The sequence below is a fragment of the Sphingobium sp. AP50 genome, assembly GCF_900109095.1.
Taxonomy (GTDB): Bacteria; Pseudomonadota; Alphaproteobacteria; order Sphingomonadales; family Sphingomonadaceae; genus Sphingobium.
The window spans coordinates 1-115,343 of the sequence record NZ_FNYZ01000004.1 but is presented as its reverse complement, the minus strand read 5'-3'; the positions used below and the strand labels follow the sequence as shown (position 1 = coordinate 115,343).

Annotated in this window: 91 protein-coding genes and 1 pseudogene (1 of these 92 running past the window's edge); 52 read left to right on the top strand and 40 right to left on the bottom strand. The window is 63.3% G+C overall.

Features of this window, described 5'->3' with window-relative positions; translation table 11 throughout:
- The 3 genes in view from BMY84_RS10055 to BMY84_RS10045 are tightly spaced (at most 37 nt apart) and all read right to left on the bottom strand, a layout consistent with a single transcriptional unit that may run on beyond the window.
- Positions 1–495 carry the start of an NAD-dependent succinate-semialdehyde dehydrogenase gene (locus BMY84_RS10055; protein WP_093083556.1) on the bottom strand. It extends 933 nt beyond the left edge of the window, so only the first 495 of its 1,428 coding nucleotides appear in the window; the start codon lies at positions 493–495; its stop codon lies off the left edge, out of view.
- Between the two features lie 5 nt (positions 496–500).
- Positions 501–1,259, bottom strand: coding sequence for a nuclear transport factor 2 family protein (locus BMY84_RS10050; RefSeq protein WP_093083555.1), 759 nt, complete (start codon positions 1,257–1,259; stop codon positions 501–503).
- A gap of 37 nt (positions 1,260–1,296) precedes the next feature.
- A complete protein-coding gene (locus BMY84_RS10045; RefSeq protein ID WP_093083553.1) occupies positions 1,297–2,718 on the bottom strand; it encodes an MFS transporter in 1,422 nt (473 codons plus the stop codon).
- 132 nt (positions 2,719–2,850) lie between these two features.
- Here BMY84_RS10045 and BMY84_RS10040 point away from each other — a divergent pair, with 132 nt between their 5' ends.
- The 4 genes from BMY84_RS10040 to BMY84_RS10025 all read left to right on the top strand — a co-directional run bounded on the left by BMY84_RS10040 (position 2,851) and on the right by BMY84_RS10025 (position 10,646).
- Positions 2,851–3,753 carry an SDR family NAD(P)-dependent oxidoreductase gene (locus BMY84_RS10040; RefSeq protein WP_093083552.1) on the top strand — a complete coding sequence of 301 codons (903 nt, stop codon included), beginning with the start codon at positions 2,851–2,853 and terminating at the stop codon, positions 3,751–3,753.
- A gap of 149 nt (positions 3,754–3,902) precedes the next feature.
- Positions 3,903–6,413 carry a PepSY domain-containing protein gene (locus BMY84_RS10035; protein WP_093083550.1) on the top strand — a complete coding sequence of 837 codons (2,511 nt, stop codon included), beginning with the start codon at positions 3,903–3,905 and terminating at the stop codon, positions 6,411–6,413.
- A 424-nt stretch (positions 6,414–6,837) separates the two neighbouring features.
- Positions 6,838–9,252, top strand: a complete 2,415-nt coding sequence (locus tag BMY84_RS10030) for a glucose/quinate/shikimate family membrane-bound PQQ-dependent dehydrogenase (RefSeq protein WP_093083549.1) — start codon at positions 6,838–6,840, stop codon at positions 9,250–9,252.
- Between the two features lie 89 nt (positions 9,253–9,341).
- Positions 9,342–10,646, top strand: a complete 1,305-nt coding sequence (locus BMY84_RS10025) for a carbohydrate porin (protein ID WP_093083547.1) — start codon at positions 9,342–9,344, stop codon at positions 10,644–10,646.
- 26 nt (positions 10,647–10,672) lie between these two features.
- Here BMY84_RS10025 and BMY84_RS10020 read toward each other — a convergent pair whose 3' ends face one another.
- On the bottom strand, positions 10,673–11,293 hold the full coding sequence (locus BMY84_RS10020; RefSeq protein WP_093020738.1) for a TetR/AcrR family transcriptional regulator: 621 nt from the start codon (positions 11,291–11,293) through the stop codon (positions 10,673–10,675).
- A gap of 86 nt (positions 11,294–11,379) precedes the next feature.
- Between BMY84_RS10020 and BMY84_RS10015 the strand changes: the two genes are divergently transcribed.
- The 6 genes from BMY84_RS10015 to BMY84_RS09990 all read left to right on the top strand — a co-directional run bounded on the left by BMY84_RS10015 (position 11,380) and on the right by BMY84_RS09990 (position 20,110).
- Complete coding sequence (locus BMY84_RS10015; protein ID WP_093083546.1) at positions 11,380–12,705, top strand: NAD(P)/FAD-dependent oxidoreductase; 1,326 nt, start codon at positions 11,380–11,382, stop codon at positions 12,703–12,705.
- A 94-nt stretch (positions 12,706–12,799) separates the two neighbouring features.
- Positions 12,800–13,336 carry an RNA polymerase sigma factor gene (locus tag BMY84_RS10010; protein WP_177203975.1) on the top strand — a complete coding sequence of 179 codons (537 nt, stop codon included), beginning with the start codon at positions 12,800–12,802 and terminating at the stop codon, positions 13,334–13,336.
- The gene (locus tag BMY84_RS10005) at positions 13,336–14,313 is read left to right on the top strand and encodes a FecR family protein (protein WP_093083542.1); all 978 of its coding nucleotides are present in this window, start codon (positions 13,336–13,338) and stop codon (positions 14,311–14,313) included. Before BMY84_RS10010 ends, BMY84_RS10005 begins: the two co-directional genes overlap by 1 nt.
- 114 nt (positions 14,314–14,427) lie before the next feature.
- Entirely contained in the window at positions 14,428–17,622 is a 3,195-nt protein-coding gene (locus BMY84_RS10000) for a TonB-dependent receptor (protein ID WP_093083541.1), read from the top strand.
- 12 nt (positions 17,623–17,634) lie between these two features.
- Positions 17,635–18,906 (top strand): purple acid phosphatase family protein, encoded by a 1,272-nt coding sequence (locus tag BMY84_RS09995; RefSeq protein WP_093083539.1) that lies wholly within the window; start codon positions 17,635–17,637, stop codon positions 18,904–18,906.
- Between the two features lie 316 nt (positions 18,907–19,222).
- Positions 19,223–20,110 carry an alpha/beta hydrolase gene (locus BMY84_RS09990; RefSeq protein ID WP_093083538.1) on the top strand — a complete coding sequence of 296 codons (888 nt, stop codon included), beginning with the start codon at positions 19,223–19,225 and terminating at the stop codon, positions 20,108–20,110.
- Positions 20,111–20,158: 48 nt separating this feature from the next.
- On the opposite strand, the gene BMY84_RS09985 is transcribed toward BMY84_RS09990, so the two are convergent.
- The 9 genes from BMY84_RS09985 to BMY84_RS09945 all read right to left on the bottom strand — a co-directional run bounded on the left by BMY84_RS09985 (position 20,159) and on the right by BMY84_RS09945 (position 34,798).
- Positions 20,159–24,394: an SIR2 family protein gene (locus BMY84_RS09985; RefSeq protein WP_093083536.1), complete on the bottom strand. Its 4,236-nt coding sequence runs from the start codon at positions 24,392–24,394 to the stop codon at positions 20,159–20,161.
- A 36-nt stretch (positions 24,395–24,430) separates the two neighbouring features.
- A complete protein-coding gene (locus BMY84_RS09980; protein ID WP_093083535.1) occupies positions 24,431–26,185 on the bottom strand; it encodes a thiamine pyrophosphate-binding protein in 1,755 nt (584 codons plus the stop codon).
- On the bottom strand, positions 26,175–27,095 hold the full coding sequence (locus BMY84_RS09975) for a type 1 glutamine amidotransferase domain-containing protein (RefSeq protein WP_093083533.1): 921 nt from the start codon (positions 27,093–27,095) through the stop codon (positions 26,175–26,177). Before BMY84_RS09975 ends, BMY84_RS09980 begins: the two co-directional genes overlap by 11 nt.
- Complete coding sequence (locus tag BMY84_RS09970; protein ID WP_093083531.1) at positions 27,092–27,784, bottom strand: hypothetical protein; 693 nt, start codon at positions 27,782–27,784, stop codon at positions 27,092–27,094. The genes BMY84_RS09975 and BMY84_RS09970 overlap by 4 nt, the downstream gene beginning before the upstream one ends.
- Positions 27,781–29,793: an AGE family epimerase/isomerase gene (locus tag BMY84_RS09965; RefSeq protein ID WP_177203974.1), complete on the bottom strand. Its 2,013-nt coding sequence runs from the start codon at positions 29,791–29,793 to the stop codon at positions 27,781–27,783. Before BMY84_RS09965 ends, BMY84_RS09970 begins: the two co-directional genes overlap by 4 nt.
- Positions 29,794–29,941: 148 nt before the next feature.
- Positions 29,942–31,009, bottom strand: a complete 1,068-nt coding sequence (locus BMY84_RS09960; protein WP_093083528.1) for an ankyrin repeat domain-containing protein — start codon at positions 31,007–31,009, stop codon at positions 29,942–29,944.
- Between the two features lie 7 nt (positions 31,010–31,016).
- Entirely contained in the window at positions 31,017–31,757 is a 741-nt protein-coding gene (locus BMY84_RS29695) for a nuclear transport factor 2 family protein (protein WP_177203973.1), read from the bottom strand.
- Positions 31,758–31,781: 24 nt separating this feature from the next.
- Complete coding sequence (locus tag BMY84_RS09950) at positions 31,782–32,465, bottom strand: EthD domain-containing protein (RefSeq protein WP_093083526.1); 684 nt, start codon at positions 32,463–32,465, stop codon at positions 31,782–31,784.
- Positions 32,462–34,798, bottom strand: coding sequence for an alpha-amylase family glycosyl hydrolase (locus tag BMY84_RS09945; protein WP_218146936.1), 2,337 nt, complete (start codon positions 34,796–34,798; stop codon positions 32,462–32,464). The genes BMY84_RS09950 and BMY84_RS09945 overlap by 4 nt, the downstream gene beginning before the upstream one ends.
- A 417-nt stretch (positions 34,799–35,215) precedes the next feature.
- Here BMY84_RS09945 and BMY84_RS09940 point away from each other — a divergent pair.
- Positions 35,216–35,626, top strand: a pseudogene (locus BMY84_RS09940) (transposase); the annotation flags it as partial.
- 35 nt (positions 35,627–35,661) lie between these two features.
- Here the strand turns inward: BMY84_RS09940 and BMY84_RS09935 are convergent.
- Positions 35,662–36,033 (bottom strand): L-rhamnose mutarotase, encoded by a 372-nt coding sequence (locus BMY84_RS09935; RefSeq protein WP_093083522.1) that lies wholly within the window; start codon positions 36,031–36,033, stop codon positions 35,662–35,664.
- A gap of 75 nt (positions 36,034–36,108) precedes the next feature.
- On the opposite strand from BMY84_RS09935, the gene BMY84_RS09930 reads away from it, so the two are divergent.
- The 9 genes from BMY84_RS09930 to lldD are packed head-to-tail and all read left to right on the top strand — an operon-like array spanning position 36,109 to position 45,141.
- On the top strand, positions 36,109–37,287 hold the full coding sequence (locus BMY84_RS09930) for an aldose 1-epimerase family protein (RefSeq protein ID WP_093083521.1): 1,179 nt from the start codon (positions 36,109–36,111) through the stop codon (positions 37,285–37,287).
- Positions 37,284–38,030: an SDR family NAD(P)-dependent oxidoreductase gene (locus tag BMY84_RS09925; RefSeq protein WP_093083519.1), complete on the top strand. Its 747-nt coding sequence runs from the start codon at positions 37,284–37,286 to the stop codon at positions 38,028–38,030. Before BMY84_RS09930 ends, BMY84_RS09925 begins: the two co-directional genes overlap by 4 nt.
- A gap of 10 nt (positions 38,031–38,040) precedes the next feature.
- Positions 38,041–39,231 (top strand): CaiB/BaiF CoA transferase family protein, encoded by a 1,191-nt coding sequence (locus BMY84_RS09920; RefSeq protein ID WP_093083517.1) that lies wholly within the window; start codon positions 38,041–38,043, stop codon positions 39,229–39,231.
- Entirely contained in the window at positions 39,228–40,349 is a 1,122-nt protein-coding gene (locus tag BMY84_RS09915) for an extracellular solute-binding protein (protein WP_093083516.1), read from the top strand. Before BMY84_RS09920 ends, BMY84_RS09915 begins: the two co-directional genes overlap by 4 nt.
- Positions 40,346–41,116 (top strand): enoyl-CoA hydratase/isomerase family protein, encoded by a 771-nt coding sequence (locus BMY84_RS09910; protein ID WP_093083514.1) that lies wholly within the window; start codon positions 40,346–40,348, stop codon positions 41,114–41,116. The genes BMY84_RS09915 and BMY84_RS09910 overlap by 4 nt, the downstream gene beginning before the upstream one ends.
- 3 nt (positions 41,117–41,119) lie before the next feature.
- Positions 41,120–42,286 carry a fumarylacetoacetate hydrolase family protein gene (locus BMY84_RS09905; RefSeq protein WP_093083513.1) on the top strand — a complete coding sequence of 389 codons (1,167 nt, stop codon included), beginning with the start codon at positions 41,120–41,122 and terminating at the stop codon, positions 42,284–42,286.
- On the top strand, positions 42,283–43,242 hold the full coding sequence (locus BMY84_RS09900; RefSeq protein WP_093083511.1) for a 2-hydroxyacid dehydrogenase: 960 nt from the start codon (positions 42,283–42,285) through the stop codon (positions 43,240–43,242). The genes BMY84_RS09905 and BMY84_RS09900 overlap by 4 nt, the downstream gene beginning before the upstream one ends.
- Positions 43,226–44,014 (top strand): kinase, encoded by a 789-nt coding sequence (locus BMY84_RS09895; protein WP_093083726.1) that lies wholly within the window; start codon positions 43,226–43,228, stop codon positions 44,012–44,014. Before BMY84_RS09900 ends, BMY84_RS09895 begins: the two co-directional genes overlap by 17 nt.
- Positions 44,011–45,141, top strand: coding sequence for an FMN-dependent L-lactate dehydrogenase LldD (gene lldD, locus BMY84_RS09890; RefSeq protein WP_093083509.1), 1,131 nt, complete (start codon positions 44,011–44,013; stop codon positions 45,139–45,141). Before BMY84_RS09895 ends, lldD begins: the two co-directional genes overlap by 4 nt.
- Before the next feature lie 69 nt (positions 45,142–45,210).
- Here the strand turns inward: lldD and BMY84_RS09885 are convergent, their stop codons facing one another.
- Positions 45,211–46,311, bottom strand: a complete 1,101-nt coding sequence (locus BMY84_RS09885) for an NAD(P)-dependent alcohol dehydrogenase (RefSeq protein WP_093083507.1) — start codon at positions 46,309–46,311, stop codon at positions 45,211–45,213.
- 268 nt (positions 46,312–46,579) lie between these two features.
- On the opposite strand from BMY84_RS09885, the gene BMY84_RS09880 reads away from it, so the two are divergent.
- Both BMY84_RS09880 and BMY84_RS09875 read left to right on the top strand, forming a co-directional pair.
- A complete protein-coding gene (locus BMY84_RS09880; RefSeq protein WP_177203972.1) occupies positions 46,580–49,429 on the top strand; it encodes a TonB-dependent receptor in 2,850 nt (949 codons plus the stop codon).
- Positions 49,430–49,524: 95 nt separating this feature from the next.
- Positions 49,525–50,469: an isocitrate lyase/PEP mutase family protein gene (locus BMY84_RS09875; RefSeq protein WP_093083505.1), complete on the top strand. Its 945-nt coding sequence runs from the start codon at positions 49,525–49,527 to the stop codon at positions 50,467–50,469.
- 240 nt (positions 50,470–50,709) lie between these two features.
- On the opposite strand, the gene BMY84_RS09870 is transcribed toward BMY84_RS09875, so the two are convergent.
- Together BMY84_RS09870 and BMY84_RS09865 are read right to left on the bottom strand one after the other, a co-directional pair.
- Entirely contained in the window at positions 50,710–51,471 is a 762-nt protein-coding gene (locus BMY84_RS09870; protein WP_093083503.1) for a LytR/AlgR family response regulator transcription factor, read from the bottom strand.
- Positions 51,472–51,477: 6 nt separating this feature from the next.
- Positions 51,478–52,590, bottom strand: coding sequence for a sensor histidine kinase (locus tag BMY84_RS09865; RefSeq protein WP_093083502.1), 1,113 nt, complete (start codon positions 52,588–52,590; stop codon positions 51,478–51,480).
- Between the two features lie 149 nt (positions 52,591–52,739).
- Between BMY84_RS09865 and BMY84_RS09860 the strand changes: the two genes are divergently transcribed.
- The 5 genes from BMY84_RS09860 to BMY84_RS09840 all read left to right on the top strand — a co-directional run bounded on the left by BMY84_RS09860 (position 52,740) and on the right by BMY84_RS09840 (position 54,831).
- Positions 52,740–52,952, top strand: coding sequence for a hypothetical protein (locus BMY84_RS09860; RefSeq protein ID WP_093083500.1), 213 nt, complete (start codon positions 52,740–52,742; stop codon positions 52,950–52,952).
- A gap of 74 nt (positions 52,953–53,026) precedes the next feature.
- On the top strand, positions 53,027–53,281 hold the full coding sequence (locus BMY84_RS09855) for a hypothetical protein (protein WP_093083499.1): 255 nt from the start codon (positions 53,027–53,029) through the stop codon (positions 53,279–53,281).
- 63 nt (positions 53,282–53,344) lie between these two features.
- Positions 53,345–53,701 carry a winged helix-turn-helix domain-containing protein gene (locus BMY84_RS09850; RefSeq protein WP_256215195.1) on the top strand — a complete coding sequence of 119 codons (357 nt, stop codon included), beginning with the start codon at positions 53,345–53,347 and terminating at the stop codon, positions 53,699–53,701.
- A gap of 23 nt (positions 53,702–53,724) precedes the next feature.
- Positions 53,725–54,111, top strand: coding sequence for an STAS/SEC14 domain-containing protein (locus tag BMY84_RS09845; protein ID WP_371262409.1), 387 nt, complete (start codon positions 53,725–53,727; stop codon positions 54,109–54,111).
- Positions 54,112–54,282: 171 nt separating this feature from the next.
- Positions 54,283–54,831: a hypothetical protein gene (locus BMY84_RS09840; RefSeq protein ID WP_093018683.1), complete on the top strand. Its 549-nt coding sequence runs from the start codon at positions 54,283–54,285 to the stop codon at positions 54,829–54,831.
- A gap of 64 nt (positions 54,832–54,895) precedes the next feature.
- On the opposite strand, the gene BMY84_RS09835 is transcribed toward BMY84_RS09840, so the two are convergent.
- The 5 genes from BMY84_RS09835 to BMY84_RS09815 form a co-directional block, all read right to left on the bottom strand.
- Complete coding sequence (locus BMY84_RS09835) at positions 54,896–55,225, bottom strand: YnfA family protein (protein WP_177203971.1); 330 nt, start codon at positions 55,223–55,225, stop codon at positions 54,896–54,898.
- Positions 55,222–56,538 carry a chloride channel protein gene (locus tag BMY84_RS09830; protein WP_093083494.1) on the bottom strand — a complete coding sequence of 439 codons (1,317 nt, stop codon included), beginning with the start codon at positions 56,536–56,538 and terminating at the stop codon, positions 55,222–55,224. Before BMY84_RS09830 ends, BMY84_RS09835 begins: the two co-directional genes overlap by 4 nt.
- Positions 56,539–56,703: 165 nt before the next feature.
- On the bottom strand, positions 56,704–58,212 hold the full coding sequence (locus BMY84_RS09825; RefSeq protein ID WP_093083492.1) for a glycoside hydrolase family 27 protein: 1,509 nt from the start codon (positions 58,210–58,212) through the stop codon (positions 56,704–56,706).
- Between the two features lie 53 nt (positions 58,213–58,265).
- Positions 58,266–59,681, bottom strand: a complete 1,416-nt coding sequence (locus tag BMY84_RS09820) for an amino acid permease (protein ID WP_093083491.1) — start codon at positions 59,679–59,681, stop codon at positions 58,266–58,268.
- Between the two features lie 18 nt (positions 59,682–59,699).
- The gene (locus BMY84_RS09815) at positions 59,700–60,356 is read right to left on the bottom strand and encodes a GntR family transcriptional regulator (RefSeq protein ID WP_093083489.1); all 657 of its coding nucleotides are present in this window, start codon (positions 60,354–60,356) and stop codon (positions 59,700–59,702) included.
- 268 nt (positions 60,357–60,624) lie between these two features.
- Here BMY84_RS09815 and BMY84_RS09810 point away from each other — a divergent pair, with 268 nt between their 5' ends.
- Positions 60,625–61,854, top strand: a complete 1,230-nt coding sequence (locus BMY84_RS09810; RefSeq protein ID WP_093083488.1) for an NAD(P)/FAD-dependent oxidoreductase — start codon at positions 60,625–60,627, stop codon at positions 61,852–61,854.
- A 4-nt stretch (positions 61,855–61,858) separates the two neighbouring features.
- On the opposite strand, the gene BMY84_RS09805 is transcribed toward BMY84_RS09810, so the two are convergent.
- Genes BMY84_RS09805 through BMY84_RS09785 form a run of 5 tightly spaced genes read right to left on the bottom strand, consistent with a single transcriptional unit; the run spans position 61,859 to position 67,825 of the window.
- Positions 61,859–62,710: an HpcH/HpaI aldolase/citrate lyase family protein gene (locus BMY84_RS09805; protein WP_093083486.1), complete on the bottom strand. Its 852-nt coding sequence runs from the start codon at positions 62,708–62,710 to the stop codon at positions 61,859–61,861.
- Positions 62,707–63,159 carry a MaoC family dehydratase gene (locus BMY84_RS09800; RefSeq protein WP_093083484.1) on the bottom strand — a complete coding sequence of 151 codons (453 nt, stop codon included), beginning with the start codon at positions 63,157–63,159 and terminating at the stop codon, positions 62,707–62,709. Before BMY84_RS09800 ends, BMY84_RS09805 begins: the two co-directional genes overlap by 4 nt.
- The gene (locus tag BMY84_RS09795; protein WP_093083483.1) at positions 63,159–65,012 is read right to left on the bottom strand and encodes an acetyl/propionyl/methylcrotonyl-CoA carboxylase subunit alpha; all 1,854 of its coding nucleotides are present in this window, start codon (positions 65,010–65,012) and stop codon (positions 63,159–63,161) included. Before BMY84_RS09795 ends, BMY84_RS09800 begins: the two co-directional genes overlap by 1 nt.
- Before the next feature lie 21 nt (positions 65,013–65,033).
- Positions 65,034–66,647 carry a carboxyl transferase domain-containing protein gene (locus BMY84_RS09790; protein WP_093083481.1) on the bottom strand — a complete coding sequence of 538 codons (1,614 nt, stop codon included), beginning with the start codon at positions 66,645–66,647 and terminating at the stop codon, positions 65,034–65,036.
- Positions 66,644–67,825: an acyl-CoA dehydrogenase family protein gene (locus BMY84_RS09785; protein ID WP_093083723.1), complete on the bottom strand. Its 1,182-nt coding sequence runs from the start codon at positions 67,823–67,825 to the stop codon at positions 66,644–66,646. The genes BMY84_RS09790 and BMY84_RS09785 overlap by 4 nt, the downstream gene beginning before the upstream one ends.
- Before the next feature lie 206 nt (positions 67,826–68,031).
- On the opposite strand from BMY84_RS09785, the gene BMY84_RS09780 reads away from it, so the two are divergent.
- Positions 68,032–69,222, top strand: a complete 1,191-nt coding sequence (locus tag BMY84_RS09780; protein WP_093083721.1) for a M24 family metallopeptidase — start codon at positions 68,032–68,034, stop codon at positions 69,220–69,222.
- On the opposite strand, the gene BMY84_RS09775 is transcribed toward BMY84_RS09780, so the two are convergent.
- The 4 genes from BMY84_RS09775 to BMY84_RS09760 form a co-directional block, all read right to left on the bottom strand.
- Positions 69,223–70,716, bottom strand: coding sequence for a peptide MFS transporter (locus tag BMY84_RS09775; RefSeq protein WP_093083479.1), 1,494 nt, complete (start codon positions 70,714–70,716; stop codon positions 69,223–69,225).
- A gap of 4 nt (positions 70,717–70,720) precedes the next feature.
- Complete coding sequence (locus tag BMY84_RS09770; protein WP_218146935.1) at positions 70,721–72,532, bottom strand: Svx/AvrXca family virulence/avirulence protein; 1,812 nt, start codon at positions 72,530–72,532, stop codon at positions 70,721–70,723.
- 140 nt (positions 72,533–72,672) lie between these two features.
- On the bottom strand, positions 72,673–75,417 hold the full coding sequence (locus tag BMY84_RS09765; RefSeq protein ID WP_093083478.1) for a DUF5695 domain-containing protein: 2,745 nt from the start codon (positions 75,415–75,417) through the stop codon (positions 72,673–72,675).
- Between the two features lie 8 nt (positions 75,418–75,425).
- On the bottom strand, positions 75,426–77,774 hold the full coding sequence (locus tag BMY84_RS09760) for a S9 family peptidase (RefSeq protein WP_143075018.1): 2,349 nt from the start codon (positions 77,772–77,774) through the stop codon (positions 75,426–75,428).
- Between the two features lie 146 nt (positions 77,775–77,920).
- Here BMY84_RS09760 and BMY84_RS09755 point away from each other — a divergent pair, with 146 nt between their 5' ends.
- The 12 genes from BMY84_RS09755 (at position 77,921) to BMY84_RS09700 (ending at position 92,910) form a co-directional block, all read left to right on the top strand.
- On the top strand, positions 77,921–78,670 hold the full coding sequence (locus BMY84_RS09755; RefSeq protein WP_256215194.1) for a FadR/GntR family transcriptional regulator: 750 nt from the start codon (positions 77,921–77,923) through the stop codon (positions 78,668–78,670).
- Positions 78,671–78,775: 105 nt separating this feature from the next.
- Positions 78,776–81,145 carry a glycoside hydrolase family 127 protein gene (locus tag BMY84_RS09750; protein WP_093083475.1) on the top strand — a complete coding sequence of 790 codons (2,370 nt, stop codon included), beginning with the start codon at positions 78,776–78,778 and terminating at the stop codon, positions 81,143–81,145.
- Positions 81,142–82,167, top strand: coding sequence for an Ldh family oxidoreductase (locus BMY84_RS09745; protein ID WP_093083473.1), 1,026 nt, complete (start codon positions 81,142–81,144; stop codon positions 82,165–82,167). The genes BMY84_RS09750 and BMY84_RS09745 overlap by 4 nt, the downstream gene beginning before the upstream one ends.
- Complete coding sequence (locus tag BMY84_RS09740; RefSeq protein WP_256215193.1) at positions 82,164–83,936, top strand: DUF885 domain-containing protein; 1,773 nt, start codon at positions 82,164–82,166, stop codon at positions 83,934–83,936. Before BMY84_RS09745 ends, BMY84_RS09740 begins: the two co-directional genes overlap by 4 nt.
- The gene (locus tag BMY84_RS09735) at positions 83,926–85,485 is read left to right on the top strand and encodes a family 43 glycosylhydrolase (protein ID WP_093083470.1); all 1,560 of its coding nucleotides are present in this window, start codon (positions 83,926–83,928) and stop codon (positions 85,483–85,485) included. Before BMY84_RS09740 ends, BMY84_RS09735 begins: the two co-directional genes overlap by 11 nt.
- Before the next feature lie 212 nt (positions 85,486–85,697).
- Positions 85,698–88,433: a TonB-dependent receptor gene (locus BMY84_RS09730; protein WP_093083468.1), complete on the top strand. Its 2,736-nt coding sequence runs from the start codon at positions 85,698–85,700 to the stop codon at positions 88,431–88,433.
- Between the two features lie 81 nt (positions 88,434–88,514).
- On the top strand, positions 88,515–89,084 hold the full coding sequence (locus BMY84_RS09725) for a hypothetical protein (protein ID WP_143075017.1): 570 nt from the start codon (positions 88,515–88,517) through the stop codon (positions 89,082–89,084).
- Positions 89,081–89,620 (top strand): hypothetical protein, encoded by a 540-nt coding sequence (locus BMY84_RS09720; RefSeq protein ID WP_143075016.1) that lies wholly within the window; start codon positions 89,081–89,083, stop codon positions 89,618–89,620. Before BMY84_RS09725 ends, BMY84_RS09720 begins: the two co-directional genes overlap by 4 nt.
- 28 nt (positions 89,621–89,648) lie before the next feature.
- Positions 89,649–90,047: a hypothetical protein gene (locus tag BMY84_RS09715; RefSeq protein WP_093083464.1), complete on the top strand. Its 399-nt coding sequence runs from the start codon at positions 89,649–89,651 to the stop codon at positions 90,045–90,047.
- A gap of 87 nt (positions 90,048–90,134) precedes the next feature.
- The gene (locus BMY84_RS09710) at positions 90,135–91,049 is read left to right on the top strand and encodes a dihydrodipicolinate synthase family protein (protein ID WP_093083462.1); all 915 of its coding nucleotides are present in this window, start codon (positions 90,135–90,137) and stop codon (positions 91,047–91,049) included.
- Between the two features lie 12 nt (positions 91,050–91,061).
- Positions 91,062–92,060 (top strand): 4-hydroxyproline epimerase, encoded by a 999-nt coding sequence (locus BMY84_RS09705; RefSeq protein WP_093083461.1) that lies wholly within the window; start codon positions 91,062–91,064, stop codon positions 92,058–92,060.
- 70 nt (positions 92,061–92,130) lie between these two features.
- A complete protein-coding gene (locus BMY84_RS09700; protein WP_256215192.1) occupies positions 92,131–92,910 on the top strand; it encodes a UTRA domain-containing protein in 780 nt (259 codons plus the stop codon).
- A gap of 3 nt (positions 92,911–92,913) precedes the next feature.
- On the opposite strand, the gene BMY84_RS09695 is transcribed toward BMY84_RS09700, so the two are convergent.
- Complete coding sequence (locus BMY84_RS09695; RefSeq protein ID WP_093083458.1) at positions 92,914–94,260, bottom strand: formimidoylglutamate deiminase; 1,347 nt, start codon at positions 94,258–94,260, stop codon at positions 92,914–92,916.
- A gap of 68 nt (positions 94,261–94,328) precedes the next feature.
- Between BMY84_RS09695 and hutI the strand changes: the two genes are divergently transcribed.
- From hutI to BMY84_RS09670, 5 genes are read left to right on the top strand one after another with little or no spacing between them, the layout of a single operon-like run.
- On the top strand, positions 94,329–95,525 hold the full coding sequence (gene hutI / locus BMY84_RS09690; protein ID WP_093083457.1) for an imidazolonepropionase: 1,197 nt from the start codon (positions 94,329–94,331) through the stop codon (positions 95,523–95,525).
- Entirely contained in the window at positions 95,522–97,042 is a 1,521-nt protein-coding gene (gene hutH, locus BMY84_RS09685; RefSeq protein WP_093083455.1) for a histidine ammonia-lyase, read from the top strand. Before hutI ends, hutH begins: the two co-directional genes overlap by 4 nt.
- Positions 97,039–97,860 (top strand): N-formylglutamate deformylase, encoded by an 822-nt coding sequence (gene hutG, locus BMY84_RS09680; RefSeq protein WP_093083454.1) that lies wholly within the window; start codon positions 97,039–97,041, stop codon positions 97,858–97,860. Before hutH ends, hutG begins: the two co-directional genes overlap by 4 nt.
- A complete protein-coding gene (hutU, locus tag BMY84_RS09675; protein WP_093083452.1) occupies positions 97,857–99,512 on the top strand; it encodes a urocanate hydratase in 1,656 nt (551 codons plus the stop codon). Before hutG ends, hutU begins: the two co-directional genes overlap by 4 nt.
- Positions 99,512–100,060 carry a HutD/Ves family protein gene (locus BMY84_RS09670; protein ID WP_093083451.1) on the top strand — a complete coding sequence of 183 codons (549 nt, stop codon included), beginning with the start codon at positions 99,512–99,514 and terminating at the stop codon, positions 100,058–100,060. The genes hutU and BMY84_RS09670 overlap by 1 nt, the downstream gene beginning before the upstream one ends.
- Here BMY84_RS09670 and BMY84_RS09665 read toward each other — a convergent pair.
- Complete coding sequence (locus BMY84_RS09665; RefSeq protein ID WP_093083449.1) at positions 100,038–101,585, bottom strand: right-handed parallel beta-helix repeat-containing protein; 1,548 nt, start codon at positions 101,583–101,585, stop codon at positions 100,038–100,040. The genes BMY84_RS09670 and BMY84_RS09665 overlap by 23 nt on opposite strands.
- Positions 101,586–101,740: 155 nt before the next feature.
- Here BMY84_RS09665 and BMY84_RS09660 point away from each other — a divergent pair, with 155 nt between their 5' ends.
- Positions 101,741–103,372 (top strand): Na+/H+ antiporter, encoded by a 1,632-nt coding sequence (locus BMY84_RS09660; RefSeq protein WP_093083448.1) that lies wholly within the window; start codon positions 101,741–101,743, stop codon positions 103,370–103,372.
- Between the two features lie 20 nt (positions 103,373–103,392).
- On the opposite strand, the gene BMY84_RS09655 is transcribed toward BMY84_RS09660, so the two are convergent.
- From BMY84_RS09655 to BMY84_RS09625, 7 genes are all read right to left on the bottom strand, one after another.
- Complete coding sequence (locus tag BMY84_RS09655) at positions 103,393–104,442, bottom strand: NADP(H)-dependent aldo-keto reductase (RefSeq protein ID WP_093083718.1); 1,050 nt, start codon at positions 104,440–104,442, stop codon at positions 103,393–103,395.
- 116 nt (positions 104,443–104,558) lie between these two features.
- Entirely contained in the window at positions 104,559–105,689 is a 1,131-nt protein-coding gene (locus BMY84_RS09650) for an alpha-hydroxy acid oxidase (RefSeq protein WP_093083446.1), read from the bottom strand.
- 31 nt (positions 105,690–105,720) lie between these two features.
- A complete protein-coding gene (locus BMY84_RS09645) occupies positions 105,721–106,074 on the bottom strand; it encodes a YbaN family protein (protein WP_093083445.1) in 354 nt (117 codons plus the stop codon).
- Between the two features lie 342 nt (positions 106,075–106,416).
- On the bottom strand, positions 106,417–107,724 hold the full coding sequence (locus BMY84_RS09640; protein ID WP_093083443.1) for a sensor histidine kinase: 1,308 nt from the start codon (positions 107,722–107,724) through the stop codon (positions 106,417–106,419).
- Positions 107,725–107,906: 182 nt separating this feature from the next.
- The gene (locus BMY84_RS09635; protein ID WP_093083441.1) at positions 107,907–108,572 is read right to left on the bottom strand and encodes a response regulator transcription factor; all 666 of its coding nucleotides are present in this window, start codon (positions 108,570–108,572) and stop codon (positions 107,907–107,909) included.
- A gap of 46 nt (positions 108,573–108,618) precedes the next feature.
- Entirely contained in the window at positions 108,619–108,969 is a 351-nt protein-coding gene (locus BMY84_RS09630) for a hypothetical protein (RefSeq protein ID WP_093083440.1), read from the bottom strand.
- Positions 108,970–109,108: 139 nt separating this feature from the next.
- Positions 109,109–109,840, bottom strand: coding sequence for an SIMPL domain-containing protein (locus BMY84_RS09625; protein WP_093083438.1), 732 nt, complete (start codon positions 109,838–109,840; stop codon positions 109,109–109,111).
- A gap of 138 nt (positions 109,841–109,978) precedes the next feature.
- On the opposite strand from BMY84_RS09625, the gene BMY84_RS09620 reads away from it, so the two are divergent.
- The 5 genes from BMY84_RS09620 to BMY84_RS09600 are packed head-to-tail and all read left to right on the top strand — an operon-like array spanning position 109,979 to position 115,123.
- Entirely contained in the window at positions 109,979–111,760 is a 1,782-nt protein-coding gene (locus BMY84_RS09620) for an ABC-F family ATP-binding cassette domain-containing protein (RefSeq protein WP_093083436.1), read from the top strand.
- 4 nt (positions 111,761–111,764) lie between these two features.
- Entirely contained in the window at positions 111,765–112,523 is a 759-nt protein-coding gene (locus BMY84_RS09615) for a class I SAM-dependent methyltransferase (RefSeq protein WP_177203970.1), read from the top strand.
- Positions 112,520–113,227, top strand: coding sequence for a VIT1/CCC1 transporter family protein (locus tag BMY84_RS09610; RefSeq protein ID WP_093083433.1), 708 nt, complete (start codon positions 112,520–112,522; stop codon positions 113,225–113,227). Before BMY84_RS09615 ends, BMY84_RS09610 begins: the two co-directional genes overlap by 4 nt.
- Positions 113,228–113,267: 40 nt before the next feature.
- The gene (locus BMY84_RS09605) at positions 113,268–113,813 is read left to right on the top strand and encodes a glutathione peroxidase (protein ID WP_093083431.1); all 546 of its coding nucleotides are present in this window, start codon (positions 113,268–113,270) and stop codon (positions 113,811–113,813) included.
- Entirely contained in the window at positions 113,813–115,123 is a 1,311-nt protein-coding gene (locus BMY84_RS09600) for a M20/M25/M40 family metallo-hydrolase (protein ID WP_093083716.1), read from the top strand. The genes BMY84_RS09605 and BMY84_RS09600 overlap by 1 nt, the downstream gene beginning before the upstream one ends.
- Positions 115,124–115,343: the final 220 nt, after the last annotated feature.

Sequence of the window (115,343 nt, the reverse complement as noted above, 5' to 3'; positions counted from 1 at the left end):
GATCGGCGCGCCCAGCTTGCGACCGGGATTGCCCAGCGGGAAGTTCCAGGGTGCGAATGCGGCGACCGGGCCGACCGGTTCCTTCGTCACCGTCGATCGCTGGCCGACCGGACGGACCAGCACGCGGCCGTAAAGTCGAACCACCTCCCCGGCGTAGAAGTTGAACAGGCCGACATTCATCATCACTTCGATGCGGGCTTCGGCCAGCGTCTTGCCCTGTTCCAGCGTAGCGATCCGGGCCAGTTCTTCCTGTCGCTCGACCATCAGCCGCGCTGCCCCTTGCAGCACGGCGGACCGTTCCTGCGGTGTCGAGTCCCGCCAGCGACGGAAACCCCGCTGCGCCGCTGTCAGCGCCGCATCCAGATCCGCCGCATCGGCCAGCGGCAACTCGGCCAGCACGGCGCCGGTGGCGGGATTGACGACCTTGTGAGTCCGCCGCCCGCCGCCCGACAGCCGCTGGCCATCGATCATCAGGTAGAGATCGGGATAGGTCATGATGTTCAGGCGCTCACCGCTTCACGGGCTGCAGTCTCGCGGTCGATATCGCCCTGCCAGCGTTCGGCGACGATCTCCTTGCCCGTCACCGGATGGGGCATATGGAACGGCACCAGCTTGTGCGTCGGCCACAGCCAGTGATCCTCGATCAGCGCATCCGGCCCGGTCGGGTCTTCAGGATAGGTGATCTTGGGGAAGGGCACATATTCGGCCGGCGTGTTGGCCCAGCCCTTGTCGAAATCGGCATGCCATTGCGGCATATAGTTCAGGATCTGGATGCGCCAGATGCCGTCCACCTTCTTATAGGTGTTCTCGTAAATGCCGCCTTCCCACCATTGGCGCGCGCCCAAAGCCGGATTGGCCGGATCGGTATAATCCTTGTGCCGGCCGGCCTGCATCATCGACCGGGCGCGGGCGTGGGCGGTAACGCCATCGGCATCGATATCGACAATATCCTGCAACTGTGGGTGATCCAGCAGGAAGCCGTCGATCGGGCCATTGGTGCCATGCGTAAAACGCGCCTGGAAGCGATCGACATAGAGGCGGCGGATGCCCGCCTGACCGCGCCACACCCCACCGAAGAAGCGCACTTCGCCATCGTCAGTGAACAGGTCGGCCGTCTCGTTATACAGGCATTTGTCGATCAGATAGCCATAGAGGTGCTGGAGCTTACGCACATCCAGTTCATCCTCGCGGCGCTGGAGGCGGGTGGAAAGGTCGGCGACAGACAGTTCCAGTTGCGCAATACGATCAGCGTCGGACATGATTTTCTCTCCTATCATTGTATGTAATACTTACTAATTATGCTGCCTCGGCGGCCAGCCGCTCCACTTCCTCCCGATAGGGTCGGATGGCGCGGATCATGCAAAGGGTGGCGAGCGGCAGCAGCAGGCTGGCGGTCAGCACCAGCGTCTTCCAGAGCTGGGTCGGATCGCCGATCACATAATCCTGCACCAGTCCGACCAGAAAGCTGCCCATCGCGCCGAAGAAGGTGAACATGAACAGATAGATGGCCGTCACCTGGCCCCGCATCGCATTGGGGGCGACGCGCTGGATCGCGGCATTTTGCGGCACGGCGCCGGCAATGCCGAACATCGCCCCGATACTGGCGACGCCCAGCGAGGCATAGCCATTGGGCATCATCGGCGCGAGAATGGCGCAGATGGTGACGCAACTGAAGAAAATCGCGGCAGCGCGGACATTGGCGTCGGCATAGCGCTTGGCCAGCCATTCGACGAAAATGCCGCCCAGCAACAGGCCGGTCAGCGACGCCGCCAGAGTGAGCGATCCCATCACTGCGCCGATCTGCGCCTCGTTCCAGCCATAGGTGCGGATCATAAAGGGCACGCGCCAGAATTGCAGACCAAACGTCTCGATCGCGCTGAGCGCAAGGCCGGCGAATAGCGGGTAATAGACGCGCCGCTTGGCATGGATCGCCTTTGCCGCGTCCAGACCGGTAAAGGTCAGGATGCGACGGCCAAGGGACGCGCCCTGCGGCAACGTGATAGTCCCTGTGGCCATGCGGCGCGGCGGTTCCTTGATCGTCAGGAACAGCAGGGACACGAGCAAAGCGGGCAGGCCCAGCCAGATCATCAGCCACTGCCAGCCCAATATGGTGATGCCGCCATGCTGGGTCGGCGCCCATCCCACCGCCGTCGCGATCAGCATCCCGCCGATCGCCGGCCCCAGCGTCGTGCCGCCGATAAAGCCGAATTGCAGCAGCGCAAAGGCGCGGGTCAGGATGCGCGGTGGAAAGGCGTCGGCCAGCAGCGAGTAGGAGGAGGGCGCATGGGCCGATCCGCCCGCTGCCAGAAAGACCCGTGTCCCCACAAACTGGCCGAAATTCTGCGCAAGACCGCCGAGCGAGGTGATGACACCCAGCGCCGCAACTCCACCCGCCAGCACGAATTTGCGCGGGAAGATGTCCGCCAGCCGCGCCAGCGGAATGCCCACGAACAGATAACAGATGATGCTGGCTGGCCCGGCCAGAAAACCAAGCTGCGAATCGGACAGGCCGAAATCCGCCTTGATCCGCTCCGCCAGCATGGCGAACACCACCTGTTCGAAGAAGGTGATGAAGGTGGCCAGGATGATGACGAACAGCGCCCAATAGGCGGCGGCCATCGAATAGGGCGGTGGCGCCGCGCGGGTCGGATCGGACGGAACAGCCGCCTCCTCGTCCCACAGGCTGTCGGTCGCAATAGGCGCGGGCGCCAGGGCCATGACCTTCTCCTCTCTATTTCTCCCTTTTTCACAGGGATGAAATTTCGGCTTGGCGAATTTGTAAGTGATCTATACGAATATGGCGAGAGCAAAAATTCACGACCGTTAAAAAATCAGCGAAGGGAGATAGGGATGCTTCAGTTAAGTGGGCGAACCGCCTTTGTGACCGGCGGCGCCAACGGGATCGGCCTGGGCGTAGCCCGCACCTTGCTGGCGGAAGGCTGCAAGGTGGCGATCGCGGACATACGGGAAGACGCGATCGACGCCGCGCTCAAGACGCTGGACAATCAGGACGTCATTGGTGTCCCGCTCGATGTCGCATCGCGATCGGGCTTTGCGGACGCGGCCGACCGGGCGGAGGCGGAACTGGGACCGGTCAGCCTGTTGTTCAACAATGCCGGGATCAACCTGTTTCAGACCATCGACGACTCCAGCTATGATGACTGGGACTGGGTGATGGGGGTCAATCTGCATGGCGTCATCAACGGGGTCATGACCTTCGCGCCGCGCATGAAGGCGGCGGGGCAGGGCGGTCACATCGTCAATACTGCGTCCATGGCCAGCTTCCTGTGCGGTCCTGCGCCGGGCATCTATAACACCACCAAATTCGCCGTGCGCGGCATGAGCGAATCGCTGCGTTATAGTCTGGCGCCCCATGGCATCGGCGTTTCGGTGCTGTGCCCCGGTCTGGTAAAAAGCCATATCTATGCCAGCGACGAAATCCGTCCGGCAGCACTGAGCGGTAACGCAAAGCCAGTCGATGGCGCGGCGGTCGATCGTCTGGCGCAAATCCATCAGTTCGGCATGGAACCGGATGTGATCGCCGCGCGGACGATCGATGGCATCCGGGAAAATCGCTTTCACATCTTCTCCCATCCCGAATTTCGCGATGAGCTGGACACGCTGTTCGGAGAGATATTGGCCGATTTCCGCGACTATCCGGAGGATGCGGGATTCTCCCAGCGGACCGGCTTCGAAAAGATCCGGCGCGACAGCTATGAAAGCGCCAGACGCACCGCCCGCGCACGCGCATAGGGCAGGAGGATAGGACCCAATAAAATAATTGCAAATCGATTGCAGTATCACTAGCCGACGCCCGTGGAGATAGCTGGAAGACCCGATGCTGATCGGTGCGGGTCTTCTTCGGGGGCGTTATCTGCCCTTTATTATGGGGCAGGGCCGTAGTGACACGTCGTATCTTCTTCCAGATTCACTGGTTCCTCGGAATCACCGCTGGCCTGGTGCTGGCGGTGATGGGCGTGACCGGCGCAATGCTGAGCTTCGAAGACGAGATCATGGCGGCGATCAGCCCGGGTATCGTCACGCTGACGCCCGGCAACGCGCCGCACCTCGATCCCGATACGGTGATCGCCCGCGCATCGGCCCAGCGTAATGGCCTGCGTGTCGCGTCGCTGACGGTGGAAGAAACCCCGGATAAGGCATGGCGCATCCAGTTCGATCCGCCCAAAGGGGAAAAAGGCCGCGGCGAGCGCAGCTTTGTTGATCCGCGTGACGGCCGCCTTTTGGGTAATGCCAATGGCAGTGGCTTTTTCCGGACCATCACCAGCCTGCATCGCTGGCTGGCACTGCCGGGCGGCGGCAATGGCATCGGTCGTCAGATCACTGCCTTTTCGGCCATTTCACTGATCTTTTTTGCCCTGTCCGGCCTGTACCTGCGCTGGCCCAAGCGCGCGCTCGACTGGCGGGCCTGGCTGGTGCTGGATCTGCGCAAGAGCGGTCGCAACCTCTATCGCGCGCTCCATGCCGTCATTGGTGGGTGGATTGTCCTCTTCTATCTGCTCAGCGCCACAACCGGCCTGTGGTGGTCCTATGACTGGTACCGGCAGGGCGTCCTCTATGCCCTCACCGGCAAGACAAGCCGGGGCGAACAGCAGCGTGACGAGGGGAAGAAAGACGCCGCTCCCGTTGCGTCTCCAGCGCTGAAGCAGGCTTGGCCAGCCTTCACGCGACTGACCGGCAATCAGTTTGAATCGGTCACCATCACTTTACCGAAAGGCAAGAAGCCGGTCGATTTCCGCATGCTGCTTCCTGACGCACGGCATGAGCGGATGACGGATACGATCCGCATCGACCCCGCCAATGGGCGGGTGGTCAAGGTCGAGCGCTATGCCAATCGCACCGTGGGTGAAGTCATTACGACCAGCATGCTGGAAGTGCATCGCGGCGCGATCTTTGGTTTGCCCGGACGATTGTTCCTTTTCGTCACCAGCCTGACGATGCCGCTCTTCACCATAACGGGTCTCCTCCTCTACATCGCCCGGCGACGCAAGAAGCGGCCGGCCGACGAAGAGACTGTCGAGATTGTGGGCACGCCAGAAGCGGCCAACATGCTGGTCGCCTTCGCCAGCCAGACCGGCGGGGCAGAGAGACTGGCGCGGCAGACGGCCGCCGCTCTGGGCGCAACGCGCGTGTTGCCCTTGACGTCGGTCGATGCAGCGCAACTGGCGCAGGTCGATCGCGCCCTGTTCGTCATCAGCACCTATGGCGAAGGCGAACCGCCCGATCGGGCGCGCCGTTTCGCCCGGCAGGACATGGCCCAGCCGCCAGCCGCCTCCCATCTTCATTATGCGGTCCTGGCGCTGGGCGACCGCGAATATGCCGATTTCTGCGCTTTCGGCCATCAGGTCGACCATTGGCTCCATGCCGGCGGCGGGCAGCGGATATTCGATATGATCGAGGTGGATGGCGAGGATGCCGACGCCCATCGGCAATGGCAGCAGCAATTGGCCGCGCTCGGTGCACGTCCCGATGCGCCGGACTGGGCGCCCGCCAGCTATGGCAAATGGCGTCTGATCGACAGGCGGCTGCTCAATCCGGGCAGCGCTGGCGGCCCCGCCTATCTGGTCTCGCTGGAACCGTGCGACGGCGTCTTCCCGGACTGGGAAGCCGGCGACATCGCCGAAATCCTGCCGCGCAACGATCCCCAGCGGGTCGCGGACTTCCTGTCGCAGCGCGATCTGGATGGCGCGAACATAGTCGATGACGAAGGCACAATCTTGCAGGCCCATCTGGCCAGCGCGATCCTGCCAGAGGCGATGGACGATACGACTTCGCCGACCGATCTTCGCCCCTTGCCGCATCGCGAATATTCGGTCGCGTCGATCGCCTCGGATGGCCGTATCGAATTGCTGATACGTCAGGTGCGGCGCGACGATGGCAGGCTGGGTCTTGGCTCCGGCTGGCTGACTCGGCATGCGCCACTGGGCGCTGAAGTCGACCTGCGCGTTCACGCCAATCTGGGTTTCCGCGCGCCACCGGGCGATCGGCGCCTGATCCTGATCGGCAATGGCACTGGCCTCGCCGGCCTGCGCGGTCATCTGCGCCAGTCAGCGGCGCGAGGCGTTGGTGGGCACTGGCTGTTCCTGGGTGAACGCAATGCAGCCCATGATGCCTTCCTGTCCGACGAACTGGAGCGGATGCTTGCAGACGGAACTCTGGAGCGCCTCGATCGCGCTTACTCGCGTGATGTGGGCTGCGGACGCTATGTCCAGCATCTGGTGGAGGCGCAGGCCGCCGCCCTGCGCGCATGGGTGGAGGACGGCGCCGCCATTCTCGTCTGCGGCAGTCTGGAGGGGATGGCGCCTGCGGTGGATGCGGCCCTGCGCACGGCATTGGGCGATGAACGGCTGGAGGCCATGGCTGAAGCAGGATTGTACCGCCGCGATATCTACTGATTGCGGGTGTAATCGCGTCTGGGCCGGTAATTGCTTGGCCCAAATTTCGCAGGGATTCTCTCTGCGAGATGGGGTGGTTTTCACGTCCCGGTGCGCCGCCTGCAACCATGTGGCTCGCTGCTATAGTCCTCGATAAGGGCGACTTTCCTCGGCTCATGGCATGTCCGGCGCGAGCTAATTCATCACCGACAGACGACTGATATTTAAAGTGTAACGCCTCCGCACGGTCCGTGAAACGGGAATCTGCGGGGCGGGCCTGCTGCGAAAAACGCTGACCGAACTTGCGACTCAGGCAGTTGTGTACTAAATAGTACATTGCGTCGTTATAGCGGCGATCCGGTGATTGGGCGTTCTTGTCGACTCCAGAGCGGCACTCTCCGACGATTATAAGAGATGAAGGAGGTGCCGCGTGACGGGCACGAAAATGCACGGCCAGCCGCTGATCCGCGGTTGGCTGCTTCTGTTGGGGGCCGTGATTCTGGCCGCCGGACTTTTCTTTGCTATTGGCGGGGTCAAACTCGTCAGCCTTGGCGGCAGTTTCTATTTTCTGATCGCCGGTGTCGCGCTGATCGGCGCGGGCGGGCTGATCGCGCTGCGCAGGGCGAGCGGTGGCTTGCTGTTCGGCGCCGTCTTCCTGCTCACCATTTTCTGGGCCTTGTGGGAAGTGGGCTTCAGCTTCTGGCCGCTGATCTCCCGGCTGCTGGCCATCGGCGTCGGCGCTACGGTGGTGGCGCTGTCCTATCCGCTGCTGCGTCGTCGGGATGGTTCGGCGCCTGCAACGCGGCCGGCTTTGCTGGTGGCGGCGTTCGTTGGTCTGGGATCGGCTGTCGGGGCAGCCGGTATGTTCGTGCCGCATCCCACCGTGCCCTTTGCGGGGCAGGCCGCGCCGCTGGTGCCGGTCGATCCGGCACAGGCGCAGAAGGACTGGACCGCCTATGGCAATAGTCCGGGCGGCAGCCGTTTCGTCGCGCTCGACCAGATCACCCGCGACAATGTCGACAAGCTGAAGGTTGCCTGGACCTATCGCACCGGTGACATCGCCTTGAGCGATGGCAATGGCGCGGAAGACCAGAATACGCCGTTGCAGGTCGGCGATACGCTGTTCATCTGCACGCCGCACAATAATGTCATCGCGCTCGACGCCGATACCGGTCGCGAGAAATGGAAGACGCTGATCAATGCCAAGGCATCGGTCTGGATGCGCTGCCGGGGCCTCGCCTATTTCGACGCCCATGCGCCGATCCAGCAGCCCAGCTTGCCCGGCGCAACGCCGGTAACGGCAGTGACAGTGCCAACCGGCGCCGCCTGTCAGCGCCGCATCCTGATGAACACGATCAATGCAGAGCTGATCGCGCTGGATGCCGACACCGGTAAATTCTGCCCTGATTTCGGCACCAATGGCCGGGTCGACCTGAAGGCTGGCCTCGGCAATGCGCCCGATCCCCAATATCAGCTGACCTCCGCGCCGACGCTGGCGGGCACGACCGTCGTGGTCGGCGGCCGTGTTGCCGACAATGTGCAGGTCGATATGCCGGGCGGCGTGATGCGTGGCTTCGACGTCATCAGCGGCAAGCTGCGCTGGGCCTTCGATCCAGGCAATCCGGCGATCACCGGCGCGCCCGCAGCGGGCAAGACCTATGCCCGGTCGACCCCGAACGTCTGGGCGGCCATGTCCTATGATCCGGCATCCAACACCGTGTTCATGCCGGTGGGTAGCGCCTCGGTCGATCTCTATGGCGTCACCCGCAGCGCGCTCGATCACAAATATGGCGCGTCGATGCTGGCGCTCGACGCCACCACTGGCCGCGAGAAATGGCATTTCCAGACGGTCCACAACGACCTTTGGGACTTCGATCTGCCGATGCAGCCGAGCTTCGTCGACTTCCCGCTCGATGCAGCCCGCAAGGTGCCCGCGCTCGTCTTCGGCACCAAGGCGGGGCAGGTCTATGTGCTCGATCGCGCCACCGGCAAGCCGCTCACGCAGGTCAAGGAAGTGCCGGTCAAGCCTGCGAACATAGCGGGTGAGCCCTATTCGCCGACGCAGCCCAAGTCACTGGGCATGCCGCAGATCGGCGTCGGTCCGCTGACCGAGGCGGACATGTGGGGCGCCACCCCGTTCGACCAGCTGCTCTGCCGCATCGCCTTCAAGGGCATGCGCTATGAGGGGCTGTATACCGCGCCCGGCACCGACAAGTCGCTGAGCTTCCCCGGATCGCTGGGTGGCATGAACTGGGGCGGCGTTTCGACCGATCCGACCAGCGGCACCATCTTCGTCAACGACATGCGGCTGGGCCTGTGGGTGCAGATGTTCCCGCAGACCGCCGCGCAGAAGGGCCAGTCGGGCAGCGCGGGCGAGGCGGTCAATACCGGCATGGGCAGCGTGCCGCTGAAGGGCACGCCCTATTCGGTGGTGAAGGATCGCTTCCTGTCGGCGCTGGGCATTCCCTGTCAGGCGCCGCCCTATGGCACGCTGACCGCGATTGACCTCAAGAGCCGGGCCATCAAGTGGCAGGTGCCGGTGGGTACGGTGCGCGACACCGGACCGATGGGCATCCGCATGGGCCTGCCGATCCCGATCGGCATGCCGACGCTGGGCGGCACGCTGGCGACGCAGGGCGGGCTGGTCTTCATCGCGGGGACGCAGGATTTCTACCTGCGCGCCTTCAACGCGGCGACCGGTGCGGAAGTCTGGAAGGCCCGCCTGCCGGTCGGCAGTCAGGGCGGTCCGATGAGCTACAAATCGCCCAAAAGTGGCAAGCAATATGTAGTGGTGACAGCGGGCGGTGCGCGCCAGTCGCCCGACCGCGGCGATTATGTGATCGCCTATACGCTGCGCTGAACCCGTGGCGGAGCGGCCCGGCGCCGCTCCGCCCGCCTGTCATCATTCATGTTGCCGCGTGCTATGTTGTCGCGCGGGAGGGAGGGGCTTTGGCCCAGATCATTCATCCGCTGGCCCGTCTGACCATATTGGGGCTGTTGTCGCTCTTGCCGATGGCGGGCGCCTTCGCGCAGGACGCCGCGCCTGCGCCGGACAAGACGGTCGCGCCCCCGCGCGAGACGCTGACGGGCGACTGGGGCGGTTTGCGCACCCGCCTGAAGCAGGCGGGTATTACGGTCCGCGCCGATTATGTATCGGAAACCTTCTCGGCCGTGGATGGCGGCCAGCGGCGCGGCACGGCCTATACCCAGCAATTGCGCGGCGGGTTCGATTTCGACATGGACCGGATTGCCGGTCTGACGGGCGGGACCGTGCATGTCACCTTCAACGACCGGCGGGGTGTGGGCATCTCGTCCGATTTCGTGGGCAACCGGTTGCCGATTCAGGAAGCGGCGGGCGCCTATAATACGCGGCTATCGGAACTCAGCTATGAACAGAATCTGGCGGATGGTCGGCTAAACCTGCGGCTGGGTTTCTTTGCCATGGGCAATGATCTGGGCGGGATGCCGCTGGGCTGCAATTTCGTGAACGCGGCCTTCTGCGCGCATCCGCTGTCGGAATCGGGCAATAGCGGCTGGTATAATTATCCCAATGCCCGCTGGGGTGCGGCTGTCCGATACCGGCTGCGGCCGGATCTGGTGCTGCGGACGGGCCTCTATCAGGTCAATCCGCGTCTTAACGACCTTGAAAATGGCTTCCGGCCTTTTGTCGGCGGCACGACCGGCATCCTGCTGCCGCTGGAAGTGGAATATGATCCGGGCGTCGTGCCGGGCAGCCGGGTGCTGCCCGGCCATTATAAGCTGGGCGTCTATTATGACAGTTCGCGCGCGGCCCGGCGGGGCGAGGATGGCACGCTGCGTGGACGCTACGGCTTCTATGCGCTGGCCGACCAGATGATCCTGCGCGAAGGCAATGCCGGCCGGGGCCTGTCGATCTTCGGCCAGTTCACGGCCAACCCGGCCGCATCGGCGCAGATCACCCATTGGTATGCGGCGGGTCTGGTCAAGATCGGTACGTTCGCCGGTCGCGACGCCGACAGCATTTCGCTGGGCATCGTGCATGCGCAGGTCAATCCGCGTTTGCGCCGCGCAGCGGCCGAGGCGCAGGATATTCCCGGCGGCTATGCCGCGCTGCCGATGGGTGAGACGGCGATTGAACTGAGCTATGGCATCCAGTTACGGCGCTGGCTCAGCATCCGGCCGGACCTGCAATATATTCTCGACCCTGGCGCCTTCTCCTACCGGCGGACCAATGATGCGCTGGCGCTGGGCGGCCAGGTCAAGATGCAGTTCTGACGCCTGCCATGCTTTCGCCTCAACCCCTAGGGATCGGCCCGGCAATAGCGCACTATATTGTCGATCACCTGCGCCCGGCGCCGGTCGGCAGCGGCCTGACTGGTCATGTCGACGCCGAAAATGGCGTGGAAGCTGTGGCGGTTGGATATGAAGTAGAAGGCAAGCGCGCTGATCGTCATATGCAGATCGACCGCATCCAGTCCGGGCCGGAAGCTGCCGTCGGCGATGCCGCGATCGATCAGCGCCTGCGTCTTGGGCAGGACGATCTCATTATGCCCTTCGGAAATCTCGCCGACATGCGGGCCGCCTCGGATATTTTCGTCCATCACCAGCCGCACCAGTTCGGGATGATGGAAATGATAGTCGAAGGTGAGGGCGGTCAGCCGTTCGAGCGCGGCGAGCGGGGGCAGGTCGCCCAGTTCGGCATCCAGTTCGGCCGACCGGATGCCGCGATAGGCCTCGGTCAGGACCGCGCGATACAGCCCGTCCTTGCTGCCGAAATGATAATAGATCATCCGCTTGGACGTGGCGGTTGCGGCCGCGATCTCATCCACGCGCGCGCCGGCAAAGCCTTTTTCGGAGAAATGGCGGGTCGCGATGGCGACGATATCGCGCCGGTTCCGTTCGGTGAAATTCTGTTTGTCCACGCCTCGCTTTGCGACGGCGCGCGGCCTATTGCAATGCACAACCGGTGCGTCGGCGATCGATGCGCCGGCCCGTCGATCGAGGAGGAATGTGCGTGATCCCCGACAAGAAAATCCAGATCGTCATCGTTGGTGGCGGCGCAGCGGGACTGGAGCTCGCGCGCAAGCTGGGCGCCCGTTATGGGCGCAAGCGGCATGACATCATCCTGATCGATCGCAATCGTACCCATATCTGGAAGCCGCTGCTGCATGAGGTGGCGACCGGATCGCTGGACGCCAGCCTGGACGAGGTCGGCTATCGCAGCCACTGCCATCGCTGGGGCTATCGTTACCTGTACGGCACGCTGCAAAGCATCGATCGTGGCGCGCAGCGCGTCCACATCGCGCCGGTGTTTGATCCCAAGGGGCGTGAAGTGGTGCGCGCCCATTCGGTGCGCTATGATTATCTGGTGCTGGCCTATGGTTCCGTCACCAATGATTTCGGCACGCCCGGCGTGGCCGACAATTGCCTGTTTCTCGACAGCAGGGCGCAGGCCGACGGTTTCCGTGACCAGTTGCTCGATCACTGCCTGCGCGTGTCGCGCGCCATGTCGGCCGATCCGGCATCGGATGCGCGGGTGCGGATCGCCATTGTCGGCGGCGGCGCGACCGGGGTCGAACTGGCGGCGGAACTCTATAATGCGGCGGATGCGCTGGGCTATTACGGGCTGGAGGTGTTCGATCGCAAGCGGCTGGACGTGACGCTGCTGGAAGCCGGGCCGCGCATCCTGCCCGCCCTGCCCGATCGGTTGGCCGACGCCGCGCGTGAGGAACTGGAGGTGCTGGGCGTCAAGGTGCGCGCCGGTGTCGCCGTGACCGCTTCCACGCCGGAAGGCATGGAGACAAAGGATGGGGACTTTATTGCCGCCGACCTTCAGGTCTGGGCGGCGGGGGTGAAGGCTGCGCCGATCCGGGACGGACTGGACGGTCTGCAACTGTCCCGCGCGGGGCAGGTGATCGTGCGGCCGACGCTTCAGAGTCTGGCGGACGACCGGGTTTTCGCGATGGGCGATTGCGCCTCCTATACGCCCGAAGGGGCCGACCGGCCGATCCCGCCGCGTGCGCAGGCCGCGCACCAGATGGCGGACACGGTGTTCGCCAATCTGGGTCGATTGATGGCCGGGCGGTCACTGACCGACTTTGTATATAAGGATCATGGCTCGCTGGTGTCGCTCAGCCGCTATTCGACGGTCGGATCGCTGATGGGCAAACTGGTCGGTGGGCGTATGGCGGTGGAAGGACGGCTGGCTCGCTTCGTCTATATGTCGCTCTATCGTATGCATCTGCTCGCCGTACATGGCAAGATACGCGGTCCCGCGCTGATCCTGGTCAGCCATATCAATCGCATCGTACGGCCGCGCCTGAAACTGCATTGATCGCTGCGTTACACGCATTGCGGAATTTGAACCGACTTCGAACTGTCACGGAACATGTCTAGTCGCGGCGCTCTCACCCGACCGGGAGTGTTTCGTGCTGTCCTCGATCAAGAGCGGACTTCAGGAGAAGGAACCGCAAGACCAGGATTGGGATGCGATCCGGGCGGCCCTGCGCCGCTATCTGGGCGCGCGTGGCACGCCGCATGATCTGGCCGATGATATTGCGCAGGAAACGCTGGCACGGCTGATTGAACTCGCCCGCACCCAGCAGATTGGCAGCATGTTGGCGCTGGCCTTCCGCATTGCGGACAATTTGCGGGTCGACATGCACCGGCGCAACGGCCGCCTTGTCGCAGGTGTGGACGAAGAGTTGCGCAGCGAGGAACCCTCGCTCAATCGCGTTCTGGATTCCCGCCGGGCGATGGAGGTGTTCGAACGCTGCTTGCGGCGCATGCCGGCCCTGCGCCGCGAAGTGCTGGTTCGCAGGCGGCTGCATCAGGAAAGTTGCCGGGCCATCGGCGCCGATCTCAACCTGAGCACTAAGGCGGTGGAGAAGCATATCACGCGCGGCATGATCGACCTGCGCCGGGCGCTGGATCAGGCGGGCATCGATCTGGTGGGGCAGGACTGATGGGACAGGAACATCATTCCATAGACTGGCAGGCGGCGCAGTGGGTCGAGCGGATGAGCCGTCCCGTTCTGGACAGCGCGGCGGCGGCAGATTTCGATCGCTGGATATTGCGCGATCCGCGTCATGTCGAAAGCTATGCACGCCTGTCGGCCCTGTGGCAGTCGGGCGGGCTGGAGGTGGCTCTGGGCGATGAAGCAGTTCCGCTCTCGCCCTCCAATGATGATGAATTGGAGCCGGAACCTGCAACGCCATGGCCGCGGAGGTCATGGTTGCGGGTCGTGCCGGCTGTTGCCGCCTGCTGCCTGATCGTCGCGCTGGGCATGGCCGGGCAGGGTCTGCTGGTGAAAGAGTCCACGTTCAGCACGGGCCATGGCCAGACCCGGATCGTCGCGTTGCAGGATGGCTCGACCGTCCGCATGGACGCCGAGACGCGGATTTCGGTGCGGATCACGCCATGGTCGCGTGAGGTCACGCTGGAACGAGGCGAGGCGTTTTTCGATGTCGCGCATGAGCGGCTGCGTCATTTTGCTGTCGATACCGGCGGTGCGCGGATCTCCGTGCTGGGCACGGCCTTCGATGTCGACCGGATCGATGGGGATACGCGCGTCATTCAGGTCTATCGTGGTCTGGTGAGCGTCGATGCCGGGGCCGGGCGGCAGTGGCGTCTTCCCGCTGGCAGCGGGCTGGAATTATCGGGTGAGCGGGTTCGCAGCCTGACGCGGGTAGAGGACCGTGCCCCCGACTGGACGGAAGGTTGGCTGGAGGCGAATGAGATGCCGGTCTCGCAACTCGTCCACAAACTCAACCGGGTGTCACGCCATCGCGTCGAACTGGCCGATCCGGCGCTGGGCGATCTGCTGGTGACGGGGCGTTTCCGGACGAATGATGCGCAATCCATGCTCGATGCGATCGCCGCCATTCACGATCTCGACTGGCGCGACGCAGGCGATCGCTATATTTTGAAGCGCCCGTCATAGTCATCTGAATTTCATGATAACATCATGAAATTGTAAGAAAAAATATTTGTCGGGTTATGCCTCCATGGCGCGTCTGCCGCCTGAACGCTCTGTTCGAATTGGGGGTATTCTTCTATGTCTTTTCTGAACCGGCCCACCGTATCGGTGTTGGCCCTTGCCGTGGCGAGCGCATGTGCGACGTCCGGCCAGGCGGCCGAGCCGCGCTATAGCTTTGCCATTCCCGCGCAGGATCTGGCGCAGGCGTTGCAGGAATATTCGCGCGTCACTGGCACGCCGGTTGCCGCGTCGCCTCATGCGCTGCGCGGACGTCGCAGCCGGGCGGTATCAGGCACCATGTCGGCCGACAGCGCGCTTCAGCAACTGATCGGCGGCGCCAATGTCGCCATGCAGCGGCGTGGCAATATGCTGATCGCCAAGCCGCTCGCCATGCACAGCCAGCCCGCCAGTTTCGCCGCGCGGCCAGCGCCTGTGGAAGCGGTCGCACCGGCCCCGGCCCGGTCGGAGGCTGCCGAGGCGCCCATCGACACCCAGATCGTCGTCACCGGCTATATCGAAGCCGTGCAGCGCTCGCTGGAAACCAAGCGCAAGGCGGACGTCGTGTCGGATACCATCACGGCCGACGATATGGGCAAGCTGCCCGCCAACAACGTCTCCGAGGCGCTGTCTCGCATGCCGGGCGTCAACGCGGTGCGCGATTCCGCCACGGGTGAGGGCGACCGGATCACGGTGCGCGGCATGTCGACCGAGTTGAACAATTATTCCATCAACGGCGTCCGCGTCGGTGGCGCGGGATCGCGCGACAATAATTTCTACCGTGGCGTGCGCCTGTCGGTCCTGCCGCCCGATGGCATCAAGCAGATCACTGTCTTCAAGACGCTGACGCCGGATCGCGATGGCGATGCGCTGGGTGGATCGGTTGATATCTCGACCCCTACGGCGTTCGATCAGGCCCCGACCTATTTCCGCCTGTCGGCCGAAGGTGGTTTTCTCGACAAGTTCGACAATCGCAAGTCGGGGCAGATTTCGGGCGCCTTTTCCCGCCAGTTCAGCGACAATTTCGGCGTCTTCGCGTCGGCAAGCTGGAGCCGGCGCAAATCGCAATATGAGCAGAATGGCGTAGACGGCGATAATCAGCCCGACACCTGGTATGACGACAGCGAAACGCTGGGCTGGGATCCCAATCGCTTCGTCATGCGCGGCATGGACCTGGCCCTTGGCGAAACCGATGTTAAGCGCTGGGGCGGCAATACCAGCATCGATTATCGGTCGGACAATCACGACATCCATCTGCGCGGCCAATATAATAAATATCAGAAGCAGGAATTCAGCAATCGGCTGAACTTCCGCAACGACACCGCGAAGAATTCGGCGCGCCTGTCACAGGTCGACACCGACGACAAAAGTCTGGCGCAGCCGGACGACGTCGTGACCGGATATGATGAGAAGCTGGGCCGCATCTATGGCTATACGGTGGACCAGATCGTCGACCGGGATGGCGACGGGATCATTACGGATGCCGATCGGTCGACGCGGTCCTTCTACAGCCTGAACGGTGGTTCGGGCAGCTGGGACCCGCAGGGCTTCCGCCTGCGCCGCTTCTGGGAAGCGACCAATGAATCCGGCAATCTGGCCTCCACCAATTTCGGCGGCGTATCGCGCCTCGGCACGGTGACGATCGACTATGACGTCTCCTACGCCCAGTCGGAAGATAATCTGGACGATGGCTATACGCTGGAATTTCGCAGCGATAAATATGGCTGGCTGGGCAATACGGGCGTTCTCTTCTCATCCTCCGGGGATTCGCGTTTCCCCAAATGGCTGTTGAACGATGCCGCTCTGGCGGCCGTTCAGGACCCGTCGGAATATGCCTTCAGCAGTCTGGAAGGCGAAGTGGGCGGCACCCGCGAAAAGCTGTGGCAGGGGCAGGTGAACGTCCAGTGGAAGCCCGACAGCCCCTGGCTGGAATCGGTCAAGGCCGGTGGCAAATTCTATAATTCGCGCCGTCGCACCTTCTCCGGCTCCTTCCTCAATCTTGAGACGGACGGCACCATGGCCGACTTCTCGCAATTTTACGGCAAGGATGTCGGCAGCCTGTTCGGCGGCGCCTATAGCGGCCTTTACCGTCTGGGTCAGACGCTGAACAACAAGGCGATGCTGGCCGAATTGCAGCGCGCGGAAAATGGCGACAGCACGATGTTCGAAGGCTTCGCCGTCGATCCGTCCGACGCCGAACTGTCGAACGAGGACAGCTTTCGTTTCAACGAGCGCGTGATTTCCGGCTATGCGATGGCGACCGCGCGGATCGGCAAGGCGCAGATCATCGGCGGCGTGCGCGTGGAAGCCACCCGCAACAAGGTGGACGCCTATCTGATGGATGAGGTGCAGGGCGCGCGCTTCACGACCGATCGCAGCGATTTCACCAATGTTCTGCCGTCGATCCATGTCAATTATGATTTCGACCGCAAGACCAAGTTGCGCGGCGCCGTGTGGACCAGCTTTGCCCGGCCCGACATTGCCCGCATGAGTTCGGCGCGCGAATATAGCTATGACACCGATCCGGACGGCGATGGCGAAGAGAATGCCACGGCCGACTGGGTGCTGGTCGGCATCGAACAGGGCAATCCGAACCTGAAGCCCATGCGCTCCACCAATCTCGACCTGTCGCTGGAACATTATGCCGGCAATAGCGGCGCCTATTCGGTGGCGATCTATTACAAGCATATCACCAACTTCCTGTTCCGCTCTTCCTCCTCGAACATTCGGGACGGAACGCTGGGGGAGAATGTCGATCCCGCCGGTGTCGCCATCTCCATGCCCAACAATGGCAAATGGGCCGAGGTCTATGGTGTCGAATTCAGCGCCCAGCAGCAATTGCACTGGCTGCCCGGTATCCTCAGTTCGCTCGGCGTGGGCGGCAATCTGACGCTGCAAAGGTCCAAGGCGGTGACCGGCCTGTCCTGGCATCCCGAAGGCTATACCCTGCCGCTGATGGAGACGCCCGAAACGATCGCCAACCTGCAAATCTTCTGGGAGCGCAAGGGATGGGAAATCTATGGCGCCTGGAATTACCAGTCGAAATTCATGGGCGGCATTCAGGATTTCGGCAACGATCCCTATGAGCAGGCCTATAGCTTCGTCGATCTGACGCTGCGCAAGACCTTCATGAAGAAATCCTCGATCCAGCTTCAGGTGCGCAACCTGTTCGATTCCCACACCTATTGGGAAACGGTGTCGTCCGGCACCGGCGCCAGCCGCGCTTACATCAAAAATGGTCGCAGCTATTCGCTCGGCTTCAACCTGATTTTCTGAAGGGGACACAGGATGATTGCGACCTCTATTCTCTTGCGTGCACTGCTGCTGGGCAGCGCGCTTTCTCTCGGCACGGCGGGGGTGGCGCAAGCCCCCGCCGTGCCACTGGCCGCCGCGACCGCAGCGCCGGAACGGATAATCCTCAATCTGACAGCCGATCCGGCGACCGAAATGGCCGTGACCTGGCGCTCGGCGCCGGGCCTGACGGGGCAGGTGCAATATGCGCTGGCGACCGACAGTCCGGATTTCGTGAAGGCGCCGATGACGCTGGCGGCCATAACCGACGACGCCACGCTGGCGGTGCGGGAAGACCCGGCTTTTCGCGCAGCCTATCATTCGGCGGTGCTCAAGGGGCTTCAGCCCGACAGCGTCTATGCCTATCGTGTCGGTGACGGCACGCACTGGTCCGAATGGCTCCAGTTCCGCACGGCTGCCAGGGCGATGAAGCCGTTCCGCTTCATCTATATGGGCGACATGCAGAACCAGATATTGTCGGAAGCCTCCCGCACCCTGCGCATGGCCTTCCGGCAGGCGGGGGATGCGGCCTTCACCATCCATGCCGGCGATCTGGTCAATCGGCATGACAGCGACGCGGAATGGAGCGAATGGTTCGCGGCGGGCGGATTCCTCTATGCGCAGACGCCCCAGATGCCCACGCCCGGCAATCATGAATATGTGAAGGATGAGGGCGCGCGCGCCGGTTCCTCGATCACGGGTCAGTGGCGCCGTCAGTTCACCCTGCCGGACGATGGTCCGGCGGATGTGCCGGCCAGCCGCGAGACGAACTGGTATACCGATTATCAGGGGCTGCGCCTGATCTCGATCGATTCCATGCAGGTGGATCGGGATGAAAAGGCGCGCAAATCGATCATCAAATGGCTCGACGGAGTCTTGGCCAACAACCCAGGCCGCTGGACGGTGATGTTCCTGCACTTCCCGCTCTTTTCCAGCGAGCCGGGCCGGGACAATCCCAAGGTGCGGGATGCTCTCAAGCCGCTGGTCGACAAATATAAGGTCGATCTGGTGTTGCAAGGGCATGATCATGGCTATGCGCGGGGCGCGATCGGTCCGAATGGCCCGACCAGCGATGACGCCGGATCGACCTATGCCGTGTCGGTCGCGGGGCCGAAAATGTATGATGTCGGCAGCCTGACATGGGCACGCAAGGCGGCGTCCCGCACGCAGGCCTATCAGGTCATCGATGTGACGGAGAAGGCGCTGACCTATCATGCCTATACCGCCACCGGTGCGCCGCTGGACGAAGTGACGCTGCGCAAGCCCTGAACAGTCGGGCCACGCAGTGGCGATTGACCGATATGCCGTCGGCGCCCTCCTACTGTCCTACAGCTTCAGCGATGTGGGACGATGGCGCCGACGGGGTCTTTCGCGGCGCCGGAGCTTCGCTCTCAATGCTTTGCGATAGTTTTGCAGATAGGTAATAAAATAACAAGATGTGCAGGAAATATGCGAAGTTAAGCCTTCCTGAAGCCGCACCGCTTGCCAATGCACCACCCGGATCACCGGCGGAGAAGCAGAAAATCCTGCATTGCAGAGCAGGCATTTTTCGCGAAAAGCGAAAGGTAATGACAGGGAGTGCGAAATGACGAGTTTGAGCAGGATAGGGGCATCGCTTGCATTGCTGACGCTAGCGGCACCTGCCTTTGCCGCGTCGGCAAAAGCGGAAAAGCCGGTAGCGGTCGGCTATACCATGCCAGCCACGGCGACCTGGGACATGACCTCGGACAGCGGTGAGGTCTATCGCATCTTCGTCTCCTACCCCGAAAAGGGAGAACCGCCCGCTGGCGGCTATCCGGTTCTCTATATTCTGGACGGCAACGCCATATTCGGTGGCTTTGCCGAAACCCGGCGACTGTTGGCCATGATGGAGACGCCGGATATCGGCAAATCGATCGTCGTGGGGGTCGGCTATCCCACGCAGGATGCCTATGACATGCGCCGCCTCTATGATTTCACCGGCGGGCCGCCGCCGCCGCCCTGGGACGTTGATTTCAAGGAGCAGAGGAGCGGGGGCTGGGACAAGTTTCGGGACTTCCTGACCGGGAAGCTGCGCATGGAGATTGGTCAGCGCTACAAGATTAATCCGCAGCGGCAGGCCCTGTTCGGCCATTCGCTGGGCGGGTTGTTCGCCATCCACACGCTGTTTTCCCGGCCCAATGCCTTCCATGCCATCATCGCCGCCAGCCCTTCTTTGTTCTGGGACAAGAGCATGCTGGAACAGGAACGCAACTTCGTCGCAGGCCTGCAATCGGGCGCGGTGACCAGCCCCAGCCGTCTTCTGGTCGTATCGGGTGAACTGGAAGAAACCGCGCTCGAACGCTGGGATGCCGAGGCTTTTGCAAAGCGAATGGAGCCGCTGTCCGCTTATGGCCTTCGTCTCCAATCCCATGTCTATGCGGGTGAAGGGCATATCACCGTGCCCATCCGATCGGTCAGCGACACGTTGCGCTTTGCCTTCAGTTGGCCTTGACCCCAATGCGTGGGCTTGCCCCCTATGCAGGGTAGATAAACGCCATCGCTAGATCTGCCGACGCATGGAGGCGTCGATGACGTCGGTGATCACCGAGACATGGGGGATGCCGAGCAGCGTTTCTTCGGCATGTTCGATGGCCAGTTGAAATTTCCTGCGGCTGGCGATCTTGATCGTGGTCAGGGCCAGCTTGCTTGCGGTGATCGGATGGCCGCGCTTGACCATGATGCGCGCCATCAGCGATCGCAGCAGGATCTTGCGCAATTCCATGCCGAACCGGGTCGCGACCATCAGCGCGTCGGAAACATTGCGTAGCGCGCCCTCATAGTCGCCGCTCTTGAGGCGGGTTTCGGCCAGCGCCGCGCCCGCCTCGACACGGATGCGGTGCATGTCGGTCTGGAGCGCATAGCGCATCGCATTGTCGAGCATTTGCTGTGCGCCGGCGCGATCCACCATCCCGTCCTGCACATCCGACGTCAGATTGACGATCGCCGTCATGATGTTGAGGCGGTAGACGATATCCATCTGCCGGGTTGAGCGCGCCAGCCTGAGCGCCGCGACAATGTCTCCGTCGCGATGTTCGGGCGACATTTCGGCGCGCAGCCGCAGGAAATAGGCCTGTCCCCGTGTCTCCTCCAGTGCGGCGAGTTCCCTGATCGAAAAATCATAGTCGATCTCGGCCCGGTGGGTGTCCCCCTGAAGGTGCCGTGCCCGCGCCCGATAGCCACGGGCGATAGCGATGGCGAGCCTATCCTCGCGCAGCCGCCCGCCGCTCTGGCCGACATCGTCGGCGATGTCCGCTTCGTCTTCGACCACCGCGTCATCCTGAGGGGCATGGTCCTGCACGGTCTTTGCTGGGGTGGAATCTCGCCGACGCGATATGGCAAGTATTTCCTCTATCTTGCGCAGGCAGAGCGAAATCTCGCCTGCTTCGATGTCGATGGTGAGTTGGTTGAGCCTGATCCGGCGCCAGTTATGGGCACGATCATCCCGCTCGACATGGCGCCGGTTCACATCGAAAGCCCGGTCGAAGGAGGCTGCGGCTTCCGGCAGGTCGCCCATTGCCAGACGAACCACGCCGCGTTCGTTGTGCAGCCATACCAGTTCGTCGGCGTAGAGCGGTTCGACCATGCCATATTCCTGCGCCATGCGGCCCTTCTGCGGCTCGACCGCGCGCAACCTGTCCCGCGCCATGGCGACCTTGCCATAGGCGTCGATCAGGCAGTCCAGTCGTTCGGCATGTTCCAGCAATATGCCGTCGCGATCTTCCCGGATCAGCCGGTCGCCAACATCCAGTGTGAGGAGATCGGTGGTGGTATAATAGCCCCGGATCAACGCAAGCGCGGCGCGCAATCGCTGGATATGTTCGACCCTACATAGCGCATTGATCTGATTGGCCAGCGGGACGGCCGTCTCTTCGCCATCGCGGCGAACCCGGACTTCGTCGAGCGGCAGTCGCTCATGCGGCACGATGTCCGCCAATATCCTGTCGATCGGGCCGCGCCATTCCGCTTTGGGCGGATCACCCTTGCGGGCATCGTCGCGATAAGCCCCGATAAGATGGTCGATGAGATTGCCCAGCTCGTCATGGATGTCGGGTTCGGGAATGAAACCATCTGCCGGCTGAGCGATGTAGAGCGACATGTTGAAAGCGGTCGAGAGTTTCGCCTCGGTAAGCGGCACGCTGAAACGGTAGCGCAATTCGCTCATCAGGGTGCGGGGCAGCGTGTAGCGCGGCTTGCCAACCACGCCGTCAGTATATCCTTTGATCGCAATGACGAGGCCGAGGTCGATCATCTCCTTCAGCAGATGTTCGATATGATTGATGTCCGGTGCTTGCTCACCAGTCTGTTTGATTTTCGGGACATGTGCCAGAACAGCCGCTTCAGCGGGAAGGCCGATGAAGGACAAGGCGCGCAATATTTCCCGGACCAGGGCTATATCCTGCTTGTCCTTCCCGCCCGCGCGAAGGGCCTCGTCGAGGATATTCCCCAGATACATGTCATAGAAGGCGCGACGCATTGCCATGCTATCGCCGCTGATCCGGCTCGACGAATGCGCACGGAAGCTGTGCACGGCTTCCCTGAGCACGCGATAGGCGGCGGGGGCCAGCAAGGCCGCGGCTCTTGGACCCTTGAGTTTTCTGTCGAACGCCATGCGGATCATGTCGAGGCGCTCGAAGGGCAGGCTGTCATCGTCCGCCCGGTCTGGCGAGGTCGCAATGCTGTGGGCCCTGTAGTCGTCGCCCCGCAGGATCCCGATTTTGCGATGATCCATATAGTTGGCAACACGTTCCGAGCCGAACAACAGCCAGCGGATGCCGGGCATATCGCCCTTGGCGGCAATATCGAATAATTCGTCCAGTTCCGCGCTCAGCAGTCCGCCGTCAAGGCTGAAGAAACGCTCCATGCCGTTGATGACGATGAGGAGGGGGGCAATTCCCGCTATGGGAGTGAAGTCCATCAAAGATCGGAAATAATCGCCTCGGCTCATCCGGGGAGTGCGTGCGTCTCCCGACGAATAGGCATCGTCACGACGCTTGCTGATGAAGCGGGTGACCGCGTCGAGCAAGCTGTCGGTATCGAAGCTGAAGCTGCCATTGATCAGCAGCGTGTTTTCACGCAGGAAACCGAATTCGTCGGATCTGTTCGCCATGTTGAAGGCAAGCGAGCCATGGCCGCGACCCTGCCGTCCGACCACGCACAACATGGCGGGATGTGGCGCTTTCAACTTTTCGGCGATGCTTGCCACCGCCATGTCGAGATTGTTGCGGTCCAGTTTCTCCGATCCGCCATCCGACAATTCCCAGAGAATGACCGGGCCATTGGCGATCGCGACCTTCTCCTCCATTTCGCGAAAGCGGGTGGCGTCAGTATAGTTTTCCCGACTGGCGACCTTTGTCGCTGCGGCGGCGCTATGCTCGATCAGCCAGCGCAAATTATGGATTTCTGCGGCACGCCTGGTGTCGGGCATACTGGCCAGAGCTTGGGTCTTCAATGCCTTGCCCTTCAGATCGATCAGGCAGTTCCTGATATCGGGATCGTCCGGCGCTTGAAGGTCGGCATCGAAGATGGTGAGCACGCCGAGCCGGTGAAAACGGTCGAGCCGCAGCATTTCCGCTTCCCGCCAGTCATCCGCCGTCATGTCCTTGCGCGGTCGGTTGAGGTTCCAGAACAGGAAAGTCGGGGCCATGCGCTGATAGGGGCTGCTGCTGACGAAATCCTGAAGCGATTGATTGACCTCCTGCTCCGACATGCCGAGGCCGACGAAAAGCACCGGATTGCCACCGATCATGACCCGCTGGGCAAATTCGAAAGGGAGTTTGTACAGATCGTTGCGCCGGTACAGCCGGTCATAGTCGCGATAGCTCAGGATCATCGACTTATGGTCGCACGCGCGGCCGTGCATATGGATGATATGCTGATCGACATCATCCGCGCCGACCGCGAATTCGATCATCCGGTCTATCCGTTCCCGGTTCAATATGTCGCTCTCGATCGCCTGACCCGTCGCCAGAACGCGGCGAATGCGACCGCTGTCCAGCGCCCACAGGAAAGCATCTTTTCCCGCGATACGCAGCGCCCGCAATGCGTCGAAAGCATTGGACGGGTCTGCGCTGTTGAGGCGATCCCGGAGCATGGTCTGCCGCTCCAGCTCGAAATCATAGTTCAGTGTGGCAAAGCGCCTGATGCCCAGCGAATGGAGCAGCGCTTCCACCACTTCCTGCGGCTCATCTCCGCTGTGGCCAAGCATATGGTAGAGGTCGCTGCGGCCCTTGCGCGTGGTTTGCGTGCGATAGGCGTGCCGGAAATAATGGGCGAGCTTGATCGACAACATGTCTATCGGTTCGTGGCACCGGTCGAGTTCAAAGGCGCTGGTTTCGATCCTTGGCGGTGGATCGTCATTCGCGCCGTCGTGGCCGACGACCACCTCTTCCATAAGTCCCAGCGCGACCCGCACGTCGAAACGATAGCTGCTTTTCTCGCCCTGCTTGCCACGATAGCCCAGAACTGTGTCAATCGCTGCGTGATGCGTGAATTGCGCCGGAGCGATGAGCTCTTTCAGGGCGTCGGCTTCCCCGAATTTCTTCTCCTTCACCCGGCTGGCGATGCGCGCATAGGTTTCGACGAGCTGATCCCATGTGCCGTAGCCGGCGCCCTCAGTCGTCATGGCGCCTGTGAAGGCGATCATGCGCCCCGACAGCAGGCTGCGATGGAATTCGAGCAAGGCGCGCTGCGCCAGCTTCACGTCATCGAGATAGTAGCGCTTGAAATAGCTCGGCATGGCACATCCTTTCCCGGACGGTCTTCTCCATGGGCGCTAAAGGGCTCCGCTGATGATCAGGTCGATCAGATAGGGGCCGTCATGCGCCAGCATCCGCGCGATGGCGGGTGCAATCTGCTCGGCGGTTTCGACCCGCTCGCCCTGCACACCCTGCGCCTGCGCGAGGAGGTCGAAGCGCAGGTCCGGTTTCCTGAGGTCGAAACTGTCTGGAAAATCCTGTGTGTCGGCTTCATTGCGCCCGCGCCAATAGGTCTGGAGATTATATTTGAGGATGCGATAGCTGCGGTTGTTGCAGATGATGAACTTGGCGGCGATGTCGTGCCGGGCCGCCGTCGCCAACGCCTGTATCGTCATCATGCCGCCCCCATCCCCCGCCAGCCCGATGACCAGCTTGTCCGGATGCGCGACCTTGAGGCCGAGCGTGCCGGGCAGGCCGGTGCCCAGCATTCCGGCCCGCGTCTGGAAATAGCGGGCGCTTTTCACGGGAAGGTAGCACAGGAGTTCGGGCGAGGTGGTCAGTGCCTCGTCAAAGATCAGCGCGTCGTCGGGGATCGCTGCAACCAATTCCCGCATGAAGCGATGGGCACGCAGCGGCATCATGTCGCCCTGTTGCAGATGGGCCTCGACCAGCTTGGCCCGCTGTTCGCGTTTGGCCTCGCCCAATTGCTTTACGCGTTGCCGACTTGCCGCGATCCTGCCTTCGTCCAGGCGCTGCCGGAGGGCGGCCGCCAGCGCCTCCAGGCTGAGCCGCGGATCGCCGAGCGCGCCGACGGTCATCGGGAAATTCTTGCCGATCTCATAGCCGTTGATATCGAAATGGATGAGACTGGCGTCAGGCGCAAAGACGCCTGTGGGGAGTGGGAAGACCTCCGGCAGGACGGTGGTCCCGCAGATCAGCACCGCATCGGCGGCCGACAGGATAGGCCGGCTGGCTTCGCCGAACATATGGCCCAGATCGCCGGCGAACAGATCATGGTCCCGGTCCATATTGAACTCGGACACATTGCCGCCCCACACGGGCGCGCCCAGCAGTTCCGCTACATCGGTCAGCGCATCCTGGGCTCCGGCGGCGGCAATGCCGTCTCCCATCAGCAGGAGCGGGCGCTCCGCCGCTGCCAGCAGATCGGCGGCCTTCTCTATGGCACGCTTATCGGGCGCGACCATGGAGAAGATAGGGGCTGAAGCGGCCACCGGCTCCGTGCAGGGACGGTCGAGGATGTCCATGGGCAGCGCAAGGAAGACCGGTCCCATCGGCGGTGTCGCCGCCGCCTTGATCGCGCGCCGCAGCAGGCGCAGCAGCGAATCCGCATCGACCACACGCCAGGCGCAGGGACCGTTGACGTCCGACTTGACGAAGGGCCGCGCAATGGCTGTCAGATCCTGTGACATCTGCCCGTCCAGCGCATCATAGCGCAGCCCGGCTTCGCCCGCGATCACCACCATCGGCACATAGCCGCGCCGCGCATATTGCATCATACCCAGCCCATTGGCCAAGCCCGCATAGCTGTGTAATTGGACCAATGCAGGGCGGCGCCAGGCGTGCAGATCGCCCTCTCGTTCCACGGCGGGGGCAGCGCGGGCATAGGCGTCCGCCATGCCCACCGCGACGCCCTCCTGATAGGCGAGATAATAGCGGATGTCGGCAAACGCCGGATCGCGCAGCAGGTCTAGGAGGGATTCCTCCGAACTGCCGGGATTGCCGAATATGGTGGTGATGCCGTCGGCCAGCAGTTGCCGGAAGAAGGCGACCCGTGCTTCCGGTGGCGGACCGGCCCCGCCGTCACCAGCCATAGCGGCGCAGGCCGTTTTCCAGAACGTCCACCATCTTTTCCCCGGTCAGTACGGAATCGGGGGTCGAGCGGCCGGTGATGAAGGGATAGTCGACCAGGACCGACGTCGCACGCCCGACATTGCCATGAAATCCGCCGTCCGGACCGGTCGCATCCCGGAGGATATATTCGAGCGTGTAGAAGGGCGTGCCGAGATTGACGAAACGGCCATCCGGGTGGTTCAGCATTTGTCCCGGCATGGTCGGGTCGAGCACCCCGGTATTATCCGTATAGTCATATTCGATCGCATGACCGGTGACATGCTTGCCCCATATGATGCTGCGGCGGACCGTATAGTCGCGGGCCTGGGCGAGGCAGGCGACGCCATAGCATTCTGCGCCCACCGGCATGTCGCGATCGACAAAGCCCAGCAACAGGTCATGGACTCGGTAATTGTTGACGAGGTCGATCATCGGCCCGCTGCCGCCGACGATCAGCAGGGCGTCGAACTCGTCCGTCACCTTTGCCTGTGCTGCGGCGCGCGCGATATAATAATCTTCCCATTGGCGCAGGACCGATTTGTCGTCGCGATCCGGATCGTTCGGAATCGGGCTTCCGTTGATGTCGCGACCGCTCCAATAGGGCCTGCGGGGGAACCAGTCGGACAGGCTCTGGGGGGTGTCGAGTTTCGGATTGGCGGGATCGTTGATCGCGATCACCTTGTCCGCCATCTCTTTCGTTGTCACCGACTTGCCGAGCGGCGGATCGACATAAGTCGGGTCCATGGATGGCGGCAGCGCATAGGGCCGTCGGCCCGTCGGCGTACAGAAGCGCGTTTCATAGCCGCTGGCCTCGAAGACTTCGAGCGGGCCGATAAGCTCCTCGCCCCAATATCCCCATTCGGACAGCATGATGAGTATCTTGCGGGTCATGGTTTTGCCTTTTCCTGACGGCAGCGGGCGATCTCGCCGGCGATAGCGTCGATGAACAGATGCACTTCATGCTTGCTGAAAGCGGTGACGAGGTCGTCGTCCACCACCACCGGTTCGGGGACGATTTCGGCATCGCAATTGAGAATGTCGGCCATGACGACGCTGTGGCAGATCAGCTTGCGGTCCTTGAGACGGGCCTTGTTGGGCGTCAATATCCAGCAGCCATGGCAGAGAAAGCCCTTGATCAAGGACGGGATATCCATGGCCCTGTCGAACAGGTCAACCACAGGCGCCGACCGGACATGATCGACCGGCGACCAGTTTGCAGCATCCCACCCTGTATCGTCCCAGCCGATATCGCCCCCATAGCGCAGCCTGACGCTGGTATAGCAGGCCGCCATGATGATGGCGTCATAGTCTTGGAGATGGACGTCCGACACGTCGATGCCGACCTCAATCTGTTGCCGCTGCGCCATGGGTTGCGGAGAGCTGGGATCGACGTCGCTGTAGAAGGTCGCCTTTTCGGGCCGATAGTCGCCGTAGAAGAGGCGGGACACCAGATCGACACTTGCACCGAGCGCCGCGAAACGTTCCTGATAGGCGGTGATCTCATCCGGGATATAATTGCTTTCCAGGACGACTGCGATCCGCGCATCCTCGATGCGGGGCGCATGGGACGGCGGGATCATGGCTTGCCCTCCATGTCGTAGAAGGCATCTTTGGCGCCTATGGCCTCGCTGGCCATCGCCGCAGGATTGATCCCGCCGAGCGGCCGGAATTCGACCATGATCTGCTTGTCGAGATCGTCGTCGGACAGGATGATCTGGAACTTGTCCTTCTCGAACTCCTCGGGTTCACGCGGCACGCCACCGACCACGACCGACGCGATTTCTACCGAGCCGGGTGGAACGAAGTCCGGCAGCACATTGAGCGAACGGTGGGGGCAGTCGGCCTCAACCCGGAAGAACAGACAGAAATTATGGTCCACGACGGGAAAGGCGGACGTGCCGTCGGGCGTCTGCACCCGCCCCTCCGGCCGGACATACATGCAGATATAGGTGTGGGCGAGATAGTTGAGTTCGAAACTGTGATAGCCTGCCACTGCATGGCTGGCCTTCTGCCCATAAGTGCCGCTGATGACCGGCATCCCCATGTCGGTGGTGCGGAAGAAGACGCCGCGATTGTCATGATCCAGAAAATACGTGTTCCAGAAGGCCATCATTGCGCGCGCGTGCTGGAGATGTTCGGACTTCTGCGTGACGCCGTGGAGGATGAGATAGGCAAGGATCGCCTGTTCCTGCTGCCAGAAATCCTTGGTGTTGCTCCAGGCGAATTGCATCGGCATTCCGGGTACGGGTTCGCGCTCCACCGCATCGAAGCAACCGCCGCGCAGCAGGTCGATGCCGACCTCGCTCATCCGGTCGAGCAATTCGGTAGCGAATTTTTCCAGCCTTTTGGCATAGCTATTGTGCGCAGCGGCGTCCGCATCCCCCTTCGTCGCCAGCGTCCGGTAATAATGTGCGGTTCGCGTCAGGTTCCAGGCGATCTTGAAATTATGACCGACGATCGCGCGATTTTGCTGCCATCCCCATTGATGGTCCGGCTCCCAGTTCGCGAAAAAGCGTTCATTGACATAGGGAATGGCGGGGTCTTTGTCCGGGAAGCGATCGAGGATGATTTCCGACGTTTCCTTGAGGATGCCGCGGCAGACTTCCAGCAGTTCCTCGCTCTCATGCGTATTACGCGCCTCCTGCGGCACCGGATCGAGCGCGAGGATCAGGTTGACCAGATAGGCGGGGATATGGTCACCGACCGAGTTCCAGTTCTTGCGCAACTGGTTCTGGTTGAGCGAGGCCACGTCGGGTCTTAGCGTCGCGGGGTCCAGATGTGAGAAATAGCCGCCGGTGCCGCCATAGCCAAAGGCGGGATCGTCGCGATAGAAATCCTGAAATACGCGAATGGTGCGGTGAATGTCCTGAAGGACGCTCCAGTCCTGACTGATGCGGAAATATTGGGTCAGGCCGGCCAGCGCATAGATTTGCTCATAAAGGGGGATCGTGCCGGCATCGTCGGGATTTTCCGATCCGATGATGATGTTCGCTCCTGTCTCGCGCTGGCGTTTGCCGAACTGCCAGAAACAATATTTGCCGTCATGGCTGAGGCTGCGGAACGTTTCGCGCTGATATTTCACGCCGGCTTTTGCCGCGAGGCGATAGCGTTCGGCGCCGGTCAGCAGATAGGCCGATGAAAGGCCGTAGTTGAGGCGGGACAGCGTCGCGCATTCCTGCACCTTGTCATCGGTCGGCATGCCAAGGATGTTGAGGTTGGTCCTGTAGAGCGCCGAAAAATCATCCCATTCATAAGTGCGGCGATCCTGGAACAGATCATCCAGCCATTCATCGGCAAAACGCGCGATCTGGGTCAGCCACCAATGGGTGTCCTCGAACATGTAATTGCCCTGTTCGCCGACCATCAGGGTGATGCTTTGTGCCCAGATCGCCCTTTGGCCCTGATGCTCTACCTCCACGCCGCGAACCGATACCATCGTGTCGGGGCGGATATATTTGCGCAGTTCGTCGGCGGGGTTTTCGGGATTATAGGGATCGGGGTTCGGAATGCGATTGCGGTCGAGGCCATCCATGTTCCGAACGACATCATAATTGGTGCCGCCACCACCGCCTACGGTGATAAGGAACATCTCTCCATTCGCGCACTTCAGCTCGAACTGGAGACTGGCCGTCAGAACGGCACCGACCATTCCTGTCAACGTGATGCTTTGGGTGTAATGGCTGTGGGAAGGGGAAGAACTCTGCTGTTGCATCATGCTACTCCTTTCGGGGGACACACTATGTGGTCGGGGTGTTCGGACCGTTTCCGGACAGCGATTGCAGACGGGTGATCAGGGGCGATCCGGCGGGCAATGTCTCACGCGCGATGTCGAGCGGGGTCTTGCCATCCAGCGCGACGAGGTCGTGGTGCGCGCCGGCATCGAGCAGGATGGCCGCACAATCGGGGAAGCCGTGCCACAGCGCATCATGCAGCGGCGTATATCCGTTGGACGGACCCTGATAATCCAGATCAATGCCCGGCGCGGCGGCAAGGGCACGGGTAATGCCGGCATAGCCGTGATAGGTCGCCTTGTGCAGCGGGACGGCGCCGAACACAGGCTCCACCGCATTGGGCTTCGCTTTCGCGTCGATCAACAGGCACACAATCCCGTCCAGGCCGTCACGCGCGGCGATGAGGAGTGCCGTATGGCCATCGCTGAAGCTGCCGACGACCGGATAGCGGGCCTCGATGTCCGCCCCCTCGGCAATCGCCTTGCTCACCCCGGCCGCGTTTTTGGCTAGGATCGCTGCAAATAGCGGGCTATTGTCCGTGAGGGCCTTGTCCCGCGCTCTTCTGTCGGCAATCAGTTGCCGGATGCGGAGCAGGCGCTCCTTTGCCTGCGGCGAGGTATTGACGACAAGCGCATAGTCGACATGCTGATCGATCGTGAAGCCATAATGGGTCTTCAGTTCGATCCGGGCACCCCGCGCGATCAGATATTCGGCGATGTCGTCCGACGTGAACCAGATCGCCTCCAGCAGGGGCGTATGACCGGTCGTCGTCGTCTGGAGGTCGATCCAGGCGCCTGCCTCGACCAGCGTCATGACAGATGCCATGCCACCGCCCTGACAGGCTTTGTGCAGGGCGGAACCGCCTGCACGCCCGTCGATCGCGTTGACGAGCGCATTGGCCTCGATCAGCCGGGAAACCATCTGATTGTCCCCCAGCCCCGCAGCGAACATGAGCGGGGTGAGCTTGCTGGCCTGATCCGGAATGTTCGGATCGGTGCCGCCGGACAGGAGTGCATCCACCGCTCTGTGATCGCGGGCACGGACAGCGTCGATGAGGCTGGATTGCTGTGCCATCAAAGCCTCACAGATTCCGATAGGCACCGATCAGCGGAGAGGGGTCCCAATAGACCTGCCACTCGACAATCTTGCCATCGACCACGCGAAGCCGGGTTGCGACCATCAGGTCATATTCGATGCTGTTTGCAAGGCACTGCGCATGTTCGTGCACGATCGCTATGGCATTATCCCCATCGATGATGAGGTCGCCGACCACTGAGGCGGAAAGCATCCTGGAATATTTGGCCCAGACGCCGAAGCTGTCGATCACCGCCGGCAACCCCTGATAGGTGCCAAGCCATGGCGCAAGATCGCTGACGCCCGGCGTGGGCGGGATATTGGTCCAGGAAACATCGGCATGGACCAGCTTCAGCGCGGCGTCGAAGTCGCCCTTGCCCAGATTGTCGAACCAGGCCTGCGCCACTTCCCGCGTCGATGCCGGGGCGGGGCGAGGGGCGCCCTCGCGAGGAAAGCGGCCGCGCACATCTTCGATAAAGCCTTCATAGTCGCGCAGCGGCCAGACCGCTTCGAACTCAAGATATTCGCGCATGGGAAGCCAACCCATGGAATTGCGGTCGAGGTCTTCGAGCGAATCCGACTTCACAATCGCGATGATCCGATGCTGCGACACCACCTTGTAAAGCTGGACAAAGCCAGCGCGGATGCCCTCTATTCCGTGCACCCCTTCCTGTTCTTCCAGTTGCCACAGTTCGTCCTGCGAAATGCGCCCCTGATAATTCCATCGCATCTGGACATAGAACAGCATGATAATCCCCCTGTTTTCCTGCAATCAGCGATCACCCGGTCGAATGATCCAATGTTCCTGCCCCGCGAAGGCGAACAGATAGCGTGGGTCGCAGAAGGCCCAGCCTTCGCGAATATGTGTGCCGAACCGGCCGGAGAGCGCGCGCTCCAGCGCCGCCAGGTCGGCGAAAGCAATCGTCTCGACCGCGTCGAAACGGGGTTCTCCGAGACCATAGGCACCAGCATTGACGAAGCCGGCTGCATGGCCGCTGGCGCCTTCCACTGGCGAGCACGCGCGCTCCTCCAGCAACCGGTCGCGAAATGTCTCCAGTGTCAGCGTCGGCGCGCGCTTCAGAAGCAGGTAGAGCTTGACCGACTGGATGCTGCCATCGACTGCATCGCCCGCTATCCGTACTGCTGAGGTATCGAGGCCGAGTGTTTGCCAGAAAGCCGCCCAGCGCGGTTCGTCCCGGCGCGCGCCGTCGAGAAATTCCGGGCTTTGTAATGACTGGACCTGCTCCGCCTCGTCAGCGAGCCAGATTTCGGCGACCCCTTCGGAAAAGGGCAGGTCGCGGCCGGTCGTGACCGGCAGGCGGCGGGAAACCAGATATTGCCTGATCTGCGGAATTTTAGCGGCGAAGTCCACAGCATGGAAGTTGATCCAGTAGCTCTGGAATGCCGCGGCGCTAAGGCCCGGTTTGGGTCCTGCGAAGATGAACTGATGGATCATCGACCCGTTTCCCGTTGCAGGACGATGATCGCATTGGCGGGGAGGCGCGGATTGATGCGGCCGTGAGTGGCCTGCAAGAGCGCGCTGTTGGTCATGCCGCCGCCGCCGAAACGGGCATCGTCGCTGTTCAGCACCTCTCGCCACAGACCGTCGGCGATGGCCGGGTGCGCGAACACATAGCCATCGGGAAAGCCCTTGTTGTTCAGGGTGAGTGCGACCAGAAAATCCTCGTCGCCTTGCCATGTGCGATAGGCAAGGACGCGGTTGGCATTGTGACTTTGGACGATCATCACCTCGGCGGAGCGCAATGCAGGCTGGGCATGGCGCAGGCCGATCACATCCTGATAATAAGTGAACAGCCGCGCACCGCCGTCCTGCCGCATGGCAAGCAGATCCTCGCGATGATGAATCCAGTCATGATAGCGATAGGGCTCCTGAGCGCCGACTTCCTCGCCCATGAAAAACATCGGAACGCCGGGCGTAAGCAGAGACAGGCCCGCCACCGCGCGCGTTCTGGCTTCCGCCCAGAAGCGGGTGCCATCGACCAGGACATTGTTGACCGCGACCTGAATTGTCCGCGCGGAGGCCAGGTCGATGCCATTCTCGCTATAGATCGCATTACCGGCCTGATCGTGGGACTCATGATAGACCACCCGTTGCGCAGTCTGCGCGATCTTGTCGCCCAGCCGATCCATGGCGAGAGGAAGATCGCTCCCCTGACCGGCGACATGCAGCAACCGGGCGCTGTCTAGGTTCGACTGGGAGTCGCCGATCAGGTTATGATACCATTCGGCCCACCAGATCGCATCGAAGCCGATGCCGCCCGTTTCCTGCGGCTGGATGATAGCGGGCCAGTCGCTATGGTCTTCGGCGACCAGCATCACGGACGGCTTGACGAACCGCACGGTTCGTACCCATTCTCGCAAGAATTTGGTGCCGAACTGGTTTGCGAGGGGCAGTGATTGGCCATTGGCCTCCAGCACATTGTCGCGGTGAAATGCCTGCGTGAGATCGACGCGGAAACCGTCTACATGGAATTCGGTGAGCCACATGCACGCGCTGCTCGTGAACAGCTTGCGTATCCCCTCGTCGCGCAGGTTGGGGAGCCTCCCGCTCGATCCATTCTGGACATAGCCGCCATTATGGCGACCATGGGCGTTGACGGGCCAGTCCTCGTCGCGCCCCTCATACCAATAATGGAAATTCCGATCGTCTCTTATGCTGTCATAGAGGTCGGGTGAGCGCTCGGCATCCTCGACCCAATGATTATAGACGACATCGAAGATCACCGCGATGCCGCGCTGATGGCAGGCACGGATGAAATGCTTCAACTGGTCACGCCCGCCGCCAGCATATTCCGTAGCGAAATGATGGGACGTGCCATAGCCCCAACTGAAGGCTTCCGCCTCCATCGGGGGCAGCAATTCGACCGCGTTGATCCCGAGGGCGACCAGATGGTCGAGGAAGGCGATCGCATCTTCGAAGGTTCCGGGCGCTTCCTCCGATGTGCTGGGCTTCTTCTTCCCGAAGCCCAGACCCTCTACATGCAGTTCATAGATTATGAGGTCGCTAAGGTTCGTCGGGACGGGGCGGGCCGGATCGAACTCATCTTTCCAGAAATCGGCTTCTGTCAGCCAGCGTGTTTCCGGAAAGACGCCTTCGTCCAGCAACTCCGTGACCTGTTCTGGGTCGACGGCCACCGAACAGGATTTCGTGCCCTTCAGGTCGAACCGGGTGCCGTCCCAAGGCAGTTCGCCGGGCGTCGGACTGGCGGGATCCTTGCGGCCGCTTCCGATCTGGCAGCGCGCGAACATGTCGCTACGGAAAACCACGCTGTCGTCGTCGCGCACGATCCGGTACATATAGGGCTTATGGTCCCAGTCGGAAAATCGGGCGAAAATGGGGTCGGTCGGTGCGGTCCGCCAGACACCTTCATCGTCCCGGATCATCGGATAGCTGGCCTGCACCCTGGCACCTGCGGGGGTGATGTAGCCGCTTGCCGGCTCACCGATCACCAGTTGCACGTCTGCGGCATGGGGTGCGCGACAAGCAAATTCGATGCGTGGGTTTGACTTCCCTTTCACATAACGCTTGTTTGCGCCCAGCCGGCGGCAGTGGGTCAGATAATAGCGCTCGACCTGATGATCATGATCGGCGCGAAAAGTGCGATATTGGCTCGCCGAAAGCGGGTCCGGAATTTCCGTTACGATGCCCCAGCTATCCTGCTCTTCCCGGCTATCTGCCCGAATGCCCCAGCGAAAGCTTTGCCCTTGCTCCAGTTGGACGACAGCGCTCCAGGCCGGGCAGCCGTCTTCGGCTGTGAAGGGCGACATCGGCACTTCTGTCCATGGCGCTTCGCAGAAAAAACCATTCGCGTCCCAACTTCCGTATAGACGGAGATTGGAAAAAATATCGATTTTCAGGCCTGTCATCCACTCTATACGAACCGTAATAACGGGCATAAGGCCTCCATCTTGCCAAAGGAAAGACGAGTTCGATCATGATATTAATATGGTAATGGTATTAATTTACGGGATTTGTGATATTCATAATGTGAGTTTATACTTGAAGTAAGCTCTGTTTGGGCCATTTCGGATCAAATGCGATTGCGGATTTACCGATGAGCCGTGGCTTGAGGATTGATTTTGACATTGGCATCCCTTGCCGACTGGGATGGCCTGCAAATGCCAAAATCGGACCACTAGTCGGGATCGAAGGATGTGAAGGGCGCAATCTGGTCGGCCGCCGGGAGGAGGTTTCTGACCGACGCCAACGGCAATCTGGTTCATGCCGTCGTGCACAGTGCCGATATTCAGGACCGCGATGGCGCGCCCTTGCTGCTCACCGGCATCATCGGGCGCTTCCCATGGCTGCGCCATTTGTTCGCCGATGGCGGCTATGCCGGGGACAAGCTCAGGGATGCTCTGCGCCAAATGGGCAAATGGACCGTCGAGATCATCAAACGCTCCGACACCGGCAAAGGCTTCTCGGTGTTGCCACACCGCTGGGTCGTCGAGCACACACTTGCATGGCTCAATCGCAACCGCCGTCTCGCCAAGGACTTCGAGCAGACCATAGCCTCGGCAACCGCTTGGCTCTTCATCGCATCCGTTCAGCTATACGCTCGACGCATCGCAAAACCTGAAAATCCAATCAGATAGTTTCGTACTAGACTCTAAGGGTGTAGAAGAAAATATTATATATTTTTAGAGGGTTGTGCTGCCAGCAAATGGATAGCTTCCATCTCGACCCAAGTCAGGTTTGGCGCGAATGGGAGGGGCTTTTGAAAGGTCCGCATAAGAGCATCCCATGCGCTGACATCGGGATTGGCGGCATCCCTAATCGCCTTCGTCGCCGGATCGACTGCCAGCGTTTCATCCTGTTCCAGGATCATGAACATGCGGTCGCCGACCAGCCAGATTTGCAGGTCGACCACGCCATCGGCGCGGATCGCATCCGTCACCGCTTGCGGCGGACCGCCGGGCTTGTGCCATTCGCGGTAGCGCGCAATCGATTCAGCGTCATCCACCAGATCCACCGCGAAGCAGCGCCGAACAATCTTTCCCATTCTTCCTCTCCCGGTTGACGAGTCCCTCTTCTCTAGATATTCATCATATGTCTTACAAGATGGAGAGGCTGAATCATGGCCCGGCTTTATGGCGGCGAGGTGTCGAAACGGCATGTCGCCGAACGATCTGGCACGCTGTCCCAATTTGCGGGCGTGCGGCTGATGACTTTGGGGGATGGTGTCGAGCGGGGCGTGCGGATGCTGCATTTCCGTACCGGGTCGGGCTTGTCCTTCACCGTGCTGGTCGACCGGGCGATGGACATTGCCGAATGCGACCATGCCGGACGGGCCGTAGGCTGGCATTCGCCCTCGGGCTTCCGCCATCCCGGATTGCATGACTATGAGGGCGAGGGAGGGCTTGGCTGGTTTCGGTCCATGTCGGGCCTCAACATCACCTGTGGCCTCGACCATATATTGTTCATGCATGACGATCCGGCCGGCCATTATCATTATGGGCCGCGCCAGAGCGTGTCCTCTTCGCTGCACGGGCGGGTCGGCACCATCCCGGCGCAACTGACCGGCTATGGCGAGCAGTGGGATGGCGATCGCTGCACCTTCTGGGCGGAAGGGATCGTGCGCCAGTCGACCGTGTTCGGCGAGGATTTGCACCTCATCCGTCGGATCGAGGCCGATCTGGGCGGCGACGAAATCCGGTTGACCGATCGTGTGGTCAATCATGGCTTCTACCGCACGCCGCACATGTTTTGCTACCATATCAATGTAGGTCATCCGGTGGTGGCGGAGGGCGCGCGCTATGTCGCGCCGATCCGCGAGGTGCTGTGGGCGGCTCATGCCGATGCCTATCAGGCGCAAGGGGTGGGTTATCGCACCCTGCCGGCGCCGATCGTCAATTTCCATGAACAGGTGTGGCAGCATGACATGACGCCCGACGCGGACGGTCGGGTCGAGGTGGCGATCGTCAATGAGGCACTGGGTTTCGGCTTTTCGGTCGTTACCCGCAAGGATCAGTTTCCGGCCATGTTCGAATGGCAGAACCTTCATGCCGGCCATTATGCCGTGGGGATCGAGCCGTCGACCAACCATGTTCTGGGCAAGGATTTCGCCCGCGAACGCGGCGAACTGATCGAACTGGAGCATGGCGAGGAGCGGCGATACGACACGATCCTGCGCGTTCTGCCCGATGCTGCGGCGGTATCCGATGCGGTGGTGCGGATCGAGGGCGTCCAGCGCCAGCCTGATGAGGCATATCCTGCGCCGTCCGGCAATTATCCGCTGATCGGAAACGTGGCGTGAAGGGGCGCACGATCCTCTACACTGGCGCGGCTGGCGGGCTGGGGCTGGAGACGACGCTGCTGCTGATCGCGCGTGGCGCGACGGTGATCGCGGTCGATAATGATCCGGTGAAAATGGAGCGCCTGACCGAGGCTGCGGTAGGCAAGGGGCCGGGGCGGCTGGTGGTGTCGACGGCTGACCTGTCCGACCTGACCGGGTTTCGCGCTACGCTGGATGCGCTGATCGCTGCGCATGGCGGGTTCGATATCGTCATCAACAATGCCGCCATCTACCCATCCAAGCCCTTCGAGGATTTCTCGGTCGAGGAGCATCAACTGGTCCAGCGGATCAATGTCGATGCCGGGATCGTTGCGGTGCAGGCCGCGTTGCCGGGAATGCGCGCCAAAGAGTTCGGCCGGATCATCAATATTTCCAGCATCACCATTTCGGGCGGGTGGGCGAACCTGTCGCCCTATGTCGCATCCAAGGGTGCGCTGGTGGGCCTGACCCGCGCCTGGGCGCGTGAGTTCGGCCCCGACGGCATAACCGTCAACGCAATCGCGCCGGGCGCCTTCCCGACCGATGCGGAGAAAATTCATCCCGATCCGGAAGGCTATAACCAGATGGTACTGGATGCTCAGTCGGTGAAGCGCCGGGGCGTCGCCGCCGACATTGCCCATGCCATCGCCTTTTTCGCCGCTGACGAGGCGGGTTTCATCACTGGCCAGACGCTGCATGTGAATGGCGGCTGGGTCATGGCCTGAAGGACCAGATATGACGATACTCAAGGATATTCGCGTTCTCGACTGCTCCATCGCCATGGCCGGCCCGTTCGCGGCGCAGCGGTTGGGCGACATGGGCGCCGACGTCATCAAGGTGGAGCCGACCAGCGGCGAATGGCAGCGGCATGCCTCTGCCGGGGGGGCGACCGGCAATCGGATCAACGTCTCCTTCCTCTCGCTCAACCGCAACAAGCGGTCGCTGGCGATCGACCTCAAATCGCCGGAGGGCAAGGCGGTGTTGCTCGATCTGGTGAAGGAGGCCGACGTCTTTCTCCAGAACTATCGGCCCGGCGTGGCGGAGCGGCTGGGGGTCGATTATGCGACCCTGTCGGCGATCAACCCGCGCCTCATCTATGTCTCGATGTCGGGCTATGGCGAGGATGGTCCTTATCGGGCCTATCCGGGGCAGGATCTGCTGTTGCAGGGCATGTCGGGGGCGATGTTGTCGGCCGGGGCGGAGGGCATGCCGCCATCGCCCGCCGGGCAATATCTGGTCGATGCCGTGACGGCCTACACCGCCTTCGAAGGGGCGCTGGCCGCGCTGTTCCATCGCGAGCGGACGGGGGAGGGGCAGTTGGTGCAGGTCAATATGCTCGACGCCATCACCACCATCCAGATGCAGGAATTGTCGGTCTTCACCGTGGGCGGCAAGCCGCAGGCGCGATCGGCCGAGCCGCATGCCCACAGCTATATCCGCGCGCCCTATGGCGTGTTCGCGACGGCGGATGGCTATATGACGCTGGCCATGGCCTCGCTCAGGACGCTGGGGCAGGTGCTGGACGATCCCTTCTTTGCCGAACTGGATGAGGAACGGGATGGTTGGACCCAGCGCGATGCCATTTTTGCGCGGGTGAAGACGCATCTGATCGGGCAGTCGACCGCTCATTGGCTGGAGACATTCCGTGCTGCCGACATCTGGTGCGGTCCGGTCTATGGTTATGCCGACCTGATCGACGATCCGCAGATCCGGCATAATGGCACCTTCGTCGAATATGACCATGCGACCGAGGGGCGGGTGAAGGTGCCGGGCTTCCCGATCCGCTTTTCCAAGACGCCGTCTGCCATCACCCGTGGTGCGCCGCTGGTGGGCGAACATAGCCGCGATGTGCTGGCGGAGATCGGTCGCAGTGCGGACGAGATCGCACAACTGATCGAATCCGGCGTGGTGCGCCAGCACGCATGAACCTGCCCAGCTATCGCGGTCTGACATGGGACCATCCGCGCGGCTATCGCGCGCTGGAGGCGGCGGCGCAGGACATTGCGCCGGGGCAGGGGCTGTCCATCGTCTGGGACCGGCATTCACTGGAGGGGTTCGAAGCGGCGCCGATTGCGGAACTGGCTGCGCGCTATGACCTGATCGTGCTGGATCATCCGCATGTCGGGGAGGCCGTGGCGCAGGATTGCCTGTTGCCGATGGAAAGCCTGTTCGACGCGGCGATCTTGCGGGAACTGGAAGCCGCCGCGATTGGCCGGTCGCTGGCCAGCTATCGGTATGACGGGTTGCACTGGGCATTGCCGCTCGATGCGGCGACGCAGGTCATGGCATTTGCCCGCGACCGTATCGATACGCCGCCGCAAAGCTGGGATGCGGTCATCGATCTGGCCGCGCGTCTGCCGGTCGCCCTGTCGCTCGCCGGGCCGCATGCGATCCTGTCCTTCCAGTCGATTGTAGCGGCCTTGGGCGGGGTGCGACCGACGGACGGCTTCGTCGACCGGCAGGCCGGGCGTGAAGCCTTTGCGATCATGGCGGCGCTGACCGGGCAAGCGAGCCGTGCCTTCGTCCATGCTAATCCCATTACCTTGCTGGAGGCGATGGCGGCGGGCGAGGATATTGCGCTGGTCCCGCTCATCTACGGCTATGTCAATTATGCGGCGGCTGGCCGGGTAGGCTTTGCCGATGCGCCGCGCGGGTCGAATGGGATCGGGTCCATCCTCGGCGGAACGGGGATCGCTGTGTCGAAACGCTGCACCGTGACGCCGGCGCTCAAGGCACATCTGCTGTGGCTGATGGGGGCTGAGGCGCAATGTGGGTTCATTCCCGCGCATGACGGCCAGCCTTCGTTGCGTGCTGCGTGGAATGATCCGCAAGTCGATGCGCGCTGGGGCGGCTTCTACAGCGGCACCCGCGCCACGCTGGAGGCGGCCAGCCTGCGCTCGCGGCATGACGGCGCCATTCCCTTCCAGACCGAGGCGTCGGCGCGGCTGCGTACCGGTCTGATCGACGGCGATCCGGCCGACGCCGTGCTGGATGCCATAGAGGCGGCCTTCCACCGCCATCATCGCAAAGGAACCGAACTATGAGCGCCAACCTGCGCTTCACCATCGCCGATCATATCGCCACCATCATGCTGGACCGGCCGGAAAAGCTCAATGCCTTGACGCCTGACATGGCGGCGGCGCTGGTGGAGGCCGTCAGCCAGTGCAATATGTCCGATGCGGTGCGCGTCGTGATCGTGACCGGGGCGGGGGAGAAGGCCTTTTCCGCCGGGTCCGACATTTCCACGCTGGACGCCTATGGGACCCCATGGGACTTCCGCAACCGGCAGGATTATTGCGATGCGCTGCGCGCCTGCCGCAAACCGGTGATCGCGGCGGTCAATGGCTATGCGCTAGGCGGCGGGCTGGAAACCGCCATGGCCTGCGACATTCGCATCGCATCGACTCATGCGCGTTTTGCCGCGCCGGAAATCAAGCTGGGCTGGATTGGCGGCGGGGGCATGGCGGTGGGCCTCGCCCATTCGATCGGCATGTCGAACGCGGCGCTAATGCTCTACACTGGCGACATGGTGAGCGCCGAGCAGGCCCTGGCATGGGGACTGGTGAGTGAGGTGACACCGCCCGACCAGTTGATGGTACGCGCGCAGGCGATCGCCGCCACCATCGCGCAGCGCGCGCCCATCGCCGCCGAAACGGCCAAGCTGAATCTGCGCGCCACGCACCAGATGCCCTATGACAAGGCGATCGATTATGAGCGCGACTTGCAGGCCATCTGCTTCGCCACCGCCGATGCCGCCGAAGGACGCGCCGCCTTCGCCGAGCGGCGCGCTCCCGATTTCCAGCGGCGCTGAGCCATGGACATGACCCCTGCCGCCATTTTGCCGGCCGATCCCGCTGCACTGCTGTTCGGTCGCATCTGGCGGCCCGACTGCTCCGGGCCGGCACTGGTGCGGGTCGATGGCGATCGGCTGACCGATATTTCCGCAACCTTCCCGACCGCGCGCGACCTGTGCGAAGCTGCCTCCCCGGCGCAGGCGTTGCGGGATGCGAAGGGCGAGGATGCCGGTACCCTTGCCGATATCCTCGCCAACACGCCGCCCGACCGGCGCGATGTCACCCGGCCCTGGCTCCTGTCGCCGATCGACCTGCACGCGGTGAAGGCGGCGGGCGTCACCTTCGTCACCTCCATGCTGGAGCGGGTGATCGAGGAGAAGGCGCGCGGCAGTCCGGAAGCGGCGGCGCAGATTCGACAGCAGGTCCGCGCTCTGGTGGGCGATGATCTGCGCAGTCTGCGGCCCGGATCGGATGAGGCGGCAAAGCTCAAGCGGGCGCTGATCGATGCTGGGGCGTGGAGCCAGTATCTGGAAGTCGGGATCGGCCCGGACGCCGAAATCTTCACCAAGGCGCAGCCCATGGCGACCGTTGGCGCGTGCAGCGCCATCGGCGTGCATCCTGCATCGGTCTGGAACAATCCGGAACCGGAGGTGGTGCTGGTGATCACCTCCGACGCGCGGATCATCGGTGCGACGCTGGGCAATGATGTCAATCTGCGCGATGTCGAGGGACGATCGGCGCTGCTGCTGGGCAAGGCGAAGGATAATGTCGGCGCGGCGGCTGTCGGCCCCTTCGTGCGGCTGTTCGATGACGGGTTCGATCTGGCGTCCGTGGAACGCATCACCGTGCGCCTGTCGGTGCATGGCGCCGATGGTTTCGTGATGGAGGGGCGATCGGCCATGGCGGAAATCAGCCGCCCGCCCGCAGAACTTGCGGCGCAGGCGGTGAATGCGCATCATTGCTATCCCGATGGTCTGGTCCTCTATCTCGGCACGCTATTTGCGCCGACGCAGGATCGCGGCGCAGCGGGGCGGGGCTTTACCCATGCGGAAGGAGATGAGGTGCGGATTGCTTGTGACGAACTGGGCATGCTGGTGAACCGGGTGACGGCGACCGATCGGGGCGAGCCATGGACCTTCGGCGTCGGTGCCCTGATGCGCAATCTGGCCGCGCGGGGCCTGTTGTGAGCGCACGGCCCCGCATCCTGCTGACCCGGCGTTGGCCTGAAGCTGTCGAGCAAAGGCTGGCCGCATCCTACGATGTGACCTTCAACGAAAGCGACCGGCCGATGGATGCGGCGGCGCTGGCGCAGGCGATGCGCGATCATGATGCGCTCTGCCCGACGGTGACGGACAAGGTGACGGGGAACGTGCTGCTGGCCGAGGGTCGGCAGGCGCAGATCATCGCCAATTATGGCGCGGGCTATGAACATATTGATCTGACGGCCGCGCGAGAAGCGGGACTGGCCGTTACCAACACGCCCGATGTGTTGACCGAAGCGACGGCAGATATCGCGCTGACCCTGATGCTGATGGCGATGCGCCGTGCGGGCGAGGGGGAGCGCGAATTGCGGGCCGGTGACTGGAGCGGCTGGCGGCCGACGCATCTGTTGGGCCAGTCGCTGGACGGCAAGCTGCTGGGACTGGTCGGCTTCGGCCGGATCGCCCGTGCGGTGGCGAAGCGGGCGCAGGCATTCGGGATGCGCATTGCCTATCACAGCCGCCGTCCCGCCGAGGATATGCCGACAAATATCTATTTCGCGGATCTGGGGACCTTGGCCGAACAGGCAGATATATTGTCGCTGCATGCACCGGGTGGCGCGGAGACGCGGCACATGATCGATGCGGCGCTGCTGGCGCGGATGCCGGGCCATGCGGTGCTGGTGAATACCGGGCGCGGATCGCTGATCGACGAGGGCGCGCTGGCGCAGGCATTGGCGGACCGGCAGATAGCAGCGGCGGGACTGGACGTTTACGAAGGCGAACCGCAGGTGCATCCCGCGCTGGTCGCCCTGCCCAATGTCGTGCTGTTGCCGCATCTGGGCAGCGCGACGATCGAGGCGCGCACGGCGATGGGCATGAAGGTCGCCGACAATCTCGATCGCTTCTTTGCCGGTGAGCCGCTGCTTGACCCCGTCGCTTGAACGGATCGCGACGGCGACACGGGGCTGGCTGGCTGGCGCTAACGGCCCGCTGATCCTGGGTCTGTGCGGTGCGCAGGGATCGGGCAAGTCGACGCTGGCGATGGGCTTGCAGGCGCTGATGGAACAGGAGGGGCGTCGCACCGCCATCCTGTCATTGGACGACCTCTATCTGGGACGGCAGGCGCGCGGGCAACTGGCGGCGGACGTCCATCCGCTGTTTCGCACCCGAGGTGTCCCCGGCACCCATGATGTCGCGCGGGGCATCGCTTTGCTGGAAGCCGCCAAGGCGGGGGCGCCACTCCTGTTGCCGCGTTTCGACAAGGGACAGGATGAACCCCTGCCGCAGGGCGAGGCTGTCGCCGGGCCGGTCGACCTGCTGATCTTCGAAGGCTGGTGTGTCGGTGCGCGACCACAGGCAAAGGCCGACCTTGTGCAGCCGGTCAATGCACTGGAGCGGGATGAGGATCCGGACGAGATATGGCGGCGTCATGTCAACCGCCAGTTGCGTGGTCCCTATGCGGAATTGTTCGCCTGGATCGACCGGCTGGTGCTGCTCGCCGCGCCCGACTTTTCCGTCGTGCGCGGCTGGCGTGGGCAGCAGGAAGAGGCCCTGCTGGCGCGGGGCGCGGACCGGGCGATGGACGCCGGACAGCTGGACCGCTTCGTGCAACATTATGAGCGGCTGACCCTTCACATATTGACAGAGATGCCCGCGCGCGCCGACCTGCTCCTGCCGCTGGACGAAGCCCGCCATTTGAGGAGCGCCGCATGATTATCTCTTCTCCGCTCGATTATCGCGAAGCGGCGCGGCGGCGCTTGCCGCGCTTCCTGTTCGACTATGTCGATGGCGGTGCCTTTGGCGAAGAGACGATGACGGCGAACCGTGCCGATCTGGCCGATATCCGACTGACGCAGAGGGTGTTGCGCGACATATCGTCGCTCAGTCTGGAAACGACCCTGTTCGGCGAATCTATGGCGATGCCCCTGATGCTCGCGCCGATCGGGCTGGGCGGTATGATGCGGCGGCGGGGCGAGTTGCAGGTGGCACGGGCGGCGCGTCAGGTCGGCATCCCCTACATCCTCTCGACCGTCAGCGTCTGTTCCCTGACCGAGGTGGTCGAGCATATCGGCCAGCCCATCTGGTTCCAGCTCTATGTCCTGAAGGATCGCGGTTTCATGCGTCATGCGCTGGAGCGGGCGCAGGCGCTGGGCGTCACCAAGCTGGTCTTCACCGTCGATATGCCATTGCCGGGCGCGCGTTATCGCGATGCCCATTCCGGAATGAGCGGACCGAACGCGCCGTTGCGCCGGATGTTGCAGGCGGTTGGCCGTCCCGGCTGGTCGTGGGATGTAGGCTTGCTGGGCAGGCCGCATGATCTGGGCAATGTGTCGGCCTATCGCGGCAAGCCCACCGATCTGGCAGACTATATCGGCTGGCTCGGCGCGAATTTCGATCCGTCGATCACCTGGTCCGACCTCGAATGGATCAGGGATGCGTGGAAGGGCGAGATGATCGTCAAGGGCATACTCGATCCCGATGATGCGCGCGATGCGGTGCGTTTCGGCGCGGATGGGGTGGTGGTTTCCAACCATGGCGGGCGGCAACTGGATGGCGCGCTGTCCACGGCCCGAGCCTTGCCGGCGATTGCCGATGCCGTGGGAGATGAGCTGACCGTGCTGGTTGACGGCGGGGTGCGGACCGGGCTGGACGTGGTGCGGATGCTGGCGCTGGGTGCGCGCGGCGTGCTGCTGGGCCGGGCCTATATTTACGCGCTGGCGGCCGGAGGCGAGGCGGGCGTTGGGCGGTTGCTGGACCTGATCGCGCAAGGGATGAAAGTCTCGATGGCGCTGAGCGGCGTCAAAAATGTCGCCGAGATAGATCGCAATATCCTGTCATGACGACAGAATGAGTCAGGCAGAAGCCTGCCCCATTCTGTATCCACAGAGAAATGCGGTAGAACCGACGCCCTAAAACACAAGTACAGGCTTGATCGCCGTACCTTCTTCCGAATCCCGGAAGGCATCATTGATCGCGGCGAAAGGGTAGAAGCGGATCAGCTTGTCGAAGGGAAACTGGCCCGCTTGATAGTGCGAAACCAGTTGCGGAATAAATATCTTGGGATCGGCGTCGCCCTCCACGATGCCGCGTATGGCACGCCCTCCGCTCATCACATGCGACACATCAGCCTGAAACATCGTCCCAGGGGAGGCGGCGCCGACGATACAGCAGGTTCCCCGCACGGCCAGCATGGCTACGCCCTGCTGGATGGCGACAGGCAGACCGGTGCAGTCGATCGCATAGTCCACGCCGTCCGGCACCTGCGCCAGGGTCTGGGCGACCGGATCTTCGGACCGGCCGTTGATCGTCAGGGTCGCGCCCAGTTTGGCGGCCAGTGCAAGACGGTCATCATTCAGGTCGACCGCGATGATCTCGCGCGCGCCGACCAGCTTTGCCGCCATAATCGCCGACAGGCCGACGGACCCGGCGCCCATAACCGCTACCGTCTGCCCCGCCTGGACGTTCAGAGCGTTCATGACGGCGCCTGCACCCGTCAATATGCCGCAACCAAGTGGACCAGCGATGCGCAAGTCGAAGTCCGGCGGCACGACCACGGCGTTGCGCTCATGGCAGATGGCATGGCTCGCGAAGGAAGATTGGCCAAAAATATTGGCAAATACGGGATCGCCATCGGGGGTAGCCAAGGCGGTGCTGCCATCCGGGCGGGTGCCGAAGAAATTGCGCGGGAAAAATTCGTGGCAATAGCTGCTCTGGTCGGAACGACATGTCGGGCAACTCCCGCAACTATTGTAGCTCATCACGACATGGTCGCCCGGTCGAATGTCGCATACGCCTTCGCCGACGCTTTCGACGATTCCTGCGCCTTCATGGCCAAGCACGACCGGTTGCGGCACCGGCACGCCCTGATGCCACATGGTCGCATCGGTATGGCAGACACCCGTCGCAACCAGTTGGACCCGAATTTCGCCAGCGCGGGGCGCTTCGATAACAAGGGGGCGGATCACCATGGGTCGATCCGATGCCTCGACGATCGCGGCGCTAATTTCCATGTGCCTCTCCTATATTGAATTGCATGTGACCGATATCAGGCGAAGACTGCAAGAGCAATGATTTTGCCAGTTCGGATAGGGCGTCTCCCACATGCCATTGCAGATATATCCGCAAATACCGGCCTATCACTTGGATTTGGAAATTATGGTCCGGGACGCCGTGGCAAGTTTTGTTGCGTGTTGGGGATTGCCATGCTGCCCGCGAATCGATAATGTGACCGATATCACGAAAATCGGACGCCAAGGTCCGGGACGTTGGGAGGATGAAATGACGCAGCATCGTAATGCGGGTCGCTGGAAACAAACTCTTTGCTATGGCGGCGTGGCGCTATGGGCTTTGGCGGCAGCCAATATCGCTATGGCGCAAGAGGCCGCACCGCAGCCGGAGCAGGCCGATACGGAACAGCCGAATGTCGCCGATATCGTCGTCACCGGATCGCGCATCGCCCGGTCGGGCTTCAATGCGCCCACGCCCGTTACTGTGGTCGGCGAAGAGCGGCTGGCGCAGCGCGCCATCACCAATGTCGGCGATGCGCTCAACGAACTGCCGTCCTTCCGTCCGCTGGTAACGCCGGCGACCCAGCAGGCGGTGGGCGGCAATATCGGCGCGCGCGTACTCGACCTGCGCGGCCTTGGAGCGACCCGGACGCTGGTGCTGCTGGACGGCAAACGCTTCGTGCCGTCGACCACGCAGGGCACCATCGACGTCAATTTGATCCCCAGTTCGCTGGTGTCGCGCACCGAAGTCGTGACCGGCGGTGCGTCGGCCGCCTATGGCTCGGACGCGGTGGCGGGTGTCGTCAACTTCATCCTCGACCGCGACCTGACTGGCCTGAAAGGGTCGGTGCAGGCCGGCATTTCCAGCCGGGGCGATTATGGGCAGCAGAACGCTCAACTCGCCTGGGGCACGAAATTCGCCGATGACAAGGGTCATTTCATGATCGCGGGTGAATATGACAAGTCGGACGGGATGGGCGATTGCTACACCCGCAGCTGGTGCCCGCGTGAACAGTTGATAGGCAACACGCCGGCGGGCGCGGGCGGCTTGCCTGCCAGCATTCGCGGCGGACCGGCCGGGACCGGCACCATTTCCTCGGGGGGGCTGATCGTTGCCAATTCAGGACCATTGCGCGGTTTGGCGTTCAACTCGGACGGCACCACGCATAATTACGACTTCGGCACTATCTATGGCACCAATCCGTCGCCGCTGTTCACCCAAGGTGGTGAGGAATCGGTGCGCAACGGCTTCCTCGATGGCATATTGCTGATACCGCCGGTCAAGCGCTTCGTCACCTATAGCCAGGCATCCTATGAATTTTCCGATGCGCTGAAGGCCAGCGTCGACCTGTCCTATGCCCGGTCGAAGGGCATGGTGATCGGGTCGGTCGCGCGCACGACGCAGACGATCCAACGCAACAACGCCTATCTGCCAGATGGCGTCGCGGCGATCATGGACGCCAACGCCATCACATCCTTCACCCTCGGCCGCGCGCTGATGGATCTGGGCGGGTCGGTCAATCATAGCGACAACCAGACCTATCGCGCAGTCCTCTCGCTGGAGGGCAAGATCAGCGACAACTGGCACTGGGACGCTTATTATCAATATGGCCGCAACGAATTCCGGCAGGATTATACCGGCAATGTCGTCGGCTCGCGTGTCACCAACGCGGCCAATGCCGTCAATGTGAACGGGCAGGTGGTGTGCGGCATCAATGCCGATGCCAGCACCGCCAATGACGATGCCAGTTGCGTGCCGATCAACCTTTTCGGTTCCGGCAATATCACGCCGGAGGCCGCAGCCTATATCGCGCCGTCGGGCTACCAGACCACCAACACCACCGAACATGTGATTGCCGCCAATATCAACGGTTCGCTTTTCGCGCTGCCAGGCGGCGATTTCTCGATCGCGGCGGGCGGCGAATATCGCAGCGACAAGGCGGTCGGTACCGCCGACGCTCTATCCACCGCCAACGCTTTCTGGTCGTTCAATGGCAAGGCGGTGAATGGCAGCATCCGGGTTGCCGAAGCCTATGTCGAGGCGCTGGCCCCAATCCTGAAGGATGTGCCCTTCGCCCAGACGCTGGAACTGAACGGGGCGGCGCGCCGGACCCATTATCGTCGCTCCAGCCCTGGCCTTGATACGACCAGCGTCAATGCGACGACATGGAAGGTCGGCGGCGTTTATGCCCCGATCGAAGAGGTGCGCTTCCGCGTGACCCGGTCGCGCGACATTCGGGCGCCCAACCTGACGGAGTTGTTTGGGCCGGTGACGCTGGGCCGCACGACGATCGTCGATCCGCTGAACAATGGCGCGCAGATTCAGGTCAACAGCTTTTCCGGCGCGAACCAGCAATTGGCCCCGGAAAAGGCCGATACCTGGACGGCCGGCGTGGTGCTGGCGCCCAAGGGTTTCCTGCGCAACTTCCGCGTCTCGGTCGATTATTATGACATCGACCTTCGCGGCGCGATCGCGACGCTGGGCGCGCAGGTGGTGGTAGACCGCTGCGCAGCGGGGCAGACGTCGCTGTGCGACTATGTCCAGCGGGATTCGTCCGGCGCGCTTACCAGCGTCAGCGACGTGCTCCAGAATGTCAGTCAGGTGCGCAACCGCGGCATCGATTTTGAGGCCAGCTATCGGACCGATGTCGGCAAGTTCGGCAGCCTCGACTTCCGCCTGCTCGCCACCCATTATCTGAAACTGGAGATCGGCGGCATCGATCGTACCGGCCAGACCGGTTATCGCCCCGGCACCACGACGGGCGTGCCCGACTGGATCGTGGACGGCACGGTGCTGTGGGATCTGGGCAGCGTGGCGCTGAACCTGCACGGCAAATATATCCCCAAGGGGATTTTCGACACGACTTTGGTGGGGCCGCAGGATGACGGCTATGCGCCTGGCCTGCCCAACAGCGTGAACAACAACCGCGTCGCCGGCCGCTTCTACCTCGATCTTGGCGCGACGGTGAAGGTGAACGAGCAGTTCGAACTGTTCGGCGTCATCAACAACCTGCTGGACAAGGACCCGCCGCTGGCCGCCAGCGCGCAGGGCGGTACGAACCAGGTCTATTTCGATCCGATCGGCCGCTACTTCAAGGTCGGCGCCCGCATCCGCATGTAGTTGTTCGAATTTAGCGGCACCGGTCCTCTTTCCACCCGGATGAGGGCCGGTCCAGACAGACACAACCCCATCCAACAAGGGAAATTGGCAAGCACATGGCAAAAAAGTCTCTGCAACAACTGCTCGAAACCAGCGACAAGTGCATCGTCGCCCCCTGCGTCTACGACTGTGCGTCGGCACGGGCGGTGGAGATGGTCGGCTTCGAAGCGATGATGCTGTCGGGCGGCGAAGTGTCGATCGCGATGAACGGCGTGATCGACTATGGCTTCAGCAACCTGACCGACGTGGAATGGATCACCAGCCGCATCAGCCAGACATCGCCCATTCCGCTGGCCGCCGATATCGAGGATGGCTTTGGCGGGTCGCTGGCCGTCTATCGCAGCGCCCGGCGCATGGCGATGGCGGGGGCGACCGCGCTCCAACTGGAGGATGCGGACGATATGGAGGAATCCACCGGCCTGCTGCCGCGCGAACGCTATCTGGAAAAGGTGCGTGCGGCGCTCGCGGCGCTGGAGGGCACCAACTGCTTCCTGATCGCGCGGACCAATGCCGACCCGGAAACGCAAATGGACGAAGGCTGCGAGCGGATGCGACTGGCGCATGAACTGGGCGCGAAGATGACCACCGTGGTCAAGATCGGCACGCTGGCCCATGCCCAATATGTCTCGTCCCGGGTGCCGGGGTGGAAGATGTTCCCCGACGTGCGCAACATCAATGGCAAGCCCGCGGTGACGGTGGATGACATCTATCCGCTCGGTTTCAACATGATGACGATGCACTATACGCTGAAGGCCGCGATGGACGGGATGCTGGAACATGGCATCAGGAACTTCGCCCAGCAGGGCTGCGACTATACCTGCGAGAAGGTCGACGCGACCGGCATCATGGGCATGAGCGCGACGCCGCTGTTCGATCCGCAAAGCTATATGGAGCTGGAGGGTCGTTTCTCGGGCCGTGCCAAGGAATATACGATCGTGGGCAATCAGGTCGAAAGCTTCCCGGACGGCTTCGTCCGCTCCTCGATCGATGATCGCCTGTAAGGCTTAAACCCTCTCTCCCTGGAAGCCCGGTCGACTGCACGCGACCGGGCTTTTTTGTGGGCGCTGTAGGAGAGGTGGCGCTTAACTTCGCATATGTCCCGCTGGATGCGACATTTTGGAATGAATGTTGGGAATTTTATGTCGTGCTCTGAGCAAGTCGGGTGCTCTGTCAAAGAGTCGTTTGCGAATAGTAGTCAGCGTAGGAATAGGACAGGTCAGCCCACGGCCTGACGAACCCGCTTACCGCCCCGTCATCGCTCGCGCATTGGCCAGGAAGGTGCGGCCGATCCGTATTTCGTCGCCATTGGTCAGTGCCGCGAACCATACGCCGCTGCCATCGTGGCGCAGGCGGGCGATATGGTCGCGGCGGACGATATGGCTGCGATGGAGGCGGACGAACTGCTGCGGGTCCAGTCGTTCCTCCAGCGAACTGATCGTCTGATGCAGCAGATAGCTGTGCGCGCCGACATGCAGGCGCATATAGTCGCGTTCCGCTTCGATCCGGTCGATCTGGTCGGCGGCGATGCGGATCAGTTCGGAACGGTGCGGTACCCAGAATTCCTCGGCCCATTCGGGTGGCGCTTCGGCCGATATGGCGGCATCCCCGGCAGAGCCATGGCTGCGCAACGCCAATTCCACCCGGTCGATCGCGCGGGTGAGGCGATCATGGGCGACGGGTTTCAGCATATAGTCGACGGCGGCGAGGTCGAACGCTTCAACTGCGAAGCCTTCAAAGGCGGTGACGAAGATCACGGCGGGGCGGATGCCCATGCGGCCGACGGCGCGGGCAACGCCAATGCCATCCAGCAGCGGCATGGCGATGTCGAGCATGACGAGATCGGGCTTCAGCCCGTCGATCAGGCGCAGCGCCGCTTCGCCATCTGTGGCGGTGCCGACCAGCGCGATGCGCGGCTCGCGGGCGCACAGCATCTGGAGGCGCTCGACGGCCAGAGGCTCGTCATCGACGATCATGGTACGGATGGACGTTGCAGGCGAAGACATGGGTTTTCAGCAGCCCCGGCGAATGACAGGAAGGGTCAGAAGCACGGAGAAACCGTCCCCCTCACGCGGACCATAGACGATCTGGCCCGCATCGCCAAAGCGGGCGGTGAGGCGGTCTCGCACATTGGCAAGGCCGATGCCGCTGCCGGCGTCTCCTTGCCCCGGCGGGTTGTCGCCATCGTCGCTGACCGCGATATGCATCTGGTCGCCATCTTCCCGCGCGGTGATGGTGATGGTGACCGGGCTGGATGTACGCGAAACACCATATTTGATCGCATTTTCGACCAGCGGCTGAAGGATGAGGCCGGGAACACAGGCAGTGAGGAGATTGGGCGGAATATCGATGCGGGTCACAAGCCGATCGGGAAAACGCACCGCCTCGATATCCAGATAGAGTTTCTGGAGATGTACTTCCTCCGCCAGCGGGACATCGTCCAGCGGATCGCCGGTCAGGCTGGTGCGGTAGAAGTTGGAGAGCGACATGATCATCTTCTCCGCCTCATCCGGCCTGTTGCGCATGACGAGGGTGGAGAGGGAATTCAGCGTGTTGAACAGGAAATGCGGGTTCACCTGATAGCGGAGCGATCGCAGTTCGGCCTGCTGGGCGGCGCGTTCCAGCCGTGCGGCGCGGCGCTCGGTGCGGTGCGCTTCGCTGGCGTAGGACAGGGCCAGATAAAGACCGGCCCAGGCGGAGAGGAAGAAATAGCGGCTGAGCGCATCCTCCACGATGGAGATGAGGACATAGCCATCCTCCTTGGCCATCTTCATCTTCTCGCCATCGGAGATGAAATTGCCCGGATCATAGACGTTGAAGATATAATAGTTGGCCGCGGCCATGGCCAAAGCGAAGGGGGCGGCGAGCGAGAAGGCGGCGGCGACCCGCACGACCAGCGGCTTGCGGTCGAACCGGCGTAGCACCAGATAGAAAATCCAGGTGACGATGATGCCGATGGTCGCCACCACCATACGACGCGCGGCCATTTCGCCCTGCGACTCAAAGCCGACCACCACGGCGCGCAGGCTGACGATGATGGTGTAGAAAAACCAGAAACCCAATATGGAATAGAGCGCGATCGACGGCGCTACGCCGCGTTCGCCATCTTCGGCAGGATCAATCATTCTGCCTGTCTACGCGTCTGACGGCCAGAAGTCTGTAGGCCGCGTGGTTACTGGTCGAACTGGTGGAGGCGTTGGTCGAAGCGGAACCGCGTGATGGGGCCATCCGTTGATTGCTGGGACGAGCCATCAGCCCGTCCGGGAGAAGAGCCATGACGGACAAGACCGACATTCGCCCCAACAGCCGCGAGGAAGCGGGCGACGAACGGGAAAGCGACGCGCAGGACCATGTGCTGGATCAGGAGGATCGGCTGGAGGAAGGGCTGAAGGATTCGATGGATGCATCCGATCCGCCTGCCGCGACCCGACCGGGCGATCATGGCGATCCGGTGCCTTCGTCCGGTTTCAGGCCGCAGGACCGATAGCCGCCGCTTTCCACCTATGTTATGCTGGCGGTGGCAGAGCGAAACCGCCGCCGATCGAGAGGAGCAAGACCCCTATGCCCACATCCGCCACCCCCGCCATCGAACGGATCGCCCGCGTTCTGGCTGGTCGCCATCTGAGCCTGAATGGGGAGGGCCATGACGCGCATGCCGCCGGCGCCGTGGATGCAGCCTGGCCCGATCATGTCGATGACGCCTATGCGATATTGAGCACGTTGCGGGAGCCCGACGCGCACATGGCGCGGGCAGGCGACGTGGCGGTATGGCGGGCGATGATCGGCGCGGTATTGGAGCGGCGGGCCGGCATCTGATCGGCAGCTTTTGAACGGCGGGCATTGGCCCGCAACTTTGCCTGTGGCATGGGTTGCGGACCGATGCTGAAAATCAAGATCCAGATTTATTGCGGCGAAGAGATCGCGATGGGGCCGGGCAAGGCCGACCTTCTTGACGCCATCGTCAGCGAAGGATCGATTTCCGGTGCGGGGCGCAAGCTGGGGATGAGCTATCGGCGCTGCTGGCTGCTGGTCGACGTGATGAACCGATGCTGGGACATGCCACTGGTCGCGACATCGAGTGAAGGGGCGAGGTTGACCGAACGTGGTCGGGCCGTTCTGCAAGACTATCGCGATTTGCAGGCGCGGGTGGACGAAAGTGGTACGCCGGGTTGGGTCGCGCTGCAATGTCGTGTGCGTGCGGAGCCGCTGGCGGCGCAGAAGCCGGAGCCATCCTAATCTTTCGGTAAGATCGTTCGGGCATGACCCTGTTCATGTACGACATCCTTTTTCGCCATGACATCAACCTGTTGGACATTGCCTGGCATGGGTTGTTCACTGGCGAGGAAGTTGCGGCCTACGCCCGCGAGGTGAAGGGCCGTTTCGTGGCGGAAGGATTCTCGCCCGGCTATCTGCTGCGCATGGATATGAGTCGCAGCGCTGTGCAGCCGCAGGAGGCACTTGCGGCATTTCGCGAACATCTGGGCGAAGGCAATTTTCCGCGCGCGTCGCGCATTGCCATCGTCACGCCCAGCGCCATCGCCCGCTTGCAGGTGAAGCGGGAAATGACGCAAAGCTATCTGCGCATCTTCGAAACCGCGCCGCCGGCGCTGACATGGCTGTTGACGGGCGAAGAACCGGCGGCTTGACCTCGCAGATGGTGGGGCGTTCAACGGCCTGTCGCAGTCATCGAATTTACATGTTGCACCGCACAACGAAATCTGTTCCCTTGTGAACAGCGGTGGAACAGGCGCTTAAGCCTTCAGTAACCATGGAGGGCGCATGTTCCATCCTGCGACTTAAAGTCGGAGGGCTTGAATATGGGCACGAGTGCAAGACCGGCGGACGGGGCTGTCACCCTGGCGGAACTGCGTGAATTCGCCAGCTTCCCGTCTGCCACGCAGCGTTACATCAGACGTTCGCTCGATATCGGGCTGCATCGCCGCGACGCGATGAAGCTATGGTCGCGCGACATGGTGGAGGAAGCCTCGATCCGCGCGCAGGCGCGCATCTATGGCCGGCTGGACGAGATCAAGATGCGCGTGCCCGACGATAGCGGTCTGGAACAGGTGGAGCCGTTCATGGCGCCGCTGGTCACCGTCTCCGCCTTCGATCTGGGGCAGGATCGGCTTGGCAGCTTTTCCGCCTATCGCTTCCTGTACGAGCGTCTGCTGGGCGCGGGGGCGCGGCCCTGGTTGCCGGGTGCTTTCTGTGCCGCAGCGAGCCTGCCGCATCTTCACCCCGACAAAAGGCGGCTGTTGCTCCAGTCGATCAGCGAAGCGGCGGCGACGGCGGTCGGCTGGTCCAACCGCGAGCCGACCTTCTACCCCGAATGGGTCGAGAAGGTGGATATGTCCAAGGCGAACTGAACCGACGCCAGACTTTTGAAAAGGCCGCGCGGAGTGGGGGTTCCGGCGCGGCCTTTTCGCATTTTCAGGCGCGATGGGGCGCGTAAAGGATGATGGCCGCGCCGATCAGGCAGAAGAAGACGCCGATCATGTCCCAGCGGTCGGGCCTGACGCCCTCCGCGCCCCACAGCCAGAGCAGGGCCGACAGGATATAGATGCCGCCATAGGCCGCATAGGCACGCCCGGCCTGATCGCTGTCGACCAAAGTCAGCAGCCAGGCGAAGAGGGCCAGCGAGGCGCAACCCGGCAGCAGCCAGAGCGGTGAACGATCCATGCGCAGCCAGGCCCAGAAGGCGAAGCAGCCGGCAATTTCGGCCAGTGCGGCGGCGAGGTAGATGAGCGGGGCGGGGATCATTTCCCCTCGGCGACATGAGCGGCCTTGGCCCGGTCGAGGAAATTGCGTGACAGGCCATGATAAAGCCGGTCCTTGCAGACGCGCTGCGCCGCCCAGTCGGCCACCAGCGCCGCCCCCAGCAGCGGTAGCATGAAGCCACGGCTGCCGGTGGTTTCGGAAATGATGATGACCGCCGTCAGCGGCGCGCGCACGACCCCGGTGAAATAGGCGACCATGCCCAGCAGCACGACGGCGCTGGCCTGATCGTCCGGGAAGATCCAGCGCAGCAGATTGCCGAAGCCCGCACCGGTGGCGAGGGAGGGGGCGAAGATGCCGCCGGGAATGCCCGATATGCTGGTGGCGAGCGTGCTCATGAACTTGGCGGGTGCGAACCAGAGCGGGTGATGGCCGCCGGTTATCAGTTGGCGCGCGGGTTCGTAGCTGGTGCCCCAGGTGAGGCCGGTGGCGACGCCGATTGCGGCCACGACCAGTCCGCAACCGCTGGCGAAGAGGATCGGGTTGGCGCGCATCCAGTCGGTAAAGCCATTGCGGGATCGCGCCGCGCCCAGTGCCAGCCGCGCGAACAAGCCGCCGGATGCGCCGCCCATCAATCCCGCCATCAAGGCGATGGGAATGGCGGACTGGAGCGGCAGATGCGCGGCGACGGCGCCGAAATAGACATAGTCGCCGGCCAGCCCCAGACTGACCATGCCGGAAATGATGACGGCGGTGATGACCAGCAGGGTCATGCGCTGCTCATAGGCCGACGCCAGTTCCTCGATGGCGAAGCAGATGCCCGCCAGCGGCGTGTTGAAGGCGGCGGCAACACCGGCCGCGCCACCCGCGACCATCACCGATGCGCGCAGCGGCACGTTGAGCAGGGCATGGACGCGGGCGAGGATGGCGGCGCTGATCTGAACCGTGGGGCCTTCGCGGCCGACCGATGCGCCGACCAGCAGACCGGCGATGGTCAGCGCGACCTTCAACAGGGCGGTGCGCAGGTCGATGAGGCAGCGGCCGACTTTTTCCGGCAATTGGGTGGCGGCGATGACCTGCGGAATGCCGGAGCCGCCGGCGAAGGGCGCAGCGCTGCGGGTGATCCAGGCAAGCGCGGCGAAACCGATGGGGGTCAGCAGCAGGGGCAGCCATCGATTGGCGCGGGCGAGACGCTGAAAAGCTTCGCTTGCTTCATCCGCGGCCCAGGCAAAGGCGATCGCGGCGAGGCCGACCAGCACCGCACCGCCCATCAGCGCCAGTCGCCGCCGGAACAGCAGTGACGTGGGGCCACTATGCCGGATCAGCGCGCGAACGCGGCGGGCGGTCCAGCGGCTCATTTGGCGCAGACCCCGATCGGACTGTGGATCAGGAGACGGGTGGGGAGCCGGGCGGGCATGATGAGGCGATATTCCGTGCTTGGGTTGCGACCAACGCCCCGCCTCCTAGGCCGATGGGCGCGTGATTGCAAAGCGCTTGCGACGGAAAATCGCCTCTTCGCTCGATTATTGCCCGGTTATGGCGATCATGACCGCACCATGCGCCGGAACGGTGTAGTTGGCGGGAAGGGCGGAGGCCTTCTGACCCGACCAGATATCTTCGATTCCCGACACAGTCGCAAAACCGGCGTCGGCGGCTGTGGGAGCCATGGATGCAGCTTCCGTTCCGCGATTGAACAGGGCCAGCGCGACGCGGCCGTCGGCCAGCGGCTTGGCCCAGACTTCCACTGTCCCCTGCTTGCGCACCGCCTTGCCCTGAACCCCGCGCGCGTCCTGATCGATGGCGATGACGCGGCGGTTAGTCAGCATAGCCAGCGTTTCCGGACTGGTTTCGCGCAGGTCATGGCCCATCATCAGCGGCGCGGCGGCCATGGCCCACAGGGTCATATGGGTGCGATATTCGTCTGCGCTCATGCCGCCATTGCCGATTTCCAGCATGTCGGGATCGTTCCAGCCATGCGGCCCGGCATGATCGGGATTGCCATTCTTGTCGAAGCCGATCTTCGCCATGGTCGGATAATCGTCGGTAATGTCGCCGGTGGTGCGCCACAGCTGACCGCCCACGTCCCGGCCCCAACTGCCGACATCAAAGCGGCCATATTCGCAGAGCGAGAAGATCATCTCGCGCCCGGTGGCCTGAAGCGCTGCGCCCATTTCATGATAGCTGCGCTTGACCGTGTCGGCATCGGCATAGAACCATTCGCCTGAACAGAGGTCATATTTCAGATAGTCGAAGCCCCAGTCGGCGAAGCTCTTCGCATCCTGCGCGACATGGCCATAGCTGCCCTCATAGCCGGCGCAGGTGCGTGGCCCCTGCGAGGAGTAGATGCCGATCTTCAGCCCCTTACTATGCACATAGGCGGTCAGGGCTTTCATATCCGGGAACTTCGCATTGGGTTGCAGCACGCCATGGGCGTCTCGCTGGCCCTGCCAGCCGTCATCGATGTTGATATAGCTATAGCCCGCGTCGCGCAGGCCGGTCGACACCATCGCATCGGCCATGGCGCGCACGGTCTTGTCATCAATATGTTCGGCGAACTTGTTCCAGCTGCTCCAGCCCATGGGCGGGGTGGCGGCGAGTGGACTGGGGATGGGCTGGCCCAGCGGCGGCAGTGCGGCGAACTTGAAAGCGCGGGCCTTGGCGCCCTTCGCGGTGCCGCGATAGCCGTCGATCGCGACCTTCGTTTCCCAGATCTGGCCTTCCAGATGGGGCTTGCCGTCGGTCAGGCTGACGCTCCAACTGCGGGTGGCGTGATCGCGATCGTTGATGTTGCGCGCCTCGAACAGCAATTTGCCGTTGGCGATGCGGGGATTGAGCATCTCGACCGGGCCGTACCAGAGCGTCGTGACGCTACCTTCGATCTTCGCGCCCTTGCTCTTCACCTCCATCATGGTGACGCCGGGGGTAGGCGGGGCATCATCGAATAGCCACACGCCGTCGAACGGCGTCTTTGCCGCAGCGGGCGAGGCGAGGCTGAGGGTAGCGGCGAGGGTGGCGAACAGGGCGCGCGACATCGCGATCTCCTTTCGGATCAATGGGGACTAAAAGAGGGAAGGATGCGCAGCCGTCAGGCGGTGGCGGCATCCCGTCGGGCGTCGCTGCGACTGCGGCTGTACAGGAAGTAGAAGAGCAGGCCGATGACGTTCCAGGCGCCGAAGCGGATCAGCGTCGCGTCCGGCAGGCTGAAGAGCAGATAGGCGCAACCCAATATGGTCAGCGTGCCCACGACATAGGGTTGCGGACAGCGGAACAGGCGTGGCAGTTCGGGCGAACGGCGGCGCAGGATCATCAGGCAGGCGCCCACCGCCATGAAGGCGATCAACGTGCCGGCATTGGCCAGTTCGGCGATTTCATCGAGCCGGAAGATGCCGGCGACCAGCGCAATCGACACGCCGGTAATCAGCGTGATGCGGGTCGGCGCGCCGGTGCGCGGGCTGATCTTGGCCAGGCTGCGCGGCAGCAGGCCATCGCGTGCCATGACGAAGAAGACGCGGCTCTGGCCGTACATCATGACCAGGATGACCGAAGGCAAAGCGATGACGGCGGCGAGCGCGATCAGATGCGCAGCGACCGGCTGGCCGAGCTGGCGCAGGACGAGGGCAAGCGGTTCGGGCGAATTGGCAAGCTGTTGGAAGGGCAGGGCGCCGATCGCAGCGATGGCGACCGCCATGTAGATCAACGTGCAGACCAGCATCGATCCGATGATGCCGATGGTAAGGTCGCGGCCCGGATTCTTGGCTTCTTCCGCCGAGGTGGCCACGGCGTCGAAGCCGTAAAAGGCGAAGAAGACGATGGCCGCCGCCGCCATCACGCCGCGCTTCTGTCCCTCAATCTCCGTACTGGCGAAGCCATAGGGCATGAAGGGTTCGAGATTGGTCGAATGGAAGGCGGGCAGGGCGATCGCGACGAAGATCGACAGGGCGACCAGTTTGATGATGACAAGGATGATGTTGAGCGTGGCGCTTTCGCGGGTGCCCGCGATCAGCATGCCCATCACGGCCAGCGCAACAGCCACCGCAGGCAGGTTGATAAGGCCGCCGCCATGTGGTCCGACCAGCAGCATCGCAGGTAGATGGATGCCCGCCGATTGCAGCCAGCCCACCAGATAGCCTGACCAGCCGACCGCGACAGTCGAACAGGCGAGCGAATATTCCAGGATAAGGCTCCAGCCCACGATCCAGGCGATGGTTTCGCCCATGGCCGCATAGCTGAAGGTGTAGGCGCTGCCCGCCGCCGGGATCAGGGTCGCCATTTCGGCATAAGCGAGCGCCGCGCAGGCACAGACCGCGCCGGCAATGGCGAAGGCCAGGATCACGGCGGGACCGGCGCGTTCGGCACCCACACCTGTCAGCGTATAGATGCCCGTGCCCACGATCGCGCCGACGCCCAGCGCGATCAGGTGCGGCCAGCTTAACGTCTTGGCCAGACTATGCCCGGACTCGCGCCTTGCGAGTGACTCGATGGATTTACGTGGTCCGAGCATGAAGTCCCCTTTATCGAATCATTGCGTGTGGCTGGCGGCGAAATGCGCGCGAAGATCGTCGAGTGTACTGGCGATATGCTGTGTCAGCAGCGACTGCACCGTGTCCGCATCGGCCGCGAGCCAGGCGTCGAGCAGCGCCTGATGCTCCTCATGCGCGCGGTCGCCGCGTCCCGCCGGGGCGAGATGGGCCAGCACATAGCGTTCGGCTAGCACTTCGAGGCGTTCGACCAACTGGGTGGTCAGCAGGCGACCGCCCGGCCGCACCAGCGCGACATGAAATTCGCGATTGCGTACGGCGACGTCGTTCAGATTGTCATGCGCCGCGGCATCCAGCCGTTCGAAGGCCTTGATCGCTGCCTGCTTGTCCTCGTCCGTTGCGCGGCCGCAGGAGAAGGCGGCGGCAACCGGTTCGGTGGCAAGGCGCAGCAGATAGATTTCCTCCGCCTGATCGGCCGACATGGGCCGCACGAACCAGCCACGATTGGCCTGGCTGGTCAGCAACCCTTCATGCTCCAGTCGCGCCAATGCTTCACGCAACGGAATTTTGCTGACGCCCAGTTCGGCGGCCAGCGCATCCTGACGAACAGGCTCGCGATCAGGCAGTTTCCCTTCGACGATCCGTTCCCGGATCACCTCGAATATACGTTCGGCAAGGGTGCGGACGACAATGGTCACCTATATCTCTCCATATAGAGCGCTGCGACGCGGGACAAATGCGTCGCAACTCGACCGTATATGGTAGATAATCGCCTATTGCACTGCAAAAGCGTGTTTGTTGTAAGTCTGTCCAATATTGTCATCGCCCCAATGCCAAGGGACCGGCGAACCGGTTGCCATTGCCTGGAGGGGTGAAAATCAATCATTGTCGGACGGAACCTGATGCGTTATCTGCTCTGTTGATATAACGTATACGATATTAACAGGCCGATGCAATGGAGTTTTTGTGGGGCGCATAGCGATAATCGGCGGTGGTGTTGTGGGGCTTTCCACGGGCATCGCATTGCTGGATGCCGGGCAGGCGGTTGTACTGGTCGACGACGATGCCGATGGGCAGGCTGCATCCTGGGGCAATGCCGGCCATATCGCGGTGGAGCAGGTTGCGCCGCTGGCGTCTCTTTCGCTGTTGCGCAGCGTGCCGGGTCGGCTGTTCGCGTGGGGCGGGGCGCTGGACTTCCCTTTGTCGGCGATCGGGGCCTGGCTGCCCTTCGGCCTGCGGTTGATGGCAGCGGCGCGGCCTGCGCAGTTCCGCCATGGCAGCGATGTGCTGCGCGGACTGCTCGAACAGGCGATGCCGGCCTGGACCGACCTGGCGACCCGGATCGGCGCGCCGGATATGGTGCGGCAGGAAGGCCATTATGTGGTCTGGCATGGAGCGGATGCCGCGGCGGCAGGGCGTAAGGGCTGGGAAGCCGCCGATACCGGCATCGCCCGCGTGCATGATGTGTCGCAGGCAGAGTTGGCGGGATTGTCGCAACTGGGTGCGCAGCCGATCGCGGGAGCGATCCGCTTTTCGGGGAGTGGGCAGATTGCCGATCTGGTGCTGTTGCGTCAGGCTTTGCGCACCGCCTTCCTGGCGCAGGGCGGTGAAATTGTCGGGCGGCGGGCGACCATGCGTCGATCGGGGCGACGGATCGAGGTGCCGGGTGTGGAGGCGGATCGCATTCTGGTCTGTGCCGGTGTTCATTCCCGCGCGCTGATGGAGGCTGTGGAGCACAAGGTGCCGATGATTGCCGAGCGGGGCTATCATATTCGCGCCGATGCCGCGGACTGGCCCGCTGAAATGCCGCCGATCGTCTATGAAGAGCGATCGATGATCGTTACGCGGTACCGGAACAGCGTGCAGGCCGCGAGTTTCGTGGAACTGGGCCGGATCGACGCGCAGGCCGATCCGCGCAAATGGGAGAGGCTGGAAGGGCATGTCGCCGAACTGGGCTTGCCGATGCGTGGGCCATTCACGCGCTGGATGGGTTGTCGGCCGACGCTGCCCGACTATCTGCCCGCGATCGGGCGCTCGCAAAAGGCGGACAATCTCTTCTACGCTTTCGGGCATCAGCATCTGGGGCTGACATTGGCGCCGATCACCGCGCGGCTGATGACGGGGCTGGTGACGGGAGCGGAACCGGCCGTGTCGGTCGCGCCGTTTGATCTGACCCGCTATGCGGGGAACGGATGACGGGTCAGGCCGGATAGCCGGCCCGGTCGAGAAGATGACGGGCTTGCTTGAGATGTGGTGCGTCGACCATGCGGCCATCGACCTGAAGCGCGCCTGCGCCCGGTGCTGCTGCGAAGGCCGTGACGATGCGTCGGGCCTGAGCGATCTGATCCGCATCGGGCGTGAAGGCGGCGTTGATGATCGCTATCTGATCAGGATGGATCGCCATCATGCCGGTGAAACCATCGCGGGCCGCACGGCGCGCATAGGCGTTGAGGCCGTCCCGGTCGCGCAGCGCCGGATAGACAGTCTCGATCGCGGGAACGCCGGCGGCATGCGCCCCGAACAGGGTTAGCGACCGGACCATCTCATAGGGCGGTGTGTAGCGCCCATCCTCCTCCCGGCTGGACGCGGCGCCTATCGCTGCGGGAAGATCTTCCGCGCCCCAAGTGAGGCCGATAAGGTGGGCATGGGCTAGGGCATAGCTGCCCAGCTGGAATATCGCCGCTGGCGTTTCGGTCGCGATCGGCAGGATGGGCGCGTCGATTTGCGATGCGGCGAGGCATTGGGCCAGCCTGTGCACGCTGACGGCGCCTTCCGCCTTGGGCAGGAGAATGGCGTCCGGCGACAACCCCGCCAGCGCGGCTAGGTCCTGCTCCTCCAACGGGGTATCAAGCGGATTGATCCGCACGAACAGCCGCACCTCACCGCGCGGCGCGAGCAACCGCTCTACCACCGCTGCCCGCGCGGCCGCCTTCGCCGATGCCGCGACTGAATCCTCCAGATCGAGGATCAGCGCGTCGGCGCCGCTGGCGGCTGCTCGATCGAACCGGTCGGGCCTGTCGCCCGGTACGAAGAGCAGGGAGCGCAGCCTCAAGCGCCCGATCCCGTGAGCAGGGCCATGCGCAGGCAATGGCAGACGATCTCGTCCCGCTGGTTGCGGAGTTGGTGGGCGAAAGTGACGATGCCTGATCCCGGCCGTGATCGGCTGTCGCGCAGGTCATGCACCTGCGTTTCGGCGCGCAGCGTATCGCCCAGAAAGACCGGTTTTGGCATCACCAGTCTGTCATAGCCCAGATTGGCGATCAGCGTGCCGAGCGTCGTATCCGCTATGGTCAGCCCGATCATCAGGGAGAAGGTGAAGGTGCCATTGACGAGGATCTGGCCGAATTCGGACGCTTTGGCCGCTTCGGCATCGATATGCAGCGGCTGGGGATTATGCGTCATGACCGAAAAGAGCAGATTGTCCGTCTCGGTCACGGTGCGGCGGATGTCGTGGACGATCGCATCGCCGATCTGCCATTCATCATAATGACGTCCGGCCATCAGCCTTCTCCCTGATCGATGCGCGCCAGCAGCGCGCCTTCGGACACCTGCGCGCCGGTCGATGCCTTGAGGTCCGCGACGATGCCGTCGAAGGGCGCGAGCAGGGACTGTTCCATTTTCATGGCTTCCATCACCAGCAGCTTCTGGCCTTTGGCGACCTGTTGCCCCTGTTCCACCAGCACGGCGATGATGCGGCCCGGCATCGGGGAGAGGATGGCGCCGTCGCCCGCATCGGCACCATCGACATGATCCGCGCGCCGTGGACCGAAGGGCCAGGCTTCTCCATCAAGGAACAGGACGCCGTTGGCGCTTGTGGCAGGGACGGTCTGGTCCGGCGTCACGATGTAGGGCTTGCCTGCCACCTCCACTTCGACCTGCCGGACAGGGATGGCGTTGGCGCGGAAGCCGGGCAGGCTGTCCCATGGATCGCCGGTCGAAACGGGCAGGATGGCGGCGGCGGCGGCGGCGAGGATTGCGGGTGACGGATTGGGTGAAGGGATCAACTGCCCCGCGTGCCGATCGATGAAGCCGGTGTCGACATGGCCCGCCACAAAGTCACGATGGGCGGCGGCGAGGGACAGAAACGCAGCGTTGGTGCGTACCGGCCAGACCTGCACATCGCAGGCGGCCCGCGCCAGCCGGGCGGCAGCCTCACTACGCGTTGCGCCATGCACGATCAGCTTCGCGATCATCGGGTCATAATAGGGGGTGACTTCGCCGCCTTCCTCGACCCCGCTGTCGACCCGGGCATCGGCGGGAAAGCGCAATCGTTCGAGCGGGCCGGTCGAGGGTAGGAAGCCGGTTGCGGGATTTTCGGCATAGAGCCGCGCCTCCATCGCCCAGCCGTGGATCGACAGTTCCTCCTGTCGTCTGGGCAGGGGCTGACCGCTGGCAACGCGCAACTGCCATTCGACCAGATCCTGGCCCGTGATCGCCTCCGTCACCGGATGTTCGACCTGAAGCCGGGTGTTCATTTCCATGAACCAGATGCGATCGGCGCGCAGCCCTTCCGATCCGTCGGCGATGAATTCGATCGTGCCGGCGCCGACATAGTCGACGGCCCGGGCGGCACGGACCGCTGCGTCGCAGAGGGCCGCGCGCGTCGGGGCATCCATGCCGGGAGCGGGCGCTTCCTCGATCACCTTCTGATGGCGGCGTTGCAGCGAACAGTCGCGTTCGAACAGATGGACGACCGATCCGTGGCTGTCGCCAAAGACCTGAACCTCAATATGGCGGGGCGAGAGAATATATTTTTCGATGAGGACACGATCGTCGCCGAAGGAGGTCGCCGCTTCCCGTTTGCAGCTTTCCAGCATGTCCGCAAAGTCGGCGGCGGCGTCGACCCGGCGCATACCCTTGCCACCGCCGCCGGCCACGGCCTTGATCAGGACGGGATAGCCGATGGCATCCGCTTCCGATCGCAAATGGTCGGGCGACTGGTTGGCGCCCAGATATCCGGGTGTGACGGGGACGCCGGCGGCGATCATGCGCTGCTTTGCGGCATCCTTCAGGCCCATGGCGCGGATGCTGGCGGGCGGGGCGCCGACCCAGATCAGGCCCGCCGCCATGACGGCTTCGGCAAAATCGGCATTTTCCGACAGAAATCCGTAGCCCGGATGGATGGCAGCGGCACCGCTGCTCCGTGCCGCCTCGATCAGCCGGTCCTGGCGCAGATAGCTGTCGGCGGCTGATGCGCCGCCAATGGCGATCGCTTCGTCCGCTTCGCGCACGAAGGGCATGGTCGCATCGACATCGGAATGGACCGCGATGGTGCGGATGCCCATGCGCCGGGCTGTCCGGATGATGCGGCGGGCGATCTCGCCCCGGTTGGCGATCAGCAGGCTTTCCATCATGGGAGGTGCGCTATCCATCGATCACATCCGGAAAAGGCCGAATTTCGGCGTCTGGGGAATGGGCGCGTTCAGCGTTGCGGAAAAGGCGAGGCCCAGAATGTCGCGAGTCTGTACCGGGTCGATAATGCCATCATCCCACAGTCGCGCCGTGGCATGATAAGGATTTCCTTCATCCTCATATTTCTGGCGGATCGGCGCCTTGAAGGCTTCCGCTTCCTCCGCGTTCCATGTCGCGGCGTCGCGATGCACGGTTGCCAGCACGCTGGCCGCCTGTTCGCCACCCATCACCGAAATCCGGGCATTGGGCCATGTGAAAAGAAAGCGGGGGGAATAGGCGCGGCCGCACATGCCATAATTGCCCGCGCCAAAGCTGCCGCCGATCAGCACGGTGATCTTGGGCACGGAGGCGGTGGCGACGGCGGTGACGAGCTTGGCGCCATTTTTGGCGATCCCTTCGGCTTCATATTTGCCGCCGACCATGAAGCCCGAAATATTCTGAAGAAACAGCAGCGGCACCCGACGCTGGCAGGCCAGTTCGATGAAATGCGCGCCCTTGAGCGCGCTTTCGGAGAAGAGCACACCATTATTGGCGAGGATCGCCACCGGCATGCCCCAGATGCGGGCGAAGCCGCAGACCAGAGTCGTGCCGTATAGCGGCTTGAAGGCATGGAATTCGGACCCGTCGACGATGCGGGCGATCACGTCATGGACATCATAGGGCGCCCGGACATCCTGCGGGATGATGCCATAGAGTTCCTGCGGGTCGTGCAGCGGGGGGCGGGGGGCAGTGATGTCGATATCCACCGCCTTGGGGCGATTGAGGGTCGCCACGATATCGCGCACGATCAGCAGGGCATGCTCGTCATTTTCCGCGACATGATCGACCACGCCGGATTTGCGGGCGTGGGTGTCCGCCCCGCCCAGTTCCTCGGCCGAAATGATTTCGCCGGTGGCCGCCTGTACCAGCGGCGGACCGGCCAGGAAGATCGTGCCCTGATTGCGCACGATTACAGTTTCATCGGACATGGCCGGGACATAGGCGCCACCGGCGGTGCAACTGCCCATGACACAAGCGATCTGCGCTATGCCTTCGGCCGACATCTGCGCCTGATTGAAGAAGATGCGGCCGAAATGATCGCGGTCGGGAAAGACGTCGGCCTGATGGGGCAGGTTCGCGCCGCCGGAATCGACCAGATAGATGCAGGGCAACCGGTTCTCGCGGGCGATTTCCTGCGCGCGCAGATGCTTCTTCACCGTCATCGGGAAATAGGCGCCGCCCTTCACCGTCGGATCATTGGCCGCGATCATGCATTCGCGGCCGGCGATCCGGCCGATGCCCGCGATCATGCCGGCGCCCGGCGCGCCGTCCCGTTGTCCGTCCGCAGCACCATACATGCCGTTCGCCGCCAGCGCGCCGACTTCCAGAAAGGGAGAAGCGGGATCGAGCAGTCGTTCGATCCGGTCGCGCGGCAACAGCTTTCCGCGTGCGACATGCCGGGCCCGATGCTGTTCCGAACCGCCCAGCGCGCTGGTGGTTATCCTGTCCCGCAGGTCCTGGGCCAGCGCGCGGTTATGGGTGGCGTTGGCGAGGAAATTGTCCGACGCGGTATCGACCATGCTGCGGAGCCGGGTCATGACGCGGCCTGCTTCGCGCGGGCGCCATCATCGCCGATCAGTTCACGGCCGATCAGCATGCGACGGATTTCATTGGTGCCCGCGCCGATATCCAGCAGCTTGGCGTCGCGCCAATAGCGTTCGACCGGCCAGTCCTTCGTATAGCCCGCGCCGCCCAGCGCCTGAATGGCTTCGCCAGCGACCTTCACGGCATTTTCCGAAGCGAGCAGGATGCAACCAGCCGCGTCGAAACGGGTCGTCTGTCCGGCGTCGCAAGCGCGGGCGACGGCATAGGCATAAGCGCGCGAACTGTTGAGCGCGACGTAGATGTCGGCGACCTTCGCCTGCATCAACTGGAAGTCGCCGATCGGCCGGCCGAATTGCCGGCGTTCGCGGACATAGGGCAGCACGACGTCCAGGCAAGCCTGCATGATGCCGATCTGGATGCCCGACAGCACCACCCGTTCATAGTCGAGGCCCGACATCAGCACTTTGACGCCGCCGTTGAGCGGGCCCATCACCTGACTGTCCGCCACGAAACAGTCGTCGAAGACCAGTTCCGCCGTGGGAGAACCACGCATGCCGACCTTGTCGATCTTCTGCCCGATCGAGAAGCCGGCAAAGCCCTTTTCGATGAGGAAGGCGGTGATGCCGCGCGATCCGGCATCCGGGCTGGTACGGGCATAGACGACCAGCGTGTCGGCATAAGGGGCGTTGGTGATCCAATATTTGGTGCCGTTCAAGCGAAAGCCGCCATCGACCCGGTCCGCCCGCAACTTCATCGACACGACGTCCGATCCCGCACCGGCTTCCGACATCGCAAGGCTGCCGACATGCTCGCCCGAAATCAGGCCGGGCAGATAGCGCGCCTTTTGTTCGGGATTAGCCCATCGGCGAATCTGGTTGACGCACAGATTGGAATGGGCGCCATAGCTGAGGCCGATGGAGGCGGACGCACGGCTGACTTCCTCACAGGCGACAAGATGTTCGAGATAGCCGAGGCCAAGGCCGCCATGCTCCTGTTCGACGGTGATACTGTGCAGGCCGAGCGCGCCCATTTCCGGCCAGAGTTCGCGCGGGAAATTGTCCTGCGCATCAATGTCGGCGGCCAACGGTGCGATCCGGTCCTGCGCGAAGCGCCGGGTGGCGTCACGGATCATGTCCGCCATCTCGCCCAGGGCGAAGTCGAGTTCAGCCATCATCCTCTCCAATATGGTCTGAAATATGGTCTGAACGCATTTTTACGGCGGTCGGGCCCCTTTGGAAAATTGAAAGATGCAGGGTAACGGCATAGAGGCTGTCTATGATGGATGCGGTCGGCGATCGTCCGGTGCATAGGGCGGCAATGCCAGCGCGGACCGCAATCGCATATTTGGCCCATAGTATCGCGTGCAAAGGATATTTCATGATTGGTGGATCGAGCGTCGAGGCCGAACTGGGCCAGATGCAACCCTGGGCCGATCGCGCCGCGCCGATCGCGGTGGCGGAGCGGCTGGACCGGCTGGTGCGGGCGCAGGCGCTGACCGACGGCATCGGCGCGCAGGCGTTGCTGGTCAATGCCGGGGCGTCGCTGCGCTATTTTTCGGCGGTGCCATGGGGGCAGAGCGAGCGGCTGGTCGCGATGCTGCTGGTGCCGGGGCGTGACCCGATCATCATCTGCCCGCATTTCGAGATCGGTACGCTGGAGGCGGATCTGGCGATCGGCGCCGACATCCGGTCGTGGCAGGAGGATGAAGATCCGGTCGCGCTGGTGATCGACGCACTGTCGGAGGCTGGCGTGCGGACGGTGGCGGTTGATCCGGAATTGCCCTTCCATTTTGCCGAACGGTTGCGGCAGGGAACGAGCGCCAGACTGGTCGATGCCACGCCGGTCGTCAGTGGATGCCGCATGGTGAAGTCCGCCGCCGAACTGGCGCTGATGCAGCAAGCCAAGTCCATGACGTTGCAGGTGCATGCCGCCGCCGCGCGCATATTGCGCCCCGGCATCAGGGCGAGCGAAGTGACGCGCTTCATTGATGAAGCGCATCGCCGGCTGGGGGCAAAGGGCTCCAGCTTCTGCATCGTGCAGTTCGGCGAGGCGACCGCTTATCCCCATGGCCTGCCGGGCGACCGGGCGCTGGAGGAGGGGCAACTGGTGCTGATCGATACCGGTTGCACGATCGAGGGCTATCATTCGGACATTACGCGCACCTATGCCTTCGGCGCGGTGGACCAGCAGGCGCGCGATATCTGGGCGCTGGAGAAGGAAGCGCAGCAGGCGGCATTCGATGCGGTCATGCCCGGCGCGCCTTGCGAGAGCGTGGATGCGGCGGCGCGGGCGGTGCTGGAGAAGGCGGGGCTGGGGCCGGACTATCGCTTGCCCGGCCTGCCGCATCGCACTGGCCATGGCATCGGCTTGTCGATCCATGAACCGGCCTATCTGGTGCGCGGGGACAAGACGCCGCTGCAACCGGGCATGTGTTTTTCCAATGAGCCGATGATCGTAGTGCCGCAGCGTTTCGGCATCCGGCTGGAGGATCATTTCCACGTCACCGAAAGCGGCGCGCAGTGGTTCACCCAGCCGCAGGTGGCGATCGATCGACCTTTTGCCGATTAATTACCGTGTCGCGGGGCGCAGCATCCGTTGCGCCCCGATATTGATGATCAGTACGCCCGCGCCGATCGCGGCGGCGACCAGGCCGATGCGCAGATAGGCGTCGAGGATGATCGCGCGGTCGCCGCCATTGGCGCCGCCGCCCATCGCCTCGATCACCGAGGCGATCACGCCGGCACTGAAATTGCCTGCTGCCGTCGCCAGGAACCACGTGCCCATCAGGAAGCTGAGCATATGGCGTGGGGCGAAGCGCGACATGGCGGAGAGGCCGACAGGCGACAGACACATTTCGCCGATGGCATGGCAGAGGAAGAGCAGGAAGATGAAGGCCAGCGGCACCTTCTGATCCGCCGGGACCAGTCCGGCCAGCGCCATCAGCACGGAGCCGCCGCCGACCATGATGATGCCGAAAGCGAAGCTGCTGATGGGAGTGGGCATCCGGTTTGCCTTGGCGAGGCGCAGCCAGAGGGCGGCGAAGGGTAGAGCGATCAGACAGACGAAGAAGGGTGGCAGCGCCTGAAAGACCGAAGCCGGCACTTCATGGCCGAAAACCATGCGGTTCACATGATGATCGATGAACAGGCTGAGCGAGGAGCCGCTCTGTTCGTAGAGACCCCAGAAGACCGGCTGGATGACGATCAGCGCCAGTGCGTAGAGCAGCTTGCGCCGTTCTTCGCCTGCCAGTCGGGCGAGCGCGATCCAGACCAGCAGCAGGCCGACGAGTAAGCCGCCGACCGCGAGCAGGGTGCCGGTAAGCTTGGGGGATATGAGCAAGAGCCAACTGAGCAAGGTCAGGGGGATGGTGCTGGCATAGATCAGCCATTCGCGCTTCAGGCCGAAGATAGGCTGCGCCAGCGCCGCCGGATCGAGCGCTTCGCCGCCGCCGAGCAGATGGCGCTTGCCACGCGCGAAGACGATGACGCCCGCGATCATACCGATCGCCGCCGCGCCGAAGCCATAGCCCCAGCCCAAAGTCTCGCCCAGAACGCCGCAGATGACGGGGCCGATCGCGCCGCCCAGATTGATGCCCATGTAGAAGAGCGTATAGGCGCTGTCCCGGCGTGGATCATGGGCGGCGTAGAGCTTGCCCACCAGCGCGGAGATATTCGCCTTCAGGAAGCCGGTGCCTACCACAATCAGCGACAGGCCGATCCAGAAGATCGCCTGCGCCGAAGCGCCCAGCACGTCCTCCAGCCCGAGCGTGATATGGCCGCTGGCGATCACCAGCCCACCGAACAGCACAGCCTTGCGCTGGCCCAGCCACCGGTCGGCGAGATAGCCACCGATCATGGGGGAGAGGAACACCAGCGCGAGATAAGAGCCGTACAGCAGGCCCGATTGCTCGCCCGAATAGAGGAAATGGCGCGTGAGGTAAAAGATCAGCAGCGCGCGCATCCCGTAGAAGGAGAAGCGCTCCCACAATTCGGTGAAGAAGAGAACGTAAAGGCCCTTGGGATGGCCCCAGAGGGTTTCGGCTTCCGGCTGGGTCGTCGTCATATGGTCAGGGAATCCAGCGATAATCGGGTTTGGCGGTGACTTCGGGTACGGGCGCGGTCAGGTCTGCGCCGCGCTTCGGGTCTTTCGCTGCGTCCTGATCGACGAAGCCGTAGGAGATGCCCTTGTCGAACTGGCCGCCGCGATGTTCGACGTCGCCGATGGTCTGGGCCGTGCCGGACAGGATGATCCCTTTCTCATATTCGCCGATGCCGAGCATCGAGGTGGCTGCGCGGGCATGGCCGCGCAGGATGGTGTCGCCGCGCAGGACGGTGAGGCCCGCGATGACGGCATCATCGCGAAGCTGTGCTCGGTCTGAGACGACGGCATGGTCCTCCACCCGTGCCCGGTCGGCGACGGTGCCGGACAGGACGCGAGCGTAGGGGCCGACATAGGCGGTGGCGGCGACCTTTGCGTCGGTGCCTACCCAGCCGCCGCCATTGGCGTGGCGATGGCCGCCGGGGATGGGAGCGGGCATGTCGGGCCGGGCGCCGTCCAGTTCCACCATCCAGGGATAGCGGTAGATGGAATAATAGGGCTGGTCCCAGCGGATTTTCTGCATCTGGGACGGGGTGGCCATGACGACGAGGTAGAGGCCCTTGTCATCGGGGCGGATGGCGATCGCCGTCTGGGCGCGTGCGCCACGCTGTAACGGGCTGTAGCGGTTCGTGCCGTCCGTACCGACCGCGACCATGCCCCAGCGCCAGTCTGAGGCGGGTGGCGGGATGGTTTCGGGTTCGTCGGCGAGGCCGGGCAGTTTTGCGGTGGCGGATGCCTGTTGCACGATGCCGCGGAAGCTGACGGCGACGCGGGTCTGGCCGACATCGGGGTTCAGCCTGACGATATTATAGCCCCAGCGTTGCGGCGCCCACATGTCAGGCACGGCGTAGCGGCGCTTGTCCGCATCGATCAGGTCGAGCACGGTCGCGGCCAATATGGCGGGGCCGGTGGTCTGGTCGTAGTTGCCATAGTTTTTGCGATAGACCGCGCCATTGGCATAGTCCCAATTGGCGTTGTGGAGCGCCCAGTCGCCGAAGACGTTGTTGAGCTGATCCTGTGTCCAGTCCATGTTCGAGCGCAGGACAGTGAAGGGATCGGCAGTCAGGCGGGCGGGATCGTCCTTGTCGGGTGCATTGCGCCACAGGGCGTTGACGGCATCATAGCCGTAGCGATCCTTGAGATATTCGAACCATTGCCAGTTGCAGTAGCGCGAGCGGGTCGAGCCATAATAGAGGTGCGGATATTGTTTGAGCAGCACCGAACAATGGGTGTTGTCGCGAAACTCCGGCAACTGGGTGGTCATCCAGTTGGCATGGCTTTCGAACATCCAGCCGGTGTAGGGCGAGTCCATCAGCCGGCCGGTGGCGGCTTGCAAGGCATGGGTCAGTTCATGGGCGAGGCCGAACCGGTCCTTGAGCGCGCCCGGCCCTATCCACATGCCCATATGGCCGAGGGAGTCGGTACCGCCGGTGAGGCCATAATCGACGCCGATATAGGCGTTGACCTTGTACTGGGTGGCATCGCCGCAATGGGGCATCGGAAAGCCCAGAGTGTCGATGAAGTAGGACCAGACATATTCCAGATGCGCGGCGGCGGCCTTTGCATCGGCGGGATCGACGGTGCCCGGCTTCCAGTGGAAGGCGACATGGGCGCTTTCCATCTGGAGCGGCAGCGCGCCGTTGACGGCATCGCCCGGATCGGTCGCTGCGACGGTCCAGGGGGCGGTGGCGCAAATAGGATTTCCGACGCTTAACTTCGCATATTTCCCGCTGGTTTCGACATTATGTTGCGCGGGGCTGATCCTATCGGAAAGTGCCACCGTGCAATTTTCAGGCGAAAGCCTAGCCGTTGTGCTGGAAATAGGACAGCGATCGGCTGTGGACCGGGGCAGGGCAGCGAGCGCCGCGCCCCCCATCGTCAGACCAAGAGCTGATGCGAGGAGGGCGCGGCGCATCGTCATCAGCGCGGCGTTAGCGTGATGCGGGTGGCGGCTGTGGTGAGCGGGATGGCATAGCCGCCCCGGTCTGCCGTGCCGCCGCCGAACACATAGGGCTTGCCGTCCTTCGTCGTGGTTTCGAACAGCAGGCGGGCCTTGGCTGTCGCCGCGTCGGCGGGATCGAGTGTCAACACGACATTGCCCGATGCGGCGTCATAATCGGCGCTGGCGATGCGGCCGGCCTCCAGCGTGATCCACAGGCCCGCGGGCGCAACGAACAGGCGGCGGCGGGCGCCGTCCTGCGGCACGATGTGGACCTTTCCAGCGTCATCCGTGACCTTGCCGCCAAAGCCGAGCCAGCCCAGATCCTTGTCCTTCACCGCATAGGTGGCCGAGGCGATCGCATGGCCGTAAAAGCCCATGCCATAGTCGCCGCTGATCGCATCCCACTTCATCATATCGGGCCAACTGTGGAAGGCGGCAGACCCGAAGCCCTGCTGGTCGATATTGGTGATGCCGCCCATCATGCCGCCATAGGCGACGCGCAGCAGGTGGAGATCGTCCGGATTCTGGCGATAGGCGTCGAACAGGGGCACGGCGTTGAGCGCCGAGCCATAATGGTGAATCTGCCGTTCGATCCGCGACACCTTACCGCCATAGAGGAAGTCCCAATAGCGGCGGGCATTGCCATTATAGCCCCAACTGGGGATGGTCGGATCATAGCCAAGAATAACCTCCTTGGTTACATCGACCTGCGGCTGATAACCGAAATAGCGCATCCAGGCATAGACTTCGGGCTGGCCGGTGGAGTCCCAGGCCATTTCGCTGCCGAAGGGATATTTGAGCGTGCGCCAGTGATCGGCGCGGCCCTTCATCAATTTCTCCATTTCGGTGGCCTCGATCGTCAGGCCTTCGCGCTTCAGGTCTTTCAGGATGTCGAGGAAGATGTCGCCTTCCATCTGGCCGAACTGGGCATAATAGGGCGCGTCGCGCATCATCGCGACCGAGGTGCGATAGGCCCAGTCGAGATAGAAGCGCCAGTCATGCTGCTTGACCAGACCCTGATTGTCGCGGGCGAGGCGATAGAGCACCCAATGGCCGATCGCGACATGGGGATAATTGTAGGAGCGGCCGAGATCGTCCGAATCCTTCTTCGACCAGGCGGTCCAGTTCTTCCAGTTGATCGCCGGATCATAATAGTCCGGAAATTCCTTCGGGTCGTAATAGAAGAGGCTTTTCTTGACCGCGCCGGCCTGTGGGCCGTCCGCAACTTGCAGATGGCCGAGCACGGTTTCGTTGACCATGCGTTCCAGCTTGGCGATTTCCTCCGCATTGGGATTGTCGAGTTGCTTGATGGCGGCGGCGACCCAGCTGCCCGCGCCGCCCTCGTCGCTCATGCCGGACACCCAGACGCGGCCGTCCTGCGTCAGGATCTTATTCTCTTCCCGGTCATAGGAGAGGATGGCGGGCGAGCGGTGGAAGGGATCGTCCTTGCCTTCGAACCACTGGTTCGTCGTGGTGAAATGGCCGATGTCGGCCATCACCTGCTCTAGCGGTTTGGTGATATAGTAGCTGACGGTTTGGGCCTGTCCGTCGGCATAAGTGATAGTCAGGCGCGCCTGACCCCAGCCCGATGCCTTCACATCATAGCGTGCGGAGCCGGCGCTGCTTTCGACCGGCGTGGCGGTGAGGGCACCGGCGGGGAAGCTTTCGATCTTTGCGACGGGACTGGCGGATTTCAGGTAGAGGCTGGCCGACTGGTCGGTGGGCACGACATAGCCGGGGATGCCGACCGCGACGGGGCGCTTGTTGGCGACCAGCGTGTCCTCGATCGCGCGGATGCTGGGCGAGGTGACGAAGCGCAGGCCGATGGTGCGGCTCTGGCCGGGCGCCAATATGATGCTGGTCGCCTCATTCCATTGCGGGCCGGACTTGGCCCATTCCTTGTCGACGAAACCCTTGCTGGCGACGGTCCAGTCGTAAAAGCCTTCGGAGACCTGCGTGCGCGGGCTGCGGTCGGTGAAGATATCGTCCTTGGGCGCCGCGCGGGCTTCGAGGACCGGGCGATAGGCTTCGAGTGGGGTGTTCTTCTCTGGCAGGACCAGCAGCGCAGGCCCCTGACCGTTGAGGCGCGTTACCTGCAAATAGCCGGCATCGCGGCCGATATAGGGATCGACGAAGCTGGCCTGGGCATGGGCCTGATCCAGATCGCGGTCGAGGATGATATTGTCGAACACCATCGGCATGCCGAGCGCGCCGATTTCAACGGGGGCGTTGCTTGTGTTGACCAGGGTGAAGCGCACGGCGAGGACGCCATTGTCATTGACCCATTGCCGTTCGACGCGCAGCGGGATGCCCGCGCCCATCGATGCGGTGATGTCGGCGGCGGCCAGTATATCGCCGCGCGCGACCAGCTTCACGATCGGTTTGCGGGCATGGGCGGAGGCATAATCCTGCCATGCGCCGGTGCCGCTCTTCAGGCGGAGATGGAGGTCGCCGATATGGACATAGCCGTCTGCCGCGCGTTCCGCTTCGCGGGCGGCGGGGACATAATCGAACGCCGCGTCGCCGCTGGGTGAGAGGTGCGCCAGCGTCTGCGTGTCGGTGCGCAGGGCGAGGTCGAAGGTCGGCGTCTTATAGGCGGTCTTCGCGATCGGCGGGAAGACCTTCTTGGCGGGCTGGGCCTCGGCAAAGGCGGCGGTGGCGGGCATCAGCGCGGGCACGGACGCCAGCAGCAGCGCGATCAGGGGGAGCTTCTTGGTCATCATCTTCCTCGTCATTTCGCGGCGGGGGTGTGTGCCGTGAGCGCGGGCGGCGTTTCGCCCAGCAGGTTGAGCGTGAAATAGTCGCGCAGCTTCTTCCAGAAGAAGGGCTGATAGACGCGGTGGGTGGTGTTGGGCAGGACGACCAGATCGACGTCGCGCCCGGCATCCATCAGCGCCTTGGCAAGGCGGAAGCTTTCCGTCACCGGCACATTATCGTCGATGTCGCCGTGGATCAGCAGTAGCTTGCCCATCAGATTGCCGGCGACCGACATGTTGCTGTTGCGCTCCCACGTCGCTTCGTCGGGGTTGCCCATGGAGACTTCGGGCCACCATGTCTTGTCGAGCCGCAGGTCGTGATTGCCCGAGGAGGAGACGCCGACCTTGAAGAAGTTCGGGCGGCGCAGCACGAAGCGGGCCGTGTCGTATCCGCCGGCCGATCCGCCGAACACGCCGACTCTGGTCGCGTCCATATAGGGATATTTGGCGGCCATCTGGCGGATGAGGCTGATATGATCGTCCAGCCCGACTTCGCCCAGATTCTGGTAAGCGGGCAGGCGGAAGGCCTGACCCCGGCGTGACGTGCCGGTGCCGTCGATCATCACCACGATGGCGCCGATCTGCGCCACGGCATTGCCGGAGACGCGGTGAGCGTCGTTCCAGGTAGCGGGGACGTCGGTCGTGGTAGGGCCGGTATAGACATTGTCGATGATCGGATAGCTGCGCTTGGCGTCGAAGTTCGCCGGGCGGAAGATCATGCCATAGATGGGCGTTTTGCCGTCCGCTGCGACGCCCTGAAAGGGTTCGGGCGATGTGTAGCCCGCCGCGCGCAGGCGGCTGTCGTCGGCGGTGGCGAGGTCCATGACGATCCTGCCCGTCTGCCCGTCGCGCAGCACGGCGCGGGTGGCGCTGGTGGGGCTGGACATCTGATCCACGATCCATTTGCCATCGTCGGACAGGGTCGTGTCATGGTCGAGCGGTTCGGGCGTCAGTTCGGTCGGGTCGCCGCCGGTCAGCGATACGCGATAGAGGGCGCGCCAATAGGGATTGCGGGCCTTTTCCCGGCCGACGCCGGTCACGATCAAAGAGGATTTGTCCCCGGCGACATGGTCGACCGACAGCACCTCCCATTCCCCCCGAGTAAGCGGTTTCCCGCCATCGGGCGCATCGGGGGCAACGAGATAGAGCTGCGCCCAGCCGGACCGTTCGGAGATGGAGAGTTCTCCGCCGAGGTCCGGCGCGGGCAGGATCATGCTGGAGGTGACGGTGACGAGCGGCTTGACCGCTTCATGCGCGACGATGCGCGCGGCGCCGGTGCCGGGATCGGCCTGATAGACGGCCTGTTGCTTATAGCCGCGTTCGGTCCAGAGGATGCGCGGCTTGCCGTTGATCCAGCCCATGTCGGGCGGTGAGGGATAGAGGATGGATTCGGACGGAATGGCCAGCGGCACGATTGTCGCCTTACCGGCCTTCATCGCCTGTTCGATGTCGATGACGAAGCGGGTCGCCTGCGGCAGCTTTTCCGCGCCGGCCAGTGGATAGACATAGGAGAAGCTGCGCGGGTAGAATTCGCCCGGCGGGTTCTGCTGGGTGATGGAGAGCTTCTTGACGTCGCGCGTGTCGAGCCGCCAGCTCAGCAGATAGCGGCCGTCGGGCGACCATGCGCCGGATACCGGCATGTCTGGTTCCTCGGTGCCGGTGCGCAATATGTCGGCCAGTTGCGGGATGGAGCGGCCATAGGGTTGTTCACGGGTGCCGTCGGTGGTGAGGGCGACTTGCTTGCCGCTCTTCACGTCGATCGCGATCAGGTTGAAGTTGCGCGCGACGATGCGGAAACGGCCGTCGGGGGAAGGAAGGGAGAGGTCTTCCGGTTTCTTGTCTTCGGCGATGCGCTCCGCTTTGTCGGCGGTCAGGATCCAGCGGCCATCGAGCGCGGCGAAGCGCAGGGCCTTGGTCGCCGGGTCATAATCGACTTCGGCGATATGGGCGGCGTCTGCGTCGATGGCTCTGCCGGTTGCGGCGCTCAGTGCAGCGAGCATTTGTGCGGTGGTCGCGACCTGCGTCTTCGCGAGCGTCGAAAGATCGACATAGGTGTAGCTCTGCGCGAGGCGGTTGCCGGTGCGGTAGAGCAAGCCCTTGCCCTCGGCGACGAAGCGCGGGGCGACGTCCGCATTGTCGATCAGATCGGACAGGCCCTGGCCGTTGAACTTGTCGGACAGGGCATAGCGGGCGCGGATGTCTGGCGCGGCGGCGGCTGTCGGTGCCGTGGTCCGCGCAGGAGCCGGAGCCGCCATGGCGAGGTTCGCGCCGGCTAGGGCGAGGAGGCTGATCGACCGGGAAACAGGGGTAAGACGGGTACGCACGGGCTCTTGCACCTGCAATTTTGCGGAAAGATGGCGCCGTCATGACCGTGAACTATGGACAGGTCAACAATAATATACGATATATGATCAGCCTTTTTCATGTGGTCCTTAGCGATCCAACATGGCAGGAGGCATAAAAGGATTGGATGACGGGCATGGATGGGCAGCGGTTTCAGGCAGAGGGCGGGGGTATTGCGCCGCTGATGACGGGGCGGCTGCATCATGCCGTGGCACAGCGTATCGCGATCCAGATCGTCAGCGGTACGCTGCCTGTCGGCCATGTCTTCGCGGCCGAGGTGGACCATGCCGAAACATTGGGCATATCGCGATCGGTACTGCGGGAGGCGTTCCGCATATTGACCGCCAAGGGGCTGGTCAGCAGCAAGCCAAAGGCGGGGACCAAGGTCAATGAACGGCGCAAATGGAGTATGCTCGATCCCGATGTGCTGGCCTGGCAGATCCAGTCCGCGCCGACCGAGGAGTTTCTGCGCGATCTGTTTGAACTGCGCATGATGGTGGAGCCGCAGGCGGCCGAAATGGCGGCTTTGCGGCGCAATGACGGGCAGTTGGTGGACATGGCCAATGCGCTGGACGCGATGGAGCGATACACGCTGGCGACGGAAAAGGGGCGGGCCGCGGACCAGCGATTCCACGGGTTGCTGATGGAGGCGGCGTGCAACGAGATGCTCTATGCCCTGTCCAGTTCGATCATGTCGGCGATCGCCTGGACCACGGCGACCAAGCAGCGCGTGCAGGAATCGCCGCGCGACCCGATGCCGGAGCATCGCGCGCTCTATCGCGAGATTGCCGCACAGAATCCGCGTCAGGCGCAAAAGGCGATGCGGACGCTGATCGAGCTGGCGCTGGCCGATATGCAGATTGCATTGCGTCGCTAAGGCGCTGAAATCCCGTCTCTTCGGATGGAGGAAGCGATTGGGGATTGACAGAAAAGGGGCACGCTCTATCGTATAGTATACGATATTCGGTAGGAGTGTTTAGGAATGAAAGCCAATCGCCGCGAGTGGCTGGCAGGGGTGGCCGCCCTTGCCGTCTGCGCTGTTCCCTTTTCGGGCATGGCCGCGATCGCGCCCAAGATTCCGCTGCGGGCCAAACCGCTGCCGCTGACCGATGTGCGCCTGCACCCGTCCGACTATGCGACCGCGGTGGAAGTGAACATCGCTTATCTGCTGTCGCTCAGCCCCGACCGTTTCCTGCATAATTTCCGCAAATATGCCGGGCTGGAGCCCAAGGCGCCGATCTATGGCGGCTGGGAATCCGACACGATCGCCGGTCATACGCTGGGCCATTATATTACCGCCTTGGTGCTGGGCTGGCAGCAGACAGGCAATGCGGAATGCCGCCGCCGCGCAGACTATATTGTCGATGAACTGGCGCTGTGTCAGGCGCAGCGCAAGGACGGCTATATCGGCGCGCTGGGTCGCAAGACCAAGGACGGCCAGATCGTCGATGGCGAGCAGATTTTCCCCGAAGTGATGCAGGGGCAGATCAAGTCGGGCGGGTTCGACCTGAATGGTAGCTGGTCGCCGCTCTACACCGTCCACAAATATTTCGCGGGTCTGCTCGACGTGCATGGCGCCTGGGGCAATGCCAAGGCGCTGGAGGTCGTGATCGGCCTTGGCGGCTATTTCGAGACGGTGTTCGCGGCGCTCAACGACGCGCAGATGCAGGAATTGCTGAACTGCGAATATGGCGGCCTGAACGACAGCTATGCCGAACTCTACGCCCGCACCGGCGACGCGCGCTGGCTGGCAGTGGCGGAGCGCATCTATGACAAACGGGTGCTCGATCCGCTGGTGGCGCAGGAGGACAAGCTGTCCAACTTCCACGCCAATACGCAGGTGCCCAAGCTGATCGGTCTGGCGCGCATCCATGAACTGACGGGTAAGGAAGAGCCGGGCCGCGCCGCGCGCTTCTTCTTCGATCGGGTGACGCAGCATCACAGCTATGTCATCGGCGGCAATGCCGACCGCGAATATTTCTTTGAGCCGGACACGGTGGCGCTGCACCTGACCGAGTCCACCTGTGAGCATTGCAACAGCTATAATATGCTGAAGCTGACGCGGCATCTTTATGGCTGGCAGCCGGACGGCGCGCTGTTCGATTATTATGAGCGGGCGCATCTGAACCATGTCATGTCGGCCCAGAACCCGGCCAATGCCGGCTTCACCTATATGACGCCGATGATGAGCGGCGCGCCACGCGGCTATTCGCAGCCGGACGAGGACGCTTTCTGGTGCTGCGTCGGCTCCGGCATGGAAAGCCACGCCAAGCATGGCGATTCCATCTATTGGGAGGGTGACGACACGCTGTTCGTCAATCTCTACATTCCGTCCGAAGCGCAGTGGAAAGCGAAGGGCGTGGGCCTGACGCTGGATACCGAATATCCGTTCAAGCCGGATATCAAGCTGACGATCGACGCGGTGAAGCAGGGCGCCTTTTCGCTGGCGCTGCGTATTCCCGGCTGGGCCAATGGTCGTTTCGGGCTGAGCGTCAATGGTGCGCCGCTGTCGGTGAAGCCGGCCAATGGCTATGCGGTCGTCACGCGGCGCTGGAAGAAGGGCGATGTGGTAGCATTGAGCCTGCCGCTCGATCTGCGGCTGGAGGCAGCGCCCGGTTCGCCCGATGTGGTCGCGGTGGTGCGCGGGCCGATGGTGATGGCGGCGGACCTGGGCCCGTCGGAAATGGACTGGACCGGGGTTGAACCGGCGATGGTGGGCGAAGACCCGCTCGCCGCCTTCGCGCCGATCGTGTCGGATCGTCCGCGCTATCGCACGCAGAATATCATTCGCCCGGCGAACCTCGCCTTCGTGCCCTTCTACAGCCAGTATGAGCGGCGCAGCGCGGTCTATTTCAAGCGTTTCTCGGAAAGCGCATGGAAGACCGAAGAGGCCGCATTCCTGGCCGAGCAAGCACGGCAGAAGGATCTGGCCGCCCGGTCGATCGACATCATGCATCTGGGCGAAATGCAGCCGGAGCGTGACCATGCACTGACGTCGGAACTGAGCTATCCGGCCTCCTATCGCGGGCGCAATGGCCGCGATGCGCGCTCGGGCGGCTATTTCGAATTCGCGATGAAGGTGAAGCCGGGGCCGCTGCTGTTGCAGGCGACCTATTGGGGTGGGGAGCGCAAGCGCAGCTTCGACATCATGGTCGACAATGTGAAGCTGGCCACGCAGAGCCTGGACAATGACAAGCCGGGCAAGTTCCTGGATGTCGATTATCCGATCCCCGAGGCGCTGACCAAGGGCAAGACCAGCGTGAAGGTGCGCTTCGTGCCGCATGATCGCAGTTCGGCCGGGCCGGTGTTCGGCGTGCGGCTGTTCATGGCCAAGCCGGCGACGTCTGCATGAGTGACATGGTTGCGATGGCTCTGGCGGAGGCGGATGCGCTGGCCCGCAAAGTGCTGGAAAGCCGGGGACTGGCGCCCGATCATGCCGCCGCCGTCGCCCGGACGATGGTGGCGGGGGAGCGGGATGGTTGCGCCTCGCATGGCCTCTATCGTCTGCTGGTCGCCGCCAATTCGATCGAGCGGGGCGTGGTCGTGGCGGATGCCGTGCCGGTGGTGAGCGAGCCGGCCGCCGCGCTGGTGCGCGTGGATGGCAAGGGCGGTTTTGCGCAATTGCCGTTCGAGCGCGGGCTGCCGCTATTGATCGAGAAGGCGCGCAAATTTGGTATCGCTGCGCTGGCGCTCAACAATGTCGTGCATTTTGCGGCGCTCTGGCCGGAGGTCGAGGCGCTGACTGATGCGGGCCTCGTGGGACTGGCCTTTACGCCCAGCCATGCGTGGGTCGCGCCGGAGGGCGGGACGAAGCCGGTGTTCGGGACCAATCCGATCGCCTTTGGCTGGCCGCGCCCCGGCGGGCACCCCTTCGTTTTCGACTTTGCCACCAGCGCGGTGGCGCGGGGCGAGATCGAACTGCATCGCCGCGCGGGCAAGACCATCCCGCCCGAATGGGGCTATGACGCCGAGGGGCATCCCTCGATCGATCCCAAGGCGGTGCTGGACGGGGCGATGCGCACGTTCGGCGGGCATAAGGGGTCGGCGCTGGCGGCGATGGTCGAACTGATCGCCGGGCCGCTGATCGGCGACATGACCAGCGCGGAATCGATGGCGGCGGATGAAGGGCGCATGGGATCGCCGATTGGCGGCGAACTGGTGATCGCGATCGACCCGGCCGGTTTCCTGGGCGCGAGCGTGGAGGATCATCTGGGCCGGGCCGAGGCGATGTTCGCGGCGATCACCGGGCAGGGTGCGCGTCTGCCCGGCGCGCGGCGCTATGTCGCGCGGGCGAAATCGGACACGGAGGGCATGCGCATCCCGGCGCAGCTCCACCGGGACATAGTGGCATTGTTGGAAGGGGAATTGGCGTGACGATCTTTGGCGGCCGAAGCTGGCTGCTCGCAGGCGCGGCCTTCATCAGTCTGGCGGCGCCCCAGACGCAGGCCCAATCCGCAGCGCAAACCGCCGATCAGTCCTTCGAGGCGATCTATTCCTCCGAATATGACTGGCGGCTAAAGCAGTTCGGGCCGAGCGAGGATGGACCGAAGGATCAGCCGCTGGTGCTGCCCGATGTGAGCGCCAAGGCGCAGGCGGCGCGGCTCGCGCGCTGGGAGCAGGTCGAGAAGCAGCTTGCCGCGATCAGGGTCGATCAACTGTCGCCGGCGCAGAAGATCAATTTCGCCGTCTATAAGGGGCAGATCGATGCGCTGGCCGCCGAGCAGCGCTATCGCGAATATGAGAAGCCGCTGAACGCCGACACCAGCTTCTGGGGCGATCTGGCCGGATGGGCGCGCGATCCGTTGCGCGATGAGGCTGGCGCGCGGCATTATATCGCCATGCTGCGCGACATTCCGCGCTATTATGACCAGCAGATTGCGAATATGCGGGCCGGGCTGAAGCGTGGTTTCACCCCGTCGCAGATCACCTTGCAAGGGCGCGATATCGGCGTCGAGCAGGTGGCGAATGCGAAGAGCGTGGAGGACAACCCCTTCTATGCGCCATTCAAGGCTTTGCCCGCGACGATCCCGGCCGATGTGCAGGCCGCGTTGAAGGCGGAGGCGCGGGCGGCGATCGCGCAGGCGGTGGTGCCGGCGCACAAGACGCTGCTGACCTTCCTGCGGCAGGACTATCTGCCGGGCGCGCGCAAGGATCTGGCCGCCTATAAGCTGCCCGACGGCAAGGCCTATTATCAGTCCAAGATCCGGGAGTTCGTGACGCTCGACAAGAGCCCGGAGGATATCCACCAGATCGGCCTGAAGGAAATGGCGCGCATCCGGGGGCAGATGGCGGAGGTTATGCAGCAGGTCGACTTCAAGGGCGACCTGCCGGCCTTCCTGACCTTCCTGCGGACCGATCCGCAATTTTATCCCAAGACGCCGCAGGATCTGCTCAATCGGGCGGCGTGGATCGCCAAGAGTTTCGACGGCAAGGCGTCCGAGTTTTTCGGGCGGATGCCGCGCATGCGCTTTGCAATCAAGCCGGTGCCCGATGATATCGCGCCTTTCTATACCGGCGGGCGCGGCGGGCCGGGCATCTATCTGGTCAACACCTATAATCTGCCATCGCGGCCCTATTATTCGCAGGTGGCGCTGACGCTGCACGAAAGTGCGCCGGGCCATGCGATGCAGATGCCGCTGGCGGCGGAGAATAAGGATTTGCCTGCCTTCCGCCGCGACACCTATCTGTCCGCTTATGGCGAGGGATGGGCGCTCTATTGCGAGGCGCTGGGCGAGGATATGGGCATGTATGAAACGCCCTATGATCGCTTTGGCATGCTGAGCTATCAGGCGTGGCGCGCGTCGCGGCTGGTGGTGGACACCGGCATCCACGCGATGGGCTGGACCCGCAAGCAGGCGCAGGATTATCTGCACGATAATACCGCTTTGTCCGATCATGAGATCGAGACGGAGGTGGACCGCTATATCGCCTGGCCGGGGCAGGCTTTGTCCTATTATATGGGCGAGCTGGCCTTCGTGGATGCCCGCAAGAAGGCCGAGAAGGCGCTGGGGCCGAAATTCAATATTCGCGCTTTCCATGACGCGGTGCTGGCGCTGGGCGCGGTGCCGCTGCCGGTCATCGACCAGCGCGTCGACCAGTTGATCGCCGATGGCGGCAAGGGGCCTTATCCCGATGAAGAATGAACTGCTTGCCGGCATCGCGCTGGTTCTGGCTGTGTCGCCCGTTGGGGCGCAGGAGGCGCGTCAGTTGAGCGTGCCGGGCAATCCGATCCTGGCCGAGGGCGATTATTATTCGACCGATCCGGCGCCCTTCGTGGCGGACGGGGCGCTGTGGATACTGGCCGGTCGGGATCAGGCGCCGCCGGACGTCAATGATTTCATCATGGGCGAATGGCAGCTGATGAAGACCGATGATCCCAAATCGGGGAAATGGACGCACTATCCCGCCATCGCCAAGCCGGAGAATGTCTTCGCCTGGGCGGAGGAGGCGCGGGCCTATGCCGGTCAGATCATCCAGGGGCCGGACAAGCGCTACTATTTCTATGCGCCGGTGCTGGAGAAGGACAGCGATGCGCAGGATCGCTTCGCCATTGGCGTGGCAGTGGCGGACAGCCCGACCGGGCCGTGGCGGGACGCGCATCCCGCCGGGCCGATCATCTCGCAACGGGTGCCGGTGAAGAATGATATCCAGAATATCGACCCCACCATCCTGATCGACGATGACGGGCGGGTCTATATCTATTGGGGGACGTTCGGCCAGTTGCGCGGTATGGAACTGGAGCGCGACATGATCACGCCCAAGGGGCCGGAGCGCAACATCGAGGGGCTGGCCGGTTTCTTCGAGGCGCCCTGGATCATGAAGCGCAAGGGCGCCTATTATATGCTCTATGCCGGGAACAGGGCCGGGCCGAAGTCCGACTGTACCCCGGCGGTCTATCATGCCTGCATCGCTTATGGCACGGCATCCTCGCCCATGGGGCCGTGGACCTATCGCGGCGTGGCATTGAAGCCGGTGTCGTCGACCACGTCCCATTCGGGCGCGGTGGAATATAAGGGGCAATGGTATCTGGCCTATCATACGGCCGATGCGAAAGGCGGTGGGCATTTCCGGCGCAGCGTGGCGCTGGACAAGATCGAGTGGGATGACAGCGTGACGCCCGCGCGCATCCGGACCGTCGTGCCGACCTTGCGGCCGCAGCCGCCCCTGGCCCCGACGCGGAACATAGCGCGGGCGGCGTCGGCCACGGCATCCAACGAGCCGCTGCCGGTGCAATATTGGATCAAGTCGCTGAACGACGGCATCACCAAGACCGCGCCATTGCCGCCCGACATGTGGGGAAGCTGGTCGCCGAACAATCCGGCGAGCCAGTGGATCGAATATCGGTGGAACAAGCCCGTGACGATCGACGGATCGCGCATCTGGTTCTGGAATGATCAACCGGCGGGATCGGGTGTTGGGGTTGCGCCACCCGCAGGCTGGCGGCTGGAATATTGGAATCAAGGGTGGAAACCAGTGCCGGGGGCGAGCGCCTATGGCACGGAGCCGGGCGCGTTTCAGGACGTGACCTTCCCGCCAATCCGTACCCGCTGCCTGCGCGCGGTGATGACGGCGTCCGGCGATGGGAAGGGGCATGCGGGTCTGGCGGTGCAGGAATGGGAGGTTCTGGCACCCAAGACCGCGTTGCCGGTGGTGCGGGACGCGGAAGCGAAGCCTGCGTCGGGGTGTGGTTGAGGCTAAGCGCGCCTAGCGAAAATCGGGACGAAAAAGGGGAATGCGAGCGACTGCATTCCCCTTTTTTATGGTTTTTCAAAGACTTGAATTTCCGAATTTCATCTATCGAAACTTTGTTGCCGTCCTATTGCAATCCCCTTGACTCCGACAAAATAAAGTAAGTAGTATACGATATAAGGTAAGGCATTTAGCCGGATAAAGGGGAAGTTCGGATGAAGTCACGTACGGTTCTCAACATGTCGGCGGCTTTGTCCGCCCTTGCTCTCGCTTCGATATCAGCCATGGCCATGGCGCAGGATGGGCCTGAAACGCCGGCTGTAGCGGAGGGCGCGAAGCCCGATATCATCGTGACCGGCGTGCGCGGGAGCGTGCAGGCGGCAGCGACGAAGAAGAAGAACAGCAAGCAGATCGTGGACTCGATCGTGGCCGAGGACGCCGGTAAATTGCCGGACAATAACGTCCCCGAAGCGCTGTCGCGCGTGACCGGCGTGCAGATCAATCGTGAACGTGGTCAGGGGCAGGGTGTGACCATTCGCGGCCTCAGCCAGGTGCAGACCACGGTCAACGGCAACAACGTCAATCTGGGTACCGAGCGTTCGATCAGCCTGGCCGACATTCCGGCGGAACTACTGAAGTCGGTTGACGTCTACAAGACGCGCACCGCCGATCAGGTGGAAGGCGGCATTGCCGGCACCGTGAACGTCGAACTGCGTCGTCCGCTGGATCTGAAGAAGGGCCTGACCGTCGCGGGCAGCCTGCGCGGCGCGTATGACGAGTTTGCCGAGAAGACCAGTCCCTATGCCAGCCTGCTCGTGGGTGAGCGCTTCGAGACGGGCATTGGTGAAATGGGCTTCCTGCTGAACGGCAGCTGGACCAAGACCTATTATCAGGAAAATTATGTTGAGAGCGAGTCGCCCGATACGGTCTGCTGCGAAGGAGACGCGAATAGCCCGCTCAACAATCTGCCGGCGGAATATCGCAATGTGGTCATCCCCTATAAAACCCAATATGGCACGGAAAGCGGCTATGTAACGCGCCCGTCGCTGAGCGGTGTGTTCCAGTGGAAGCCATCCGACAAGCTGGAGTTCATTCTGGAGGGCAGCTATATCGGGTCGAAGGAGCGCCGCTCGATCGACAAGATGTGGACGCTCAATCGGGAGTATGGAACCCAGTTCAGCGGCATCGAGCTGATGCCGGATGGCCAGACGATCAAGAAGCTGACCATTTCCAACCCTAACGGCACGCCGGCCTATATCGAAGGCACATACAACACGCTGAAGCGCGACCTGTATACCACCAATTTCGAAACCAACTGGCGCCCGACGGATCGCGCGCTGCTGCATTTCAGCACGCAATATAGCTGGTCCAAGGACAGCTATTATTATGTGCAGCAGATCCTGCGGCCCTATAATCTCCAGTCGGCCACGATCGATTTCGTATCGGACGCCTATTCGCGCCCGATCCCCGCGATCACCTTCAATGGCACTGACCTGAACGACGTGACGCAATATGGCGTCAACCGCTTCCAGGATAATGCGGGCGTTTCGAAGAATAAGGAGTTCGCCAGCCAGGTCGACTTGACGCTGGAACTGAGCGACAAGAGCCTGTTGCGGTCGCTGCAAACCGGCATTCGTTACAACCGCCGCGATGTCGATCGCTATTATGGCTATCGCGACGGCTTCCCCCGCGTCGATGGCAAGGACGCGCCGCTGACGGCCTTCCCCGGCGGCGATCAGGCGTCGATGGTCGGGCCGGACCTTGCCGGTTCGCCGCAATGGTATCGTATTCCCGGCAAATCGCTGCTGAGCAACATCGATGCCGTGCGCGCCTATATTCAGGCCACCGATCCCGGCAATGCGGTTCGTTTCTCCAGCGAATTGCCGCCCAGCGATCAAGGGCAGACCTTCACATCGGTCGAAAATACCTTCGCGGCCTATGCGCAGCTGAACTATGGCTTCGATGTCGGCTTCCCGATCGATGGCGTGGTCGGCCTGCGTGCGGTCAACACCTGGGGCAGCTCGACCAGCTTCCAGTATCGCATCGGTGCGGCGGCGGACGGTTATCCGCTGATCATCGAGGAAAGCTCGGGTCGCGGTAACTTCATGGATTATCTGCCCAGCGTCACCGCGACGCTGCATTTCGATCCCAAGACGCAGTTGCGCCTGTCTTACACCACCAACGTCTCGCGCCCCAACTTTTATGACCTGCGCCCCTTCTTCTTTGTCGATCCCAATGCGGCGACGCCTAATGTCGACGCGGGCAACCCGGACCTGAAGGCGCAGCGTGAATGGTCGTTCGACGCCAGCCTGGAACATTATTTTGGTCGTGCCGGTTCGGCGTCGGTCGCGGGCTACTACAAGAAGGCGACCAACTGGACCTATTTCAGCCGCGAAGTGGCGCCCGACTTGGGTCAATATGGCCTGCCGGGTCGCAGCGGAACGGTGTCGCAACTGCGCAATGCCGGTGACGGCGAATTCTACGGCGTGGAAGCGCAGGTGCAGAGCTTCTTCGACTTCCTGCCGGGCTTCTGGAAGAATTTCGGCGCCAGCCTGAACGTGACCCGCGTTCTTCAGGCGCGTGTCGAATATCCCTATCCCGAGGATTTCCCCGGTGCGTTCGACTCGGTCGACACGTCGAAATGGACCGCCAACGCGGCGCTCTATTATGACACGCCCAAGTTCAGCACGCGCGTCGCCTTCAACTATCGTTCGCCTTACCGCCTGTTCGTGTGGACCGACAATCCCGCCTATAGCTGGTACAACGGAGCGACCCATCGTCTGGACGCAGCGGTCAACTATACCCCCGTCAAGTTCATGACGCTATCGATCGAAGGCACCAATCTGACCGGCAACGATCCTTATCGTTATTTCGGCAAGGATAATCTGCTGCCGCTGGGCGTGCGCACCATGGCCCGCACGGTGCAGGGCAGCGTCCGCTTCCGCTTCTGATCATAATGCGTAGCTAGACAGACAGAGCGGTCGTGGCGGGATTTCGCCACGGCCGCTTTTTCTTTGAGGGGGGATAAGAGCGTGCGGATAGTCGCGATGGGACTGGTGTTGGCGGCGCTGACGGCTGGGCATGTGCAGGCGAAGGAGGTGACGGTCATGGTACCTGCCACTGCCATGCCGTGGAATCCCGGCATTAATGGCAAGAAGAGTTTCGGGCGGCGCGACGGCAGTCGGCCAGTGATGATTGTGGGGCAGCATCTGTTTGAAGGCGCCAAGGTTCGCTTTGCGGCGTCGGGCGAAACCACGACGATCCCCGGCGGTATCGCGATCGGGCCGGACGGGCAGGCGGATTTCGTGGCCGACGACAATATCGGCAATTCGGGTGTGGTCTTTCCCGGCCATTATGTCGATCGGGCGACCCGGCCGGTAAAGCTGAATGCGCTGCTCGGCGCCTTTATCGATGCGGATGGCCGGATCGTGGGCGCGCCCTTTCTGGTCGGGGTGCAGGCGGAAGTGCGCGTGCCAGCCGGGGCGATGGGCATTTCGCTGGGCATCAATGACGACATTTATGCCGACAATGCGGGCAGCCTGTCGGTGACGGTCGATATTCCCGAAGCCAAGGTGATCGTGGAAGACAAGGAGGGGCAATGATGAAGGGGATTTTGTGCGCCGCGATCCTGCTGGCGTCGGCCGCGCCAGCGATGGCGCGGGATATCCAGATCAGCATCGATGCGCGGTCCGGCCCATGGCTGAACAAGGCCAACAAGAAGATGCGCTATGGCAAGGGGGATGAACAGCCGCCCGCCATGGTCAGCGGCTTCGTCAATGACACGGCCGAGAAGATTGCGATCATGGTGGACGATGGCGCCATGACGCAGGTCGAGGGGCAGGATGTCGGGCCGGAGGGGCTGGAGGGCCAGGCGGTGGACGACCAGCCCGGCGATGGCGGCAAATATTTCCCCAGCCTTTATGCGCCCAAGATATTGTACCCCAATAATCGCCACGCGCTGATCGCGGCCTTTGTCGATGCGAAGGGCGGGCTGATGGGGCGGCCCTTTGCGGTGGGCAAGGGCGCGCGGGTCACGATCCCGGATCAGGCGGCAGGTCTGGTCATGGGTTTCAATGATGTCAGCTTCGCCGGGAATAGCGGGGCGCTGAACGTCACTGTTACCGTGCCGGACGAATGATCGGCCTTTTACGCGAAAGGAGCATGTCATGATGCAAAGCCGAACCCTGACCGCCTTGCTGCTGCTGGCGGGGATGATGTCCGCTTCCGCCACGATGGCGCGCAAGCCGGTGGCCGAGAAGCGCTGCGTGTTGCAAAGCCGGGTGGCCGCGCCGGTCGTGCGCGATGACGGGCGGCTTTATTTCCGGGGGCAGCCCGACCGCAAGCAATCCTATATTGCGGTCTTCAAGGGTGGGGCCTGTCCCGGCCTCAACCGCTTTGCCACCGCGATCGTGGAGACGACGGGGGCGGGCTATTGTGAGGGCGACAAGGTGCGTGCGCTCGCCACGCCCAGCCAGATTCCCGGCCCGCTCTGCGTCATCGATCATCTGATGCCCTTTGCCGGCGACGTCGATGATGCCGTGCCGGATGAGAGCGGTAACAAATGATTGCCGCACTGCAAAAAACCCGTTGCAGCCTCTAACCTAATATCGTATACGATATTTATATCAGTAGAAAAGGCAGGAAGAACGAATATGGCAATTGGTTGGAAGGGCGTGTTCCCGGCAGTGACGACGCAGCTGCGTGAGGACCTGTCGATCGACCTCGCCGATACGCAGCGCGTCGTTGACGATCTGGTCAAGGACGGCGTGACCGGCGTCATTGCCCTGGGTACGGTGGGCGAAAACAACTCGCTGGACTATGACGAGAAGGTGTCGGTTCTCTCCGCGATCGTCGAAGTGGTGGATGGCCGCGTGCCGGTGATCACCGGCGTTTCGGAGTTCGATACGCGCCGTGCCGTGCGCTATGCGCAGGCCGCCGAGAAGGCGGGCGCCGATGGCCTGATGCTGTTGCCGCCGATGGTCTATGTGACCAAGGCGCATGAACTGGTGAACCATTTCAAGGGCGTGGCTGACAATACCGGCCTGCCGATCATGCTCTACAACAACCCGCCGGCCTATCGCACGGTGATCGACCAGGAGGTTCTGACTGCCCTGATCGACGTCAAGAATATCGTTGCGGTCAAGGAATCGGCGCCCGATACCCGTCGCTTCACCGATTTCCGCAACGCCTTTGGCGATCGCTATACGCTGTTCGCCGGTCTGGATGACGTGGCGCTGGAAGGCCTGTATCTGGGCGCGCAGGGCTGGGTGTCTGGCCTGACCAACGCCTTCCCCAAGGAATCGGTAGAACTGGTCCGCGCGTTCGAACGGGGCGACCATGCCAAGGCGATGGAAATCTATCGCTGGTTCATGCCGCTGCTGCACCTCGACGCCGAACATGATCTGGTCCAGTCGATCAAGCTGGCCGAGCAGGTGATGGGTCGTGGGTCCGAGCGCGTGCTGCCGCCCCGCTACGTGCTTCAGGGCGAGCGCCGCGCCGAGGTGATCGCGATGGTCGAAAAGGCCGCTGCGACCCGTCCGGACCTGTCGGTCGCGGCTGCGGCCTGATACAGGGCGGCGATGCGTCACACTTTCTTTTGCATCGATGGCCATACGGCCGGAAACCCCGTCCGCCTCGTGGCGGGCGGGGCGCCGCTGCTCAAGGGCGCGTCCATGTCGGAACGGCGGCAGGATTTCCTGACCCGTTTCGACTGGATTCGCACCGGCCTGTGCTTCGAACCGCGCGGGCATGACATGATGTCGGGCGGCTTCCTCTATCCGCCCTGCGATCCGCAGAATGACGTGGGCATCCTGTTCATCGAGACGAGCGGCTGCCTGCCAATGTGCGGGCATGGCACGATCGGCATGGTGACGTTCGGGCTGGAACATGGACTGATCCAGCCTGCCACGCCGGGGCGGCTGAAGGTCGAAGTACCCGCGGGCATCATCGACATCGCCTATAAGACGCAGGGGCAGAAGGTGACGGCGGTGCGCATCACCAATGTCCCGGCCTATGTCGCGGCGAAGGGGATAGAGGTCGATGTCGAGGGCATCGGACCGCTGTCGATCGATGTGTCCTATGGCGGCAACTATTATGCGATCGTGGAGCCGCAGGGTGCTTATACCGGTCTGGACGATCTGGGCGCGGCGCAGCTCATCGAGCTGAGTGGCCGCATCCGCGAGGCGGTGCGGGCGAAATATGAGCCGGTCCATCCGCTCGACCCGACGATCCGGGGGGTGAGCCATGTCCTGTGGGCGGACAAGCCCAAGGGCGACGATGCCGATGGGCGCAATGCCGTCTTCTACGGCGACAAGGCGATCGATCGCAGCCCGTGCGGCACCGGCACGTCGGCGCGGCTGGCGCATCTGGCGGCTTCGGGCCGGCTGAAGGTCGGGGAGCGCTTCGTGCATCAGAGCTATATTTGCAGCTGCTTCATCGGGCGGGTGGAAGAAGAGCTGATGCTGGGCGACCAGCCCGCGATCATCCCGTCGATCGAAGGATCGGCGGTGGCGACCGGCTTCAACACCATCTGGATCGATCGCGCCGATCCCTTCTGGGCGGGGTTCCAGGTTACGTAACGCCATATTTTGCACGACAGGGGCCGGGCGGCTTCCTATGTCTTTCGGACTATTAGACGAAAGGCCTGATGTGGTTTCGCTGCCTGCCCCTGTTGATCCTGGTTCGAAGGCGGTCGATGATGTCGTCGCTGCGCCCGAACTGGATGGCAAGGGGCCGTTGTGGCTCCAGATCCGGCGCGCGCTGGCCAATGCGATCCTGAGCGGAAGCTGGCCGGCGGGCACGCGGGTGCCGTCCGAACTGGTCCTGACCCATCATTATGCGACGTCGCGGATGACCGTGCACAAGGCGATCCAGAGTCTGGCGACCGAAGGGCTGGTGCAGCGGCGCACCCGGCTGGGAACGCTGGTGACGGAACGGGCGCGCGAGCGGCCGGTGATCGAGATATGGGATCCGGCCGATGCGGTGCGGCGGGCTGGCGGGCGCTATGGCTATCGCCTGATCGAGCGCGAAACCTATCATGGCGAGGAGGGCGGGGCCTATCGCGCCGGGGGCGGCGACGTGCCGATCCTGCGCATAGTGTGCCTGCATCTGTTCAACGACCGGCCGTTCCAGTTGGAGGAGCGCTTCGTCAATCTGCGCGCGGCGGCGGGGCTGGAGCGACAGCCGCTGGACGAGGTCAGCCCGGGCCAGTGGCTGCTGGCGCATGTCGCGCTGACCGATGTGCGCCATCGCATATCGGCGCGGGGGGCGGATGCACGGATTGCGGCGCATCTGGACGTGCCGGTCGGTGAAGCCTGTCTGGTAGTGGAACGGCGCACATGGAACGAGGCGACACAGGTGACGCTGGGGCGGTTCTGGTATCCGGGCGAGGATCATGAACTGGAGGGTGCGTTTCGGCCGGCCTGGTAGAGGCTATCGATCGCTGATCCGGCGCAGGATCGTGGCGAAACGGGCGGTGATGGCGTCGCGGGCGATGTGGCGGCCACCCTGTACCCAGGGGCTACCATGGCGCCAGACGGTGTCGATCGCGTCGCGGCCGCGCGCGAAGATCCAGCGGTCGAGCAGGGCGTCGCCGGTTGCGCCGCTCTCGTCGGGGCGGAGCGCGACGATGTCCGCCGGGGCGCCCGCGACCAGCGCGGCTTGCGTGCCGACGCTTTGCGCGCCGCCGGTGAGTGCCGCGCGGTAGAGGCGGCCGCCAGTCGATCCGCCGGGCAGGGCGGCGACATTGCGCTGTTGTCGCGCGAGGCGCTGGCCATATTCGAGCAGGCGCAGCTCCTCGCTGGCGTCGATGCGGACATTGGAGTCCGATCCGATCGCGATTGCGCCGTCCTCCGCCAGCCAGTCGGGCAGGGCGAAGAGGCCGTCGCCCAGATTGGCCTCGGTGATCGGGCAGAGCCCCGCTACGGCCCCGGTCCGGGCGGCGCGGGCCACTTCCTGCGCGTCCATGTGCGTGGCGTGGACCAGGCACCAGCGCTGATCGACCGGCATATGGTCGAGCAGCCAGGCGACCGGCCGCGCACCGCTCCACGCGATGCAGGCGTCTACTTCGGCCTGCTGTTCGGCGATGTGGATATGGATGGGGCCGTCGGGCTGGAGCGGGAGGATAGCGCGAAATGCATCTGGCGTGACAGCGCGCAGCGAATGGGGGGCGATGCCGATCCGCGCACCGTCAAGCGGGGCGATCGCGGCGCGGCTGTCTGTCAGCAGGCGGGCATAGCTGTCGACCGAATTGATGAAGCGGCGTTGCCGGTCGGACGGCGCGGCGCCGCCAAAGCCGGAATGGGCGTAGAAGACGGGCAACAGGGTGAGGCCGATGCCGCTGTCCTCTGCTGCCTGCGCTATCGCGACGGCCATGGCGGCGGGGGCGTCATAGGCGGCCCCATCCGGCTGATGATGGAGATAGTGAAATTCGGCGACGCGGGTGAAGCCGCTTTCCAGCATCTCCATCTGGGCCATGGCGGCGATGGCGCGGACATCGTCGGGCGTCAGCGTGGCGACCATCGCATACATGGTCTCGCGCCAGGTCCAGAAACTGTCGGTGGTGGGGCCAGCGCATTCGGCAAGGCCTGCCATGGCGCGTTGGAAGGCGTGACTGTGGGCGTTGGAGAGGCCCGGCAGGCCGATGGCATGGCGCTGGTCGTCCGGTTGGGCTGCGCTGTCCGGCTCGACGCTCGCAATGACGCCGTCTTGCACGGTGAGGCGGACATGGCGCGCCCAGCCGGTGGGCAGCAGGGCCTGTTCGAACCAGATGGATGTCATGCGAAACTCCCAATTTCCGCTGGACAATAATCGCTCGGGCTGTTTTGTATATACAAAATGAGGGCAAGATGATCTGCGACCGAATCTGGCGAAACGCCACGCTCATGACAATGGCGGATGGTCTGGGGTTAGTGCCTCTGGGCATGGTCGCTGCGCGCGATGGGCGGATCGTCTATGCGGGGCCGGAAGCGGACGCGCCGGCCTTTTCATCGGCGGAGACTGTCGATTGCGAAGGGCGGTTCATTTCGCCCGGTCTGATCGATTGCCACACCCATATCGTTCATGCCGGCGACCGGGCGAACGAGTTCGCGATGCGGTTGCATGGCGCGACTTATGAGGAGATTGCGCGCGCGGGCGGAGGAATCGTGTCGACGATGAAGGCGACGCGCGCAGCGTCCGAGGTGGAACTGCTCGCTTCTGCGCAGCGTCGGGTGGCGGCGCTGGTGGCCGAAGGCGTGACGACGATCGAAGTCAAGTCGGGCTATGGCCTGACGCTGGACGACGAAATGAAGATGCTGCGCGTGGCGCGCGCGCTCGGTCCGGCGGCGGAGGTGACGGTGTGCACGACCCTGTTGGGCGCACATGCGGTGCCGCCCGAATATGTGGGGCTGTCCGACGCCTATATCGATCTGGTGTGCGGGGCGATGATCCCGGCGGCGGCGCAGGCGGGTTTGGCGGATGCGGTCGATGCTTTCTGCGAAGGGATCGGCTTTTCCCCGGAACAGGTAGAGCGCGTCTTTGCGGCAGCGCTGGCCCATGGCCTGCCGGTAAAGCTGCATGCCGAACAATTGTCCCACCTGTCTGGGGCCACGCTGGCCGCGCGGCATGGCGCCCTGTCCGCCGACCATCTGGAACATGCGACGCGCGCCGATATCGCCGCCATGGCACAGGCGGGCACGGTCGCGACCTTGCTGCCGGGCGCTTACTATTTCATGCGCGAAACCCATCGGCCGCCGGTCGAGTGGCTGCGCGAGGCGGGTGTGCCGATCGCGATCGCGACCGATTGCAACCCCGGCACGTCGCCGCTGACCTCCATCCTGCTGGCCGCCAATATGGGCGCGACCCTGTTCGGCCTGACGGTGGAGGAATGTCTGCGCGGCGTGACCGTTCATGCCGCGCGGGCGATCGGCCTGTCGGGCGAGGTCGGCAAGCTGGCGGCGGGCCATGCCTGCGATCTGGCGATCTGGGACATTGGAGATCCCGCCGAGCTGGTCTGTCGCATCGGATTCAACCCCCTGTACAAGAGAGTGAGACACGGACGATGATGCTGACGCCGGGCGCGGTGACGCTGGATCAGTGGAAGCATGTCTATGCCGGCGGGAGCGTGACGCTCGACCCGGCCTGCCTGCCCGCCGTGGCGGAGAGCGCGGCCGCCGTGCGCCGGATATTGGCCAAGGGCGCGCCGGTCTATGGCATCAATACCGGCTTCGGCAAGCTGGCGAGCGTGCGGATCGAGGCGGCGGATCTGGCGACCCTTCAGCGCAATATCGTGCTGAGCCATGCCGCCGGTGTCGGCCCGGCGACGCCCGTGCCGGTCACGCGGCTGATGATGGCGCTCAAGCTGGTGAGCCTGGCGCGCGGCGCGTCTGGCGTCGCGCCGGAGACGGTGCAGATGCTGGAGGCGATGTTGCAACGGGGGCTGACCCCTGTCGTGCCCGCGCAGGGATCGGTCGGCGCGAGCGGCGATCTGGCGCCGCTGGCGCATATGACCGCCGCGATGATCGGCGAGGGGCGGATCGTGCGCGATGGCGTGGAGATGCCCGCCGCGCAGGTGCTGGAAGAGGCAGGGCTGGCCGCGTTGCAGCTTGGCCCCAAGGAAGGGCTGGCGCTGCTCAATGGCACGCAATTTTCGACGGCTTTTGCGCTTGCTGGCCTGATCGAGGCGGAGCGCCTCTATCGGTCGGCGCTGTTGACCGGCGTGCTGTCGACCGAGGCGGCCAAGGGGACGGATGCGCCGTTCGATCCGCGCATCCATGCGCTGCGCGGCCATCGCGGACAGATGGAGACGGCGGACGCGCTGCGGATGCTGATGCAAGGATCGGCCATTCGCGCGTCGCATCGCGAGGATGATCTGCGCGTGCAGGACCCCTATTGCCTGCGCTGCCAGCCGCAGGTGATGGGCGCTGTGCTGGACCTGCTGCGGCAGGCCGGGACGACGCTGCTGACCGAAGCCAATGGCGTGTCTGATAATCCGCTGATCTTCCCTGAAAGCGACGAGGCGCTGTCGGGCGGGAATTTCCATGCCGAACCCGTCGCTTTCGCGGCTGACATGATCGCGATCGCGCTGTGCGAGATCGGATCGATTGCGGAGCGGCGTGTCGCCATGCTGGTCGATCCGACATTGTCTGGCCTGCCCGCTTTCCTGACGCCCAATCCGGGCCTCAATTCGGGTTTCATGATCCCGCAGGTGACGGCGGCGGCGCTGGTGAGCGAGAATAAGCAGCGCGCTTACCCCGCCAGCGTGGATTCGATCCCGACATCGGCCAATCAGGAAGATCATGTGTCGATGGCGGCGCATGGCGCGCGGCGGCTGACGGCGATGGCCGCCAATGTCGACGCGGTGCTGGGGATCGAATTGCTGATGGCGGCGCAGGGGTGCGATTTCCATGCGCCTTTGGCGTCTAGCGCGGCGCTGGAGCAATTGCGCACGATGCTGCGCGGGGTCGTGCCGTTCCTGGAGGACGATCGCCATATGGCGCCCGATCTGGTCGCGGCGACGGATTTGATCGCAAATGGCGCGGTGGCGGCTACGGTCGATGACCTGCCGGGCGTGGTCGCATGACCGCGACCGACTGGCTGCGGGTCGAGCGGCGGGACAGTCCGCTGATTCTGGCGATGCCGCATGTCGGCACATTGCTGCCCATGCCGCAGTCGGACGGGTTTCTGTCGGACTGGCAGGCGCGGCGCGATGCGGACTGGCATATCGACCGGCTCTATGACGGGCTGGCGGAAGCGACGATCGTGGCGACCGGGGTGTCGCGCAGCCTGATCGACGTCAATCGCGATCCGTCGGGCGCGTCGCTCTATCCGGGGCAGGCGACGACGGAGCTGTGCCCGACCACGGATTTCGACGGGGCGCCGCTCTATCGGCCCGATGCTGTGCCCGATGCTGCGGCGATCGCGGATCGGCGTGAGCGCTGGTTCACGCCCTATCATGATGCGCTCCAGAGCGAGATTGAGCGGCTGCGTAAACTCCATAATCGGGTGGTTATCTATGATTGTCATGCGATCCGCAGCCGCATTCCGCGCCTGTTCGACGGGCTGTTGCCGGAACTGAACATCGGCACCAATGGCGGCGCGACCTGCGCGCCCGAATTGCGCGAAGCGATCGTGGTGGCGGCGGCGCAGTCTGGCCGGTCCCATGTGCTGGATGGCCGTTTTCGCGGTGGCTGGACGACGCGCCATTATGGACGGCCGCAGGGCGGCGTGCATGCGATCCAGATGGAAATAGCGCTGCGCGCCTATCTGGATGAACCCGATGGCGATGTGACGGAGGCCGACTGGCCGCCCGCCTATGACCCCGATCGTGCCGCAGCGCTGCGCGGCGATCTGACCCATATTCTTGCCGCAGCGCTTGCTTTCGCGAAAGGACAGACATGAGCCGGATCGACAATAGCCGTATCATCAAGCCCGCCACGGGCACGGAACTGAGCGCCAAAAGCTGGCTGACCGAAGCGCCGTTGCGGATGCTGATGAACAATCTGCATCCCGATGTGGCGGAAAAGCCGGAGGAACTGGTCGTCTATGGCGGCATTGGCCGGGCGGCGCGCGATTGGGAAAGCTATGACCGGATCGTCGAGACGCTGAAGCGGCTGGAGGATGACCAGACATTGCTGATCCAGTCGGGCAAGCCGGTGGGCGTGTTCCGCACCCATGCAGATGCGCCCCGCGTGCTGATTGCCAACAGCAATCTGGTGCCCAAATGGGCCAATTGGGAGCATTTTGCCGAACTGGATCGCAAGGGGCTGGCCATGTACGGCCAGATGACGGCGGGAAGCTGGATCTATATCGGCACGCAGGGGATCGTGCAGGGCACCTATGAGACATTCGTCGAAATGGGGCGCCAGCATTATGGGGGCGACCTGTCGGGCCGCTGGCTGCTGACCGCCGGGCTGGGCGGCATGGGCGGCGCGCAGCCGCTGGCCGCGGTGATGGCGGGCGCGTCCTGCCTTGCGATCGAATGCCAGCCCAGCCGGATCGAGATGCGGTTGCGCACCGGCTATCTGGACCGGGCGACCGACAATCTGGACGAGGCGCTGGATCTGGTGACGAACGCGAAGACGCCTCTGTCCGTCGGCCTGCTGGGCAATGCCGCCGAACTGTTGCCGTTGATCCATGCGCGCGGCGTGCGGCCCGATTTGCTGACCGACCAGACATCGGCGCATGATCCGGTCAATGGCTATCTGCCCGCCGGCTGGACGCTGGACCAGTGGTTTTCCGCGCGGGAAAGCGATCCGGCATCGGTCGCGGCGGCGGCCAAGGCGAGCATGGCGCAACATGTCCGCGCGATGCTGGCCTTTCAGGCGGATGGCGTGCCGACCACCGATTATGGCAATAATATCCGGCAGGTGGCGAAGGATGAGGGGGTGGAGAACGCCTTCGACTTCCCCGGTTTCGTCCCCGCCTATATCCGGCCGCTCTTCTGCCGGGGCGTGGGACCGTTTCGCTGGGCAGCGCTGTCGGGCGACCCGGAGGATATTTATCGCACCGACGCCAAGGTGAAGGAATTGCTGCCGGATAACACGCATCTGCACCGCTGGCTGGACATGGCGCGCGAGCGCATCCAGTTTCAGGGGTTGCCGGCGCGTATCTGCTGGGTGGGGCTGGGCGACCGGCACCGGCTGGGGCTGGCCTTCAACGAGATGGTGGCGAAGGGCGAATTGAAGGCCCCGGTGGTGATCGGCCGCGATCATCTGGACAGCGGATCGGTCGCCTCGCCCAATCGCGAGACGGAGGCGATGCGCGACGGGTCGGATGCGGTGAGCGACTGGCCCTTGCTCAACGCGCTGCTCAACACCGCGTCGGGCGCGACCTGGGTATCGCTGCATCATGGCGGCGGGGTCGGCATGGGCTATTCGCAGCATAGCGGCATGGTGATCGTCGCCGATGGCACGGACGCGGCGGCGCGGCGGCTGGAGCGGGTGCTTTGGAACGATCCGGCGACCGGCGTGATGCGCCATGCCGATGCGGGCTATGCCATCGCGCAGGATTGCGCGCGGGCGCAAGGGCTGGATCTGCCGGCGATCCTGTAATGTCCGAAGTACCGCCGATCGTCAGGCTGCGGGACTGTCCGTCGGTGCCATGGCTGAACGGTGGCGGGACGACCCGGCTGCTGTGGAGCGATGCGGACGGGCAGGACGGTTTCGACCGGCGGATCAGCATTGCGACCATAAAGGCGCCCGGTCCGTTCACGCTGTTGCCGGGCGTCGACCGGTCGCTGCTGCTGTTCGAGGGCGATGGACTGGTACTGGACGTTGACGGGCACCGCCTGTTTTTACAGCCTACCGTGCCGTTGGTCTTTTCCGGGGAGCAGGCGGTGCTTGTTCCGGCGGGTCAGGCGCCCGTCCGGCTACTCAATGTGATGACGCGGCGCGCGCGCTGGACGCACTGGCTGCGTTGTGGCGATGAAAGCGCGGCCGACGCGGACTGCCATGTCCTGCTGGCGGATGGGCCAGCAGGATCGGGCATGGAAGCGGGTGACATGGTCACAGCGGCGAAGGGATTAGCGGTAGCGCATATCGGGTTCCGGCCGCGCAACCTTTCAGAGCGGCGGCGGATCAGCGCCGGACTTCGAAGATAGACATGGGCCTGGCCTGTTTGATGTCGACCGGTGCCGCCAGTTCCCGCTGCAACATGGACAGCATCCAGCTGCGATGGTGGATCAGATAGTCCGAAAAGCCATCGGGCTTGGCCGGATCGAAGGTCGGCACCTGCCAGTCGGCGGGCTGTTCCTGATAGGGGAGGACGGGCTGTCCGACACCGTCTTCGGGCAGGTCGATGTGGCGGCCGAGATAGCTGTTCCCGGCAAAGCGGAAATATTGGGCCGGAGCGAAACCGGGCTGGATCAGGTAATCGGGACCACTGCGTCCGCTTTCCCGGCCATAGCGGGCCGTGCCTGCGACCTTGAAGCTATTATTCTGGACCCGGACATCGCGCGCCCAGCCGTCCCAATTGGTGGCGATCACCATCTGCACGTCCAGCGCCTTGCCGACATGGACGATATTTTTCTCGATCAGCACGTCGGACACATTGCCCGCGATCTGGAAGATGCGGGTGCCGTCGTTGCGGCTGACATTGAAGCGGGCGACGGTGCCGCGATTGCCCAGATTGTCGGTGTCGCTCTGCTTAGGTGAGCAGACGAGCAGGAAACCGCCGGCATTGTCGTGGCTGTAGTTATAGAGAAAGGTGGTGCGCCGCGAATTGAAATCGGAATCGAAGCCCTGCCCGTCATAGCGGGTGCGGGTGTAAGCGGCTTCGTTGAGCTGGATCAGGCTGTTGTCGGTGCTCCATTGCCAGATGCCCGCGCTGTAGCCGGGCGCGCGGCCGCCGGCATAACGCACGATATTATGTTCGATCAGCGTGCCGTCCGTCCCGCGCGGGACGATGCCGTCGCCGCCGATATCCTCGACATAATTGTCGCGGATGACGACATTCTCGCTCGGAAACCAGTTGGCGGACGTGACACGGTCACTGATCCCGGCAATGCCTGACCGGTCGACCCGCCAGACGATGTTGCGTTCGATCGCCAGATCCTGAAAACGGGTGGCGCGTTTCTGACCGATGGCACGGAAGACGATGCCGCCATTATCCTTGCGATCATTGGTGCCGCGCACATCATGCACATACATGTCGGTGATGCGGATACCGCGCGTCACGCCCCGGTCCTGCGCCGACACCAGCACGCCGAAACGCTGGGTAGGGGCGGGGGTGGGCGCGTCGTTCGTCACTTCCAGTCCGCTGACCGTGACATATTCGGCATTTATCACGCCCACCCCATGGGAGGACACGCCGCCTGCATCAATGCGCGGGCGCGGGCCGCCACCGGCCGCCGCGATAGTGATCGGGGCATAGGCCGCGCCGGATCGCGTCAGGGTCAACGGCTCCTTCCAGACCGACCCGGCCGCCAGCATCACCCGGTCGCCCGGCTTCAGCGCAAAATTGCCGACCTGGGCGAGCGATCGCCATGGCCGCTCCGCACTGGTTCCGGCGAAGCGATCGTCGCCTTTTGCAGAATCGACATAATAGGTTTCGGCATGAACGGGAGAAAAAGCGGCGATCAGCGGCACGGTGGCGAGAAGGGATGCTGTTGCAAAGGACTTCAGCAAAGATTCTGTCTCCGGAAAAACGACGGCACAGGCAATTTGGCGGGGTATGCCTGAATGCCGGATGAGTGAAAGACGGTAAAAAAGTCCTTGAAAGGCTTGCCTTATCGTCCGGTCTTTTTCAACATGGCGCCTTCATCCCACATGGAGCAGAAGTTTTGGAGACAGTTTCGATCGTGCTTTTCCTGTTGCTGGCGGTTGTCGTCAGTGGCGCCGTATCGCGCATGGTGCCCATCGCCCTGCCCACGCCGCTGGTCCAGATCGTGCTGGGCGCAGTGATCGGCCTTTCGACGACGCATCGCGTGACGCTCGATCCCGAACTGTTTCTCTTCCTCTTCCTGCCGCCGCTGCTGTTTCTGGATGGGTGGCGCATCCCCAAGGATGAATTGCTCAAGGACGTGTCGACCGTGGTCGAACTGGCACTGGGGCTGGTGCTGATAACGGTGGTAGGCATGGGCTTGTTCATCCACTGGATGATCCCGGCGATGCCGCTGGCGGTCGCCTTCGCACTGGCCGCCGTGGTGTCTCCGACCGACCCGATCGCGGTGTCCGCCATCGCCGCCCGCGTGCCCATCCCCAAGCGAATGATGCATATATTGGAAGGGGAATCGCTGCTCAACGATGCGTCGGGTCTGGTTTGCCTGCGCTTTGCCGTCGCCGCGGCGCTGACCGGCCATTTCGCCCCAGGACCGGCGGTGCTCAACTTCCTTTGGGTGGCCGGCGGCGGGCTGATCATCGGCGTTGTGGTCACACTGGCGGTGACGCGGGCCAAGGCGGCCGTCACCAAGCGCTGGGGCGAGGATACTGGGTCGCAGATTCTGGTCAGCCTGCTGATCCCCTTCGGCTCCTATATGGTGGCCGAACATGTCCATGCGTCGGGCATTTTGGCGGCGGTCAGCGCCGGTGTGACGATGACCTTCGCGGAAATTTCCCGGCAGGCGCTGGCCGAAACGCGGATGCGCCGCAATTCGGTGTGGGACATGGTGCAGTTCACGCTGAACGGCATCATCTTCGTGCTGCTGGGGGAGCAATTGCCTGCGATCCTGTCCGGCGCGAAGCAGACCGTCGCCATGACCGGGCATAGCGCGCCCTGGTGGCTGGCCGTCTATATCCTGGCGATCGTTGCTGGCCTTGCGGCGCTACGTTTCCTGTGGGTGTGGGGATCGCTGAAACTCACCATCCTGCGCAAGCGCAAGGGCGAGGTTTTGCCCCATAGCCCCGACTGGCGCCTGATTGCCGCCATGTCCTTTGCCGGTGTGCGGGGCGCCATCACGCTGGCGGGCGTGCTGACCCTGCCGCTGGTGCTGAATGACGGCACGCCGTTTCCGGCGCGCGATCTGGCGATCTTTCTGGCGGCGGGCGTAATCATCGTCTCGCTGATCGTGGCCAGCATCGCCCTGCCGATCCTGCTGAAGGGCCTGACCATGCCGCCCGAACCGTCGAAACAGGCGGAGGAGGACAAGGCGCGGATCGCCACGGCGCAGGCCGCGATCACGGCGATCGAGCGGCATCAGCATGGTCTGGCCGAGGGCCATGGCGATGCGGACCTTTACGCCCAGGCGGGCGGACGGGTGATGGATCTCTATCGCGAACGGATCGAAGGGCTGGATGAGGAGCAGACCGACCGTGCGCGGGCGCAGGACCGGTTGCTCAGCCAATTTCGTCTGGTCGGCATCAAGGCCGAGCGGGCGGCGCTCAACCAGTTGGTTCGCGCCCGGACCATCGGCAGCCAGACCGCCAAGAAACTGACGCGGGAACTGGACCTGTCGGAAGCGCGGCATCGTGGCTGACAGGTCCAGATGTTCTGCACTTAAGGGCAGGGGTCGGGCATGTCGCGATGCACGGCCTCTATCGCGGCCAGCGCTTCGTCATTCAGGGTGACGCGGACGCTGTCGATATCGGCCTTGAGCTGCGCCTGCGATGTCGCGCCGATGATGGTCGATGTCACGAACGGTCGGCTGTTGACATAGGCCAGCGCCAATTGCGCCGGATCCAGACCATGGGCATGGGCGATGGCGACATAACGGGCCGACGCCGCCGGCTGGCCGGGCAGGTCGTAGCGCACGAACTGACGCGCGACGTCGCGGCGCGACCCGGCCGGAATCTGCCCGCCCAGATATTTGCCGGTCAGATTACCGCCCGCCAGCGGCGAGTAGGCGAGCAGGCTGACATCCTCGCGCAGGGCGAATTCGGACAGGCCATATTCGAAGGTGCGGTTGAGCAGGCTATAGGCATTCTGGATCGACGCGACGCGCGGCAAACCCTGTTCGCGTGACAGGCGCAGATATTCCGACACGCCCCACGGGGTTTCGTTCGATACGCCGAAATGCCGGATCTTGCCCGTCGTCACCAGATCGCCCAGCGCGCCTAGCGTTTCTTCGATCGGCACGGTCTGGTCATTATCGTTCAGGCGCGACAGGCCCCGACCGCCAAAGGACGGCACTGGCCGGTCAGGCCAGTGCACCTGATACAGGTCGATATAGTCGGTTTTCAGTCGGCGCAGACTGTCTTCGACGGCCTGTTCGATATTGCGGCGATCGAGGCGGTTATTGCCATCGCGGAACTTGCGCACCGGGTCGCGGGAAGGACCGGCGACCTTGGTGGCGACGATCATGCGGTCACGCCCGCCCCGACCGGCGATCCAGTTGCCGATATAGGTTTCGGTCAGATATTGTGTGTCCTTGCTAACCGGCGTGACCGGATAGGCTTCTGCCGTGTCGAGGAAGTTCACACCTTCATCAAACGCATAGTCGAGCTGGGCATGGGCTTCCACCTCGCTATTTTGCGATCCCCATGTCATCGTGCCGAGGCAGATCAGGCTGACGTCGATCCCGGTCCGTCCCAGTGGGCGATAGTCCATATACATATCCTCTTTGCCGCAATGGGGGCCATCCATAGCGTCTGGTTGCGCGGCGGAAAGGGGAGGATCGGCGGGTCAGGCGTTTCTCATGGCCTATTGAGGAAATATCGATGTGGTCAGCCGCGCCGCACAAGGAATGAAGCGTCGATATCGGCGATCGAAGCGGCGCCGACTTGCGCCATGGCCAGTTCCAGTTCGGCGCGCAGCATATGGATCATATGGGCGACACCGGCCACGCCCGCCACGGCCAGCGCATGGAGTTGCGGGCGGCCGACCAGCACGGCGCTGGCCCCCAGCGCGATGGCCTTGAGGGCATCGGTGCCGGTGCGAACGCCGCTGTCCAGCAGGATCGGGCATCGGCCGTTGATCCGGGCAGCGATGGCGGGCAGGGCCTCCATCGGCGGGATCAGGCCATCCATCACGCGCCCGCCATGGTTGGAGACGATCAGCCCATCTGCGCCGCGATCCAGCGCCATGGCGGCATCATCCGGAGAAAGGATGCCCTTGATCACGATCGGCAGGCTGGTCTGGCTGCGCAGCCAGTCGATATCGGCCCATGTCGGGGCCGCCTGCGCCAGCGGCGTGCCGAAGACGATATGGCCGCCGGTCGCGCTGCTGGCATGGCGCACCGTTGGCATGGCGCGTAGGTTCGCCGCGTCGACGCCATCGGGCAGGGTGAACTCCGATCGCTTGATCGCCGCATCGATGGTGACGACGAGGATCTGATAGCCTGCCGCTTCGGCCCGCCTGACCAGTTCCAATGTGTGGTCACGGTTGGGCTGAAAATAGAGCTGGAACCAGAGCGGCGGCGTTTCGGCCCGACCCAGCGCCTGCGTTGCGGCAAAGGCGGCCTCGGCAATCTGTTCCAGCTTTATGCTCGACAGGGTGCTGACGATCATGCTGGTATCGAGCGCCGTCGCTGCGCCCATGGTGGCCAGTTCGCCCTCCACATGCACCAGCCGGTGATAGGCGATCGGCGCGAGCAGGATCGGGGCAGCATGGACATGGCCGAACAAGGTCGTGCGGGTGCTGCCTTCGGACAGATCGCGCAGGGCGCGGGGCATCAGGAAGACGCGATCAAACTGCGTCCGGTTGTCGGCCAGCGACTGTTCGGCGCCTGCGCCCGACTGGATATGCGCCCATGTCGCCGTGGCGATATGACCCTCGGCATGTCGCTCATAGTCTGCCAGGGCGCGGATATCGGCCGGGATGGCGGTCAGCGGGGGCAGGGGGTCGGAATCGATCATTTCGGGACTATCGCCTTGGGCAGCATCGCCTTCAACCCTCCGGCCGGGTCCAGATCCAGCTTCCGCCGATCGCCGCCGCGGCGAAGGGGACGAGGAACCAGGGCCAGGGGGAAAAGAGCAGGGCCAGTATCGCGCTGAAGGCGAAGGCGCATAAAGCCGCCTTCTTGCCCTTGCGACTGATCGCGCCGCGCTCTCGCCAGTTGCGGATATGCGGACCGAAATGCTTGTGATCCAGCAGCTTGGCTTCCAGGCGGGGGCTGGACCGGGCGAAGCAGAAGGCGGCCAGGATCATGAACGGCACGGTCGGCAACAGCGGCAGGAAGGCGCCGATCGTCCCCAGCGCGATCGAAGCGAAACCCGCGATAAGATAAAGATGCCGCCGCATGCTGCTCCTGTTCGGGCAGGGCAAGATGCGACCGCCTATGCTATTGCTTCGCAGCTGCGCGGTGGGATGGCAAGGTGGATGTGCGAGATGCGGAGGTCGGGATGGGTGGGACGCATGTTGGAAATGTCGCGCTTAACTTCGCATGTTTCCCGCAAGTTTTGATATTTTGGAACAGAAGTTGGAAATATTGTTACGGGAGGTGGCGGGCGGACAAACATGAAGCGGAGAGTAGCCGGAGATAGTTAAATAGGACAGGTCGAGGGCTGATTTGGGTCGATGGCGGACGGTCTGCTTTTCTTAGCCCCTCCCCTGAAGGGGAGGGGCTAAAGATGACCGGAACCCCTAAGCGGCAGGCAGCCGCAACCGCACCAGCAGGCCGCCCAGATCTTCGCTTTCTTCCAGCATGACCGACCCGCCGTAGATTTCCGCCACGTCGCGCACGATGGCGAGGCCGAGACCGGTGCCGGGCTTGCCCGAATCGAGGCGCACGCCACGGTCGAAGATGCGGACGCGGTCCGCTTCGGGGATGCCCATGCCGTCATCCTCCACCTGTATCTCGACCATGCCACCCGTGCGCGCCACTACCGTCGCAAAGACGCTGCCGCCGCCATATTTGGCCGCGTTTTCGATCAGGTTGCCGAGCATTTCATCCAGATCCTGTCTTTCGACGCGGACGGCGGCGTCCTTGTCGCCATCCATGTCGACGCGGGCTTCGGGATAGAGGCGCTGGACGGCGCGCTCGACGGCGGTGAGGCTGGCCCAGACTTCCGCGCGGCTCTGTGCCGCGCCGCGGCGGCCGACGGCGCGGGCGCGGGCGAGGTGATGGTCGACCTGCCGCCGCATCGTCGTCGCCTCGCGGATCACCGCATCGCCCAGGTCCGGGGCCTGCGCGGTGGCGGCATTCATGATCACGGTCAGCGGCGTCTTGAGCGCATGGGCGAGGTTGCCGGCATGGGTGCGCGCTTCCTCCGCCTGCCGCTCATTATGGGCGAGCAGGGCGTTCAGCTCCTCGACCATGGGCAGGACTTCGGCGGGCATCGCTTCGGTCACGCGGCTCTTTTCGCCGCCGCGCATCTTGATGATCTCCAGCCGCACCTTGCGCAGCGGTCGCAGCCCGTAAATGGTCTGGATCGTGGCGAGGACGAACAGGCCAAGCGCCAGCAGCGCGAAGCTGTTGAACAGGGTCGTCCGCAGCGTCTTGATCTGCGCGTCCAGCCCTTCGCGCGCCTGCGCCACCATGAACAGCCAGCGCGTGTTGGAGCCGGGCAGCAGCACCGTGCGCTCCATGATGCGCAGATCCTCGCCCGGAAACTGCTTGCTGTTATAGACGTGAAGCTGCCGGTCATGATGTTCGGCCGGGGCCTTCAATGCCCGGTCCCATAGCGAACGGGAGCGCCAGTCCTCATGCCCCTTGGCGCTGATCTGGTAATAAAGGCCGCTATTGGGTTCCAGAAAGCGCTGGTCGGCCAGTTCGCGGTTGAACAGCACTTCGCCGTCCGGCCCGATTTCCGACGCGGCGATCATCGCGGTCAGCACATAATTCATGCCGTCGTCGAAATTGCGCGTGATCGCATCCGACAGCACCCGGTCCAGCGCCACGCCCCCGCCGATCAGCAGTACGCTGATCCACAGCGCGGCAATGCCGATCATCCGCCGGCTTATCGAGCCGGTGGAGCGGACGGGGGGAGGGGATGCGGGGTCTGTCACTAAAGGCCGTTCGCCCTGAGTAGCCACTGAGCGAAGTCGAAGTGGCGTATCGAAGGGTTCGTGCGAGATGCTTCGATACGGGCCTTCGACTTCGCTCAGACCCTACTCAGCACGAACGGTGATTTTTACCGCCCCGGCTCGTCCAGGCTGTACCCCAGGCCGCGGATGGTGGTGATGACGTCGGCACCCAATTTCTTGCGGATGCGCGTCACGAATACTTCGATCGTGTTGGAATCGCGGTCGAAATCCTGATCGTAAATATGTTCGATCAATTCGGTGCGGCTGACCACCTTGCCCTTGTGATGGAGCAGGTAGGAGAGCAGCTTATATTCCTGCGCGGTCAACTTTACCGGGTCGCCCTTCAGCGTCACCTTGCCCGAACGGGTGTCGAGCCGCACGTCGCCGGCGATCAGTTCGCTCGATGCATTGCCCGACGCACGACGGATGAGCGCGCGCAGGCGGGCGATCAGTTCCTCGCTCTGGAAGGGCTTGGCCAGATAATCGTCGGCGCCCGCGTCCAGCCCGGCCACCTTGTCCGACCAGCTATCGCGCGCGGTAAGGACCAGCACGGGGAAGCTCTTCCCTTCCTTGCGCCAGCGGTCCAGCACGGTCAGGCCGTCGATCGTGGGCAGGCCAAGATCCAGCACGACCGCGTCATAGCTTTCGGTGGAGCCCAGGAAATGCCCGTCCTCGCCATCGGTGGCGAGGTCCACGGCATAGCCCGCGCCCTCCAGCGTGTTCCTGAGCTGCTGGCCCAGATTCGGTTCATCCTCGACGATCAGCAGACGCATGGGGCGGGTTCCGTTTTGTTATAAATCTGTTGAAAGGCGCGCCGGTTCAGCGCGCCATGCCGATGATATCGCCTGTCCGGCCGTCGGCATCAACCCACATCACCTTGCCGTCCTTCACATATTTCAGGCGGTATCGGTTGGCGGAGGGGTTGAATTCGCTGCCGACATAGGTGGCGCCGTTCACGGCCGCGTCGACCCGGCGCTTGATCATGGCAAAGGGCATGACCTGTCCGTCCAGCATCGCCCGGCGCGCGGCATCCTGTTCGTCACGGCGATTGCCGGCGTCGGCGGCGGGCGCCATCAGGGCCATGGCAAGTGCGGCCGTGATCGCCGGTGTCAGAAAGCGAGTCAGGCTCTTCCTCTTCATCATCATGGGCATGGCATAGGCGAATGGCATTGAACAGGTGGTGAATGAGGGGAAATTAGCTAATCAATCCGTCATCCCAGCGAATGCTGGGATCTCACTTCTACTTTGTCTCGACGCAGAAAGAAGAGAGATCCCAGCTTCCGCTGGGATGACGGAGGAAGGGGCAGGCTTATTTTTCCAGCGCGTACTGGACCGTCAGCGTGACCGATGCGCTGACCTGGCCGGGTTCGACCGGGGTGACGGGGGCGGCATCCGCCTTGAAACGAGCGGTCATCGCCATCGGCATGGGCGGCTGGCCACCGCTGTTGCTTTCGCTGATCGCCACCAGCCGGGCCGAGCGATAGCCCGCCGCCTGCGCATAGAAATCGGCCTGCGCCTTCGCGCTCTTGATCGCGGTGCCGCGCGCCTGGACGATCAGCGGCGACGGGTCGTCGATCGAGAAGGTCGGCCCGTTGATATTGGTCGCCCCTGCCGCGACGAAGGCGTCGAGCGAGGCGCCGACCTTCTTGATGTCGCGCAGCTTCACCGTCAGCTGGTTGGAGGCTTCATAGCCGATGAAGCGCGGGCCATCGGCCTTCCCGTCCTGATTGCTGTAATCATATTGGGCGGACAGGTTGATGCCGCTGGTCTGGATATCCTTCTTGGCGATCCCGGCCTTGGCAAGGGCGGCGATCAGCTTTTCGGTCTTGGCGGCATTATCCTGCATGGCGGCCTGCGCGGTCATGGCGCGGGTCTGGACGCCGGTGCCGACGGTGGCGATATCGGGCGCGGCTTCGACGCTTTCCGTGACGTTCAGCGTCACGATCGGCGCCGTCTCTGCGATGGTGACGCTGGTCTGCGCGATAGCGGCCACGGGAAGCGTGGCGGCGCCGAGCGCCATCAGGGCGAGAGCGGATTTCATGGACGTTTCTCCTCTATATGTCCTGCACCCATTTTGGCCGGGGTGCGATGAACGGACGCTGTGCAGCGTTGAAAGCCGTCCGACAGCTTTCGGGTTCCGCTCTTGCTCTGAAGGATGACAGCGCCTAGCTGCACCTTCATGGCAGCTCCTATTCTCTCGTTCGAAAATCTTGGCCTCTCGCAGGGTTCGCACTGGCTTTTCCGTGGCCTCAATATCGCCGTCGGGGCGAAGGATCGGCTGGCGCTGATCGGGCGCAATGGCGTGGGCAAGACGACCTTGCTGAAATTGCTGGGCGGACAGATTGAGGCGGACGAGGGCGTGCGGTCGGTGCAGCCGGGCGCGCGGGTCATCACGCTGGAGCAGGACCCGGACGTCACGCCGTTCAAGACGCTGCATGATTTTGCGCTGGCCGGTGAGTTTGCGCCGCCTGCGCATGAGGTGGAGGCGATCGCCGATCAGTTGGGCATCGACCTGAGCCGGGAAGCCAAGACGGCGAGTGGCGGTGAGCGCCGCCGTGCCGCGATCGCCCGCGCGCTGGCGAGCGAGCCGGACCTGCTGTTGCTGGACGAACCGACCAACCATCTGGATATCGCCGCGATCGACTGGATCGAGAATTGGATGGCGCGTTATAGTGGCGCCTTCATCGTTATCAGCCATGACCGCGCCTTCCTGACGCGGCTGACGCGCCAGACATTGTGGCTCGACCGGGGCCAGATGCGGCGGAATGAGATTGGTTTCGGTGGCTTCGAGCAGTGGATGGAAGCCGTCTATGCCGAAGAGGCGCGGGCGGCGGAGAAGCTGGACGCGAAGCTGAAGATCGAGGCGCACTGGCTGGAGCGTGGCGTCACCGCCCGGCGCAAGCGTAATCAGGGACGCCTGTCCAAACTGTGGGAAATGCGCGAACAGCGGGCCGCGATGCAGGGGCCGCAGGGCACCGCCAAGATCGCGGTCGCCAGCGACGACAGCAAGACCAAGAGCGTCATCAAGGCGGAACATGTCACGAAAAAATTCGGGGATCGCACGATCATCGACGACCTGTCGCTGCGAGTGCAGCGCGGCGATCGGATCGGCATCGTCGGCGGCAATGGCGCGGGCAAGTCGACGCTGCTCAAGCTGCTGACCGGCGCGCTGGAGCCGGACATTGGCAGCGTGACGCTGGCCAAGACGCTGGACATGATCTTCATCGACCAGCAGCGCAGCCTGATGCAGGGCGACAAGTCGGTCCGCGATGTTCTGGCCGAAGGGGGGGACTGGATCGACGTGCGCGGTGTGCGCAAGCATATCCATGGCTATCTGAAGGAGTTTCTGTTCGACCCGAGCCTTGCAGAGGCGAAGGTGGCGACGCTGTCCGGCGGCGAGCGGTCGCGGCTCTTGTTCGCGCGCGAATTTGCGCGGGAATCCAACCTGCTGGTGCTGGACGAACCGACCAACGATCTCGACCTCGAAACGCTCGACCTGTTGCAGGAAGTGATCGCCGATTATGACGGTACGGTGCTGATCGTCAGCCATGATCGCGATTTCCTGGATCGCACGGTGACGGTGACTTTGGGGCTGGATGGCACCGGGGTCGTTGATGTGATCGTGGGCGGCTATGCCGACTGGATCGCCAAGCGCGATCCGCGCAAGGCCGCGAAGATCGAGAAGAAAGAGGCCGCGCTGCCCCCGCCGCCCAAGCCGGTTTCCGCCAAGCTGACATATAAGGATCAGCGCGATCTGGACCTGTTGCCCAAGCGGATCGAGGAACTGGAAACGGCGATCGCGCGGGATGAGGAGGCCTTGGCTGATCCTGCGCTCTATACCAAGGATCCCAAGAAGTTCGCGGCGCTGACCGGGGCTATCGAAAAAGCGCGGGCGGAGAAGGATGCGGCCGAGGAACGCTGGCTGGAACTGGCGGAGAAGGCGGAAGGGCTGGCCGGGTAAAATCATGGCGGACACCGATCGCGACTGGCGCAAATGGGCGGAAACCGACCCCTATTATAGCGTGGCCGCCGCGCCGGAATTCCGCCGCGATCGGGTCGATATCGACGCCTTTCTCTATACGGGCGAGGCCTATATCGTGCAGCGTCTGGCGATGCTGGAGCGGCAACTGGGCGTGATTGCCCGCCACCGGGTGCTCGATTTCGGCTGTGGGGTGGGGCGGATCGCCCTGCCGATGGCGATGCTGTTCGATGAGGTGGTCGGGCTGGATGTCGCTCCGGCGATGCTGGCGGAGGCGGAGCGGCTGAAACAGCGGCAGGATGCGGGCAATGCGCATTTTGCCTTGTCCGACGATGCGCTTAGTGCGGCAGACGGCCGCTATGACTTCGTGCACAGCTATATCGTGTTTCAGCATATTCCGGTCGCCCGTGGCCTGCCGCTGATCGGGCTGCTGCTGGATCGGGTGGCGATCGGCGGCATTGCCAGTATCCATGTCGCGCTGCGCCGGGGGGATACGCCCTGGCGGGCGGCTTTCTACAAAGCGCGGACCCGCATTCCGGGCTTCCAGAAGTTGGTCCACTGGCTGCGCGGCAAGCCGTCGGGTGAACCGATGATGCAGATGAACGAATATCCGGTGTCGGCGATCTTTGCGATGATGCAGCAACGCGGTTTCGGGCAGGCGATAGTGGATATGGAGCGGCATGGACGTTTCCTGACCATGCATATTGCCGCTCGTCGGAACGGGATGCAGGAACAGGACGGATGACCGACAGCGCGAAAATTCCCCATCATGCGGTCCATTATGTCAACCGGGTCGGCTGGTTGCGCGCCGCGGTGCTGGGGGCCAATGACGGGATCGTGTCGACCGCCAGCCTGATGACCGGCATCGCCGCGTCGGGCGCTTCCGGGCAGTCGATCCTGTTGTCCGGCGTGGCGGCTCTGGTGGCGGGCGCCATGTCAATGGCGGCGGGCGAATATGTCTCCGTCAGTGCGCAATCCGATACCGAACGCGCGGACCTTGCCAAGGAGGCGAAGGCGCTGCGCAGCCAGCCGCATGCCGAATGGGTGGAATTGCGCGATATCTATGTCGATCGCGGCCTGGCACCCGATTTGGCGGGGCAGGTGGCGGAACAGTTGATGGCGGCCGATGCGCTGGGCGCGCATGCGCGCGACGAACTGGGTATTTCCGATCTGGCGACCGCGCGACCGGTGCAGGCGGCGATGGCATCGGCCGCCAGCTTCGCCGTGGGCGCCGCGCCGCCGGTGCTGGCCGCTGCGATCGCGCCGTCCGGCCATGCCATAGTCGCGATCGTCGGCGCCTGCCTCCTTTGTCTGGCGTTGCTTGGCCATGTCGGGGCCAGGCTGGGCGGGGCGAAGCCGTTGCGATCGATCGTCCGCACCCTGTTCTGGGGCGTGCTGGCGATGACTGTGACGGCGGGCGCGGGGCATCTTTTCGGCGCGGTGATATGAAGGCAGATTTCGCGCGCAAGTCATTCAAGGGAGACGCAAAATGACCGATATCCAGCAGATTCCGCTCAAGACGATCAAGGGTGCCGACGCCAGCCTGGGCGATTATGCGGGCAAGGTGGTGCTGGCGGTCAATGTCGCCTCCAAATGCGGGCTGACGCCGCAATATGAGGGGCTGGAAAAGCTCTACGCCGATTATAAGGACAAGGGGCTGGTCGTCGCCGGCTTCCCCGCCAATGATTTTGCGGGCCAGGAGCCGGGCGACAATGACGAGATCGCGACCTTCTGCACCACCAATTTCGGTGTCGACTTCCCGATGTTCGAAAAGATCGTCGTTACCGGACCGGAGAAGCACCCGCTCTATGCCGCGCTGACCAGCGCTGTGCCCGAAGCGCAGGGAGAGGGCGATGCCTTTCGCGAAAAGCTGAAAGGCTTTGGTATGACGCCCAATCCGGTGCCCGAAGTCCTGTGGAATTTCGAAAAGTTCGTCATCGCAAAGGATGGCAGCGTGGCCGCGCGCTTTGCGCCGACCACCGCGCCCGATGACGCCGCGCTGGTTGCCGCGATCGAAGCGGAATTGTCCAAGTGATAGTGGGGCGCTTGATTGCCGCCGCCCTTTTGCTGGGCGGATCGTCGGTTGCCCATGCGGCGCTCAGCCCGGCCGAGCACAAGATCAGTGCTACGGTTGAGGCGGGCTATGAGCCCGCCGTCGCCTTGCTGGAAAAGATCGTCAACCAGAATAGCGGATCGATGAATCTGGCGGGGGTGAAGGCGGTCGCCGACATGCTGCGCCCGGAATATGAGGCGCTGGGCTTCTCCGTTAGCTGGGTGCCGATGGATGCCGCCAAGCGCGCGGGCCATCTGGTCGCGGTGCACAAGGGCAAGGCCGGCAGCACGAAGATGCTGCTGATCGGGCATCTGGATACGGTGTTCGAACCGGACTCCCCCTTCCAGACGTTCAAGCGGGATGGCGATTTCGCTTCCGGCCCCGGCGTGTCGGACGACAAGGGCGGCGTGGCGACGATGATCCTGGCGCTCAAGGCCATGCAGGCGGCCGGCACGCTGAAGAACGCCAATATCGAAGTCGTGCTGACCGGGGACGAGGAGGATGCGGGCGATCCCGTCTCCATCTCGCGGGCCGATCTGGTCGCGGCGGGCAAGCGGGCCGATGTGGCGCTCGATTTCGAGGGGTTGAGCCAGGAAAATGGCCAGGATATGGGATCGATCGCCCGGCGTTCCTCCAATAGCTGGACGCTGACGACCACGGGCAAGTCGGGCCATAGCTCCGGCATCTTCTCCGAAAAGGCAGGCGATGGCGCCATTTATGAACTGGCCCGCATCATCGTGGCGTTTCGCAAGGAATTGCCCGAACCCAATCTGACCTTCAATGTCGGCCTGATCGGTGGCGGCCAGAGCGCCGATGTCGACAAGGATGGCGTGCGCATCGCGGTGACGGGCAAGACCAATATCATCCCGCCGATCGCGGTGGCGAAGGGCGACTTCCGCACGCTGAGCGAAGAGCAGACGAAGCGGGTGCAGGCCAAGATGCAGGCGATCGTCGACAGCGGCCATCTGAATGGCACATCGGCCAGCATCGCCTTTGACCTGGGCTATCCGTCGATGGCGCCGACCGAGGGGAACAAGGCGCTGCTGGTGAAGCTGAACGGTATCAACCGTGATCTGGGCCTGCCCGAAATGCCCGCGCTCGATCCGCTGAAGCGCGGGGCGGGGGATATCGCCTTCGTCGCGGCGGATACGGACGGGCTGGTGGGCCTTGGCCTTGCCTCCAGCGGCGATCACAGCCCGGCGGAAAAGGCGGACCTGTCCACCATGAAGCGTCAGGCCAAGCGGGCTGCCATGCTGATGACCCGGCTGTCGGCGGAGAAGGGGCGGAAGTAAGGGGGCAATCCCGTCAAACCCCGTTCGTGCTGAGTAGGGGCTGAGCGAAGTCGAAGACCCGTATCGAAGCATCAAACGCAGCGCGATATCCTTCGATACGCCATTTCGACTTCGCTCAATGGCTACTCAGCAACCGTGTTGATGTGTCAAGTTATCTGTTGCCACTGGGATTTGGATTGCAGGACGGCATTGGCGGTGACGATGAGTTTTCGCATGGCGG

What these genes read in the sequence shown, in the direction of transcription:
- BMY84_RS09800 (WP_093083484.1), bottom strand. Translation starts at nt 63,159, where the DNA reads ATGGCCGGACGTCATTATGATGAATGGCAGATCGGCGATGCGATCGTC.
- BMY84_RS09710 (WP_093083462.1), top strand. Translation starts at nt 90,135, where the DNA reads ATGGCAATTGGTTGGAAGGGCGTGTTCCCGGCAGTGACGACGCAGCTG.
- BMY84_RS09825 (WP_093083492.1), bottom strand. Translation starts at nt 58,212, where the DNA reads ATGTCGCGCGCCCTGTTCGCCACCCTCGCCGCTACCCTCAGCCTCGCC.
- BMY84_RS09730 (WP_093083468.1), top strand. Translation starts at nt 85,698, where the DNA reads ATGAAGTCACGTACGGTTCTCAACATGTCGGCGGCTTTGTCCGCCCTT.
- BMY84_RS09985 (WP_093083536.1), bottom strand. Translation starts at nt 24,394, where the DNA reads ATGCCGAGCTATTTCAAGCGCTACTATCTCGATGACGTGAAGCTGGCG.
- BMY84_RS09930 (WP_093083521.1), top strand. Translation starts at nt 36,109, where the DNA reads ATGGCCCGGCTTTATGGCGGCGAGGTGTCGAAACGGCATGTCGCCGAA.
- BMY84_RS09885 (WP_093083507.1), bottom strand. Translation starts at nt 46,311, where the DNA reads ATGGAAATTAGCGCCGCGATCGTCGAGGCATCGGATCGACCCATGGTG.
- BMY84_RS09920 (WP_093083517.1), top strand. Translation starts at nt 38,041, where the DNA reads ATGACGATACTCAAGGATATTCGCGTTCTCGACTGCTCCATCGCCATG.
- BMY84_RS09645 (WP_093083445.1), bottom strand. Translation starts at nt 106,074, where the DNA reads ATGCGGCGGCATCTTTATCTTATCGCGGGTTTCGCTTCGATCGCGCTG.
- BMY84_RS09715 (WP_093083464.1), top strand. Translation starts at nt 89,649, where the DNA reads ATGATGCAAAGCCGAACCCTGACCGCCTTGCTGCTGCTGGCGGGGATG.
- BMY84_RS09720 (WP_143075016.1), top strand. Translation starts at nt 89,081, where the DNA reads ATGATGAAGGGGATTTTGTGCGCCGCGATCCTGCTGGCGTCGGCCGCG.
- hutH (WP_093083455.1), top strand. Translation starts at nt 95,522, where the DNA reads ATGATGCTGACGCCGGGCGCGGTGACGCTGGATCAGTGGAAGCATGTC.
- BMY84_RS09655 (WP_093083718.1), bottom strand. Translation starts at nt 104,442, where the DNA reads ATGGACTATCGCCCACTGGGACGGACCGGGATCGACGTCAGCCTGATC.
- BMY84_RS10040 (WP_093083552.1), top strand. Translation starts at nt 2,851, where the DNA reads ATGCTTCAGTTAAGTGGGCGAACCGCCTTTGTGACCGGCGGCGCCAAC.
- BMY84_RS09855 (WP_093083499.1), top strand. Translation starts at nt 53,027, where the DNA reads ATGCCCACATCCGCCACCCCCGCCATCGAACGGATCGCCCGCGTTCTG.
- BMY84_RS09610 (WP_093083433.1), top strand. Translation starts at nt 112,520, where the DNA reads ATGACCGACAGCGCGAAAATTCCCCATCATGCGGTCCATTATGTCAAC.
- BMY84_RS09635 (WP_093083441.1), bottom strand. Translation starts at nt 108,572, where the DNA reads ATGCGTCTGCTGATCGTCGAGGATGAACCGAATCTGGGCCAGCAGCTC.
- BMY84_RS09705 (WP_093083461.1), top strand. Translation starts at nt 91,062, where the DNA reads ATGCGTCACACTTTCTTTTGCATCGATGGCCATACGGCCGGAAACCCC.
- BMY84_RS09865 (WP_093083502.1), bottom strand. Translation starts at nt 52,590, where the DNA reads ATGATTGATCCTGCCGAAGATGGCGAACGCGGCGTAGCGCCGTCGATC.
- BMY84_RS09875 (WP_093083505.1), top strand. Translation starts at nt 49,525, where the DNA reads ATGGCAAAAAAGTCTCTGCAACAACTGCTCGAAACCAGCGACAAGTGC.
- BMY84_RS10030 (WP_093083549.1), top strand. Translation starts at nt 6,838, where the DNA reads ATGCACGGCCAGCCGCTGATCCGCGGTTGGCTGCTTCTGTTGGGGGCC.
- BMY84_RS09975 (WP_093083533.1), bottom strand. Translation starts at nt 27,095, where the DNA reads ATGACCCGCAAGATACTCATCATGCTGTCCGAATGGGGATATTGGGGC.
- BMY84_RS10045 (WP_093083553.1), bottom strand. Translation starts at nt 2,718, where the DNA reads ATGGCCCTGGCGCCCGCGCCTATTGCGACCGACAGCCTGTGGGACGAG.
- BMY84_RS09750 (WP_093083475.1), top strand. Translation starts at nt 78,776, where the DNA reads ATGAAAGCCAATCGCCGCGAGTGGCTGGCAGGGGTGGCCGCCCTTGCC.
- BMY84_RS09870 (WP_093083503.1), bottom strand. Translation starts at nt 51,471, where the DNA reads ATGTCTTCGCCTGCAACGTCCATCCGTACCATGATCGTCGATGACGAG.
- BMY84_RS09845 (WP_371262409.1), top strand. Translation starts at nt 53,725, where the DNA reads ATGACCCTGTTCATGTACGACATCCTTTTTCGCCATGACATCAACCTG.
- BMY84_RS09860 (WP_093083500.1), top strand. Translation starts at nt 52,740, where the DNA reads ATGACGGACAAGACCGACATTCGCCCCAACAGCCGCGAGGAAGCGGGC.
- BMY84_RS09790 (WP_093083481.1), bottom strand. Translation starts at nt 66,647, where the DNA reads ATGACCCGGCTCCGCAGCATGGTCGATACCGCGTCGGACAATTTCCTC.
- BMY84_RS09755 (WP_256215194.1), top strand. Translation starts at nt 77,921, where the DNA reads ATGACGGGCATGGATGGGCAGCGGTTTCAGGCAGAGGGCGGGGGTATT.
- BMY84_RS09935 (WP_093083522.1), bottom strand. Translation starts at nt 36,033, where the DNA reads ATGGGAAAGATTGTTCGGCGCTGCTTCGCGGTGGATCTGGTGGATGAC.
- BMY84_RS09970 (WP_093083531.1), bottom strand. Translation starts at nt 27,784, where the DNA reads ATGATCCCGCCGTCCCATGCGCCCCGCATCGAGGATGCGCGGATCGCA.
- BMY84_RS09605 (WP_093083431.1), top strand. Translation starts at nt 113,268, where the DNA reads ATGACCGATATCCAGCAGATTCCGCTCAAGACGATCAAGGGTGCCGAC.
- BMY84_RS09695 (WP_093083458.1), bottom strand. Translation starts at nt 94,260, where the DNA reads ATGACATCCATCTGGTTCGAACAGGCCCTGCTGCCCACCGGCTGGGCG.
- BMY84_RS09780 (WP_093083721.1), top strand. Translation starts at nt 68,032, where the DNA reads ATGATTGGTGGATCGAGCGTCGAGGCCGAACTGGGCCAGATGCAACCC.
- BMY84_RS09615 (WP_177203970.1), top strand. Translation starts at nt 111,765, where the DNA reads ATGGCGGACACCGATCGCGACTGGCGCAAATGGGCGGAAACCGACCCC.
- BMY84_RS09785 (WP_093083723.1), bottom strand. Translation starts at nt 67,825, where the DNA reads ATGGCTGAACTCGACTTCGCCCTGGGCGAGATGGCGGACATGATCCGT.
- BMY84_RS10005 (WP_093083542.1), top strand. Translation starts at nt 13,336, where the DNA reads ATGGGACAGGAACATCATTCCATAGACTGGCAGGCGGCGCAGTGGGTC.
- BMY84_RS09910 (WP_093083514.1), top strand. Translation starts at nt 40,346, where the DNA reads ATGAGCGCCAACCTGCGCTTCACCATCGCCGATCATATCGCCACCATC.
- BMY84_RS09850 (WP_256215195.1), top strand. Translation starts at nt 53,345, where the DNA reads ATGCTGAAAATCAAGATCCAGATTTATTGCGGCGAAGAGATCGCGATG.
- BMY84_RS09950 (WP_093083526.1), bottom strand. Translation starts at nt 32,465, where the DNA reads ATGATCCATCAGTTCATCTTCGCAGGACCCAAACCGGGCCTTAGCGCC.
- BMY84_RS09620 (WP_093083436.1), top strand. Translation starts at nt 109,979, where the DNA reads ATGGCAGCTCCTATTCTCTCGTTCGAAAATCTTGGCCTCTCGCAGGGT.
- BMY84_RS09880 (WP_177203972.1), top strand. Translation starts at nt 46,580, where the DNA reads ATGACGCAGCATCGTAATGCGGGTCGCTGGAAACAAACTCTTTGCTAT.
- BMY84_RS09820 (WP_093083491.1), bottom strand. Translation starts at nt 59,681, where the DNA reads ATGCTCGGACCACGTAAATCCATCGAGTCACTCGCAAGGCGCGAGTCC.
- BMY84_RS09735 (WP_093083470.1), top strand. Translation starts at nt 83,926, where the DNA reads ATGAAGAATGAACTGCTTGCCGGCATCGCGCTGGTTCTGGCTGTGTCG.
- BMY84_RS09945 (WP_218146936.1), bottom strand. Translation starts at nt 34,798, where the DNA reads ATGTCGCCCTTCACAGCCGAAGACGGCTGCCCGGCCTGGAGCGCTGTC.
- BMY84_RS09960 (WP_093083528.1), bottom strand. Translation starts at nt 31,009, where the DNA reads ATGGCACAGCAATCCAGCCTCATCGACGCTGTCCGTGCCCGCGATCAC.
- hutI (WP_093083457.1), top strand. Translation starts at nt 94,329, where the DNA reads ATGATCTGCGACCGAATCTGGCGAAACGCCACGCTCATGACAATGGCG.
- BMY84_RS10050 (WP_093083555.1), bottom strand. Translation starts at nt 1,259, where the DNA reads ATGTCCGACGCTGATCGTATTGCGCAACTGGAACTGTCTGTCGCCGAC.
- BMY84_RS09670 (WP_093083451.1), top strand. Translation starts at nt 99,512, where the DNA reads ATGTCCGAAGTACCGCCGATCGTCAGGCTGCGGGACTGTCCGTCGGTG.
- BMY84_RS09795 (WP_093083483.1), bottom strand. Translation starts at nt 65,012, where the DNA reads ATGATGGAAAGCCTGCTGATCGCCAACCGGGGCGAGATCGCCCGCCGC.
- BMY84_RS10015 (WP_093083546.1), top strand. Translation starts at nt 11,380, where the DNA reads ATGTGCGTGATCCCCGACAAGAAAATCCAGATCGTCATCGTTGGTGGC.
- BMY84_RS29695 (WP_177203973.1), bottom strand. Translation starts at nt 31,757, where the DNA reads ATGCTGTTCTATGTCCAGATGCGATGGAATTATCAGGGGCGCATTTCG.
- BMY84_RS09905 (WP_093083513.1), top strand. Translation starts at nt 41,120, where the DNA reads ATGGACATGACCCCTGCCGCCATTTTGCCGGCCGATCCCGCTGCACTG.
- BMY84_RS09965 (WP_177203974.1), bottom strand. Translation starts at nt 29,793, where the DNA reads ATGTTCCTTATCACCGTAGGCGGTGGTGGCGGCACCAATTATGATGTC.
- BMY84_RS09840 (WP_093018683.1), top strand. Translation starts at nt 54,283, where the DNA reads ATGGGCACGAGTGCAAGACCGGCGGACGGGGCTGTCACCCTGGCGGAA.
- hutG (WP_093083454.1), top strand. Translation starts at nt 97,039, where the DNA reads ATGACCGCGACCGACTGGCTGCGGGTCGAGCGGCGGGACAGTCCGCTG.
- BMY84_RS09745 (WP_093083473.1), top strand. Translation starts at nt 81,142, where the DNA reads ATGAGTGACATGGTTGCGATGGCTCTGGCGGAGGCGGATGCGCTGGCC.
- BMY84_RS09830 (WP_093083494.1), bottom strand. Translation starts at nt 56,538, where the DNA reads ATGAGCCGCTGGACCGCCCGCCGCGTTCGCGCGCTGATCCGGCATAGT.
- BMY84_RS09775 (WP_093083479.1), bottom strand. Translation starts at nt 70,716, where the DNA reads ATGACGACGACCCAGCCGGAAGCCGAAACCCTCTGGGGCCATCCCAAG.
- BMY84_RS09990 (WP_093083538.1), top strand. Translation starts at nt 19,223, where the DNA reads ATGACGAGTTTGAGCAGGATAGGGGCATCGCTTGCATTGCTGACGCTA.
- hutU (WP_093083452.1), top strand. Translation starts at nt 97,857, where the DNA reads ATGAGCCGGATCGACAATAGCCGTATCATCAAGCCCGCCACGGGCACG.
- BMY84_RS09995 (WP_093083539.1), top strand. Translation starts at nt 17,635, where the DNA reads ATGATTGCGACCTCTATTCTCTTGCGTGCACTGCTGCTGGGCAGCGCG.
- BMY84_RS09765 (WP_093083478.1), bottom strand. Translation starts at nt 75,417, where the DNA reads ATGATGACCAAGAAGCTCCCCCTGATCGCGCTGCTGCTGGCGTCCGTG.
- BMY84_RS10000 (WP_093083541.1), top strand. Translation starts at nt 14,428, where the DNA reads ATGTCTTTTCTGAACCGGCCCACCGTATCGGTGTTGGCCCTTGCCGTG.
- BMY84_RS09640 (WP_093083443.1), bottom strand. Translation starts at nt 107,724, where the DNA reads ATGATCGGCATTGCCGCGCTGTGGATCAGCGTACTGCTGATCGGCGGG.
- lldD (WP_093083509.1), top strand. Translation starts at nt 44,011, where the DNA reads ATGATTATCTCTTCTCCGCTCGATTATCGCGAAGCGGCGCGGCGGCGC.
- BMY84_RS09625 (WP_093083438.1), bottom strand. Translation starts at nt 109,840, where the DNA reads ATGAAATCCGCTCTCGCCCTGATGGCGCTCGGCGCCGCCACGCTTCCC.
- BMY84_RS09630 (WP_093083440.1), bottom strand. Translation starts at nt 108,969, where the DNA reads ATGCCATTCGCCTATGCCATGCCCATGATGATGAAGAGGAAGAGCCTG.
- BMY84_RS09650 (WP_093083446.1), bottom strand. Translation starts at nt 105,689, where the DNA reads ATGATCGATTCCGACCCCCTGCCCCCGCTGACCGCCATCCCGGCCGAT.
- BMY84_RS09835 (WP_177203971.1), bottom strand. Translation starts at nt 55,225, where the DNA reads ATGATCCCCGCCCCGCTCATCTACCTCGCCGCCGCACTGGCCGAAATT.
- BMY84_RS09915 (WP_093083516.1), top strand. Translation starts at nt 39,228, where the DNA reads ATGAACCTGCCCAGCTATCGCGGTCTGACATGGGACCATCCGCGCGGC.
- BMY84_RS09980 (WP_093083535.1), bottom strand. Translation starts at nt 26,185, where the DNA reads ATGGCTGGTGACGGCGGGGCCGGTCCGCCACCGGAAGCACGGGTCGCC.